Below are 114,042 nucleotides of genomic sequence, written 5' to 3' on the forward strand. Positions count from 1 at the left end.
GCGATCTGCAGCTCGCCGACTTCGAGGCCCGCGGCCTGCCGGGCGGCGCATCGGGCTCGCTCCGCGTCGGCCAGCGCCGCGCGGGCGTGCGGGAGCATCGCGCGGCCGGTCGGGGTGAGACGGACGCTGCGCGGCAGTCGTTCGAGCAGCGGGCCGCCCGCGGAGCGTTCGAGCGCGCGGATCTGGTGGGAGAGCGCGGGCTGCGTCACGTGCAGGAGCTCGGCGGCCTTGGTGAACGACCCTTCGCCGATCACAGTGACGAAGTACTCGAGCTGCCGCAGAGTTGTCATGAACTGAGCTTATGGGTTCGGTGAAAACTATGCCTTGGATTTATCTCCGCAGCTCAGCGAGGCTGTCGGTATGGAGAACGTTGCGTTGGTGGTCGGAGCCCGGGGAGTGATCGGGACGAATCTGGTCGAGCATCTGGCGTCGCTGCCGGACTGGCGGGTGGTCGGGCTGTCGCGGCGCGGCGGCACCGACGTACCCGGACGGGTTCGGCAGGTCGCGGTGGACCTGCTCGATCCGGACGACACCCGCGAGAAGCTGGCGGGGCTGTCCGACGTGACGCACGTGTTCTACGTCGCCTACCAGGACCGGCCGACGTGGGCAGAACTCGTGCCGCCGAACCTGGCGATGCTGGTCAACGTCGTGGACGCGATCGAGCCCGTCGCGCACGGGTTGCGGCACGTCAGCCTGATGCAGGGGTACAAGGTGTACGGCGCGCACCTCGGCCCGTTCAAGACGCCTGCCCGGGAGGACGATCCGCCGCATCTGCCGCCTGAGTTCAACGTCGACCAGCAGCAGTTCCTGACGGCGCGCCAGCAGGGGAAGTCCTGGACGTGGTCCGCGCTGCGGCCTTCCGTGGTTGGCGGTTCGGCGCTCGGGAATCCGATGAACCTCGCGGTCGCGATCGCCGTCTACGCCTCGCTCTCGAAGGAACTCGGCGTACCGCTGCGGTTTCCGGGCAAGCCGGGGGCGTACCACTCGCTGCTGGAGCTGACCGACGCCGGATTGTTGGCCAAGGCAACGGTATGGGCGGCGACCGCGCCGGCCGCGGCGAACCAGGCGTTCAACATCACGAACGGCGATCTGTTCCGGTGGAGCGAGTTGTGGCCGAAGCTCGGCGCGTGGTTCGGGATGGAGGTCGCGCCGCCGCTGCAGATGTCGTTGCAGGACGCGATGGCGGACAAGGAGCCGGCCTGGAAACAGCTGCAGGCGACGCACGGCCTGGCCGCGACGTCGTTCGCCGAGGTGTCCTCGTGGCCGTTCGCGGACTTCGTGTTCGGGTGGGACTACGACTTCTTCGCGGACGCCTCGAAGTCGCGACGGGCCGGCTTCCACGAGTACGTCGACACCGAGCAGATGTTCTACCGGATCTTCGCCGACCTCCGGCGGCAGCGCGTCATTCCGTGAATGTGGCATGCTCCGGGCTGTGACTGCGATGGGTGCGGGAAAGCTGCTCGGGACGAACCTTCGGGCGCGGCGGGACGAGCAGGGCATCTCGCTGTCCGAGCTGGCCCGGCGGTCCGGGATCGCGAAGGGCACGCTGTCCCAGTTGGAGTCCGGAGCGGGGAACCCGACGATCGAAACAGTGTTCAGTTTGTCGAACGCTCTCGGCATCCCGGTGTCGGCGTTGCTGGCCGAGTCGCCGGCCTCCGGCGTGGTCCTGGTGCGGTCCGCGGACGTCGACGTACTGTCCGGCGACGCCATCGACCTGCGGATGCTCCGGCGGCTGGAGCACCCGGGCGGGCTGTTCGAGATCTACCACCAGGAGATCCGCCCTGGCGCGGTTCAGCACTCGGACGGGCATCCGGGCACCGAGCACCACGTCGTACTGTCGGGATGCCTACGCATCAACACCCATGGGCAGAACGCGGAACTCGGGCCGGGGGACTACCTCGCGTTCCGGGCGGCCGGGGAGCATTCGTACGAGGCCGTGGACGGCCCGGTGCGGTCGGTGCTGCTGCTCGAGTACCCGCCCGACGTGTACCCGGCGGCCGGTGGCGGGCCGCATCTGCCGGGATAGTTCCGGAAAAGGTCCGGGAGAAGTCCGGTTGGGTGCATTGACCGGTCGTCGAGACCGCGCGTAATCTCGGTATCGTTCATTTTAGCGAACGCACAGCCGAGGAGGCCGTCATGCACCGGTCCGCGACACCCGACGTGGTGGTGGTCGGCGCGGGCATGGTCGGGGCCGCGTGCGCGGAGGCGCTGTCGGCGGCCGGTGTGCGGGTGCTGGTGATCGACCGCGACGGGCCGGCCGCGGGGACGACGTCGGCGGGTGAGGGCAACGTGCTGGTCTCGGACAAGGAGCCGGGCCCGGAGCTCGAGCTGGCGGTCGCGTCGCGTGCGGAGTGGGACGTGGTGCGCGACCGGCTGTCGGCGCGGGTGGCGGACGTGGAGTGGGAGGCGAAGGGCGGCGTCGTGGTGGCGACGGGCGACCCTGAGCCGCTGACCGCGTTCGCCGCGAAGCAGCGCGAGGCCGGGGTCGACGCGCGCGTGATCACGCGCGCGGAGGTCTTCGAGCTCGAGCCGCTGCTCACCCCGCGGGTGACGATCGGGGTGCACTATCCGGACGACGCGCAGGTGCAGCCGGTGCTGGCGGCGACCGCGTTCCTGACGGCGGTCCGCGAGCGCGGCGGCGAGGTGCGATCGGGGGTCACCGCGCTCGGGATCCGGCAGTCGCGCGGCCGGGTCGTCGGCGTCGAGACGTCGGACGGCGACATCGCCTGCGGCGCGGTGCTGAACGCCTGCGGTCCGTGGTCGGGCGCGTTCAGCGCGGCGGCCGGCGCGCGGATCGAGGTGCTGCCGCGCCGCGGGATGATCCTCGTGACGGCGCCGCTGCCCGAGTGCGTGCGGCACAAGGTGTACGACGCGGACTATGTCGGCGCGGTCGGCAGCGGGGACGCGGAGTTGCAGACGTCGACCGTGGTCGAGTCGACGCGGGCCGGGACGGTGTTGATCGGTTCCAGCCGGGAGCGCATCGGGTTCGACGAGACGATCCGGGTGCGGGTGCTGCGGGAGCTGGCTCGGAAGGCCGTGGGGCTGTTCCCGTTCCTGGGCGACGTGCAGGTGATGCGCGCGTACGGCGGGTTCCGTCCGTACGCGCCGGATCATCTGCCGGTGATCGGGGAGGACCCGCGGGTGCACGGTCTGTGGCATGCGACCGGTCACGAAGGCGCCGGCATCGGGCTGGCGCCGGCGACCGGGCGGTTGATCACGGAGCAGTTCCTCGGGCTCGTTCCACATCTCGACCCGGCACCGTTCCGGGTGGACCGCCCGGCGGTGGTCGCGGCATGACCGCCTATCAACGCCCACGCGCAGGGGACCCGGCCGAGGTCGGTACGCCGCCCACGTTCGAGGTCACCGTCGACGGTCAGCCGGTGACGGCGCAGGCCGGTCAGACCGTGGCCGCCGTACTGATGGCGAACGGCCACGACACCTGGCGGACCACCCGGATCCACAACCGTCCACGCGGGGTCTTCTGCGGCATCGGCGCCTGCCAGGACTGTCTCGTCACCCTCAACAACACCGCCGACACCCGAGCCTGCCAACGCACCATCACCCCAGGCGACACCATCACCACCCAGCCACTCACCCTCCTACCCACCCCTGGCACCACCACCCCTGGCACCACCACGAGTGCCGGCGCCGGCTCGCAGGACCCAGTGGGCGCTGGGGTGCGGGAGGTTGTGGTGGTGGGGGCTGGTCCGGCGGGGGTTGCTGCTGCGCTTGCGGCTGCGGATGGTGGGGCGGAGGTGCTGCTGGTCGACAACGGGCGGGCTGTCGGTGGACAGTACAACCGGCAGTTGCCGGAGGAGTTCGCCGCGCGGCGGCCGGATCGGTTGCAGCACGAGTGGAAGGCGTTCGCGGCGCAGCGGGACCGGCTCCTCGGCCATCCGCGGATCGCGTACCTGCCGGAGACCTCGATCTGGGCTCTGGAAGGACTCCGCCTCTGGGCTCAGACCGGCCCGGCAGACGCACCCGGCCGGCAGCCGTTCGCCATCGACGCGAAGGCCGTCGTGCTCGCGACCGGTGCCTACGATCGTGTGCTTCCGTTCCCTGGTTGGGATCTCCCGGGCGTCTACACCGCGGGCGCCGCCCAAGCCCTCGCCAAGGGGCAGCGCATCGCCGTCGGCCACCGGGTGCTCGTCGCGGGCACCGGCCCGTTCCTGCTGCCGGTGGCCGAGTCTCTGCTCGGTGTCGGTGCGCAGGTGCTCGCACTCCTCGAAGCCAACACGCTGAAGACCGTCCGCGCCGGCTGGTCCACCGACGTATTAGTTGCCCCGAGCAAACTCAGGGAAGCGGCCGGGTACGGCGCGTTGCTCGCCCGGCACCGGGTCCCGCTCCGGCACGGCTGGACGGTGCTCGCCGCGCACGGTTCCGACCACGTCGAGGCCGCCACGATCGCCCGCCTGGACGAGAACTGGCGCCCGCTGCGCGGGACCGAACGCCAGGTCGACGTCGACGCGATCTGCCTCGGCTTCGGCTTCACCGCCAACCTGGAGCTGGCGGTGTCCGCCCGCTGCGCCCTGGGCACCGGCCCCGACGGCGGCCCGGCCGTCTCCGTGGACGCCAACCAGCAGACGACCACCGCCGGGCACTTCGCCGCCGGAGAGCTCACCGGCATCGGCGGTGCCGCGCTCTCCGCCGCGGAAGGTGCTGTCGCCGGTGCCGCGGCCGCCCGCCACGCACGGTCCGCAGCTCAACCGCCGCTACGCACCACCCTGGATCCGGCCGTCGCCAAGGGCCGCCGGTTCGCGGCCGCACTCGCCAAGGCGTATCCGGTCCGCGACGGTTGGAAGACCTGGAGTACGGCGGAAACGCTCGTCTGCCGGTGCGAGGAGGTGACCCGCGGCGAGCTCGAGGCCGCCGCGGACGATCGCGGCCTGCAGGACGGCCGCGCGATGAAGCTCAGTAGTCGCGCCGGGCTCGGTCTGTGCCAGGGGCGGGTGTGCTCGCGCACCGTCGCCGCACTGCTCGCCGGCCCGGGCGACCTACCGAAGCCGAGCATGAAACGACCGATCGCCGTACCGGTACGGCTGCGGGATCTGGCCGCCGCCGAGGTCGCCCAGCCGGCAGTAACAGCCGAGCCGGCAGGAACAGCCGAGTCAGCAGAAACGATGGAGGAACAATGACCGAGAAGCTGGACGGCGTGATCGTCGCGACCGCCCTGCCGTACGCCGAGGACGCGTCGGCGCCGGCCGGGCTGCGGCCGGACCTGGACAAGTACGCCGAGCACTGCCGCTGGCTGGTGGACAACGGCTGCCGCGGCGTTGGGCCGAACGGATCCCTCGGCGAGTACTCGTCGCTCACCGACGACGAGCGTCGCGCCGTCGCGAAGACCGCGATCGAGGCGGTCGGAGACGACGGCATCGTGGTCGTCGGTGTGCACGGTGTCGGTTCGCACCAGGCGCGGGCGTGGGCGGAGAAGGCCGCCGAGGACGGTGCGCACGGCGTACTGTGCCTGCCCCCGACGATGTACCGCGCGAACCGCGGCGAGGTGATCGCGCACTTCACCGAGGTGGCGAAGGCCGGACTGCCGGTGATGGTCTACAACAACCCGCTGGACACCAAGGTCGACCTGACGCCGGACCTGCTCGCCGAGATCGCGCAGATCGAGAACGTCGTCGCGGTGAAGGAGTTCTCCGGTGACGTCCGGCGGATCCTGGAGATCCGCGAGCTGGCGCCGGATCTGGCCGTGATCGCAGGCGCCGACGACCTCACGCTGGAGGCCTTGCTGATGGGCGCGACCGGCTGGTTCGCCGGTTTCCCGAACGTCTTCCCGAAGGAATCGGTCCGGTTGTACGACCTTGCCCTCGAAGGCAAGCTGGAGGAGGCACGCGCGCTGTACGAGCCGCTGGTCGCCGCGTTCCGGTGGGACTCGCGGACCGAGTTCGTGCAGGCGATCAAGTACGGCATGGACTACGTCGGACGGTTCGGCGGACCGTGCCGGCCCCCGCGCGGGCCGTTGGTGCCCGAGCACGTCGCGCAGCTGGAGCAGGACATGAAGAAAGCAGTGGAGTCGCTGGCATGAGGTCCGTCCGGACGATCAGTGCGATCGACTCGCACACCGAGGGCATGCCGACCCGCGTCGTGACCGGCGGGGTCGGCGTCGTACCGGGTGCGACGATGGCCGAGAAGCGCGAGTACTTCATCAAGCACCTGGACGACCTGCGGTTGTTCCTGATGAACGAGCCGCGTGGTCACGCCGCGATGAGCGGAGCGATCCTGCAGCCGCCGACCCGCTCCGATGCGGACTGGGGTGTGCTGTACATCGAGGTCTCCGGCCTGCTGCCGATGTGCGGTCACGGCACGATCGGCGTCGCGACCGTGCTGGTCGAGTCCGGTATGGTCACGGTCACCGAGCCGGTCACACAGGTCCGGCTGGACACGCCCGCCGGTCTCGTCGTCGTTGACGTTGCCGTGAGCAACGGCCGGGCGGAGCACGTGACGCTGCGGAACGTCGCGTCGTACTCGCACGCGCTGGACGCCTCGGTCGACGTGGCCGGACTGGGGAAGGTCACGTACGACCTGGCGTACGGCGGGAACTTCTACGCGATCCTGCCGCTGGAGCAACTCGGCATCCCGTTCGACCGCGCCGAGAAGGACCGGATCCTGCAGGCGGGCCTGGACATCATGGACGCGATCAACGCCGCCGACCGCCCGGTGCATCCGCTCGATCCCGGGATCAACGGGTGCAAACACGTCCAGTTCACCGCGCCGGGCGAGGACGGCGCGGACTCCCGCAACGCGATGGCGATCCACCCCGGCTGGTTCGACCGGTCACCGTGCGGCACGGGTACGTCCGCCCGGATGGCGCAACTCCACGCCCGCGGCGAGCTTGCCCTCGACGCGGACTTCGTCAACGAGTCCTTCATCGGCACCCGCTTCACCGGCCGCCTGATCGAGGAAACCACGGTCGGCCCGCACCCGGCCGTCATCCCCACCGTGACCGGCCGAGCCTGGATCACCGGCACCGCGAACTACCTGCTCGACCCCGACGACCCGTTCCCCACAGGCTTCGTGTTGTAGCGCGGGGTCAGCGGTGGAGTTTGGACTGCCAGTCGTCGGGGACGTTGCCGCCGGGGACCGGTTGGGTCTCGGGGCGGGAGGCCGGCGGGGCGAGGTCGGGGCCGTCGTAGTACTGGGACTCGCCGTAGTGCCAGAACCAGTCCTCGCCGGGTTCGAAGCTGCGGACGATCGGGTGGCCGGACTCGGCGGCGTGGGCGGAGGCGTGCTGGGCGGGGGACGAGTCGCAGCAGCCGATGTGACCGCACTGGGCGCAGCGCCGCAGGTGGAACCACCAGCCGCCGGCGTCCAGGCACTCGACGCAGCCGGTGCCACTCGGCGGGACGGTGCTGTCGATACCCGGCGTTCCAGAAGTCATACCGCACATCCTGTCCGCTCCCCGCCCCCTGGACAAGGAACGGCTACTCGGGCCACGCCGAGTTCTTGATGACGTCGACGAAGTCCGTACGCCGGAATCCGGGGACGAAGTGTTCGAGGACGTCGGCCTTCACGTTGCCGAAGGTGGTCGCGGGGCGGTCCTGGATACCGGTCGTGAACGCCTCCAGGATGCGGGGCTTGAAGTCCGGCCGGGGATGCGCCGCGGTCACGGCGGACCGTTCGGCGTCGGTGATCGCGTCGTACCCGATGCCGAGCACGTCCAGTTCGACGCCGCGGGTGACGAGGGCGATCTCGGCGGACAGGTGGAGCGGGATCTCCGGGGTGGTGTGCAACGCGATCGCCGTCCACACCCGGTCGGCCGGGTCACCGGAGATGCCGTGGGCGTTGAGGAAACGGCGGGCCTCGTCGGCGCCGTCGATCTCGAAGCGCTGGTCCGTACGGCGGTACTGCTCGGTCAGGCCGAGGTCGTGGAACATCGCGCCGACGTACAGGAGTTCCGGGTCGTAGCTGAGGTCGCGGCCGCGGAGGGAGCCGAACAGGAACACGCGGCGGGAGTGGTCGAAGAGGAGCGGGGTGGCGGCGCTGCGGACGAGTTCGGTCGCCTCGCGGGCGAGTGTGCTGTCCGGGATCCGGATGCCGGCGATCTCCTCGGTCATGGTGCGTCCTTTCGTGGGTGGAGCTCCAGATTCGCGGGCGTGGGTAGACTGCCGCCATGTCCTTCTCGCCAGCCGAACCACATATTCGGACACGCCGGGTCGCGTTCGTCGTGTACGACGGGGTGACGCTGCTGGACGTCACCGGACCGCTCGAGGTCCTGCATCAGGCGAACCGCGGGACTCCGCGGTACGAGGTGGTGCTGGTGTCCGCGCGGAGTGGAGAGGTACGGAGCGCGTCGGGCGTCTCGTTGGCGGGTGTCATCACGACGGCGGGAGCCGGTGTGGTGGACACCGTGGTGGTCGCGGGCGCGGATCACCTGGTGGATCGCGTGCCCGAGGACGTGCTGGAGGTGACCGCGACGCTGGTCCAGGACGCCGACCGGGTCGCCTCCGTCTGCAGCGGGGCGTTCGTGCTGGCCGAGCTCGGAATGCTGGACGGACGACGGGCGACCACGCACTGGCGGCATGCGGCAGCGTTGGCGCGGAAGTATCCGCGGGTGCGCGTCGAGCCGGATGCGCTGCACCTCGCCGACGGGCGGTACGTGACCTCGGCCGGGATCAGCGCCGGCATAGACCTCACACTCGCGCTGGTGGAGTCGGACCACGGCGCCGACCTGGCCCGGGCGGTGGCCCGTGAGCTGGTGGTGTTCATGCAGCGCCCGGGCGGCCAGTCGCAGTTCTCGACCGCGATGGCGACCCCGCCGCCGCGGACAGACCAATTGCGGGCGATCACCGACGCGGTCATCGCCGACCCGGCCGCCGACCACACGCTGCCGAACCTCGCGGCCGCGGCTGCGGTCAGTCCGCGTCACTTGACCCGCTTGTTCCAGACCGAGTTCGACACGTCCCCGGCCCGCTGGGTCGAACGCGTACGGCTCGATCGCGCGCAGCAACTCCTGCTCGACGGCCACAACATCACCGCGGCCGCACGCCTCAGCGGCCTGGGCAGCGACGAAACCCTCCGCCGCGCGTTCGCCCGCCATCTCGGCACCACGCCCACGGAGTACCTGCGCCGATTCAGATCCGGCGTACGAACAGGACACTAGCTGGCCGCTACCTCCGCGAAGCTCAACGCATGACAACACAGCAGATCCCGGGCGGTAAGTCGACCATCACTCCGTACGTCGTCGTCAAGGGCGCGGACAAGTTCCTGGACTTCGTGGAGCGGACGTTCGAGGTGCAGGCGTCGGGGCGGTTCCTGAACGAGGACGGGACCGTCGGGCACGCGGAGATCACCGTCGGCGAGTCGGTGCTGATGACCTTCGACGCGGCGCCCGAGTGGCCGAACACGCCCGCGTTCCTCAGCGTGTACGTCGACGACGTCGAGCGGACGTACCGGCGGGCGATCGAGGCCGGCGCGACGGTCGTCACCGAGCTGATGTACTCCGGGATCACCGGCGACCGCGGCGGCCGGGTGCAGGACCCGACCGGCAACATCTGGTGGCTCCAGACGCACGTCGAGGATGTTGACCCGGGCAACCTTCCGGCCTTGTTCGCGGACCCGGCCGAGGCCGCGCTGATGCGGAAGGCCCAAGAGACCTTCGCCGCCGCAATGGGAGGCTAACCGGCAAGTCGTACCGGTTGGCCCGGGCGGAGTTGGGCGCAGGCGTCCAGGTCGGCGGCGGCGACGTACGCGATGACCGGGTAGCCGCCGGTCACCGGGTGGTCGGCGAGGAAGATGACCGGGGTCCCGGACGGGGGGATCTGGACGGCGCCGTGGGTCATGCCCTCGCTGGCCAGTTCGCCGGTGCGGGCGCGTTCCAGCGGCACGCCGTCGAGGCGTACGCCGACGCGGTTGCTGTTGGTGCTCACGCTGTAGACCTGGGTGAGAAGGGATTCCCAGCCGGCATCGGTGAACCAGTCCCGTCGTGGACCGGGCGTCACGCGCAGCACCACCTCACCGGCGGCCGGGTGGGCGACCGGGGCCAGGTCCACCCCGGGCATCGGGTTCTCCGACGAGCCGACCGGCAGCGTCTGCCCAGCCACCAAAGGCGAAGGGCCGAGGCCGGAGAGCAGATCGGTGGAGCGGGAGCCCAGGACGGGTGGGACGTCGATGCCGCCGCGGACCGCGACGTACGTGCGGAGACCGCTGGTGGGCGGCCCGAAACGCAGAACCTGCCCCGACCTCAGCACAGCGGGAGCATTCAGTGGTACGCCGGTGCACGGGGCGCCGGTGATGGCGACGACGACATCGCCGTCCGCGTGCAGGGCGAGACCGCCGTAGGTCACCTCCAGAGCGGCCGCACCGTCGTGGTTGCCGACCAGCCGGTTCGCCAACGCGTAGGAGGCCCGGTCGCAGGCGCCCGACGCCGGCACCCCGAGCGCGGCCTGGCCGGCCCGTCCGAGGTCCTGGATCGTTGCCAACGGCCCCGTTGTCAGAACGGTCAGGCTGCTCATCCACGACCTGCGTCGACGAACCGGACCCGGCGGCCGGGGTGCAGCAGGGCGGCGGGCTCGCGGGACGAGTCGAAGATCCGCACCACCGTCCGGCCGATCAACTGCCATCCGCCGGGGGACTCGCGCGGGTAGACGCCGCTGAACTCGCCGCCCAGCGCGACAGCCCCGGCCGGGACCTTCGTCCGGGGCGACGGCCGGCGCGGGATGTTCCACTCCCCGGCCGCGGTCAGGTAGCCGAACCCCGGGGCGAAGCCGGAGAAGGCGACGGTCCACTCCTCGGCGGTGTGGCGGGCGACGACGTCCTCCGGGGTGCAGCCGAGCAACTCGGCGACGTTGCCCAGGTCCTCGCCGTCGTACACGACCGGGATGCCGATCAGGTCCCCGGCGGTCCGGCGGTCCCGGGCGGGGGTGAGGCGCCGGAGAGCGTGCGACAAGGCGGTCGTACTGCCGCTCGTGGTGACCAGGATCGTCCGCGCGGCCGGGACGATGTCGACGACGCCGGCCGGCGGATCGGCGGTCAGTGCGGCGTAGTACCCGAGGACCTCGTCGAGGTCGTCCAGCTCCACCAGCACGGCCTGCTGACCCGAAGGGAGAATCCGCATCAGCCCGTGAACGGGCGCACCGGCACGCCCGCTCCCTCCAGCGCGCCGCGCACGCGCCGCGCGATCTCGACAGCCCCCGGAGTGTCGCCGTGGACGCAGATCGACGCCGCTTCGACGACGAACGAGCCGCCGGAGTGGTCGCGGATCGCCCGCCCGGTCGCCATCGCCGTGCACCGGGTCGCGATCTCGTCCGCGTCGTGCAGCACGGAGCCGGCCTCGCGCCGCGGAACCAACGTGCCGGACGGTGTGTACGCACGGTCCGCGAACGCCTCGTGCACGACGCTCAGGCCGGCCTCGGCGGCCAGCCGAAGCCACGCGGAGCCGGGCAGGCCGAGGACCGGGAGCGTCCGGTCGTACTCGGCGACCGCGGTCACCACGGCGGTGGCCTGCTCCATGTGGTGGCCGATCGTGTTGTAGAGCGCCCCGTGCGGCTTCACGTACCGGACCTGGCCGCCCGCGATCCGTGCGAAGGCATCCAGGGCGCCGATCTGGTACAGCACCTCGTCGCGCAGCACGTCCGGGGCGACGTCCACGTGGCGCCGTCCGAAGCCGGCCTTGTCGGCGTATCCGACGTGGGCGCCGATGGCGACGCCGCGCTCGACCGCCTCGGCCGTCACCCGGCGCATGATCGACGGGTCCCCGGCGTGGAACCCACAGGCCACGTTCGCGCTGGTCACGACCTCGAGCAGCGCCGAGTCGTCACCCATCGACCAGCAACCGAAGCCCTCGCCCATGTCCGCGTTGAGGTCCATGAGCCCGAGCGTAGGGATTGTTGAACAATCCTGCAAGAGCCTTGTTCCACTTTTTCCGCCCACCTGGGATGATGCAGAGATGACTGAGACCGGCCGCCAGGCCTGGCTGCGGACCGTCGCCGCCGACGTCGCGCGGCTGGACCGGAGCAGCTCGGCGGAGCGTGCTGCCGACATCCTGCGGCGCAGCATCACCGAGGGTGCGCTGCCGCCCGGCGCGCAGCTGTCCGAGGTCGAGCTGACCGAGGTCCTGGAGGTCAGCCGGAACACGCTCCGCGAGGCCTTCCGGCTGCTCACCCACGAAGGCCTGCTGGTCTACAAGCTGCACCGCGGCGTGTTCGTCCCGGAGCTCGGCGAGCAGGACGTGATCGACCTCTACCGGCTGCGCCGCGTCCTCGAGGTGGACGTTGTCCGCGGGCTGTCCGGGCGCGACCCGGAGCTGCCCGCGAGCCGCCTGGAGCCGCTGCACGACGACGTCGAGGTGGCCGAGGCCGCCGCCCGGGCGGACCGCTGGCCGGCCGTGGGTACGGCGAACATGCGCTTCCACGAGCACCTGATCGGCCTGGCCGACAGCTCGCGGATGGACGCGATGACCGGCCGGCTGCTCGCCGAACTGCGGCTGCTGTTCCACGTGATCGCGGCGCCGCGCGAGCTGCACGAGCCGTACATCGAGCGGAACCGCGGCCTGCTCGAACTGCTCGAGGCCCGCAAGTACGACGAGGCCGCCGAGGACCTGCACCAGTACCTCCTCGACTCCGAGCACGGCATCCTGGCCGCCTTCCGGGATAAGGGCTTGCAAACCCCGGCCGCCACCTGAGTTGATGAGTCAAACCGTCAGCAGCAAAGGGGAGTACAGGTCATGACCGATGACGCCCGGACCGACCAGACGCCGAAGTCCTACCGCCCGATCGACGCCAAGGGATTCCGGGACTTCATCTCCCGCGGCTGGGGGCCGGTCGACCGGTCGGTGGCGGTGCCGGAGGGGCTCGCGGAGGCGGCCGCGGAGCACCGGCGGAAGCTCGCCGCGGCACTGCCGGGCCGCCGGATCGCGCTCGGCGCGGGCCGGGCCCCGGTCCGGTCGAACGACACCGACTACCAGTTCCGCGCGGACAGCGACTTCGTCTGGCTGACCGGCTGCCAGGCCGAGGGCGCGGTCCTGGTCATCTCCGGCGACGGCGACGCGACGCTGTACCTGCGCGAGACCGCAGGCCCGGACGAGGCGGACTTCTTCGCGAACGCGCGCGACGGTGAGCTGTGGATCGGGCCGGTGCCGGGCCTGAAGGACTGGTCGGACGCGCTGCAGATCGCCTGCCGCCCGCTCGACGAGCTGCCCGCCGCGGTGCGCGGCGCCGTACCGTTCATGCTGTCGGTGCCCGGAGTGGAGCCGATGCTGGACGCCCTGGTCCGGACGTCGCCCACCGACGGCAACGCGCTGCGGCAGAGCATCGCCGAGCTGCGCCGGATCAAGGACGACTGGGAGCTCGACCAGCTCCGCGAGGCGGTCGCGGCCAGCGTGCTGGCGTTCGGCGACGTCGCGAGCGAGCTGCCGGAGGCGATCCGCGGCGGCGGTGAGCGCTGGCTGCAGGGCACCTTCGACCGGCGCGCGCGGACCGCGGGCAACGGCGTCGGCTACGCGTCGATCGTTGCCGCTGGCAACCACGCGCCGGTGCTGCACTGGGTCCGCAACGACGGCCCGGTGAACGAGGGCGACGTGATTCTGCTCGACGCCGGCGTCGAGACCCGCACGCTCTACACCGCCGACGTGACCCGGACGTTCCCGGCCACCGGCGAGTACACGGCGGCACAGCGGCAGGTGCACGACCTGGTGCACAAGGCGCAGCTCGCCTCGCTGGAGGCGGTCAAGGTCGGGGCGCCGTACCGCGCCTTCCAGCACGAGGCGTTGCGGGTGCTGGCCGAGGGCCTGCGGGACTGGGGCCTGCTGGACGTCTCGATGGACGAGCTGCTCGGCCCGGACGGCCAGCAGCACCGCCGGTACATCGTCTGCGGCACCGGCCACTACATCGGCCTCGACGTCCACGACTGCGACGCGTCCCGGCCGGAGGCCTACTTCGCCGGCACCATCGAGGCGGGGATGGCGCTCGCGGTCGAGCCGGGCCTGTACTTCCACCCGAACGACGAGACCGTGCCGCCCGAGCTGCGCGGGATCGGGATCCGGATCGAGGACAACGTGGTGGTGCACGAGGACCGGCTGGAGATCCTCACCGAGGACCTGCCGATCACCACCGACGGGCTGGAGCAGTGGACCCGCTCGCATCTCGGGAAGTAATCAAGATTACCGATCACGAACAGTAACGTTCGCCGTCGCCCCACGATGTACAGGGCGGGGGAGGGCTGATCTCGGCTCGGCGCGTGGCAGTGGGGGGCCACGTACCACGCGCCAAGCCGAGGCGGCCTCGACCGGGCCAGGGGGACCCGGCATCCCCGGGTACGGGGAGTAGTCATCATGAACCTACGGGTGCGCGTAATGAACTGCGGCGACCGGCATTGGTACGCCGACATCGACGACGCCGACGATCCGCAACCGGACGATCCGTTCTGGTACGTCGACAACTGCCGGAGCCAGGGGCAGGCGCTGGAGACGGCCTGTACCGAGCTCCGGCTGATGTCCGGCCGGCTGGTCCGCGGCGATCAGCTGGACCGGGTGCTGGAAATCACCGGCGTCCCGGTCTGACGGATCAGACCGATCAGGTCGGGGATACGGCGGCGCAGCTGCTGCCGCGCTTCGGTACGTCCCGCGCGGTCAGGTAGTCGTCGATCGTCGACCGCATGCAGGCGCTCGTGCTGTAACTGCCGTGCCCCCAGCCTTCGTACGTGACGAGTACGCCGTTCTTGCCGAGCTGGCGTGCCACGCTCCGGGCCCAGTTGTAGCCGGTCGCCGGATCGTGGACCGTGCCCGCGAGCAGGATCGGTGTCCTGAGGTCCCGGACATCCAGAACGTGCTGCGGGTTGTTAGCCGGCGGCTGGCCGAGACAGATCGACACGGCCATCAGCTGGCCCGGGTAGCGCATGTCCGGATTGTTCCGGGCCAGCCGGTCGAGCTGAGCGGCGTACTCCCGGTAGGAGCGCACCGGGAGGTTCCAGTCCTGGCAGAACACCGCCAGCGGGTACGACGCCAACCCCGTCGGGGTCGGTGCCTGACCGGTCGGCGGGGCACTGGTGTCCAGCTGCTTCAACATGTCGGCAAGAGCCGCCCACTCCGGGTCGTAGAGCAACTTGAACGCCCTGAAGCTCAGGTTGAACGGCGTGATGGGGACGGTCGGGTGCTGCGGGTCCGGCACCGCGCCGCGGTCCGCCCGAGCGAGCAGGCCCGCCCACAGGGTGTGGATGTCGCGGCCGTGCAGCGCACAGGTGTCCGTCGCGTCGCACCACTTCACGAACTCGCTGAACGAGTCCTGCGCCGCTTCCGCCTGCTGGTCGAGGAACTTGCGGGTCGGGGAGGCACTGTGGTCGCTGATACCTTCCAGGACCATCGCGCGGACCCGGCCCGGATACGTCTCGGCATACTGTCCACCGAGCACGGTGCCGTACGAGCTGCCGTGGAACGAGATCGTGGACTCACCAAGCGCCTGCCGGACGGCGTCGAGGTCGCGCACCGTCTGCCAGGTGTCGAGGTGGTCGTACACCGGACCGGTGTGCTCGCGGCAGTCCGTGGCGAGCTGCCGGTTGTAGCTGATCGTCCCGGTGAAGCCGGCCGCGCTCCTGATGATCGGCGACGGCTGCTTCGCGAGGAGCTCGGCCGAGCACTTCACCGGGTTACTGCGTCCGACGCCGCGCGGGTCGAAGCTGACGATGTCGAAGCGGTCCTGCAGTTCGGCGCTGAACCGCGACATCCCGGTCTTGATCCGATCGACCCCGGAGTCACCGGGGCCGCCCGGCCCGAACACGAGCACGCCCACCCGCTCACCGGGCGCCGCTGCCTGCCGCCTCGCCACTGCGAGGCCGAAGGTCGGTCCGCCCGGGTTCCGCCAGTCGACGGGTACCTGCAAGGTCGCGCACTGTGATCCCTTCACCTCGGCGGGATCGTCTCTGCCTTCAGGTTTGCAGTCGGTCCACTGCAGGCGCGGCTCGGCCGAGGCGGCGGTCGTCAGCCCGACGGTCGCCATGCCGAGTACTGCGGCACCCACGAGGGTGCGTCGGATGAATTTCATGCGAACGATCGTTCGGCAATCGCTTGCTGCAGGCATCCGGGACCAGCCCCGCCGGCACCCCGAACCCGGCGTGGGGGGCTTGTGAGGGTCGGGGGCGAGGGCCGGATTGACGGCGCCCCGCAGACCGCCGTACCGTCCACAACGTCAGTCAGTTCAACAAGCCGCATGAACCCGTGCGGGAGAGTCCCGGGGCACCGGGCGCCGTAGGAGCAACTCTCCCCAAGAATCTCTCAGGCACCTTCACCGCGCGGGCGAGGCACCTCTGGAAGACATCCGTCTGACAGAGCGGGGAGGACACCAAACGGTCAACGGCGACCGGAAGGAACCTCCACACGATGGCGATCAGCGTCTTCGACCTGTTCAGTATCGGGATCGGTCCGTCGAGCTCCCACACCGTGGGGCCGATGCGCGCCGCCCGCACGTTCGCACTCGGCCTCGCCGACGACGGCCTGCTGGCCGCGACGGCGACCGTCGAGTCCCAGCTGTTCGGGTCGCTCGGGGCCACCGGCCACGGGCACGGCAGCAACAAGGCGGTCATCCTCGGGCTCGAGGGCGAGGACCCCGAGACGATCGTGACGCACTCCGTCGACGCCCGGGTCGAGACGATCCGCGAGCGCGGCCGGCTGCTGCTCGCTGGCGTCCGGGAGATCGCGTTCGACGAGCACCGCGACCTGGTGATGCACCGCCGCAAGGCGCTCCCGTACCACCCGAACGGGATGATCTTCGTCGCCCGCGACGACCAGGGCGCGGTCCTGCGGGAACGCACGTACTACTCGGTCGGCGGCGGCTTCGTGGTCGACGAGAACGCCGCCGCGGGGGACCGGATCGTGCCGGACACCACTCCGCTGAAGTACCCGTTCAGCACCGGCGCCGAGCTGCTCGACCGGTGCCGGGAGTCGCAGCTGCCGGTCAGCGAGGTGATGCTCGCGAACGAGCTGGCCTGGCGGACCGAGGACGAGATCCGCGACGGACTGCTGCGGATCTGGCAGGTGATGCAGGACTGCGTCCGCGAGGGCTGCGAGACCGAGGGCATCCTGCCCGGCGGTCTGAAGGTGCCGCGCCGCGCACACGCCCTGCACCGCAAGCTCAGCCAGGACCCGTGGTCGGTCGACCCGCTCAAGGTGATGGACTGGGTGAACCTGTTCGCGCTCGCGGTCAACGAGCAGAACGCGTCCGGCGGGCGGATCGTCACCGCGCCGACGAACGGTGCCGCCGGCATCATCCCGGCCGTCCTGCACTACTACCGGCGGTTCGTGCCCGGGGCGACCGACGACGGCGCGGTCCGGTTCCTGCTGACGGCCGGCGCGATCGGTGTGCTGTACAAGGAGAACGCCTCGATCTCCGGCGCCGAGGTCGGCTGCCAGGGCGAGGTCGGCTCGGCCTGCTCGATGGCCGCCGCCGGTCTCTGCGAGGTGCTCGGCGGTACGCCGCAACAGGTCGAGAACGCCGCGGAGATCGCGATGGAGCACAACCTCGGCCTGACCTGCGACCCGGTCGGCGGGCTGGTGCAGATCCCGTGCATCGAGCGGAACGCGATGGCGTCGGTGAAGGCGATCAACGCGGCCCGGATGGCGATGCACGGCGACGGCGTGCACGTGGTCACGCTCGACAAGGTGATCAAGACGATGCGCGAGACCGGCCGGGACATGAAGGTCAAGTACAAGGAGACCTCCCGCGGCGGGCTCGCGGTGAACGTCATCGAGTGCTGATCACCACGGCCTCGTCACCCGAACGAACTTCAGCAACGAATCAACTGCGCGGGACACCAGGGACCGGCAGTACCAGGCTGTGCCGGGTCCGGCGCGGAATACTGGACGGCATGGGTGAGCTCGGGAAGACGTTGCATGCCTGGCGGGACCGGGTGACGCCCGCCGAGGTCGGGCTGCCGACCGGCGGGACCCGGCGTGCGCCCGGCCTCCGGCGCGAGGAGCTGGCGCTGCTCGCCGGGCTCTCGGTCGACTACATCGTCCGGCTGGAACAGGGTCGCTCGGACTCGCCGTCCGCCCAGGTGCTGACCGCGCTGGCCCGGGCGCTCCGGCTGTCCGATGCCGAGCGCAACCATCTGTTCGCGCTGGCCGGCGAGGTGGAGCCGTCGCCCGGGCGGATCTCGGCGTACGTCCCGCCGGGGGTGCAGCGGATCGTCGACCAGCTGGACGGCGCGCCGTTGTGCGTGTGCGACGCGGCCTGGACGGCGATCAGCTGGAACCCGATGTTCGCCGCGCTCGCCGGTGACCCGTCGCCGTGGCACGGCCGGCAGCGCAACATCATCTACCGGCACTTCCTGATGCCCGGCGACCGGTTCGAGCAGACGCCCGAGCAGCGGCGGGACTTCCGAATCGCGATGGTCACGGACCTGCGCGCGTCGGTCGCCCGGTACCCGCACGACCCGGATCTGCGGGCGCTGATCGAGGAGCTGTGCGCCGTACCGGAGTTCGCGGTGCTGTGGGACCAGCCGGTGATCGGGTTCCACCGGTCCGAGCGGAAGGTCGTCCGGCATCCGGAGGTCGGGACGTTCGCGATCGACTGCGACGTGCTGTCCGTGCCGGGCAGCGATCTGCGGATCGTCGTCTACACCGCGGCGCCGAACAGCGAGGCGGCCGAGAAGCTCCGGTTGTTGTCGGTGATCGGCCTGCAGGAGCTGACCCGCTGACGCACCGCATTGCTACGAACGCGTAACCAGTACCGCAATTCCCGGAAGGTCTCGCTTTGGCGTGGAATTTCTTCCAAGGGCTGTTTGAAACGACTGGTCTGCCGATACCCTGCGGGACTTGTGAACGCGATGCCCGCCACGGCTACCCGCCGCCCGCCCTGGCAGCACCCGCGGCGCCGCCAGGTCGCCGCCGGCGTCGGCATCCTGCTGCTCGGGTACCTCGCGCTGTTCTTCACCGCGTTGCTCGGCGGCCCGCGGATCGGGGCGCCGTTCCTGCCGCTCCCCGGCGGCGGCCCGGACCCGGCCACCCCGGTCGCCGGCCCGCAGCCCGGTCAGCCGTCCCAGAACGTCGCGATCCCGCACCAGGCCACGTCGACCCCGGCGACCACCCCGGCGCCGACGCCCACCGCCGTACCGACGCCGTTGCTCAGCGCCACCGATCCGCCCGAGGTCGTGCGGTCGGCCGGCAGCACATTCACGCCGTACCCGACCCGGCCGGGCGAGACGCCGACGCCGGAGATCGTCGAGTCCACGGGCCCGACGCATCCGCCGGTCACCGAGCGCCCGCCGACGGACCCGGCGACGACCGTGCCGACCGCGCAGCCGACCGCATCGCCGACCGCGGACCCGACGAGGTCCCCGACGACCAGCCCGACCACTCCCACCACCTCGCCGACCACGCCGGACGACCCCGGCAAGCCCAGCAGCGTCGGCGGCTTCCTCGGCCGCCTACTACACAAACTCGGCCTCTAGTACGCCTCGACCTCGGTGAGGGTGGCGTTGCCGTTCGGTTGGGGCTGGAGGTTGATCTGCCAGCCCTGGGCGGGGGTGAAGGTCTGCTCGAACTTCTTGAACGAGCAGTCCGAGCGGAACTTGCGGTGCTGCGGATCCCAGTCGGAGCCGCTCTTGAAGTACAGGTGATAGGTGCCGCCGATCCGGTTCACCGTGATCGTCCCGGCGGCCCGGAGGTAGACCATGATCTGCGGGCTGCCAGGTGGCCGTCCGTCGTTCACGATCGAGATCGCGACGTCCTTCGCCGTACCGTTGGTGATCTTCAGCCGGCCCGACCCCGCGGTACCGCGGCGGACCAGGACCTCGCCGCTCGCCGGCCGCTCCTCCTTCGGCGCCGGTCCCGGATCCGGCAGCGTGGTGCCGAACCTCAGCTTCAGCTCCGTCAGTTGGGTGAGCGCCGTACTCAGGTCGGTGCGCAACTGCCGTTGCACCTTCTGCGAGGTGTACGCGACCCCGCCGCAGCGCGCGTCGTCCTCGGTCTGGCCCAAGGTGCTGGTCAGCCGGGTCGCCGCGACGCCGATCCGCGTCTGCAGGAGTTGGTGTACGGCGCTCAGCCGGGAGGTCACGGTCAACGCCGCCAGCCGGATCGCGATCGTGTTCAGCGACTGCGCCAGCGTGGTGATCGCCACGCCCAGCCCCTCCGCGGTCCGCACCCGGGTCAGTGGCCGCGCCGATCCGCCCAGCACCTGGTCGATCCGGGTCAGCTCCGCCTGGTACGCCGACGTACCCAGCGGCCCGGCCGTCGGTACGGTCGCCGCCGGCGCCGGCGCGGAGCTACTCGAAGCCGACGTGACCGGGTCCGGACGTCGCGGATCGGCACCGCAGCCGGTCAGCAGGCACAACCCGACACACAGCGCAGCCCAGCGCCTCATCCCCACCCCCAGGTCCCCACCCTCGAGACACCAGCATAGGTGGTGTCATCAATCCCGAGCAGCAGGACGGACGAACGGGAACGCCAGCGTGCTGCGGATGTTCTGGCCGGTCAGCATCATCATCACCCGGTCAACGCCGATGCCGAGCCCGCCGGTCGGCGGCATCGCGTACTCCAGCGCGGACAGGAAGTCCTCGTCCAGCGACATCGCCTCGGGATCGCCGGCGGCGGCCTTCAGCGACTGCTCGGTGAGCCGCCGGCGCTGCTCGACCGGGTCGACGAGTTCGGAGTACGCCGTACCGATCTCGGCGCCGAACGCGACCAGGTCCCAGCGCTCGGCGAGCCGCGGTTCGGAACGATGGTTCCGGGTCAGCGGCGACGTCTCCAGCGGGAAGTCCGTGTAGAACGTCGGCAGCATCGTGTTCGGCTCGACGAGCTCGTCGTACAGCTCCAGCACCAGCTCGCCCGCGGTCATGTCGAAGGTCGTGTGTACGCCGTGATCCGCGCACAGCTCGCGCAGTCGCTCGACCGGAGTGTCGACGTCCACGCACACCCCGGCGGCCTGGCCGACCGCGTCGTGCACGGTGACCACCGGCCATTCGCCGGAGATGTCGATCTCCTCGCCGTCCCGCCGTACGACAGGCTTCCCGTACACCGCGGTGGCCACCTCGATCAGCAGCTCGCGGGTCAGCTCGCGCATCACCACGTAGTCGGCGTACGGCTGGTAGGCCTCGACCGAGGTGAACTCCGGGTTGTGGGTCGCGTCCGCGCCCTCGTTGCGGAAGTTCCGGTTCAGCTCGAAGATCTTGCCCATCCCGCCGACGCTCAGCCGCTTCAGGAACAGCTCCGGCGCGATCCGCAGGAACAGGTCGGTGTCGTAGGCGTTGATGTGGGTGACGAACGGCCGGGCGTTCGCGCCGCCGTGCACCGCCTGCAGCATCGGCGTCTCCACCTCGATGAACCCGCGGGTCTCGAAACCGTTGCGCAGGGCCCGGACCGCGGCGCTGCGCTGCTGCATCATCCGCAGCGAGTCCGGGTTCATCACCAGGTCGATGTGCCGCTGCCGGACCCGTGCCTCCGGGTCGGTGAAGCCCTTCCGCTTGTCCGGCAACGGGTGCAGGCACTTCGCGGCCATCGCCCAGGTCGTGACCTCGATCGACAGCTCGCCGCGCCGGCTGGTGACGATCTCGCCGGTCACGCTGACGTGGTCGCCGATGTCGACAAGTCGCCGCCACTGGTCGAGCGGTTCCGCGCCGCAGGACCCGGTGGTGAGCATCACCTGCAGCTGCGTCGACCCGTCCTGCAGCTGGGCGAACGACAGACCGCCGTGGTCCCGCATCCGCAGCACCCGGCCCGTCACCGAGACGACGTGGCCGGTGTGACGATCCGGCGGCAGGTTCGGGTACAGCTCGCGGACGCGTTCCAGGGTTTCGGTCCGCGGCACGCTGACCGGGTACGGATCGATGCCCGCGGCAACGAGTTCGGCGAGCTTGGTGCGCCGGATCTGCTCCTGCTCGGTGAGCTTGCGGGCCGGCAGCACGGGGCGCAGCAGCTCCACCTCCTGCTCCCGGACGGCGGCGGCGAACGACCCGCCGTCGGTGGCCATGATCGCGTGCCGTTCGCCTGCCTCGACGCTGTCGACCCGTGTCCACGGCCGCGGCGCGGGCAGGAAGCCTTCCGCCGTACCGGCGGCGAGAACGACCTGCGCCAGCGACGCTCCGCGCGCGTAGCACATCAGCCGCGGCGACCAGCGGGGCAGGTACTTCTCGTTCGACTGGTACAGACTCTCCAGCTGCCAGAAGCGCGACGCCGCGGTCAGCAACGCGTTCGTGGCCCGCAGCACCGGGCCGGCGCCGACCCGCTCGGCGTCGCTGAAGATCTCCCGGAACATCGCGAAGTTCAGCGAGATCCGGTGGATGCCGAGGTCGCTGCTCGCGTCGATCAGCGACGTGACCATGAACTCCATCAGGCCGTTCGCGGACTCCGGGTCGCGGCGCATCAGGTCCAGCGACACACCGCGCACTCCCCACGGCACGAACGACAGCAGCCCGCGAACCGTACCCTCGGCGTCCCGCGCGATCACCATCACGCAGCGTGCGTCGGCCGGGTCGCCGAGCCGCCCGAGCGCCATCGAGAACCCGCGCTCGGTCCGCGCCCCGCGCCACTTCTCGGTGAGATGGACGTACTCCGCCAGCGCTTCGGGGGACAGGTCGCCGTGCCGGACCACCTCGGCGTGGTACCCGGCCCGCTGGACCCGGGTCACCGCCTGGCGGACAGGGCGCATCGTCCGGCCCTCGAGAGTGAAGTCCGCCACGTCGATGATCGCCTCGTCGCCCATCGACAGCGCGCGCAGACCTGCGTCGACGTACGCCTGCGCAGCCTCCTCGCTGGCCGACAGCACCGCGGGGGACCAGCCGTACCGCCGGGCTTCGGCGATCCATCGCTGGATCGCGGCCGGCCAGGCGACCGGGTCGCCGAGCGGGTCGCCGCTGGCCAGGCTGACGCCGTTGACCACCCGGTACGCGATCGCGGCCTCGTTGTCCGGGGCGAACACGACCGCCTTGTCGCGGCGGGTCGCGAAGTACCCGAGGGAGTCCCGCTCGCCGTGCAGCAGGAGCAGCCGGCGTACCTCGAGCTCCTCGGGCTGGGTCAGGTACCGGACGCGTTGCACGGAGCGGAGAAAGATCCAGAACGCGACCACCAGCGAGGCCGCGGAGATCGCGCCGACGGTGAGACCGATCCAGCCGTGGCCCTCGTGACCGCCCATCTTGCTCCGGGACTGGCCGAGGGCGGCGATCACCGCCCAGCCGATCTTCTGCCGTTGTCCGCTGAGCGTCCGTGGGAAGAGCTGGGTGAGCGTGATGCTGACCGCGATCGAGATCAGCATGCCGAAGACCAGCGCGCCGATCGCGAGCCGCCGGCTACCGGGCGCGAGCCGGGCCGGGAACGCGCCGCGGATCGTCCACAGCAGTACGACGATGCCCGCGACCACGACCGCCTGCACGATGCCCCACTCGAGGTCCTGCACGCTGGCCGGACCGAAGTCGCGGAGCAGTTCCGCGTCCGTCGGGTTCGCCAGCCGGACACTGGTGAAGGCGATGCCGGCGACCTGTGCGAGCAGCCACAGCGCTTCGAAGACCCACAGCACCCAGAGCAGAGCGGCCCGCTTGCCGCGCAGCAGTGCGCTGCCGACGACGGCGAGGTAGACGGCGGAGAAGATCGTGTGCCCGGCCGGAATCCCGATGAAGTCGAAGCCGATGTCGACGTGCTTGACGAACTTCGGAGCCGCGAAACGCAACGGGATCGCAATGAACGACCAGACCGAGGCCAGCACGACGACGCGGCCCACCCAGACCGCTGCCCGATGCTTCCAGACCGGCACTACCGCAACTTGTTCCGACCGCACCAGCCGATCATCCCATTAGTTTGCTGAGACTTTGGTCGAGCTAGCACTACCTCGACAGTACAGCTGACGCCACAGTCAAGACTTTGGTTGACATGCGACGGTGCTGACATGGTTCATGTGCCCTATCGTCTGCTCCGCAATCTGATGCTCGCGGCCGCCGTGCTGTACTGCAGCCTGCTGCTGGAGGCGGCCGCGGGGTTTCCGCTGGACGTGCATCACTCGTTCCTGAGCGAGCTGGGCGCATTAGACCAATCAACGAGTTTCCTGGCCCGGGCGATGGATCTGACCACGGGCGTGTTGCTGGTGGTCGCCGTACTGGTGGCACGTCCCGCGGTGCGCGGTCGGCGGGGGCTATTGGTCAGTACGGCCGCCTTCGCGCTCGGGACGTTGTTCGACGCGCTGTCGCCGATGGACTGTGCACCGTCGGCCAGTGAGGTCTGCCGGACGGCCGAGGCGAACGGGCAGTCCGGTGTGGGCCTGGTGCTGCACGAGGTGACCTCCACGATCGCAGGTCTCGGCAGCATCGCCTTGGGCGTCTATGCACTGCTCGCACTCCGGAAGGCCGGGTGGGGCGGCGCCCGGGGCCGGGCGGTCGCCGTACTGGCGGCTGGTGTTGCTGTGACACAGTCCTGGCTCGGTCTGCAGACGGCGAGCGACGTACTGACCGGTGACGCCCTGGATGCGCCGGGCATCCTGCAGCGGGCGTCGGTGCTGCTGGTTTCCTTGTTGCTGGGGACATTGCTACCAGCCCTGAGGCACGCTTGTGTCGATGAGCATGACGTGGATCGTGGTGCCCGGCTTGGCCGTAGCCCCGGAGGAGTTCGGGCGGGTAGCCGAGCTGCTGCCCGCTGAGGATCTCCGCGTGATCGACCCATGGCGTACGCCGGTCACCTCGGACGTCGATGCGCTACGGGCCGCGGCCCGGGTGCCGTCGGGCGTCCAGGTCGGGCTGATCGGGCATTCGATCGGCGGGCTCGCCGTACTGCGGTGGGCGTTGACGCGCCCGGGCGAGGTGTCCCGGCTGGTCCTCGTCGACAGCAGCCTCCCGTCGGAGACAGGGTGGCAGCCGTTCTACCCGGGACAGCGTGGCGATCAGGCGACCCGGTCTGTGGTGCGCTTCCTCGGACAGGTCGGCGTACCGCAGCTGGTCGGGCCTACGGTACGACGGTTGAGCGTCCGGTTCGGCAGTACGTCGAACCGGGACCCGTTGTCCAAGGCAACCGCCAAGGAACGGTACGCCGGACAGGACTCGTGGCTGATCTTCTGGGACGAGCTGTCCGCCAGCTGGGAGCTGGCGGCCGAGGTGGCGAAGCTCGTGGCCGCACCGGTCGACACAGTCCCACCGACCGCGATGCTGGTGGCGACCGGCGGAATGGCCCGCTTCACCGCCAAGAGCTGGCTGTCCGGCCAACGGAAACTCGCCGCCGCCCTCGGCGCCACCGTCGAAGTCGTGCCCGACTCGGAGCACCTGGTCCACCTGGACCGCCCGGACGCTATCGCCACCGCCGTCCGTCGGCTGTAGACTCGACTGAAACAGTCGTGGCAGTAATTTTCCGTAGTGGATGTGAACGATGAGTGATCGCATTCCGTGGGACCTGCGGTGCCGGTGGTTCTTCGACGACGTCCGGGTGCACTGGCGCCGGATCCATCGCCTCTACGTCGGCCGCGCCTACGGCTGGGGCAAGCGGTGATCGTCATCACGTGCTCGGCGTGTGATCGGCGCATGCTGCTGCCGTTGAGCATGGTGACGGGCCTGGACCGCCGGCTCGATCTGGCGGGACAGGTGCAGTACGAGCTCAGCTACACCTGCTGGTGCGGCATGCCCGGTGTGAAGGTGGTCGCAGGGCCTAGGTAGTGCTGGTCATCGCCGGTGTCGGGAGCTTGCGCTGCCACACCTCGTCCAGTGCCATCCGCATCGCGCCCGTGACTACCGCGTCCTCGGCCAGAGCGGACAGCTCCAGCTTCGGGTGATTGAGCGTCAGCAGCCGCAGCTGGTCCGAGATCGCGTCCAGCAGTACGGCGCCGGCGCGGGCGACACCGCCGCCGATGACGACCGCGGTCGGGTCCAGCACGAGGACCGACGGAGCCAACGCCCGCGCGAACGTCCGAGCCACCTGCTGTACGACGGCCTGCGCGACCGGGTCACGCTCCGCGGCCGCGGCGAACACGTCCGCGGTGTCGAGTTGCTCACCGCCGAGCTCAGCCAGCCGCGACTTCGGGTTGTCCAGCGCGGCCTGACGTCCGAGCGCCGCGATCGCCTCCGAGCCGACCGCACGCTCGAGCGGCCCGCGGCTGTCCTCCGGGTTGATCACGTCGTCGTTGTCGGTCGCGATGAAGCCGATCTCACCGGCCGCCCCGGTCCCGCGGTGCAGCCGTCCGTCGATGACGATGCCCGCGCCGAGCCGCTCGCCCCACTGGACCGCCAGCAGTGTCCCGGTGCCGCCACGCGCGGCCGCGATCGCCAGGGCCGCCAGGTTCGCGTCGTTGTCCAGCATCACCGGGCAGTCGAGCAGGCCGCGCAGGTGCTTGATCAGGTCGACCGCCGACCAGCCCGGCACGCTCGGCACCAGTTGGACGCGGCCGGTGTGCTCGTCGACGATGCCGGGGCTGGCGGCGACCACGGCGGCGATGTCCTCGGCCGGCACCTCGGCCTCGGCCAGGGCCTCGTCGATGACCTCGCCGATCACGCCGAGCAGTTCCTGGGCGGACCAGCCCGGTCCGGAGCGGCGTACCAGCGAGAGCTTGCGGCCCGCCAGGTCGGAGACGCCGACGGTCACCCGGTGCGGGCCGACGTCCAGTCCGAGCACCGGCGCCGCGCGGCCGCGCAGCGAGACGCGGATCGCCGGGCGGCCGAGCGAACGGTCCGCGGAGTCGGGTCCGTGCTGCTGCAGCCAGCCGGCGTCGAGCAGCTCGTCCACGGCCTGGGCGACGGTCGGCCGGGCCAGCCCGGTGCGCTCGACCAGCTCGGCGACGCGCAACGGTGCGGGCGCGGACCGACGGACCGCGTCCAGGACCGAGGCGACATTGATCCGCCGCAGCATCGTCGTACCGCCGCCGCCGACCGTTCCCTTGCCCATGTCCGACCCCTTGCCTGCCACCCGCACAGTATACGGAGCGAGCGTTCGTAAATACTGTCCAATCCGCGCGCCGACTGGCGGATGCCGGTGCGTGCGTCGACAACTATCACCCCGGGAGGGCCGCAGGCTCCAATACACGCACCCTGCCCGAAATCAGCACTGATCAGTCCTGCAGAACCGACCGGGCGAAACTGCTCAGTGCCTCCCGGTCCGGTTGCTGGGTCTTGGTCATCAGACTGGCCACGTGCTTCTCGACCGTCCGCGGCGAGATGTGCAGCCGGGACGCGATCGACTTGTTCCCGATCCGGTCCACCAGCAACCGGCAGACCTCGTACTCGCGGGTGGTCACTCCGAGCTGCCGCAGGTACGCCGGAACCTGCTCCGACCCGGTCCGCCGCTGGGAGACGGTCGCACCGAGTTGCCGCATCAGCCCGCGGCAGGCACTCGCGACCGCGGTGATGCCCGCGGTGTGGAAGTACTCCTCGGCCAGCCGCAACCACGCGACAGGATCACCCCAGCCGTCCGCGGCGGCCGGTTCCGCCACCATCCGCAGCCCGAGGTGCTGCGCCAGCGGGAACAGCGACGCTGTCTCTGTCGCCTCCTGCAGCTTCGCGCTGGCCGCGTCACCCTGCCCGTCGCGGCCGAGCAGCACGGCGTGTGCGAACTGGACGAACTGCTTGTTCCACCGCATCCCGCTCGCCGCGGTCGCGGTGACCGCCTCGAAGTGCGCCCAGCCGTTGCGCCCGGACAGCACGCCGAGCAGCAAGGCCAGCCCGTTCTTGCCGGTCAGGTGCAGGGTGGTCGGGTTCTGGGCGTCGAACGCGAGTGCCTGCGCCAGCTCGGAGTCGGCCAGGTCGCGGTTCTCCTCCATCAGCGCACAGAAGGTCCGGGCCAGCCCGTAGGAGTACGGCAGTTCGTACGACGCCCGCTCGCCGCCCCAGTGCGCGACCTCCGCCAGTGCCGCCTCCATCGCGGACCGCCGGCCCTGGTGGGCCTCCAGCATTGCCTTGATGGCGAGGAAGTACGTCGCGAACCGGCCCATCCGCAGCCGCCGGGTGACCTCCATGCCCTCGGCGATGATCTCGGCGGCTCGCGGGTACTCGGACCGCAGGATCGCCTGCTGGCCGAGGATGGCGTCCACGTCGTACATCAGCTGGATCGCGCCGATCCGCTGCGCCTGCTGCCGGGCTCGCTCGAGCTCGACGATGCTGCCGTCGGCGAGGCAGATGGTGCCGGCCTGGAAGTAGTGCGAGGTGACCCGCTGAAGGACCATCCCGTGGTTCTCGGCGATCTGCCGGGCCCGGTGGAAGTAGTCGATCGACCGGTCCAGGTCGTGCTCGCGGGCCAGAATGCCCAGCAGTTGCAGGGCTTCGCAGGCCACCTCGGGCAGGTCGGCGCGTTCGGCCGCCGCGGCGGCGCGGGTGGCCAGCTCGGTCGCGACCTGGATCCGCCGGGGACTCTGTCGGGCGAGCTCGAGGTTGGCGGCGACCCCGTCGACCGGCGCGAGATCGGCGTCCCCGGGATCGGTGCCGAGCAACGAGCGAGCGGCCGCGACATGGTCGAGCGCGACCAACGTGCGTCCCGCCATCATCTCGGCGTTCGCGAACTGGACGTGCAGCGCGGCGAGCTTGCGGCTGTCGAGATTGCGGTCGGCGAGCTCGTCGACGGTCGCGGCGTGCGCGGCGATGTGCTCGAAGCCGCCGGTCGCACTGAGCGCGAGCAGCAGCGAGCCGAGCACCTCGGCCCGGTAGCCGACGTCGGGATCGGCGGCGAGCAACGTGTTCGCGCGGTCCAGCAGGTTGGTCGCCGACCCGGTCGAGCCGTCGTCGAACGACCGGCGTCCGGCGAGCGCGAACAGCCGGCCGGCGCGGATGGGTTCGCCGCCGGCCTCGGCGAGTTCGGCGACCATCGGGCACCACTCGCCCGGCAGTCCTGGATGCAGTTCCTCGACCGCGTCCGCGCAGCGTTGGGCCAAGTTGGCGCGTTCGGTCGGCGTCAGACCGGCGAGCAGCGACTCAGCGGTGAGCGGATGCCGGAACGCGTACCAGTCCGGCGCCGGCTCGTCCGGACCGACCAGCTGAGCGGCGACGCCGGCCCGGAGCGTTGCCAGCAGCAAGCGTTCGTCCGTCCCGGTCGCCTCGCGGACGACACTCAGCGGGAACCGGTGCCCGATCACGGCCGCCAGCACGAGGATGTCCCGCGACTGTGGACCGAGCTGCGCGGTACGGCTGCTGATACTCCGGACGACAGCGGGCGGCACATTCGTCTGCAGGTCGTCGATGACCTGCACGCCGTCCGGCCCGGACACAAGCTGTCCGCTGCGGTTCGCCTCTTGCAGCAGTTCCTCAACGACAAAAGGGATGCCGGCGCTGTCGGCCCACAGCTGATCGGCGAGCTGCTCCGGCACGCTCTCGACCGGAACCTCCAGGCAACCCGCGGCAAGCTCGGCCACCTCGCCGCGCTGTAACGGTTGCAGCTCGACCAATTGCGCGGCGCCGCGTTGCGCCGACAGCTGTGCCAGTTCGTAGGCCGCGCACATCTCGGACCGCAGCGTGGCTACGAGCGCGACCGGCTGGTCCTCCAAGTTGTCGAGCAGGTACTCGATGACGGCCAGCGTCTCGGGGTCGGAGCCATGGAGGTCCTCGAGAACGAGCAGACAGCCGCGGTCCCGACCTACCAGCGTCAGGAGTCGCAGTACTGCCTCTCCGAGTACAACCGGTGACGCAGCGGTGTCGTGTGCGGTGCCGTCGTCCCAGTCCGGGACGAGGCGGCCGAGCACCTGCCGGTATGGCCCGAGGCCTTCTGCCGCGGGCATCTCGCCGCGCCGGATCAACGACAGCAGCGCCTCGGTGAACGGGCGGAAGGCAACCATCGTGCCGATCGCGCCGACCCGTCCACGCAGCATCGCAAGGCCGGTGTCGAGAGCCTGGGTGGTGGCGGCCGCGGCCAACCGGCTCTTGCCGATGCCGGGTTCGCCGACCAGGAACATCGCACCGCCGCTGCCGCTGCGGGCTCCGGTCAGCAGACGGTGGAGAGCCTCGATCTCCTCGTCCCTGCCGACCACGACGGGCGAACGGGTCTGCATGCTGCCAACTGTATAGAGATCCGGCTGCCGCCGCAGGTACGTCGTGCAGGTGGCCGGCCACGCTGGAGCGCGGCCGGCCACCGGTCAGACGTTCGCTGGCTCCGGCCGGCGAATCACCGGACCTAGATGCCGCCGTACGGCCAGCCGTTGGCCGTCATGACGGCAACTGCCGCGGCGCCCATGCCGACGTACGCCGCGAGGGCGATCGCTCCGGCGCGGACCCGATGCCACCTCGACGTCGTGATCGGAGCGGACTGAACGTTGTGCTGCTGAACATCGTGCTGCTGGGCGGTCATGCTGTAACCCCTTGTCACACAGTGGGTCCCGATCCTGTGCCAGACCGCGACCCGGCGGTTGGTTGGAGCAGCAGCACGGACGGAACCCGCTCGGGGAACGCAAGACGGAGCAGCCCGTACCCGATCCCTGCCAGACCGGTCAGCAGGCCTGGAGACGGTACGTTGTTGGGCGTCCCGCACTGCGGTCCGTACTGCTCTACTGCCGCGAGCACCAGCCCGGCACGACGTCGTCGCGCCGCCTCTGTGGCCGGATACTCACGTGCGGCGAGCCACAGCAGTGGCTCCACCGCGCCGAGCTCGCCGTGGCACAGACTCAGGTCGGCGAGCACCGGACGTTCGGTTGCGGCTCTCACGTAGGCGTCGAGATCCGCGGGGACTCCTGCCGATGCCCTGGCCAGGGCGGTGCCGGCATCGCCCCAGCACCACCCGTGGCCAGCTGGACCGTTCCGGCGGTCCAGATCAGCAGCCGCGCGCGCAGCATCGAGGTACCGGTCGCCGGGTACGCCGTACTGGCCGAGCGCCCACGCGATCCCCTGGAAGCCACGAGCGAAGCCATGGTCCGCTGCTACTCGGCCATGGAGGCCGCTTTCTACTGTGGCAACCAGGTGGTCGGCGTAGCGCTCGGCCAGCCGGCCGGCGGCCGGAAAGCCTTGTACTGCTTGCATCGCGGCCAGCCCGCCCGCCGCACCAGCGGCGTACGACGGGAACTCTGTTGGGTCCGGCACGAGCCGCTCACTGACCTCCAGCGACGCGGCCAGCCAGTCGTTGAGGTCGTTGTCGTCGAGGAGCGCGGCCAGCCGGCTGAGGCCGTAGCTGAGGCCACCGAGTCCGTGGAAGCCGGAACTGGCGCACTCCGGGTCTTCGGCGAGTGTCTCGAGTAGTCGGGGGATCGGCCGGATCGCGTCGCGGGCCAGCTCGCAGTACTTCTGCGCCCCGGTCAGTACGCCGATCTGCGCGAGGAACAGCGCCGTACCGGTGTAGCCGTTGGACAGGCCGGCGCCCAGTTGACGGACAGACCAGTGACGGTCGTCGACCAGTTCGAGACCGAGCCAGTTGGCCGCGCCACCGGGTTCGCTGACGACCTGCGCCATGATCTCGTCGGCGATGTCCGCGGCCGCCGCAAGGAACTGATCGGGGTCCGCCTCGCTGGTCCCCACGTGCGGCCGGACCGCCGTACCGGTGTGCGTGATCGGCTCGGGCCGGGTGGCGAGCGACGCGGAGATCAGCCAGGTCTGGCGGTGCTCGTCGATGTCGCCGAGGTTCGCGACCTTGGCCCGGACCGCGGCTAGGCCGTCGACGGCCAGGACGTCGGCGATCCGGGTGCCGTCGGAGGCCCAGACGTCCCGGCTGTCCGGGCGCGCGGTGAACAGCGGTACGTCGCCGGCCCACAGGTCGGACAGCTCGTACGGGACGAACGCCTGCAGCGACTCGTCCGCGTCCCACAACAGGTCCAGCAGCTGACTCCGGCCGACCGCGTCCCGCAGTACCTCGGGGTGCGTCGACTCGTCCAGCAGACCCGTGTAGAGACTGATCGGCCGCGGTACGAAGCGGACCTGGTCCGAAGCGCACTGCGCCAGCAGCCCGTCCAGGTCCTCACTGTCGCGGACGATCGCCTCGTACGCGGTCCGGAACCCTGTGAGTACGGCGTTCTCGTGCTCTCGCGGCTCGATCGCGGTCCCGTCGAGCGACGGCCGGTTGACGGCCCGGTCCGTCCGGTCGGGACGACGTACCAGATGCATCGAGTCCAGGCCGGCGTCCGCCCAGTCCACCACGCTCCGCGACGTCAGTGGACCGGCGTCGCCACCAAGCCCGCGGTACACAGACTGCAGGAGGGCCCGGTACGCCGGATCGCCGGTCGCCGTCACCTGGCTCGGGTGGAACAGCGTCTCCACGTCAACCAGCACCGGCTGGTCGCCCGCCGCGATCAGGTTCTCGAAGTGGATGTCGGTGCCGTCCAGCACGTACAGCAACGCCAGCAGCGCGCCCTGGCGGTGGTGGAACCGGCGGACGCCGGACAGGTCCTCGCAGGGCTCGTGGACGACGAACTCCAGCCAGCCGTAGCCGTCGCGGGGGACGAGCCGGACCGTGCGGATGCCGAGCGAGGTCCGGGCGTTCAGCCAGTCGACGAAGGCGTTGAAGTGTCCGTGCAGCTCGACAGGCCGGGGCTTGTAGACCAGCCGCTGTCCGCTCGCGAACGTCAGGATCGCGGTCGACCGGCCACCCTGGTGGGTGTCACCGACCGGTTCGATCGCTACCAGCGCTCCGGGGTCCCGGCCGTCGAACAGGCCTGCGACGAGCGCCCCACGGTCCTCGGCCAGTCGCGCCAGCAGCTCGAGGTGACCCTCGACGCCCTGCCGGCACGACTCGCCGAGAACCCGGGCCAGGACCGGGTAAGCGGCCAGGAACTCCGCCAGCTCGTTTCCTCCGACGAGGTGGTCGGTGAAGTTGAGGAAACGTGCAGCGGAGGTGTCACCGGCCAGCTCTCCCCGGTCCCGGGCCCCGGCCAGCTCGCGGACCAGAGTCCGCGCGGCCAGCTTTACCAGGCGGAGACCGAGATGGTGCAGGAACGCCTCGGCCAGTACGCCGCTGTGCCCCGCCGCGGCCAGGTCCTGCCGGGCGGAGTCCAGCAGCGGCTGCAGACAACGCATGAGCGCCTGCCGCCAGTCCGTGCCGGACCCACCCGCTGCCGTGGCCGCCCCACCTGATGTGTGGCCGCCGCCGGCACCGGTCCCTGCGGGGTCTCGACCGGCGGCAGGCGCGCTCGGTGGGAGGGAGGTACTGCGCTCCACGTACTCGGCCCAGGCCGGCGCCGACTGCGTCAGTGCGGTGCCCAGCTCCTGCGGCCGCAGGCCCGCCGACCACCAGGTCTTGCAGCGGTCGGTCCTGGTGGGCCGGGTGGTCGCGGAGTCGAGCACGCGCTCAGGCTGTCATCGCGGGCCGGGGCGGTGCATGGGTGATCAGCACCCATATTTAGGCCGCTGCACAGCCCCGAACTTTGGGTGACGACTCCCCATGCGCGAACCGGACCCGCGCTGTCACTGTGGGTGCGTGCTCACCACTGTCGCTCCCGGACTGCCCGTCTCGGCTCACTCTGTGTTGGACGTCGTACCGCAGCTGCCCGGTCAGTCGGCTGCGGCCGCGCTCCGGGAGACAGCGGAGGTGGCACTGACTGCCGACAACCTCGGATACCGTCGCTTCTGGCTCGATGAGCAGCACGGTGTCCGAGGTGTCGGTGGCGCAGCACCCGCGGTGATCGCGGCGATCCTGGCCGCGCGGACCGACCGGATCCGGCTGGGCGCCGGCGGCCTCCCACTGACCAACCACCAGCCGCTCGTGGTCGCGGAGCAGTTCGCCGCTCTCGCCGCGGCGTACCCGAGCCGGATCGACCTCGGCGTCGCGGAGCAGTGCGCCGTACTCGAACCCGGTCCTCATGGCACGTTCCAGCAGCGGCTGGACGAGCTACGTGGGTTGCTGCAGGACGGTACGCCGGGCACGGGCGACGTGCGGCTGGCCCTTGCCGGTCCGCCGCCGCCGGTCTTCGTACTGGCGGATGACCCGGGTACTGCGGCGGCTGCCGCCGTACGGGGGCTTCCGGTGTTCGTGACGCACCATCGGGCGCCTGCGGTAACAGCTGCCACCGTGGCGGCGTACCGGAAACACTTTGTGGGGCACAGCGGGCCCTACCTCGCTGTCACAGTCGGCGTGGTGGCAGCCGGCTCCGACGAGGAGGCCCTGACGCGCTTCGCGGAGTACGTCCGCGTCAGCTCGCGGCTGGCCGCGGCGGGGCCGGGGGCGACACCGGCCGAGCTGGTGGCGTTGCTGAAGCCTGCACTGACCGGCCCGGAGCGAGCCCTTGCCGAACAGTTGCTGGCGGACCCAGGCCATGTTGTCGGCTCTCGCGCGACCGTGGCGAGCCGGCTGGGCGCCCTGGTCGCCGAGACTGCGGCAGACGAGGTCATGCTCGTCCCACTGGCCTTCGACGGACTGATCCGGTCAGCGATCCTCCGTACTGTCGCCGCCGGTCTGACCAAGGTCAGCCGGACGCTCCCGGAGCCCTTGGTCGCCAGCGCCTAGTGTGGGTACAAACCCATCGAAAGGCAGGCTCATGTCACGAGAGCGCGAAGTCGTCGAGGCTTGTCCGACCGAACTGTTCATCGGCGGAAAGTGGGTCGCCGCCGGCAAGACCTTCGCTGTCGAGGACCCGGCCACCGGTACGACGCTCTGCGACGTGGCCGATGCGAGCCCGGCCGACGGCAAGGCCGCCCTCGACGCGGCCGTCGCCGTACAGGCGGAGTGGGCCGCGACACCGCCGCGGGAGCGCGGCGAGATCCTGCGCCGGACGTACGAGCTGATGACCGAGCAGGCCGACGACCTGGCGCTGCTGATGACGCTGGAGATGGGCAAGCCGGTCGCCGAGTCGAAGGGCGAGATCGCCTACGCGGCCGACTTCTTCCGGTGGTTCGCCGAGGAGGCGGTGCGGATCGACGGCGGCTACCAGATCGCTCCGAACGGCGCGAGCCGCTTCCTCGTGATGCGGCAGCCGGTCGGGCCGTGCCTGCTGATCACGCCGTGGAACTTCCCGGCCGCGATGGGCGCCCGCAAGATCGGCCCGGCGGTCGCGGCCGGCTGCACGATGGTCATCAAGCCCGCGTCCCAGACGCCGCTGTCGATGCTCAAGCTGGCCGAACTGATGACCGAGGCGGGCCTCCCGGCGGGCGTGCTGAACGTCGTCACCACGCAGGACGCCGGCGGCGTGATGGAGCCGCTGATCCGCGACGGCCGGGCCCGCAAACTGTCCTTCACCGGCTCCACCCAGGTCGGCCGGAAGCTGCTCGAGCAGGCGTCCGGCCAGGTACTGCGGACCAGCATGGAGCTCGGCGGGAACGCGCCGCTCCTGGTGTTCGAGGACGCCGACCTGGACAAGGCGGTCGGCGGCGCGATGCTGGCCAAGATGCGCAACGGCGGCGAGGCCTGTACGGCGGCCAACCGGATCTACGTGCAGTCCTCGGTGATGGAGCCGTTCGCGGCGAAGCTGACCGAGCGGATGGCCGCGCTGAAGGTCGGCCGCGGCACCGAGGCCGGCGTCGACGTCGGTCCGCTGATCGACGGTAAGCAGCGCGACAAGGTGGCCGACCTGGTCGCCGACGCGATCGCCCGCGGTGCCCGCACGCTGACCGGCGGAGCGGTTGCCGCAGGCAACGGGTACTTCTACCAGCCGACGGTGCTGGCCGACGTACCGGAGACCGCGCGGCTGCAGAAGGAGGAGATCTTCGGGCCGGTCGCGCCGCTGACCGCCTTCGAGACCGAGGACGACGCCGTACGGATGGCGAACGACACCGAGTTCGGCCTGGTGTCGTACGTGTTCACCAAGGACCTGGGCCGCGCCCTCCGCGTCTCCGAACGCCTGGAAGCCGGCATGATCGGCCTCAACCAGGGCATCGTCTCCAACCCGGCGGCCCCCTTCGGCGGCGTCAAACAATCCGGCCTCGGCCGCGAGGGCGGCACTGTAGGCATCGACGAGTACCTCGAGGTCAAGTACGTCGCGGTCAACGTCGACTAGAGCCAAGGAATGTATTAGAAGAAAGAAAGAAAGAAAGAAGAGATTTAGAGTGGTGTCCGGCTCCGGTGATCGCCCGGAGGTTTGCCGCGCACCTCACGGAAGTCTGTCGGCCAGGCGGGTTGGGGAGGATTTCCGCCCGGATCGGCAAGAAATGCTCCCCACGCCAGGCGAGGTACGCCGACCCAACCACTCATCTAAATCTCTCTTCTTTCTCTTTCTTTGTTCTTTGGTGGCTATCTTTCGACCAGTTGGGTGACGGTGACGAGTTTGTAGCCGCGGGTGCGGAGTTCGCGGACTATTGGTCCTACGGCTTGGGCTGTGTAGGGAGCGTTGTCGCCGCCGTGCATGTGGAGGACGACGATCGATCCGTTCTGCACGTGGTCCAGGACCTGCTTGATGATCGGCTGTGCCGACTTGGTGAACCCGTCTCCGCCCGGCACGTCCCCGCCGACCGCGGTGACGCCGGCGGGGGCGAGTTCATGCAGCGCGGTCGCGTCGTAGCAGTCGCCGGGGAAGCGGAACCACCTGGTCGCGTGCGGATCCACACGGTCCAGCTCCACGATGGCCCGGCGTACGTCGGAGAGCATCTGGCCGGGTGGCACTGTCCCCAGGCCGTAGCAGTTGTTGGTGAAGCCGCGGTGGTCGTAAGTGTGCGTGCCCAGCTCGAACAGCGGGTCCGCGGCCAGCTCCTTCGTCACCTGTGGGTACTGCTCCATCCACATGCCAGTCAGGAACAGGGTGGCCGGAGCGTGCAGTGAGCGAAGCTCCTCGATCAGTGCCTTGTTGTAGTACGACTTGACCCTGCCGGAGACCAGCCGTCGCCGCATGAGGGCCGTGAGGTCCGCGTCGAACGTCAACGCGACCTCCTTCTTGTCCCGCGGCCCGTGGTCGAGCACAGGCATCACCTGGGCGTTCTTGGACGTGCCGGGCTTCACCTGCACCGGGGCCAGCGTCGGCCGTACGGGTTTCGCCGTACGGACCGGCTCAACGGGCGCACGGGTCTGCGGCGGCACTCCAGCTGTCTGCTTGGCGTCACTACACCCGACAAGCGTCAGCAACAGGGCACCGACCGCAACACGCTTCCCCCAAGTCACCTGCTCACTGTACGAGATCGTTCGCCGACCGCAGTACGGGTACGTCGACCTGGGCGGGAGCGGGTGCACCGGTGACGTGGAACGTGTGGGTCTCGCCCGCGGAGAGGGTGACTAGGCAGGAGTCGACCCGCGCGGTGGCGTCCAGGCGGTCCGGGAACAGGGCCAGGTCCTTCGCCAGGGCGGTTGCGGTCACCGTGACCTCGTATCCGTCGGCGGTCGGGCTGACCGCGGAGGTGTAGGCGTCGGTGGTGAGCTGCAGCTCGGTGTCCTCGACGAAGTACCAGTACGCCGTCTCGCCGTCGCCTGCGCGCACCTCTACGTACTCCTCCGACGGCTTGCCCGCAACGGCAACCGACTCCGGGAGCTCGTTGACGGCAGCAGAGCGAGCCGCGATCTCGATCGCGAAAGTCTCCTGGGCCAGGACCTCTGCACCCGTGGTCGATCGCCGGCGGACCGTGATCTCCGTCGTCCACGGCGCATCAGTGTCGTTGTGCGCGGCAACGACCAGCCCGTCCTCACGCGGCTGGACGGTGAGCAGCCGGTCGGCGTACACGCGCTTCAACGCGTACCACAACGGCTTCCGGATGCCGTGCCCGTCGACCGCGGCCCAGGAGACGACCGGCCAGTTGTCGTTCAGCTGCCAGACCACCGCGCCGGTGTTCAACGGGAACAGCGACCGGAAGTGCTCGATGCCGTAGGCAACCGCCCGCGCCTGGTTCAGCTGCGTCGTCCAGTGCCAGTCGTCGATGTTCTTCCACACCGGCAGGTGATCCCCGAGCCCGCGTTCCAGCTTGAGGTTGCCCTCGAAAGCCTTCTGGTGCACGAGCATCTGTGAGCCGTAAGGATCGAGCGGTACGTCGTGCACGACCGACGTCAGCGTCGACCACGCCGGCGGCCCCTGGAAACCGAATTCGGAAACGAAACGGGGCTTGTACTTGCGGTACGTCGTGTAGTCCACCTGGTTCCACACGTCCCAGATGTGCATGGTCCCGTGCCGGTCGTCGTTCGGGTGGATGAACTGGTCGAACGAGTACGGGCTGCCGGCCGAGTACGGCGTCCGGGGGTCCAGCTCCGCCACGATGCGCGGCAGCAGGTCCAGGTAGTACCCGGCACCCCACGGCCTGCCGGCGAGCGGTACCCGCCAGCTCCACTCGACGTACCCCCAGATGTTCTCGTTGTTGCCGTTCCACACCGCGAGGCTCGCGTGCTTGCTCAGCCGCGTGACGGCCTCCCGGGCCTCGGCCTCGACCTCGCTCCACAGCGGCTCGTCCTCGGAGTACGCCGCGCACGCGAACAGGAAGTCCTGCCAGACCAGGATGCCCAGCTCGTCGCAGACGTCGTAGAACTCCTCGCTCTCGTAGATCCCGCCGCCCCAGACGCGCAGCAGGTTCATGCCCGCACCCACCGCGTCCTCGATCGAGGTGCGGTACGTCGAGGCGTCCAGCCGGGTGACGAAAGCGTTGTCCGGAATCCAGTTCGCGCCGCGGACGTACACCGGCTTGCCGTTCACCGAGAGCACGAACGGCGTACCGTCGTTGTCCGGGGCAACGTTCACGGAGATGTTCCGGAAGCCGACCCGGCCGTGCCAGTCGTCCTCGTTCAGCGTCACGGTCACGTCGTACAGCGGCTGCTCGCCGTGGCCGCGCGGCCACCAGACGTCCACCGCGGAAACCGTGTTCACGAGCTCCACGGTGTCGGTTCCGGGCTTGATCGTGACCGATTCCTGCGTGCCGCCAACCTCTACGGCCACAGTGGCGTCGGCCGCACCGTCAGCCCAGTCCAGCGAGACGAAAGTCTTGAGTACGCCATCCGTGCCGTCCACCTGTGCCAGCGGGCGGACGGCGGAGATGCGCACCCCGGACCAGGACTCGATCCGGATCGGCCGCCAGATGCCCGCGGTCGCGACGTCCGGTCCCCAGTCCCAGCCGAAGTTCGACGCCATCTTGCGGAGCTCGTTGTACGGGTGCAGGTTGGTGTGCGGCCAACTACCGCGCTTCTCCCGCTCCGCCTCGGCCGCCGTCACCGGGCCCTCGAACTCGATCACCAGCTCGTTGTCCCCAGCAACCAGTACGCCGGTGACGTCGAACCGGTACGACCGGTGCTGGTTCGCGGTCCGGCCAAGCTCCTGGCCGTTCAGCGTGACGGTCGCGACCGTGTCCAAGCCGTCCGCGACCAGCTCCTGCCGGTCGTTGCCGTCAGCAACCCAGTTGAATCTACTCGTGTAGCTCCACCGGGTACGGCCGATCCAGTGCAGCTTCGACTCGTTGTCGCCGTCGAAGGGGTCCGGGATCTCGCCGGCCGCGAGCAGGTCCGTGTGCACCTCACCGGGCACGGTAGCGGCCACCGCGCGGCCGATCAGGCCGTCCGGCGCCGGACCCTCGACCGCGTGCACGGTCCAGGCGGCACCGCCGGCGGTGGTCAGGTCGAGGGTCTTGAGCGATGTCACAGTGAGGCTCCAGGAGAGATGAACCGGTTTAGTGAAACTGCACCGCTCCCCGCCGAAAACGGGGAGCGGTGGAAAGACCTCAGATGTCCAGGACGTACCGGCGCCACAGATCGGCGAGCGCCCGGTGTCCGGCGGGGGACGGGTGGACACCGTCACCGGCCAGTGCGGCCGGCCCGGCGGACGCCGCCTGCTTGGTCAGCTCGACATCGGTCGGCACCAGGATCGCGCCATACTCGACGGCGAGCTTCCGGACCACCTCGAGCTTCGGGTCCAGGTCCTCGCGCCATGCGTCCTGCCCGTCCTTGACCGGCAGTAAGAACGGCTCCATCAGCACCACCGGACAGGACAGCGGATCGAGCAGCGAGCGGTACGACGCCTCGAAGGACTCGGCGGTCGTCGGGTCGTTCTCGTCGTACCGCCGCCAGGTGTCGTTGATCCCGATCAGGATCGACACCAGCGCCGGGTCGTGGGCCAGTACGTCGTCGGCCCACCGGGCGGCCAGATCGACCGCCCGGTTGCCGCTGATGCCGGCGTTGACGATCGTCGGCCGGTTGTCGCCGAGGTCGTCGTACAGCGTGCGGACGTATCCGTCACCGAGTCCGGCAGGGTCGGTACGGCGGCCGCAGTCGGTCACCGAGTCCCCGGCGAACACCACGGTCCGCCGGGGGTCCAGAACGATGCTCACAGGGTGGCCGCCGTCACATCCCAGTCGTCGGGCAGGATCGGTGCGACCTCGACCGTGCTCTGCACGTCGACGAACGCGCCGGTGTCGATCGAGTCGGTGACCGAGGCCATCACGTCGACGATGTGGAAGGCCAGCGCCCCGGTCGCCCGGTGCGGCCGGTCGGCCCGGATGGCGCGCGCCATCTCGAGGACGCCGGTACCGCGCTGCGCGACCGCCTTGGTCTCCGCGATCGTCTCCCAGTCCTCGGCGCCGCGACGACGGATCTTGATCGCGCCGTCGAACCCGTTCGGGTCCGGCACGGCGAGCGTCGCCTCGGAGCCGGTGATCTCGACGAACCCGGCCCGCGGCAGCGGCGAGTCGAAGCTGAAGATGCTCTGCGACGACTGCCCCGACTCGAACTTCGCGATCGCGCTGACATGCGTCGGCACGGTCACGTCGAAGTCCGTCCCGGCCAGCGGGCCGGAGCCGATGGTCCGCTTCTCACGAGACTTGGACCCGATCCCGGCCACCGCGGCGACCGGGCCGAACAGCTGGACCAGCGTGGTCAGGTAGTACGGGCCGATGTCCCAGAGCGGGCCCGCGCCCTCCTGGAACAGGAACGCCGGGTTCGGGTGCCAGGACTCCGGGCCGGGGGACTGCATCAGCGTGAGCGCGGTCAGCGGCGTACCGATGTCACCGCGCTCGATGATCCGCCGGGACTCCTGCAGTCCCGGGCCGAGGATGGTGTCCGGCGCGCAACCGAGCCGGACACCCGCGTCCTTCGCCGTGGCCAGCAGCTTGAGGCCGCTGTCCTGGTCCAGGGAGAACGGCTTCTCGCTCCACACATGCTTGCCGGAGGCAACGGCCGCGAGCGCGACCTCGACGTGCGCGACCGGGATGGTCAGGTTGACCACGATCTCGACGTCCGGGTTGTTCAGCACCACCTCGGGACCCCCGTGGGCCTCGATGCCGTACTCCTTGGCCTTCGCCTCGGCCGCCTCCGGCCGCAGGTCGCCGATCGCGACGACCTTCAGGTCCGGGAAGCTCTGCATGCTCTTGATGTAGGCGTCGGAGATCACTCCGGCGCCGATCACACCTACGCCGACCGAACTCATTCAGGCGCACCCTCTCCGGTCAGGAACGCGTACGAGCCCTCGACCGCGTCGAAGATCTCGCCGGTGAAGTCGTCGAGCTCGACGACCCGCAGGGCCTGCGGTGCCGCGGCCAGGATGTCCCGGACCGCGATGGTGCCGTCGCCGACCGCGACCTGCGCCTTGTTGTTCAGCGTCCCGTCGCCGTCCTTGACGTGGATCGCGGTGACCCGCTCGCCGAACTTCTTCAGCAGCGCCGGTACGTCGGCACCGCCGACCGCGGCCCAGTACGTGTCGACCTCGACGATCACCTCGTCGGCCAGGTTGTCGACCAGGATCTCCAGCCCGTGCGCGCCGTCGACCTTCGACTCGAGCTCGAACTGGTGGTTGTGGTAGCCGACCGTGATGCCGTGCTCGGCGGCCTCCTTGGCGGCCTGGTTCAGGCCGGCGGCGATCTCCTTGATGCCGTCGGCGGACTGCCAGCGCGCCGGGTCGGTGTGCGGGTCGATCACCGTGCCGATGCCGAGCCGCTTCGCCGCGGCGTAGATCGGGGCGCTGTCCTCGCGGAGCAGGCCGGCGTGCGTGGTCGGGGCCGAGAGACCGTGCTTGGGCAGCGCCTCGGCGAGGCGATCGGCGAAGGCCGTCACGCCGAAGGGCTCGACCTTGGTGTAGCCGATCTCCGCGATCCGGGCCAGGGTGCCGTCGAAGTCTTCCTCGAGCTTGCCCCGGACCGTGTACAGCTGGAGGGACAGGTGGTCCTTTGCGACCATGGTTTCTCCTTGTCGGCGGCGCGTCGCCCGCTGCCCTGGGGGTTTGCGCCGTCTGATAAGCCGAACCGGTTAAGTAACGAAGGAAACCGTATCCCACGGCGGCCCGTCCACACCACCCTCCGCCCAACGACTGGGCGGTCACCTGAGGGTTTCCCAAGAGTGTGGGGTTTACCAAACTGTCACCTTGTGTGGCCGGGTGATGACAGAGCGTTCGATCGGCGCGACACTGGAGATCCGGACCGGTTTGTCCGGGCGCCCGGTGAGGAGGGTGTCGTGTCTCATGTGACGATCAAGGAGATCGCGCGGCGGTGCGGGGTCTCGCAAGGGGCGGTCTCGTACGCCCTCAACAACCGGCCCGGCGTCTCGGCGGCCACCCGGGCGCGGGTGCTGCGGGTCGCCGCCGAGCTGGAATGGGTGCCGAACACGGCCGCCCGGCAACTGTCCGCGGCGCGCAGCGAGACGTTCGGACTGGTGCTCGCGCGGACCCCGCAGACGCTGGTCGAGGAGCCGTACTTCATGGGCTTCGTCGGCGGCGTCGAGTCGGTCCTCGCGGAGCACGCGTACGCGTTGTCCCTGCAGGTGGTGGCCGACCTCGGCGCGGAGCTCGCGACGTACCGGAAATGGGCCGCCGAGCGACGCGTCGACGGCGTGATCGTGGTCGACCTGCGGGTCGGCGACCCGCGGATCCCGGTACTGCGGAAACTCGGGCTGCCGGCCGTCCTGGTCGGGGACCCGGCGCTTGCGGAGGACATGCCGTGTGTGTGGACGGACAGTACGGCGGCGATGACCGCGGCGCTCGACCACGTCGCGTCCCTCGGGCACCAGGTGATCGCGCGGATCGCCGGGCCGCCCGAGTTCGGCGACGTGTGGATCCGCGACCAGGCCTTCGACAGCGCCGTACGGCGGCTCGGGCTGACCGCCGTCACCCGGCACACCGACTACTCCGCGGCGGCCGGAGCCGATGCGACGCGGGAGGTGCTGGCCGGGCGCCCGACCGCGATCGTCTACGACAACGACCTGATGGCGGTCGCCGGACTGGCCGTCGTGCAGGGGTTGGGCCTGCGCGTCCCGGACGACCTCACGCTGGTCGCCTGGGACGACTCGACCCTGTGCCGGATCACGCATCCGACGCTGACCGCACTCAGCCACAACGTCGTCGGGTACGGCGCGGAGGTCGGCCGCCGGCTGTTCGACGTACTGGCCGGTGCTCGGCCGGAGGCGCACCTGTACTCGACGCCGCTGCTGATCATCCGGGAGAGCTCGGCGCGGTGCAGGCCGTGACCGTGACCGGTACGCCGTTGACCGCGGCGGTGCCGGCCGTCGGATCCGTGAGTGCGGTGTCGGTGATGTCGTTGATGCTCGGGCCGGCGACCTGATTCGCGACGGTCAGCCGGGCACCGTCCCGGTTGTGCCCGAACCCATGCGGCAGGCTGACCACGCCGCGCATGATGTCGTTGCTGGCAGCAACTTCCACGGAGATCGAGCCGGCCGCGGAGGTGACCGTGACCAGCTGGCCGTCCGCGAGGTCGCGGTCGGCCAGGTCATCCGGGTGCATCAGCAACTGGTGCCGCGGCCGGCCCTTCACCAGCCGGGCCGAGTTGTGCATCCAGGAGTTGTTGTTCCGCAGGTGCCGGCGGCCGATCAGCAACAGGTCGTCGGCGGACAACGGCTGCAGGGCGTCCAGCCGCGGGAGGTCGTCGAGGATCATCCGCTGCGCCAGGTCGACCCGCTTCGACGTCCGGTGCAAGGCCTGTGGCAACGCCGGCTGCAGTGGTCCGAGGTCGATGCCACCCGGTGACCGGCGCAGTTTCCCGACCGACAGCCGGTACGGGCCGATCCGCAGCCCGGCGTCGACGATCCACCGTGGCGGTGTGCGCAGCCGGGCCGTCGCCTCGGCGCGACGCCGGCTCCAGGGAGTACGTCGTACCAGCGCGAGCCCGAGATCGCGGAAGATCTCCCAGTCGTGCCGCGCCGTCGCGGGCTTCGGGAGGACGGCGTCGTTCCAGCGGGCCGTGTTCCGGACCGCCAGCTGGTGGAAGACGATGTCGTAATGGTCCCGCTCGAGCGGGGGCGCCGGCGGCAGGATCACGTCGGCGTGCCGGGTCGTCTCGTTGATGTACGGATCCACCGCGACCATGAAGTCCAGCGACCCGAGCGCCTCGTCCAGCCGGCGGCCGTCCGGGGTCGACAGCACCGGGTTGCCGGCGACCGTCAGCAGCGCCCGGATCTGCCCGTCGCCGGGTGTCAGGATCTCCTCGGCCATCGTCGACACCGGCAGTTCACCGCCGAACTCGGGCAGCCCACGGACCCGGCTCTTCCACACGCCGACGTGCCCGCGGCCCAGGCCGAGCAGCGTGTTCACCGCCGGCCGCGGGAACATCGTGCCGCCGGGGCGGTCGAGATTGCCGGTGACGATGTTGAGCACCTGGATCGCCCACTGGCAGATCGCCCCGAACTGCTGCGTCGACACCCCGACCCGCCCGTAGCAGGCGGCCCGCTCGGCCGTCCCGAACTCGGTCGCCACCCGCCGGATCACGTCGGCCGGGATCCCGGTGATCGCGGCCGCGCGTTCCGGAGTCCACTTCTCCACCTCGGCCTCGACCGTCGCCAGGCCGTCGACGTACTCCGCGGGATGCGCGAAACCCTGGGAGATCACCTCGTGGATCAGGGCGAGCAGGAATGCCGCGTCGGTGCCCGGCCGGACGAAATGGTGCTCGTCCGAAACCGCCGCGGTCTCGGTACGGCGCGGATCGACGACGACCACTTTTCCGCCGCGTTTCCGCAACTCCTTCAATCGTTTTCCGAAACCCGGGGCGGTCATCATGCTGCCGTTCGACGCGAGCGGATTCGCGCCGAGCACCAACAGGTACGACGTCCGGTCGATGTCCGGCACCGGGACCATCAACTGGTGCCCGTACAGCAGGTACGACGAGAGCATCTGCGGGAGCTGGTCGATCGACGTCGCGCTGAACCGGTTGCGGGTGCGCAGTTGCCGGACCATCGTCGGCATGTGGGTGAGCGCGCCGAGGCTGTGCACGTTCGGGTTGCCCAGATAGACGCCGACCGAATTCCGCCCGTGCTCCCGCTGGATCTGCGTCAGCCGGTCGGCGATCAGCTCGTACGCCGCGTCCCAGGCGATCGGCTGCCAGCCGTCGGTCGTCCGGCGTACCGGCGTCGTCAACCGGTCCGGGTCGTCCTGGAGATCGCGGAGCGCGACCGCCTTCGGGCAGATGTGGCCACGGGACAGCGGATCCGACTCGTCGCCGCGGATGTCGGTCACCCGGCCGTCTTCGACAGTCACCAGCACACCGCAGATCGCTTCGCACAGGTTGCAGGACGTCCGCCGTACGGTCATCCACCCAAACTACCCTCGGGTAGCCCCGCTCGCTACGAGTCGAAGCGTGCCTCGTCGAGGCGGCCGAGGATCGCGTCCACGGTCTCGCCGACCGACAGGTCCGAGTTGTCCAGCCACAATCCGCGCCGCGGACTGAACGCGTGCAGCTCGTAGTCGAGCTCGTCGACGAGGTGGCGCGCGCCGCCGAGCCGGTCGGAGATCACCTCCGGCCGCGGCGTCAGGACGACCAGATACCGCGGCCTGGTCCGGATCCCGTCCAGGAACTCGCGCAGCAACTCGCCGATCACCACGTCCTGCAGTACGACGGTGAACCCGGCGCGCGCGTACTCGTCGGCGGCCAGGCAGGCGAGCCGGTAGCGCAGTTGCAGCTGGCGTTGCGCCACGATCACGTCGTCGGCCATCGAGGCCTGCCCACTCACGATCATCCGCCGGAAAACGTCCCCCCGCAGATGCACGCCGTACTGGAACCTCTCGGCGAGCATCTGGGACACCGACGACTTCCCCGCCGCCATGATTCCGCTGACGACGATCACCCCCTCGGACTCCATGCGGCGATGGTGCCACGTGCCGCTGGGGTTTTGGCCCGGCGTCGGCGATTCTTGTCGAAAACCCAGGTTTGTAAGGGGTTGAGCTGCTACTCGAGCAATGACTCGACGTGCTGCCGCATCAGCTGACGGACACGGGTGGGGGTGGTGCGTTCCGGCTGGATCGCCGCATGCAGGGCGAGCCCGTCGAGCAGCGCGTGCAACCGCTCGGTCTCACGCCGTACGTCGAGGCCGTCCTTCAACAGGCCGGCGTCGGACAACGCCCGGACCAGCGACGCGCACAGTTCGCGGAGCTGGTTGTGCACGGTGTCGGTATGAGCATGCAGTGTGCCGGCGCCGGTCTCGGCCTGGGCCTGCGCCATGAACGCCAGCCAGATGTCGAACTCCGCCCGCCGCTCCTCGTCCAGCGGCAGCACCTCGTCGAGGTAGCGCAGCACGATGCTCGGGACGCTGCCTTTCGCGTCGATCGCGCTGATCCGCTCGGTGACCCGACGCGACACCAGGTCCATCGCGAAGCTGAGCAGTCCGTCCTGGTCGGGGAAGTAGTAGCGGACGGCGCCCGCGGACCAGCCGGCCTCGGCGGCGATGGTGCGCACCGACGCGGACCGGATCCCGTCCCGGCGGACCACCCGCCAGAGCGCTTCGGCGATCTCCTCGCGGCGGGTGGCGTGGTCGACGATCTTCGGCATGGAATCCGTTTTAGCACAGCTGTGTTAGTCTCGTTTACAACACAGTCGTATTGAAACAAATCCCTGAAGGGGGAAACCCGTGCTGCTCGCTGTGATCGCCGCGTGTGAGATCGGCTTCTGGGTCCTGCTGGCCGCCGGCCTGGTGACGCGGTACCTGCTGCGGCTGCGCCGGACCGGGATGGTGCTGCTCGCCGCCCTGCCGCTGGTCGACGTGGTGCTGCTGGTCGCGAGCGTCGTGGACATCCAGCGCGGTGCGGCGCCGTCGCTCAAGCATTCGCTGGCCGCGATCTTCGTCGGTGTCAGTGTCGGCTTCGGCCATCAGACGCTGAAGTGGGCGGACAAGTGGGCCGCGCATTTCCTGGCGGGTGCGCCGCGCCCGCCGAAGCTGCCGAAGAAGGGCCCTGAGCGCGCCCGGCACGAGCGAGCCGGCTGGCTCCGGCACCTGATCTCGTACGTCGTCGGCGTCGGCATCATGCTGCTGCTCGGCGTGCTCTCCGGTCGCGGGTGGGACGCGCTGCTCGCCCCCGCGGGTCCGTGGACCCTCGTGCTCGTGATCGACGCGATCGTCTCGTTCAGCTACTCCTTCAGCGGAACTGCGGAGAAGCAATCGGTGTAACCTCCCCGGTCCGCGCGGTCACTCGTCGTACATTTCCGGCATGACAACGGTTGGGCGGATCTGGGCTGCGGTGACCGGGTTGATCGTCGTGCTGGGGATCGTGATCCAGTTGCTCGTCACCGCGAACGGGCACGAGGGGTTCTTCCCGGACAACCCGGAGCGGGTCTTCAACGTCTTCGCGTACTTCACCATCCAGTCGAACCTGCTGCTCGGCGGTACGGCGCTGATGCTCGCGGCGCAGGCGGATCGCCCGCAGACCGTGCTCTTCAAGACGCTCCGGCTGAACGGTGTGCTGTGCATCGCGGTGACCGGCATCGTCTACCACGCGGTGCTCGCCGGACTGGGCGACCTGCACGGATGGGCGGAGGTGTCGAACTTCCTGCTGCACACCGCGACCCCGGTGGCCGGCGTACTGGGATGGTTGCTGTTCGGTCCGCGCGGGACGATCGACTGGCGGATCGTCGGGTGGTCGGTCGTGTACCCGCTGCTCTGGCTGGTGTTCACGCTGATCCGCGGCGCGTTCGTGCACTTCTACCCGTACCCGTTCGTCGACGTCGACGAGCACGGATACTGGCGCGTTCTACTGAACTGTCTGCTGGTGGCGGTACTGTTCCTGGCTCTGGCGGCCGGGGCGAACACGCTCGACCGCCGCTTGCGCCGGAAGAGAACCGTCGAAAGGTAGACCCGTGCTGGTGACCTCGCGCTCGTACGCCGAGTACGAAGCGATGTTCGACCTGAAGGAACTTCCCGAGTCCGTGCTCGACTGCTGCGCGGGAGGCGCCGGCTTCACCGCCGAGGCCGCGGCCCGCGGGGTGGACGCGATCGCCGTCGATCCGGCGTACGAGCTGGATCATTCCGAGCTCGTCGACAGTGTCCGGAAGAGCCTGCCGGCCACGTCCGGCATCGTGGACGAGCACCAGGGGAGCTTCGTCTGGCACTGGTACGGGTCGCCGGAGCGGAAGGACCAGTACCGGATCGAGGCGGCCGACCGGTTCCTGCAGGACGTCGCGGAGGCGCCGGAGCGGTACGTCGCCGCGGAGCTGCCCGAGCTGCCGTTCGGGGACCGGCGGTTCGAGCTGGTGCTGTGCTCGCACCTGCTGTTCACCTGGGCCGACAAGTACGACCGGGACTGGCACGCGGCCGCATTGCGGGAGCTGATCCGGGTCAGCAACGCCGAGGTGCGGATCTTCCCGCTCGTGCTGCAGGGCGACGGCGAGCCGATCGCGTGGTTGCCGGAGCTGCTGGAGTCGCTCGAGGGCGTGACCTGCGAGATCCGCAAGGTCCCCTACGAGTTCCAGGTTGGTGCGAACGAGATGCTGGTCGTCACCCGCGATTGAGGTGACGCCGGGTGCCGGGCAGGCGGTGGGAGGACGGTCGACCTACCACCCGCCCGGCATCACCGGGTCAGCGAAGGAACCGGGTCAGCGGAGGAACCGGCCGCAGACCGGCCACGGGGAGGCGCCGCGCTGCGAGTACAGCTTCTTCGCCCGCATCAGCTGCTCGCCGGCCGACGCGTTCGTCGGGTTGCCGGAGCCGCCGACGCTGCGCCAGGTCTGCAGGTCGAACTGGAACAGGCCGTAGTAGCCGCCGGAGTTCACAGCGCGCGGGTTGCCGCTGGACTCGCAGTTCGCGACCTTGGCCCAGGCGCCGCTGAGGTTCGCCTTGCCGCCGTTGCTCGCCTTCGGGCGGTCCGCGGAGCGGCTCGTCCGGTAGGAGTCGGACTTCTTCGTGTCGGACTTGCGGGTCTCCGCCTTCGGAGTGATCCGCGGGGCCTGGTCCTCGCTGGCGGAGGGGGTGCCGTCGAGGGTCAGCGTCTGCCCGATCAGGATCAGGTTCGGGTCCTGCAGGTGGTTGATCCGGGCCAGCTCCTGCCAGTTCGCACCGTTGGCCTGTGCGATCTGCGAGAGGGTGTCACCGGCCTTCACCGTGTAGTTGTCGGCCGCGAAGGCCGAGGCCGCTCCGGCGGCGGTGATGCCGGCTCCCAGACCGGCGATCGAGATGGTTCGGGCCACCCGGCGAGTGCTTCGCCGGGCGCGCGCATGTCGAGCCTTGGACATCTGAAATTGCTCCTTGTGAGCTTGGGCATGGTGGAGCACACCAGGCCCCCCGTGCAGGGGTGGGGGCAAACGGACCCGTTTCACTGCAGGTAACAGGACAGCGTCCGAATGGTCACGCCCCGGTAACGGCGCGACCTGAGTCATCCTCGGTGAGGTCTGGCGGAAACGCAAGTCCAGATCGGAATCTGCGCCGAATTTTTCCTGGCGTTGACGTTCCGAAACCCCAACAACAGAACGGTTTCCGGCCTCGACACGCCGATCCACGAGGGCCTGAAACCGATCGGTTTAGGGGTGTTCGAAATAGCGTTCCGGGACCAGTTCCAGGGTCAGATTCCGGACCGTTTCACGCTCAGCATCCGGCCATGACTCCCACACGTCACGGGCCCACCTGAGCAGGGTCGACTCAACCTCGTCGACCCCTCCGGCGGTCAGGACGTCGTACGCCGTCAACTCGCCGACGCGGGCCGGCGGGACGAGTCGCGGCCAGTCGTCGTAGGAGTTCGCCATGATGCCGTGCGCGGTCCGGACCGCGAGGTTCCCGGAGCCGCGCTCGAGGAACATGTAGAGGCCGTTGAGGGCGAACACCGGGCCGATCGGAGGGGCGTCCGGGTGGACGTGCTGGGCGCCGTACGCGTCGATCCGGAGCTGGTGCAGGTAGCCGAGCCGCGCGGTGTTCGCGATCTCGAAGCCGAGCAGCTCGCCGGCGGCCTCCGCGCACTCGGGCGTCGCGTTGTACTTCGTCGTCCCCGGCCACGCGGAGCGGGGCAGCACGGCGCGGCAGCCTGGACAAACTGTCGACGGTTGCGTGTCATCCGCGGAGTTCACTCGTTGATCGAAGCACGGGTACCGCCGCCCGGCACGTGGGTTTCGGCCCTGGGGGGCGGGCGAGGCGACGGATGTGATGGGGGCAGCAGCTGTGATCCGAGTGGCACTCGGCCATCGCGGCACGTTGGTGCGTGGTGCACTGGCCGCGGTGCTGGGACGGGAGAACGACCTGGACGTGGTGGCGGACGTGGACCGCTCCGAGGACGTGCTCCAGGTGGCCGGCCGGCGTCCGGACGTGTTCCTGCTCGACCCGCAGCTGCCGGGCCGGATCCGGATCGAGGAGCTCTGCCGCAAACTCGCCGGGCGCGGAGTCCTCGTGCTGATCGACCACGAGGCGATCCCGGCGACCAGCCTCGCGCTGGTCAAGCAGGCGCCGCGGATCGGGCTGATCGCCACCGACGCGACCACCGACCAGCTGGTGCAGGCGGTCCGCGACGTGGCGAAGGGGCTGCCCGTGGTCGACGTGCGGTTGGCTGTGGCCGCTCTGAAGGCCGGGGACAACCCGTTGACCGATCGTGAGTGCGAGGTGCTGCGTCAGGTCACCACCGGCGCGACGGCCCAGGAAGTGGCCCGGACGCTCAGCCTGAGCACGGGCACCGTTCGCAACTACCTGTCGCGGATCCTCGCGAAGACGGGTTCGCGGAGCCGTATCGAGGCGATCCGGAAGGCCTACGAGGCCGGCTGGATCTGAGTGCTCGGACTCCAGCTGCCGTGCAGGTCGCGGTACATCGGGGACGTGCGCATCAGCGCGGCGTGGGTGCCGAGCGTGGCCTGGTTGCCGTCCAGGACCAGGATGCGGCGGGCGCGCAGCGCGGAGCTGATCCGGTGCGCGATCACGATCAACGTGCCGGGCCGGTTCGCGAACGCCTCCTCGGCCTGACGTTCTGCCTCCGGGTCGAGGAAGCAGGTCGCCTCGTCGAGGACGACGAGCGGCGCCGGTGACAGGTACGCGCGGACCAGCGCCAGCAGCTGCTTCTCGCCGGCGGACAGTTCGCTCGGCTTCACCTCGGCGTCCGGTCCGCCGATCCGCTCGACCAGCCGGTCGGCGCCGATCGCCTGGACGGCGCGCTCGAGCTGCGCATCTGTTGCGTAGGGCAACAAGTAGGTGAGGTTGTCGCGGACGGAGCCGGTGAAGACGTACGCCTCCTGCGGGATCAGCACCCGGGTCCGCGCCAGCCGCGCGGTGCTGATCTCGGTCGGCGGTGCGCCGCCGAGCAGCAGCCGCCCGCCGGTCGGTGCCAGCATCCCGCAGACCAGCCCGGCCAGCGTCGACTTCCCGATACCGCTCGGCCCGACGACGGCCAGGTGCTCGCCCTCGGCGATCGTCAGCTCGAGGTTGTCCAGGACCGGGTCCGCCTTCGGCCCGTACGCGAAGGTCAGCCCGCGCAGCCGGACCTGGTACCCGGTGACCTCGTCGACAGGTCGCTCGCGTTCCGCCGGGGTCGACGTGTCGAGGATCCGGCCGAGCGTGATCACGTACCGCAGACCGCTGTCACCCAAGGCGTTCATGACCGTGTTCAACGCGGGCTGTAATCCGATCAGTACGTAGGTCAGCCCGCCGAGCAACGTGCCCGTGCTGACGCCACGTCCGACCAGCCACGGCCCGGTCGCGAGCAGGATCAGCAACGGCAGCCAACCGCCGACGGCGAAACACAACGTCCGCAACGCCGACACCTTCGCCAATGCTCGCTCGGCCGACGCGTGGGCCTGGATCGGCTGCCCCACAAGCCATTCGGCGTACTCCTCGGTCCCGGTTGCGGTGATGTCCCGCACCCCGCCGAACACCATGCCCGCGGATGCCGCCAGCTCCTCGTCCGCGGCCAGCGACGCCCGCACCCGGTCCGCCGCCATCCCGAGCACCGCCAGCGACAACGCGAACCCGAGCAGGAACGGCGGTACGACGAACGCCGCGACGACCGGTGCCAACGACAACAGTCCCGTGAGTACGCCGAACAACGTCACGGCGAAACTCCGCAGCACCAGGACCAGCCCGGCGAACGTGTCGCGGACGATCTCGACCTGCCGGTTCAGCCGCGCCACCGCGCCGTCGTCGCCGGTCCGCAGCGCGCCGCCGACGACCCGCCGGACCAGATCGTCCCGCAGCGGCTCGACCAGGTCGCCGAGCCGCCCGTACACCTGCCGCGCCCCGGCCGCGCCGAGTCCTGCCGTCGCGACCAGCCCGCCGAGCCAGGCGATGCCCTGCCAGGCGTGCCCTCCGAGAAAGCTGTCCGTCGCCCGCGCCACCGCGATCCCGTACACCGCCGTCGGCAGGATCTCCGGAACCGACCACCCGACCAACCTGAGTGTGGCCCTCTTCCGCAGCGCACCCGCGCCGTACGACAGTTCCCGTTTCATGCGAAGACGGCTCGGTACGACGCGTTCTGCCAGAGGTCGGCGTGCGGGGCGAGGGCGCGGACGCGGCCGTGGTCGAGCCAGAGGACCAGGTCGGCGCGGGCCGCGGTGGCGGGACGGTGGGTGACGATCAGGCGGGTGCGGTGCCGGCGGTCCTCGGTGAGGGTGCGGGTGATCTGGCGTTCGGTCGCGGTGTCCAGGCTGGACGTGGCGTCGTCGAGGACCAGCAGCCGGCGGGCCGGCCAGGCACGGGCCAGGCCCAGGCGCTGGCGTTCGCCGCCGGACATCGGTGCCTTGCGCAACGAGGTGAAGTACCCGTCGGGCAGCCGGCCGACGAAGTCGTGGGCGTGTGTGGCGCGGGCCGCGGCGAGCGTCCGGACCGGGCTGACCGCGTGCGGGTCGATCGCCTCGCCGATCGTCCGGCCGATGAGCTGCGGCCGTTCGAACGCGCAGCCGACCGCGTGCCGCAGGACGTGCCTGCTGACCGCCTGCAGCGGTACGCCGTCCAGCGACACCTGGCCGGTCGACGGGTCCCGCAGCCGGGCCGCGACTGCCGCGAGGACGGACTTCCCGGCGCCGCTCGGGCCGACGACCGCGACCGTGACGCCGCCGGGCAGGTCGAGGTTCACGTTGTCCAGCAGGACGTTCCCGTTCGCGACGACGCTGACCCCGTCGAACGTCAGCTGGCCGGAGCCGCGCGGCAGCGACAGCGTGCCGTGGGCGACCGGCTCGATCGCGATCACCTCGGCGGACCGCCGCACGCCTGCCTTGGCACGGGCGAGCTCGCCGAGGACACCGGTCAGGTTCCCGAGCCCCGCCCCGAGGACGGCGTACTGCGAGGCGGCGAACAGCTCGCCCGCGGTGACGTTGCCGGCCACCAGTTGCAGGCCGCCGACGGCCAGTACGGCGACCAGGACGAGCGGGCCGACGACCGCGGCCTGCGCGCCGGAGCGGGCCAGGATCCGCCAGGTGACGACACCGTGCCGGTGCAGCTCGGGGAGCAGACCGAGGACGCGGCGCTCCTCGAGGTCCGTCGTACCGGCGGACTGGATGGTGCGGATGCCGGTCAGCGACTCGGACAGCAGCGCCGCGATCCGGCCCTGGGTCTCCTGGTAGGCGAGGCTGACGCCGGCGGTGCGCTTCGCGAAGGTCCAGAGCACGAGGATCACCAGCAGCACGCCGCCGAAGAACGCGGCCGCGAGCCAGGGGTCGATGACGGCCAGCAGGACCAGGCTGCCGAGCGGGGGAGCGGTCGCGGCGATCGCCGTCACCGCGGCCGGTCCGGCCTGGGCGGCGTCGGTCGCGTTGGCCGAGACCCGGGTGACCAGGTCGCCGGTCTCGAAGTCGCGGGAGCCGTCCGGGCCGCCGTGGACGACGTGCCGGACCAGCCGGTTCCGCAGCCAGGCGGTCGTCTCGGCGACGCAGGCGGCGCCCGCGAAGGCATCGACGATGCTGGCCGCGATCCCGAGCCCGATCAGCGAGGCCGCGACGATCAGCCAGCGGACGTAGCCGTCCCCGGCCACGATCGAGTCGACCGAACGTCCCAGAACGGTTGGCAGCGCCAACGTGACACCGCTCCCGATCAACGCGTTCAGCCCGATCAGCGGAAGCCAGCCGCGTCCGTGTTTGGTGACCTCCTTGAACGTGATCACGTGTCGAGTCCGGTCTGGTGGGCGAGGAAGGCGAGGATGTCGGCGGCCAGGTTGATCCCGCCGGTGGTGTGGCCGGCGTCCTGCTCGAAGCGCAGCAGGATCGGTCGCGGACCGGCGGTCGCGTACTGCAGCGCCGCGGTCAGCTTCCTTGCGTGCAACGGATCCACGCGGGTGTCGTTCCCGAACGCGGTCAGCAGCACGGCCGGGTACTTCACCCCGTCGACGACCCGGTGGTACGGCGAGTAGGAGTACAGGCTGCGGAAGTCGTCGGCGTTCCGGACCGTGCCGTACTCCGCGGTCCAGCGCTCGCCGAGCCCGGAGAGTTCGTAGCGGACCATGTCGGTCAACGGCGCCGAGCAGACCGCGGCGGCGAACAGTTCAGGACGCTGGGTGAGTGCGGCGGCGGTGAGTAGCCCGCCGTTCGACTCGCCGCAGATCGCGAGTTGGTCAGCGGTGGTCCAGCCGTCGGCGATGAGGCGCTCCGCCGCGCCGATGAAGGCGTCGATGACGCGCTGCTTGTCGTGCCGGGTGCCGGCGGGGAGGTTCGCGGTCACGAAGCACCCGCCCGCTTCCACCCAGGCCAGCGCGAACGCGGAGTACGTCGGGGTCAGCTCCTGCCCGAAGCCGCCGTACCCGTAGAGGATGGTGGGGCCGGGCTTGCCGATGATGTGGAGGCCGGTCGGCAGGGCGCGGGCTTCGGTCGGCTGGTCGGTGCTGGGGTCGTAGCAGCGGACGGTCGGCGGGGTCACGCTGTCCGTGTAGGTGTACCAGGCTCGATTGCCGTCGGCGCTGAGCGATCCGACGGACCCATAGCCCGGGAGGTCGACCGTACCGCGGCTTTCGCCGGTCAACCGGTCGTGCACGGTGATCTCGGTGGCCGTGCTGACCACTACGACGTCGTCCAGGATCGCCAGGCCGGTCAGCGGCCGCTCCGGCCGGAGGTAGTCGTGCCAGACCGTCGGCGCGGCCGGGTCGCCGACGCAGATCCGCCCCGGCATCACGACGTACAGCCGGCCGTCCGGACCCACCGACATGATCGTGGGGTCCGTGGTCGGGATGTGCTCCGGCGCCGAATCGGTCGCCAGGTCCTGGAACCACAGGTCGGTCGGCGTACAGATCGTCAGCCAACGGTCCGCGCTGAGTTCCAGCCCGTACGTCGCCTCGTCCGCGAGGATCGTGGCGTCGTCGGTACCGCCCAGCGTGTGCAGGCGTACCTGGCGGAAGCGGACGTAGTAGAAGGTGCGGTTGTCCGGGAGCCAGGCGACGGGGGAGTACCGGCAGCCGTCGAGCGGGCCGTCGATCAGCTGACCGCTGTCGACGTCGAGGACGGACAGCGTGGACTCCTCGGTGCCGCCTCTGGACAGCTGGAACGCGACCTTGCTGCCGTCCGGCGACGGCTGCCACGCGTCGAGCGTCGTCAGCCCACTCGGATCCAGTTGCCGTACGTCGATCAGCGGCGTCTCGTCGGCGAACAGTACGGCGTGCCGCCCGGCGTCGCGGCGCAGGGTGAAACAGCGCTCGCCGCGCCGGACCGGCGTGGACACGCTGCTGACGGCGGACAGCGCGCGGACGCGGTTCTTCCAGCGGAACCTGGTGCTCAGCGAAGCGGCGTACGTCAACCACAACTCGTCCTGGCCCCGCTGCCACGCCTCGGCGGCGGACGGGTCCTCGAGCCGGCGGTACGGATCCGCAACGGTAGTGCCGTGCACCTGCTCCACGAGCGTCAGACGCTCGGCGCATGGATGAGACTGCACGGAATCGATCACCTCACTTCTCCCCTCTCCCACCAACACAACGAGCCCACCGGCCCGGAGCTACCCCACAGACAGGTCGGCCCCGGGCGGGAATCCCCGCCCAGGGCCTCATGACCTGGCGTTGCAGGTGCCGTGGATCAGTGGCAGAGCAGCAGGCTCAGGTTGCTCGGGGTCTGCGAAGCGCAGCCCAGCACGGTCAGCGTGGAGCCGCCGTGGTGGTGGCCGTGGTGGCCGTAACCCGGGGTCTCGAGGCCCTGAAGGTCGAGAAGTGCCATGTGTTTACACCTCCTTCGGTGCGGTTCGTCGGGATGTGGACTCGGACCACTGGGGAGGTCCGAGGAACGGGAGGGACACCGGCGCGTCATGGAACGCCGTGCCGAGGGCCAGCAGTACGCCGGCCGATCCGGTCGCCAGGTCCATCGAGAGACGGAGCAGCTGGTTGCCCGGGTACGCGAGACCGCCCGCGAACGGCATCGCGTGCCAGCCGAGCCCGAATACCAGGTCGTCGACAGCCCCATTGAGAGGCGTATCGCCGAGCGCGGCGGCCGTGAGGAGCACGCCGGCGCGACCCATGAAGAGGCCTGGCTGGACGTAGTACGAACAATGGGTGACACGCTCGAGCTCGTCGAGGATCGTGCTCAGCTCGTCGGACGGCCGGTGCCGCAGGTACCGCTCGAGGACCAGCGCGATCCCGGCCGAGCCCTCTTCGAGGTACGGCAGCGTCCGCCAGCCCTGGTTGACCTGGCGCATCCCGTCCTCGGTGAGCACGGTCCGCTTCAGGTCCTGCCGGAGCGCGACCTCCGCGAGGTCGAGCAGCCCGGTGTCGCCGAGCCGCTCGAACGCGTCGAGGAACAGCAGCGCCGGCCCGGACGACCCGTACATCAGCCCGGCCCGCGCGTACTGGCCGCCGCTGAGCTCCGGTACGTCGGCCTCGAGACGATCCGCGACCAGGTCGAGGACCCGGACGGCCTGTGCCCGGAGCGCGGGCTCGGTGTCGAAGTGCAGCAGGTTCAGACCGATGCCGGCCAGGCCGGAGTGCAGCCCGAGCTCGCGGGTGCTCCAGTCGTCGGCGAGGGTGCGCTCGACCAGGTCCAGCGCGTCCTGGCGGTGCCCGAGCTCGTCGAGTACGTGCGCGACGCCGTGCAGCCCGTCGTACAGCCCGGGCCCGGCCGCGGTAGCGAAGGCCCGCTTCCGGAGCCAGTCGTCGTACTCCGGGAACCGTCCGGCGCCCGTCTTCGCGAGCGCGTACAGCACACCGGCCGCGCCGGTCGCGAGGTCGATGCCGCCGATGCCGCCGCCGTCGCGGAACTGCGCGATGTCGCCGGGGAACAACCGGTCGGTGCGTTCCGGGGTGGCGCTCGCGACGATCGATCTTGTGAGGGCCGCGCGGACGTCGGCCCAGGCGGCCTTACCGGGAACGGCGACGTCGTCGAGGTCGTTGGTGGTGCCGGCGCCGACGATCGTCCGGACCGCGTCGTCGAGCGTCGCGCGCGGCACCGGGAAGGTCTCCGCGATCAGGTCCGCGAGGTGGGACGCCTTACCGGGATGGAGATTCAGCAGAATGGTTGCCTGTGGCGCATAAACGCCGAGCGCGATGCAGGCGAGCGCGTACCGGTCGACGTCGACGCCCTGCCGGTCCTGCGGCGCGGCGTACCCGGGGTGGGCCAGCGTCGAGCGGGCCTGGTCCTCCGCCTTCGTCGCGACCTCGAAGTCGATCAGCGTGAGCTTGCCGTTCACGTCGAGCAGCAGGTTGTCGGGGTGCAGATCGCAGAACACCACACCGCGCTCGTGCAGCTGCCCGACGGCTTCGCCGACCTTGGCGACCATCGCGGTCGCCCATTCGGCGTACGCCGCCTTGTCTGCCGGGGAGGCGTCCGGATGCGTCAGCGGGTACCGGCGGACGAGCTCGCGTTGCAGCGACACCGAGTCGATGTGCTCCTGGACGAGGAAGTGGTGCTCGCCGAGCTGCAGGTAGTCGTGGGTCTTCGGCACCGCGTCGAGACCGTCGAGCTGCTCGAGGATGTCGCGCTCGTGGGCGATCCGGGTCACGGCGTCCCGGCCGGCCAGGTCCAGCCCGGCGTGCGGACGGCCTTCCTTGAGTACGACGCGGTCGCCGCTCTCGTTGTGGTGGCCGAGGTACACGCCGCCGCCGTTCGAGAACTGGATGACGCCGTCGATCGTGTACGCGAGGTCGTTGGTGGTGACCGCGTTGCGCGCGTCCAGGTGCGGCTGCAGGAAGTCCGGGAGCTGCACCCAGGGCGGTGTGACGAAGGTCGGGCCGCGGTGGTCCGGGACCAGGTTGCCGTGCACGTCCTCGATCGCCAGCACACGTTCGCCGGCCGGGGACAGGCAGTAGCGGCTGACGAAGGCGCCGTACCGGACGAACAGCGGTCCTTCGGCGTAGCGCAGATCGCTCAGGATATAAGGGCCTTCGACGCCACGCAGTACGTCGTTCAGCTCCTTGAGGACCAGCTCGAGCTGCGCGTCGTCGGTCGGGTAGATGGTCACCAGCTTGCCGCTCGACCCGCGGGGTGCGGCCTTCGAGTTCGTCATCACCAGCACGGCCTCGTTGCGCAGGAACTTGAACGCGATGCCGCGCGGGACGCAGTAGTCCCAGACCGCCGCGAGCGTCCGCTCGACGTCCTGCAGGCGTGCGGACACGTGGATCTTCCAGCCCTGCTGGGGCAGCCGCAGGCCGTCGGGTGCGTAGTGCATCCACTGCTCACCCGGCACGTGCTGCCACCCGTCCGGGACCGGTCGCTGCGTGATCGCGAAGTCCGGATGCGCGGCGCCCCGGTTGGCCGGCGTCTCGTAGAACCGACGATCCGCAAGGCAGTAGAACTCGTAGCTCTCGTACATGACTGTCCGACCCCCCTTCGTGGTGCCCCACAAATCCTGAAGGTCTTTCAGTGCCTGACGTAGTGCACGATGTCATCACTCTGATGTGAAGAACGCACATACTACGAGTGAGTAAGTAAACACTCTTCGTTACGATCCGGTCGGTTCTGAGCGTGAAAAGCGCCGTAACAACATGTCAATGCGCGACAGTCACGTCACGACGCGTAACTTCACCTTGCCCCGGTCGTGCGTGCGCCGCTAGGCGCTCGGGTAGGTGTGCACCTCGGTGGCCTTGAGGGTGGTGTGCAGGGCCTGGCCGGGGGTCAGGTGGAGATCGGCCACGGCCGCCGCGGTGATGTCGGCCAGGACGTCGGCGGGGCCGCTCGGGGAGGCGTCCAGGCGCACTCGGACAGTGTGGGCATGTTGCTCGATACCGGTGACGACGGCGGGCCAGGTGTTGCGGGGGCTGCCGGACGGAGGCTCGGTGTACAAGCTGACCGCCGTTGGTGGGAAGGCGACATGGACCGCGCCGCCGGCTGGCTCCGCAAGGGTGATCGAGCCTCCGTCGGACAGCGTGACGGTCGTGCCGGCAGCCGTGCCCCGGTAGAGGTTGAGCCCCACCAGTTGGGCCACGTAGTCCGTGCGCGGACGGTGTGCTACCTCTGTCGGCTTACCTTCTTGAACCACCTGACCGTTCTCGATGATGACCAGCCGGTCCGCCAGCACCATGGCATCGAGTGGGTCGTGCGTGACGAGCAGGGTGCGGCCTTCGAAGCGGGAGAGGTGCTGGGCGAGCTCCGCGCGGACGTGGAGCGTCGTACTGGCGTCCAGTGCGGCCAGGGGCTCGTCCAGCAGCAGTACTTCGGGTTCTGTGGCCAAGGCACGTGCCAGTGCGACGCGTTGGGCCTGGCCGCCGGACAGGGCGCGGGGCTTCGTGCGCGCGTACTCCGAGAGGCCGACGATGTTCAGCCAGCGCCCGGCCTCGGTGCGGGCCGTTTGTTTCTCCACGCCGCGCGCACGGAGCCCGAACGCCACGTTCTCCAGGCAGCTCAGGTGGTTGAAGAGCAGGTAGTCCTGGAACACCACGCCGATCGGGCGATGGTCCGGCGTACGGAAAACACGCGGCGGCTCATCCCACACCGTGGAGTCCAGTGCGATGCGTCCACCGTCCAGGGCGAGCAGTCCGGAGATGGCGCGCAACGCGGTGGTCTTGCCGGCGCCGTTGGGTCCTAGGAGTGCCACAACCTCACCTGGCTCGACAGCCAGATCGAGTGCGAGGCTGAAGGCGCCCCGGCGTACCTGTAGGTCTGCGTGCAGGGTCATCGCAGCCCACTGATCCAGCGCTCGCGCAGTGACGCCAGTACGACGACCGAGACGAGCAGGAGCACCAGACTGAGGACAACCGCGATGTCCGGGTCGGTCTCCAACGCCAGGTAGACGGCCAGCGGCATGGTCGTCGTACGCCCGGGGAAGTTGCCCGCGAACGTGATGGTGGCGCCGAACTCGCCCAGCGCCCGCGCCCAGCACAACACCATGCCGGCGACGACCCCCGGTGCGATCGACGGCAGTGTCACGCGCCGGAACGTCGTCCAGCGACCGGCCCTGAGCGTGGCGGCTGCTTCCTCGTACCGCGGGTCCGCAGCGCGCAGAGCGCCCTCCACCGAGATCACCAGGAACGGCATGGCCACGAACGCCTCAGCCACGACCACACCGGCTGTGGTGAACGGCAAAGAGATGCCGAACCACGAGTCGAGGTATTGGCCGACCAGCCCGCGTCGCCCCAGCACTAGAAGTAGAGCTACGCCGCCGACAACAGGAGGGAGCACCAAAGGCACCGTTACGAGGGCTCTGATGACACTTCGTCCCGGTAGCCCACCTCGGGCGAGCAGCCACGCCAACGGGACGCCTAGCAGTACGCACAGCACGGTGGCAGAGGTGGCGCACACCAGTGACAGCCTCAGCGCCTGCCAGACGTCAGCACTGAACAGACGCCCCGGGAGTGTCGACCACGGGGCTTGTGTGAGCAGACCGATCAGCGGGACGAGAAGGAACGCCAGCCCGAGCAGCGCAGGCAGCAGGAGTGCGAGGGGCAACCGCCCGGTCGTACTCCTGCCTCGGCGGCTCACGGCGCGTCGAAGCCCGCGGCGGTCAGGACCGCCTTTCCCTTGGCGGACAGCACGTAGTCGACGAACGCCTTGGCGCCGTTGGGGTTCGGCGCCTTGGTCAGTGTGGCGATCGGGTACTCGTTGACCGCCTTGCTCGCCTCGGGGAACTCGATGCCGTCGACCTTGTCCTTCGCGGACTGTACGTCGGTCTTGTAGACCAGGGCCGCGTCGACCTCGTCGAGGCTGACCTTGGTGAGCGCTGCCTTCACGTCCTTCTCCAGAGTGTCCGGCTGCGCGGTGAGACCGGCGGCCTTGAACACCTTCTGCGCGGCCGCACCGCACGGCACCTCAGGGGCGCACAACGCGATCTTCTTGTTCTTGTCGGTGAAGTCCTTCAGGCCGGTGACGTGGCCCGGGTTGCCCTTCGGTACGGCGATCTCCAGCGTGTTCTTCACGAACGTGGTCGGCGTGTTCTTGTCGGTCACCTGGTCCATGTTCTTCGGCGCCGCGGAGGCGAACACGTCAGCGGGCGCACCCTTGCCGATCTGCTGCGCGAGCGCCGAGCTGGCGTCGAAGCTGAAGTTCACCTTCACGCCGGGGTGCGCGGCCTCGAAGTCCTTGCCGAGCTGGGTGAACGTCCCGGTGAGCGAGGCGGCGGCGAACACGTTGATCTCGCCGGACACCGACGGCGTACCGGAGGCCGACGGGGAGGTGGACGATGCCGGGCTGTCACTCCCGCAGCCGACGAGGGCGAAGGCGGCGACGGCGGCCAGCGCGGCGAACGCGGTACGGCGCAACATCAGGCCTCCGGGATCTCGACGACGACGTGGGTGGACTTGATCGAGGCGACCGCGATCACGCCGGGCTCCAGCCCGAGCTCGTCTGCGGCCTCGCGGCTCATCAGCGACACCACCCGGAACGGCCCGGCCTGCATCTCGACCTGCGCCATCACGCCGTCCTTGAGTACCCGGGTGACGATCCCGCGCATCCGGTTCCGCGCCGAGGCGGCCGTGGTGTTCCCGGGCTCCGGTGAGTCCGCCAGCTCCTGGGCGAACGCGGCGAGCGCCTGCCCCGCGATCGCCATCCGCCCGTTCTCCTGGCTCGACGGCAGCCGGCCCTGATCGATCCAGCGGCGCACGGTGTCGTCACTGACGCCCAGCAGCGCCGCCGCCTCACTTACCCGCAAACTCGGCACGAGAGACAGCATACGTCCGCAGATACGGATTGATGCCAGCTTGTCCACAGTCACGGATTCGTGACGGAAAGTCGCGGCCGATCCTCGTAAGTTAATGGGCATGAGCACAACGGCGATGCGTGACTACCTGGACGGGCCGCACAAGGCGGCGCGGGACGCCGTGCGGGCCGCGCTGGCCGAGCACGCGGACCTGAAGGACCTCGCGGTGCAACTGCCGCGCGACGAGTACCGGGACCGGGTCCTCGACCTGCTGCTGGAGTCGGCCGCGGCCGGGCTGCCCGCCCGCGGATATCCGAAGGAGTACGGCGGCGAGGCGGACCTCGGCGGGTTCATCGCGGCCTTCGAGACGCTGGCCTTCGGCGACCTGTCGCTGATGGTCAAGGCCGGTGTGCAGTTCGGGCTGTTCGCCGGCGCGATCCTGCACCTCGGCACCGAGCGGCACCACGAGCGGTATCTGGCGGACGCGATCAGCGGTCGGCTGCTCGGCTGCTTCGCGATGACCGAGACCGGTCACGGGTCGAACGTGCAGGCCCTCGGCACGACGGCGACGTACGACGACGCCACGGGAGAGTTCGTCGTCCACACGCCGACCGCGGCGGCACGCAAGGACTACATCGGGAACGCGGCCCGGCACGGGCGGATGGCGGCCGTGTTCGCGCAGTTGGTGGTCGGCGGGGAGAGTCACGGCGTGCACTGCCTGCTGGTGCCGATCCGGGACGCCGACGGCGCGACGCTGCCGGGGGTGACGCTGTCCGACTGCGGGCCGAAGCTCGGGCTGAACGGGGTGGACAACGGGCGGATCGTCTTCGACCAGGTGCGGGTGCCGCGAGAGGCGCTGCTGGACAGGTATGCCCAAGTCGATGCCGGCGGCAACTACACCAGCCCGATCGAGAACCCGGACCGCCGGTTCTTCACGATGCTCGGGACGCTGGTGCAGGGCCGGGTGTCGGTCGGCGGCGCGGCGATCAACGCGAGCAAGGTCGCGCTCACGATCGCGGTTCGGTACGGCGCCCGTCGCCGGCAGTTCGGGGCACCGGGGAGCAGCGAGGAGACGCTGCTGCTCGACTACCGGATGCACCAACGCCGGCTGCTGCCGCTGCTCGCCCGGACGTATGCACTGCACTTCGCGCAGGCCGAGTTGGTGCAGGAGTTCGCGCGGGTGTTCAGCGCCGACAGGGTCGGCGAGCGGGACGAGCACGACCGGCGGGCGCTGGAGGCGCAGGCCGCCGGGACGAAGGCGCTCGGCACCTGGCATGCGACCGAGACGATCCAGCTGTGCCGCGAGGCCTGCGGTGGGGCGGGATACCTCGCGGAGAACCGGCTGGCCACGTTGAAGGCGGACACCGACGTCTTCACCACGTTCGAGGGCGACAACACCGTCCTGCTGCAGTTGGTGGCGAAGGGGTTGCTGACCGACTACCGGCGGTCGTTCGGTGAGCTGGACCCGTTGGGTATGGCCCGGTTCGTGGCGGCGCAGGCGGTGGAGATCGCGGTCGAGAAGGCGGCTCTCCGCCCGTTGATCGAGCGGCTGCGGGACGTCGTACCGAACCGGAGCGACGCCGGGGATCCGGATGCCGGGCTGCGGGACGACGCCTATCACTCGGGTCTGCTCCGGTATCGCGAGGAACACATGCTGTCCGGGGTGGCGCGGCGGCTGAAGGCGGGCGTCGACGCCGGCGACGATGCGTTCGACGTGTTCAACCGGTGCCAGGACCACGTGATCGCGGCCGGGAGGGCACACGTCGACCGGGTGGTGCTCGAGGCGTTCCAGTCCGCCGTGCAGGAAGCGCCGGACGAGCTTCGCCCGGTGTTGCAGGACCTGTACGACCTGCATGCCCTGGTGACCATCGAGGCGGAGCGCGCCTGGTACCTCGAGCACGGCCGGCTCTCACCGGGCCGCTCGAAGGCGATCACGGCGCTGGTCAACGACCTCTGCGCGACCGTCCGCCCGGCCGCGGTGGACCTGGTCGACGCCTTCGGCGTACCGGGCGCGGCGGTGGACGTGCCCATCGTTGTACCGTCACAGCATGAGTGAGTCGATCGAACCTGTGTCGGCTGCTGAGGCCGCCCGCGAGCTTGCCCGGGTGTTGCTGGAGCAGGCGGATGCTCTGGATCTGCACGACCTGCGGGCGACCGCCGCGATCGAGAACGTCCGGGTGCAGGCCCGGGTGCTGGCGGACGCCGTGCACGAGCGCGGCTGGGGCGACATCTTCCTCGGGATCGACTCGTACGACCCCGACGAGCTGGACGACCTGCCGCTCGGTCCGGACGACTTCGACGACCCCGCCGACTACCGGGAGATCGTCGGGGGCGGCGCGCTGGACGACCTGGACGAGCTCGAGGAACCGATGCTCCCGCAGAACGGGGTGCGGCTCAGCTACCAGGCGCGCTACGACTACGTGGTCACCGACCCGGAGGCGTTCGTGCAGTACGTGCGCAGCCGGGCGGAGGACGCCCCGGACGACGCGCTGACCGACGACGCGATCGACGACATCGAGGACGCCCAGACCGCGTTCGAGCTGCTCTGCTACCTGGACGGGATGGGCTCGAAGGCGTACGAGTCGTTCGGCCTGCTGCCGGGTGGCGGCGAGGAGTCCCACAAGGTTGTCCGGTTCTCCCTCTGGGACCTCGACCCGACCCGGCGCGACGACACCTACCCCTACTAGAAAGACCGCCCGCTGTACTGGTCCCCAGCAGCACCGGTACAGCGGACGGTCTCCAGAAAGAAACGCCGACCGCGTCGGGTGTTGGTCGCCACCTCACTGGCGACCAACACCCCACCGACACGGCCGGCGTCCTGCTGTTGCCCCGAGAGGGCAAGTGGCCCGAAGGAGGGCGGGCCCGAGACCCATTCCGCGGCCGGCAGGGGAGGTACAGTCCGGTCGCGGACGGGAGTGCATCGGGAACCACCTGGACCCAGTGCCGGCGACCCGTCCGTCGCCGACAAGAGAAACCTGTCATGCGGCTCGGGCTACCGGGAATCCTCCGGTTCAAACATTTGCATTGCCTTTGAAGTAAGCAACGCTCAGTAAAAGTTCCTTCACTTTCCGTAGAGATGTTGCCTGTCGCAACAACAATGCTCTGGACAACTGGTCAGATTTTCAGCAGTTTTGCCGGCCGTCGGCACCCGGCGACGGGTGGTCAGGCGAGTTCGAGTTCGGTTGCCGGGCGGGGTGGGACCTCGCCGTAGGTCGTGGTGCGCTGGCGGGCCGGGCGGCCGGCGGCGTCCGCCATCGCGGTCAGCTCGGCGATCGACTTGCGGCTGCCGTGCTTGGAGCCCGCCATCCGGCTGATCGTCTCCTCCATCAGCGTGCCGCCGATGTCGTTCACGCCGCCGTTCAGGACCGCGACGCAGCCGTCGACACCGAGCTTCACCCAGGAGCACTGGATGTTGTCGATCCGGCCGTGCAGCATGATCCGCGCCATCGCGTGCACCGCCCGGTTCTCGTCGTACGTCGGGCCCGGGCGGGCGATGCCGGCCAGGTAGATCGGTGAGTTCTGGTGGATGAACGGCAGCAGCACGAACTCGGTGAAGCCACCGGTCTCGTCCTGCACCGCGGCGATCGTGCGCAGGTGCTGCACCCAGTGGTGCGGGGCGTCGACGTGGCCGTACATCATCGTCGAACTGGACGGCAGACCGACCCGGTGCGCGGTGCTGATCACCTCGATCCAGCTTGCCGTCGGCAACTTCCCCTTGGTGAGGATCCAGCGCACGTCGTCGTCGAGGATCTCGGCCGCGGTACCGGGGATGCTGTCCAGGCCGGCCTCCTTCACCGAGATCAGGAACTCCTCGACGGACAGACCGGTGCGGACCGAGCCGTTGATGATCTCCATCGGGGAGTAGGCGTGCACGTGCATGTCCGGGACCCGGTCCTTCACCGCGCGGACCAGGTCGGCGTACGCCGTACCCGGGAGGTCGGGGTGGATGCCGCCCTGCATACAGACTTCGGTCGCACCGATCACCCAGGCCTCCTCGGCGCGCTGCCCGACCTCGTCCATCGAGAGCGAGTACGCGTCCGCGTCGGTCCGCCGCTGCGCGAACGCACAGAACCGGCAGCCGGTGTAGCAGACGTTGGTGAAGTTGATGTTCCGGTTCACCACATAGGTGACGTCGTCGCCGACCGTGGCCTTCCGCAACTCGTCCGCGATCCGCGCCAACTGGTCCAGGGCCGGCCCGGTCGCCGTCATCAGCGTCAACGCCTGCTCGTCGGAGAGCCCGGCGGGGTCGCGCTCGGCAGCGGCCAGCGCTTCCTTGACGTCGCCTTCAAGACGTTCTGGAGCGGTTCGACCGGCCACGTCCTCGCGGAGGGTGTCCCAGTCGCCGTAGGCGGCGTCGAAGTCGGAGCGGGTTTCGGTGCGGCGGCCTTCGGTGTCGATGGCCGTGTGGAGGTCGGTGCGGCCGACGCTGTCCCAGCCGCCGTCGGGCTCCTGCCACGGGAGACCGACCGGCATCGCCGCCTCGTTGGCCAGGCCGGTGGCCGGGTCGACCAACGCCTCGACGTGTGAGATCAATCGCGGGTCGAGCCACGGCTCCCGCAGGTATTCCGGGTGCGTCGTCAACCGCTCCCGCAACACGAACCCCGCATCGGCGGTCACCTTCGCGAGGTCGTCGATCTGCGGCCACGGCCGCTCAGGGTTCACGTGGTCGGGCGTCAGCGGCGACACCCCGCCGAAGTCGTCGACACCGGCATCCAGCAACTGCCGGCATTCAGCCAGATCGACCAGGTTGGGCGGCGCCTGCACCCGGACCCGCGGACCGAGCACGATCCGCGTCGCGGCGATCGCCGCCAGCCACTCGTCCAGCGGTACGTCGGCGTCGTTGCGCATCGCCGTGTCCGGTTTCACCCGGAAACCCTGAATGATGATCTCCTGCAGCCCGTTGTACTGCCGCGCGATCTTCCGGAGCGCGAAAACGGATTCCGAACGTTCCGAAAGCGTTTCCCCGATCCCGATCAGCAGCCCGGTCGTGAACGGAACGTTCGACCGCCCAGCGTCCTCGAGCACCCGCAGCCGGACGGCCGGGTCCTTGTCCGGCGAGCCGAAGTGCGGCTGGCCCTTCTCCTCGAACAGCCGTCGCGACGTGGTCTCGAGCATCATCCCCATGCTCGGCGCGACCGGCTTCAGCCGCTGCAGGTCCTGCCACGACATCACGCCCGGGTTCAGGTGCGGCAGCAGCCCGGTCTCCTCGAGCACCCGGATCGCCATCGCCCGTACGTAGTCCAGCGTGCTGTCGTACCCGGCCTCCTCCAGCCACGTCCGGGCCGCGTCCCACCGTTGCTCCGGCGCGTCCCCGAGCGTGAACAGCGCCTCCTTGCAGCCCATCGCCGCACCCTGCCGCGCGATCTCCAGCACCTCGTCCGGCGACAGGTAGGGCGCGTGCACCCGGCCCGGCGTGGTCGCGAACGTGCAGTAGTGACAGCGGTCCCGGCAGAGCCGCGTCAGCGGGACGAAGACCTTCTTCGAGTACGTGATCACCCCCGGACGGCCGGCGTCGGCCAGGCCCTGGTCGCGGACCCGCGCCGCGGTCGCCATCAGCGCGGTGAGGGCGTCGCCGGTCGCGCCGAGCAGTACCTCCACCTCCGCCGGGTCGAGGGTCTTGCCGTCGTCGGCACGCTTCAGCGCACGCCGCATCGCAGTCGTCAGTTCAGTGGCCACGGAATCCGAGAATAAGTTGCGGAAAACGGTTGATCCCGCGATTCCGGGAACCAAAATCAATCCGTACGGACGTCCTGATAGATTGCTGTTCGTGCAGGTCAGACAGGGTGTCGACGGTCGCCGCAGACGCGGTGAGCAGCGCCGGAGCGAGCTGCTGGCGGCAACTCTGTCCGTGATAGAACGCGACGGAGTCGCAGGTGTCAGCCATCGTGCGGTGGCCGCGGAGGCCGCTGTCTCGCTCGCCTCGATCACCTACCACTTTCCGACCCTGGACGCTCTGCTGGTCGCGGCGCTGCAGTCGGCCGCGGAGGACCTCGCCGTCGAGCTGGACGGCCGCGGGAGCGAGCTCGGCGCCCGCCCGGCCGACGAGTTGGCGCGACTGATCGAGCACAGCGTCGTACGCCGTCGTGGCCGGACGCTGGCGCTCTACGAGCTGTACCTCTATGCGGCACGGCGACCCGAGTTGCGGGAGTCGGCGCGGGCGTGGCTGGAACCGCTGACCGAGATCGCGCGAACGTTCACAGCCGATCCGGAGAAGGCCCGCCTGCTGGTCGCGGCACTTGACGGCCTGCTGATGCAGGCGTTGATCGGTGCGCGGAAGGTGGACCGGCGGGATCTCGCCGCACTGCTCGAAGTGCTGAGGTAGCGCAGGAGCTACCCGTGGTCGGGTGCGCAGGCCAGCGTCCGGCAACGCTTCTGCCAGTTGGCTGGACCCATGCTGAGGTTGTCTGTCGGAGCGCTGCGCACCAGGTGGCAGCTGTTCGCGGGTGCTGTCGTGGCCGTGGCACTCGGTGTCGGCCTGGTGCAGTCGGATCTGCAGATCCTGGCGGCCACCGATCACCCGCTCCTCCCGTCCGGCCTGTCGGCGTACCAACGGGCCCAGGTGCGTGAGGGGTACGTCGGAGCCGCGACCTTGCTCGGAATGTCGGTCATGCTCGCCGTCTTCCTGAGCGTCTTCATCGTGAGTACGACGTTCGGGTTCATGACCGTGCAGCGGCGGCGCGAGTTCGGGCTGCTCCGACTGGTCGGAGCGCAGCGCGGCTACCTGTGCGTGATGGTGGTGGTCGAGGCTGCGCTGCTCGGGGCGGCCGGCAGCGTTCTAGGTGTACCGGTCGGGGCGTTGGCGACCTGGGCGCAGTCGTGGCTGCTGATCGAACTGGGCATGCTGCCGTCCTGGTTCGACGCGCCGTGGGATCCGGGTGCGGTCTGGGCAGCGATGATCATCGGCGTCTGTACGGCGTTGGCCGGAGTCCTCGCCGCTGCCTGGCGGGCGTCGCGGATCAGGCCGCTGGAGGCCGTCGTCGAGGGACAGGCCGCGCGCCGGGTGATGACGGGCTGGCGCTGGTTCTGGGGCCTGTCGGCCGCTTTCTGCACCGTACTGCTGGTGATCGTGGCGCAGGCCGCGCGGGATCTGGTCGCCGGGTTGATGATCGGCCTGGTCGTGATGATCAGCGGATCCGTCGCGTTGAGCCAGCTGAGCCCGGTCGTGGTACCGCTGGCCGGCCGGCTCCCCGCGATCGTTGTCCGCGGCAACTTGATCGCGGACCTCGCACGTGCCGGCGTGCTGCACGCGGTACGCCGGAGTGCGGCCACCGCGGCGCCGTTGATCGTGCTGGTCGGCCTGGTGGTCGGGATGTGGGGCACGTTCGGGTCGCTCGCCAAAGCCGTCGGCGTCGAGCAGCAGCGGCTGGTCACCGCCGACGTCGTACTCGACCACCCGATCGCGCCCGGGCCCGGGATCGCGGCCGCGTCGGTGCAGACCGCCGTACCGATCGTCGTCACGAACGGTCGGAAAACGGTGTATTCCGAGGCGATCGGGATCGATCCGGCGGCGTACCAGGCGACGCACAGGCTGCGCCCGCGCAAGGGATCGCTGGACCGGCTGACCGGGAACACGATTGCGATCGGCCCGGGCATGGCGGTCGAGGGGTACAAGCTCGGGTCGACGCTCAAGGTTGCGCTTGGCAACAAACGGACGACCGTCCGGGTGGTCGCGATCATGCCGGAAACGCTGGATGTGAGTGAGAACTTCTTCGTTCCGCGGACCTTGCTGCCGGCCGGCGGGCGGACCGAGACACTGGTGAAGCTCGCGCCGGGCGGGGCCCTGGACGGGCAGCCCGTGAAGAAGTGGGCGGCCGCCCGAGGGGAGGCGCAGCAGCGCAGCAATGCGGACCTGTTCGCCGCGCTGATGGGCCTGGCCGGGATCTTCACGGCGGTGGCGGTCGTCAACGCGGTCGTGATGTCGACGGCCGACCGGCGCCAGGAGTTCACGCTGTCCCGGCTGGCCGGATTGACCCGCGGGCAGGTCGTCACGGTCGCGGTCGTCGAGTCGGCAACCGTTGTCGTGGTCGGCGTACTGCTCGGATCCCTCGTCGCGGCGGCCGCGCTCGCGGGGATCGCGGCCGGGCCTTACGGCCTTGCCGCGCTGGCGATTCCGTGGCGGCTGCTCGGGCTGATCTTCGGAGCGGCGCTGCTCGTGGTCGGCGGTACGGCGGCGCTCACCGCTTCGCGCGCGACGTCTCGCCCGCTCGGCACATCCCGAGCATGATGACGTGGTGGAACGGCCGGATCAGGTTGTAGTAGAACCGCCCGGCCGGCCGCAGGAACTTCACCAGCGTGACCACCTTGAAGGTCGCCGGCCGCTCGTTGTCGGTGATGAACGCGAGATACCCGACCAAATGATTGTCGGTCACCTCGAGCAGCAGGAACCGGTCCTCCTCGCCGCGTTTCACGGTGAAGAACGCGTTCTTCTCACCCGGCGTGAAACTCACCGTTTCCGGTCGCAGCCGGCGCGAGTCCGGTACGCCGGTGGTCTCCAGCCGGAGCACTGCGGCAACGGCCATCCGGACGGCGAACAATCCCTTGACCCACAAGGGGCTGTAGCTGAGCGCGCCCGCGACGAACTCCGGCAGCGTGAGGTCGCCGTGCGCCGTCTTCACATCGATCTCGTCGACGACCGGCACCAGGTCGTCGAGCTCGTGCAGCGTAGTAGTCATGGTCTCTCCATCAGTCGACGAGCCGCAGGACGAGGTCGTAGATCTCCCGCACGTCCTGCTTGCCGATCGGCGGCACGACCTGCTCGGCGCCGATCAGGATCAGGTACAGCAACTGTGCGAACCGATCCGGATCCACGTCCGTCTCCAGCCCGCCGCACAACTTCTTCAGGTACGCCGTCCGCGTCTTGTCCACCCGCTCCTGCGCGGCCCGGACCTCGGGATCCTGCAGTGCCCACGCCCGAACGGCGATCTCCAAGGCGGCGCTGTCCGGATCCGACAACACCAGCCGCAGCAGGTGCTGCAGCTTCGCGCCCGCGTCGTCCGTCCCCTCGACAAGGTCGATCAACCGCGTGGTGTAGCGCAGCTCGAAGTACTCCAGCAACGCCGCCTTGTACCCCGAGGCTCCCTTGAAGTGGTGGTAGTAGGACCCCTTGGTAACCCCCAACGCCCCGGTCAGTCGCTCGATCGTCACCGCCGGCGCTCCCTCCGCGGCCAGCAACTCCAACCCTGCGTCCAACCACTCGGTCCGGCTCACCATGCCGAGACCATACCATACCGTTTGGTATGGTCAGTCGACGGTCACCGAGGTGACGTGTGCGCTGCCCTCCAGGATCGTGAGGTCGTGGGTGGTCGTGTTGAAGGTGCCGAAAGCGTTTCCGGTGGACCAGAACACGTTTTCCACACCAGGGAGACGAGGAGCGAAGTGCAGTGCGCCGGTGTGGGCGTCGTAGTCGAAGCCGGTGAGTTGCACGACCGCGCCCCAGGACGCCATCGCCCGGGCGTAGTGGTGGCCGCATTCGGCCTCGTCGTACGGGTTGCGGCGTTCGCCGTCGTACCGCTGCCGGATATCCGCGATCACCTGCAGGCCTTCGTCGACCAGGCCCTCCGAGATCAGGCCGACGGCGAGGATGTGCTCGAAGCCGGTCATCACCTCGGTGAAGTACGGAAACGGGCGTTCCGGGCGGTTTCCGCGCGGGTAGCTGCACATCAGTACGGCGGACTCGTCGGCGCCGAGGACGTAGCTGCGCATGTGGTTGAAGTGCCCGCTGAACCCGGACAACCCGTTGTACCGAACGATGCTGCGCAGCGTGGCCGCGACGTTCGACTCGTCGAGCAGCGTCCCGAGTTGTGTGATCCGCGCGAGATGCTGCCCGACCAGCTGGTCGACGAGACAGCCGTCGCCGAGTTGCAGGACGGGATGCGTCGGATCCGGCGCACCGGCCCGCTCACGCAGACCAGGAGCGATGTCGTCCGCGGACGCCGGCGGCCGGATCTCGTGCCGGTAGTACTCGCCGTTGAAAAGCTGCGAGTCCATCCACGCACTACCGTTCTCGAACAGTTTCCGGCAGCGCGCCGCGAAGTCCGAGTCACCGAGGTACGTCGCCAACTCCTCGCAGGCCCGCAACGCCGCCAGGTACCACGACTGCATCTGCGGGTTCGGCCCGTAGTACTCGACGTCCATCGTGTTGTGCTGGCAGCCCTCCATCACGCCGTCGCGGTCCGCGTCCCACCCGCCCGGGATCCAGCAGAACTCGAGCGCCCGCCGCGCCGCCGGCCACAGCGACCGGAGCATGTCGTCGTCACCGCTCAGCCGCCAGTCCCGGTACAGCTTCACCAGGCACCCGAGCTGCCCGTCCGCGGCCGCGACCTTCCAGTTCCGAGCCTTCGTCGCCAGCGGCAGCCCGACCCGGAAACTCATCAGCCCGTTCTCGTCGGTCGCCTGCGCGAACTCGACCTCCCGCAGTGACCGCGCGATCTCGCCGAACAGGAACGGTGTGGCCTGCTCGTAGTTCCACACGTGCGTACAGCTCCCGAAGCAACTGCCTTCGTGGTCGGAGCAGCCCTCCCACCCGAAGAAGCGCCCGTCCGGCGTTCGGAAAACGGTTTGCGTCCGCAAGGTACTGAGGTTGAACAACGCCGCTTCCTTCACGGTGTCCGGCAGATCGCTGGACAGGAAGGCGCTGACGAACCCGACCGTACGACGCTCCAACTCGTCCAGCTGGGACCCGAACTGCCGCAGCACGTCCCAGGCGTCGTCGTACAAGGTCGTGTAGTGGTTCCCGACGAACTCCGGGTTCTCCCACCCGCGCCGGTTCGGGAAATGCCACCCGAGCAGGAACGTGAACCGCTCGGTCGCCCCGGCGGCGACGGTCCGCCGATCCGCGACCGAGGCAACCGGTGTCGCGGACTCGCTCACGCGTTCGTCGAGTTGCCCGTCGGCGGTGAAGTCGTCCCAGAAGTCCAGCAGGCTGTCGCCCCACGTCCGATCGGCCCAGCCGGTACGCCGGGACACGTCCGCCCCGTCGAGTACGCCGAGCGCGATCGAGCCGAACTGCTCCGCGTCCGCCGGCACGCCGCGGCTCCGCATCAGCACGCCCTCGACGCTCATGTCCCCGGTCCCGGCGGACGCCGTCGTGTTGTAGTTGCCCGCAGCAACGTCGTACGTGCCGTCGCGCCCGACGAAGTTCTGCAGCGCCCCGGCCACCGAGACGGTCAGATCCTCGGCGGACCTGTTCGTGACCGCGAACCGCAGGACCGCGACCGGCCAGGAGCTCGCCGCCACATCCGTCGGCACGAACGGGTTGAACGCCTCCAGGTCGACGTCGACCGGCACGTCGTCGTCCCGCAAGGACAGCCGCCCGAACGGATAGGCGGTCGCGAACGTCGCCTCGCGGAAGCGCGGCAGCCCGTGGTTCTGCGCCCCGCTCCCGTGCGCGCCCTCGTACTCGCTCAGGTCCAGCGGTCCCTCGACCGCCCGCGCGACCACCGGCCCGTCGGCGGACGCGGTGCGGATCGCGAAGAACGCCGTACCGGGGTGGAAGCCTTTCGCGGGACGGTTCACGACCTCCCAGTCGCGGAGGTTGCCGCGGCCGCCGAGGCTGACCGTGCCGGTGCCGATGCCGCCGAGCGGGAGGGCGATCCGGCGGAGGTTACGTCCGGTGTACGTACGCAGAGTAGGCCACATACATACCGACCCTAGACGCGGAAACCCGCCGGAGAAATCGTTCTCCGGCGGGTTGCGTAGACCAATCAGGCGTCGGCGACGGTGATCGCCTCGGCTTCGACCTCCGAGTGGTTCGCCGGCACCCGCAGGTGCGACAGCGGCTTCCAGCCGGTGGCCAGGACGCCGACCGCGAGCAGGACCGCGATCGCACCGACGTAGAACGGCAGCTGGATGTTGAACTCCTCGCCGAGCTTCCCGGCCAGCCACGGGGCGACCGCACCGCCGGAGAACCGGACGAAGGAGTACGCCGCGGAGGCGGTGCCGCGCTCGACCGGAGCCGCACCCATCACGGCCTCGGTGATCAGCGTGTTGTTGATGCCGAGGAACAGACCCGCGACGATCACCCCGATCGCCAGGACCGGCTTGTGGTGGGCGTACACACCCATCACCGCGAGGTCCACGGCGAACAGGAACAGCACAGTCATCGCGACCGGCAGTGTGCCGAACTTGGCCTGCAGCCGCGGCGCCACAAAGACCGAGGTGAAGGCGAGGCAGAGGCCCCAGCCGAAGAAGATCAGCCCGATCTGCCGCGCCGACATCGCCAGCGGGAACGGCGTGAACGCGAGCAGCGTGAAGAACCCGAAGTTGTAGAGCAGCGCAGTGACTGCCACGGTGGCGAGCGACCGGTGCCGGAGCGCCTTCAGCGGCTCGATGACCGACGTACGGCGGGCCTGCGGGGGCGAGGCGGGCAGCAGGAACGCGGTCGCGGCGAGCGCGATCGTCATCAGTACGGCGACGCCGAAGAACGGGCCGCGCCAGGAGATCGTGCCGAGCTCACCGCCGACCAGCGGGCCGGCCGCGATGCCGACGCCGAGGGCGGCCTCGTACAGGATGATCGCCTCGGCGACCGAGCCGGACGCCGAGTTCACGATGGTCGCGAGCGCGGTCGCGATGAACAGCGCGTTCCCGAGACCCCAGCCGGCCCGGAACGCGACGATCATGCCGATCGAGTTCGACAGGCCTGCCAGCGCACTGAACACGACGATGATCGCCAGGCCGATCAGCAGGGTGCGCTTGGCGCCGATCCGGCTGGAGACGGCGCCGGTGATCAGCATCGCCACCCCGATCACCGCCATGTAGCTGGTGAACAGCAGCGAGACCTGGGACGGACTCGCGTGCAGCTGCTCGGCGATCGGCTTGAGGATCGGGTCCACCAGGCCGATGCCCATGAACGCGATCACGCAGGCGAACGCGACCGCCCAGACGGATTTGGGCTGCTTCAGGAACGACGAGTTACTCACCGGGGTGTGTCCTCCAACGGTTCAAGGGTGAGAAGTCTGTGGATGACGGCGACGGCGGCCTCCAGGGTGGCGAGGTCGGTCGCGGGCAGCTGACGAAGGTGACCCGAGAGCGCCTCACCGGCCTGCCGGCGGGCGCTGCGCAGCTCGGCGAGACCCGCGTCGGTGAGACGGATCAGGCTCGCCCGGGAGTCGGCCGGATCCTGCGTCCGCACCACCGAGCCCTGCTCCTCGAGCCGCTGGACCAGGTTGGACATGGTCGGCTGCGACGTACGGTCCGCCTTCGCCAACTCACTGATCCGGGCCTCCCCGAGCTCGTCGAGCCGCCCCAGCACCCGCATCGCGGCGTGCGGCAGCGTGTTCACGTTCCGGGTGGCCAGCCGCGACAACCGCGTCGAGGCCACCACCAGCTCCTCGCCGAGCCGAGTCAGGTCAGTTGCGATCACAACCACAAATATACATAGCTTTGCTATGTATCTCTACCTCGGGCAGCGGTGAACCAGCTCACGTGGCGGGCGGTTCGTCGCATGACTCGACGAGCCATTGGTTGAGCGCCGCATCCCACCTCAGCAGCAACCAGCCGGTGCGTGCGACGGGCAGCCGTACGTCGGTCAGGCGCGCGGCCATGACCGTGGTGATCGTCTTCGGCGCCTGAAGGACGATCCGGGCGTCCCAATCCGCAACGGTGATCGCTCCGGCTGCGCGCAGTTCGGCGGCCGCGCGCTTCCTCGCCTTCCGGGAGAGCTTGTCGCGAACGGCCTTGTAGGCGTCCTCGCCGGCCCTGCTCGCTATTGCCTGCAGAAAAGGCAGCAGGGTGGAGCCGGCCAACGCGCCCAGGAGCAGTTCGGTCGCTCCGCGGTCGCCACCGGGATCGCCAGGAGAGCTGTCGCCGGATCGATGAGTCATGTCCGACATGATGCCAATCCGGACGGGCCGACTCGCGAGTGCGCGCGTCCGGCTGTCAGGGGCCGACATGGATCTGCGGTGCCCAGAGCTCAGGCGACTCGGGATACCTCGAGCGGACCCTGTTGACGGCGTTGTGCAGCGCGAGGGCGGTTCGGGAGATGTCCACGCCGCCGGCCGTAACAGCCGCGTAGAAGTCGTCGGCGACGGCCGTGGCCACGCCGTCGGTCACTGACCACAGCGTGCCGATGACATGCCGAAAACCCGCCATCCGGAACGCGCCCGCGAGGTGGAGGACCTCGTCGTCGAGACGGTCCGGGGCGATGCTGGTTCCGCAGGCCGAGAGGTAGGCGAGCTCGACGTTGCCGAGACGAAGACGGGCGATGTCGGCCACCGTCAGCGGGTCGGTCGCATGATCGTCAAGCACCAGATACCCGGGCACGACGCCGTCGGCAGGTCCGACAGCGTGAGAGGCGAAGTGCACCCAGCTGTGCCGTGACAGTGCTTCGAGCACGCTCGACCGCGTAGCCTGACGCCCTTCGAGGACTTGGCAATCGGGGACACGGACGACCAGCGCCGCAGTCTCCCCTCGTACCCCGGGAAGCTCGGGAAACCCGGATGCCGCCGGTACCGACACCACCAGCGGTACCGGCGGATGGGGGCTCGTCCCTACGGTCTCGACGAGACTTCGCAGCGTGGGCGCGTACGACGAGACGACGGCGTCGAGCACGCAGGCACCCGCCGTACCGTGACTGCCTGCGGCGTGCAACGGGAGCGCGCTCATCGGCCCGGTGGGGATCCACCACACTCGGGGCGGTTCACCTGCCGCAGGCGATCGCTGCGGCAGGGCGAGGGCTCGCAGAACCGGATCCGTGACTGCCATGGCCAGCCACGCGAGTGTTTGCTGGACCACCTGTTGTGCGGTGGCCCGGACAGCGGCCGGCAGATCACGGTGCCGCGCCTGGCTGACGGCGGAGCGGAACTCGTCGACGCGTCGAACCAGGTCGGCCTGGCTGAGCTCCGGGAGCGGCACGCTCGTCACGGTGCCGTCGTACACCAGGATCGCGTCGCAGCGCAGTCCGCTGACGTTGATCACGACGATCGGTGCGCTTCCCGGCACGCCGGACAGCAGCCTGTCGATCGGCAGCGGATCAAGGAACTTCCCGAAGCCTGGCAGAGAACGGATCGACTCGATCAGTCGCTCCCATTCCTCTGCGACGGCGTGCCGGTCGAGTCCTGGTAGCGCGACGCCGAATTTCGGGGTGGCGACAGTGGCGATACTGTCGTCCGCCGGCAGGTCGAGGGTGGACCGCAGCTCCTCGAACCGGCCGGCGAGATCCGGGTGCTGCTCGCGGAGATCGGTCAGCTCAGTTCGGGCGTCCAGGGCCTGGCCGAGCAGTACGCCGCGACCGTGCTCCAGCAGTTGCAGGGCCTGCTCGGGTGCCCCCAGCTGGATGGCGCAGGCGGCCGCGTCGCGAGCCAGACCCGAGATTCCCGCGAGTCCTCGTTCGCGGTCTGCGTGGGTCACGCGCCGCGGAGCGATCCGGGGCAACAGCCGCACGGCAAGCTCGAAGGGTTCCATCGCTGCCGACCAGTCGAGCCCGGACGACGTCGCCAGTTCGGCGAGTGCCCACTGCCACCCCGCCGTCACGCGGGTCCGGACCGGCGCGCCGGCATTAGTCGCCACTTGCCGGTAGGCGGCCTTGGCAGCCAGGCGCGCAGCCGCGTCGCCCTCGACGACCGCTTTGAACGAGAGCGCGGAACCGTAGGCAATGAGCGCATCCGCCCACAACACATGCCCATCAGGTACGGCGGCCGCGGCACTGGCGGCCGCCTGCGTCAGCTGATTCAACGCGGCGCGCTGCCGCCGCGGGAGCTGTGCTCGACGCCGTGACGAAAGGATCGAGCGGGTGGCGCGCCGGTCGGCTCGGACCGCCCCCAGGACCTCGCTCGGCTGACGGATGTCGATGGCCCGCAGCCCGGTCACCTGCATCAGGTTCATTCGCCGGACCGCGGTCAGAATGCTCAGCCGCTGAGGGCGATGAGGGTCACTCAGCGGCGTCGCACGGACGGCCATCTCGATGAGATCGGTGGCCTCCGCGAGATCCGTGGGTCGACTCCGGCTGCGAAATCGCCCAAGCAGGATTGCGGCGAGATTCGACTGGAACCGGGGTAGCAAGGGATCCGTCCGCGATGTCGCCGACAGCGCTGCCCGCGCACACTCGACGGCTTCGTCCAGGACGGCGCGATCGCGATCACCGACCGTCTGGTGCCGCATCCGCAAGGCCTCGCCGAGGTTCGAGCAGGCCCGGGCGAATTGAGCAGTGCCCGGTCGGGCACCCGCCACGGCCTCCCGGAACAGCTGGATCGCTTCGTCCAGCGTGGCCGAGTCGCCGTGCTGGACGAACAACGCGAGCAGCGCGTCGCCGAGGTTGCCGACCCGTGTCGAGCGGCGGTCGTCGGTCGGCGCGGTCACCCCGACGACAGACCGGATCGCCGCAAGGGACTCGGTCAGGTCCGCATCGGAGCGGGTCCGGAGCCATCGCAGTTGGAGGGCTCCACCGAGATTCGCCCGGAACGCCGACGTGAGCGGCGTCTCCTCGGACGGAAACATGGCCAGGGCCGCGCGGAACAGGTCGATGGCGCGGTCCAGGTCCGCCGGCTCGACGTATCGTTCGTACCTCGACCACAAGGCCGTGCCCAGTCCGTTCGAGGCGGCGCCGCGGAGGTCGACATTCACCGCGACGTCCAGCACCTCGGAGAACAAGGTGATCGCGGTTTCCAGGTACGGCAACTGGCCGGTGCTCTCGTACTGCCGGTGACGCTCCTCGGCGTCACCGCACAGTTCGAGCAGCATCAGGTAGCGGGGTGATCCCCACGGATCAGCAATCTCGGTCATCGCTCCGGTCGACGGCCCGGATCGCTGCCGGCATCGTCGATCCCGGACAGCGCGTTGCGGGCGAGGGCGTCACCGAGCGCGTCGCCGGCCCGCCGGAACCATTCCGCCGCCTCCTGATTGCGGCCCTGCGACAGAAGGTACAGCCCGAGATTGCCGATCGCGTCCTTGTTCCCGGCTGCCGCGGCCTTCTCGAACCAGACAGCGGCCTCGTCCACACGGCCCTGCGTCTTGAGGATCACGCCGAGGCGGTTCATCTCGATCGGTGAGCCGCCCTCTGCTGCCTGCCGAGCAGCCGTTTCCGACGGCAGGGTGGTGAACGAGACCTCTGGTTCCTGGCTGTTCCCGCCCTGGTTGTTGTTGTCGGGGCTTGTGCGCTGTCGACGACGACGGAAGATCACGGCAGTCCTCCTTGGCCAAGGTACCGAACTGTCTGCGTTCTATCTCAGGATCGCTGCGATCGGGGTCAAGCGCCCGCTTCGAGACAGAACTCGTTGTCGTCCGGGTCGGTGAGGATCACCCAGCCGCCGGGGGTTTTGGTACGGCGGTCGTCCTGGATGTGGGCGCCGAGGGACTGGAGGCGGGCCAGTTCGCCGGCCTGGGTGCCGTCCCGGGGGACCAGGTCCAGATGGAGGCGGTTCTTGGTGGTCTTCGTTTCCGGGACGCGGACGAAGACCAGGTTGACGCCGCCTTCGCCGCCCACGGTCCAGAACGGGTTGCCCGGCATGTCGTGGAAGGTCGCGGGGTGCCGGGTGGCCTGGCTCCAGAAGGCGGCCAGGCGTTGCGGATCGGTGCTGTCGAAGGTGATGTTCAGGATCGCGCTGCGCACGGTGCCTCCTCGGTGGTGATGTCTCGAGCGTGAACCGGTACGGCCGGGTTGATCAACCGCTGACCCGGTCGCCGGCCGCCGTGCGGAACAACGCGACGGGGATGCTGCCGCGGTGCAGGATGTGCGGGATGTCCGCCCACGGGTAGAGCGGCTCCGTGGCATCGAGGTTGCGGAGGCGGTGCAGGGCGCGTTCGGTGGGCGTGGACAGGCCGGCTGCCGCGGCGGGGGAGTACGGGATGTAGTCCTCGGGCGGTTGCGGCTTCATCTCCGGGTCGTGGCGTTTCAGCAGGATGCAGGTGTCGGCCGGGTCCAGGAGGCCGGCGTCGAGGGTCCAGTAGTCGATCACCACCGGACCGATCCGGCCGGATTCCTGCATCGCTTCGAAGATCGGCGCCGGGTGCACCGGCGACAGGAAGACCACGTCGGCCCAGCCGCACCCGAGCGGATACACCGGGGTGGCCAGCCGCTCGGGCCGTCCGTCGTACTTGCGGACCTCGCGTTCGTACACGTCGGGGTAGCGGTGCCGGAGTTGGTTGAGGGGAAGGATCTCGTCCCCGCGGATCTTGCCCGCGGCTTTGTAGAGAAGGGTCATACAAAAAAGCCTCCGCACACGGGAACGTGTCGGAGGCTGCCTGTTAATTATACGCGATCAGGTCGGCTCCGCGCACGGTCAAGCGGTAGACCACCTTGTGGCCGTCGCGGAGACCGACGATCAGCCCGGCGTCCCGGAGGATCCGCAGATGCCTGCCCACAGTGCCGAGTGACAGCCCGAACTCTGCGGCCAGTTCGCTCGCGGTTCCCGGACGGGACAGCCGGTCGAGCAGTTCGGCCCGGCCCCGGCCGATCAACCGTTCGAGCGCGACCCGTCCGTCGGCCGGCGCCTCGACCGCGGCACGTCCGGCCGGATACACCAGCGCGCACCCGGCCGTGCTCTCGCACAGCCAGGTACCGCTCGCCAACGTCACCGGGACGAACTGCAGACCCTCGTCGCCGATCTGCCGGTCCGCGCCCGGACGATGAGTGAACTGGATGCCGTCGGCACCGACCCAGCGGCTCCGCCGGCTCATCCCCTCCAGCGCCGCCGGCCAGCCGAACGCCGCGAGCAGCCCGGCCCGGTACATCACCTCGCGCTCCAATGCGGTACGCCGACGCGGCCAGTCCGGCGCCACGTGTCGCGACCAAACCCCCTGCAACGCCGACGCCAGCTTGTCGCCGAGGCCGGTCGTATCGAGCCAGCGCAGGTCCTGGTCGATCCAGCTGTGCTGTGCCGACACCTCACATCCGGCCCGGATCTCGGCGTCGGTCATCGCGCGGACGAGTTCGAGCTCGGACGCCAGCGACGTACCCATGCCGCCGCCGGGCGGTAGCGCGACGGCGTCCGGCAGCCATTTCGTGTGGCTGAGCAGGTCGGCCAGGCCGCGTAGGAACGGGTCGCGGGCGAGCTGCCGGTCGAAGGACCTGGCCGGTCGGCCGCCGAGACCGTGCCGGAGACGGATCGCCGTCCCGACAGTTTCCGCGAGCGGCGACAACGCGAATCTCGACCGGGACAGGGCCAGCGGGCTCAGTCTGAGCAGGGTCAACTTTCGCCTCCTCGCGAAGGATTCGCGACGCCGGGGATCAGTCCGCATTCTTGCGCAGGTGTCCTCGCCGCTGCGCCGTCCGGCGTTCCGCTCGTTCGCCGCCGGCCGGCTGGTCTCGCTGCTGGGCAGCTCGATGGCGCCGGTGGCGCTCGCGTTCGCGGTCCTCGACGCGTCCGGCGATCCGTCGCAGCTCGGTGTCGTGCTGACCGCGCGGATGGTCCCGATGCTGTGCTTCGTGCTGATCGGCGGCGCGGTGGCCGACCGGATTCCCCGGCGTACGGTGCTGATCGCCGCGCATGCGGGCGGAGCGGCCGCCCAGGGTGCGGTCGCCGTACTGCTGATCACGCACCACTACGGCCTCGTCGTGATCAGTGTGTTGAGTGCGGTCAACGGGATCCTGGATGCGTTCACCTCGCCGGCTTTGCGCGGGCTGGTTCCGGAGCTGGTGGAGAAGGAACAGCTTCGGAAAGCGAATTCGTTGCTGAGCTCGATCCGGAACGCCACCAAAATCGTCGGCCCGGCTCTTGCCGGGGTGTTGGTGGCGACCGCCGGCAGTGGGCCGACGATCGCTGTGGACGCGGTCAGCTACCTCTTGGCCGCACTTCTCCTGAGCCGGCTGCGCGTGGCAGGTCCGACGACGCCGCGGACTGCGCCGGTGCTGAACGACGTACGGCGTGGTTGGCAGGAGTTCCGCAGTATCCGCTGGGTGTGGGCGGTCACGCTGTCGTCCGCGGTGATGAACCTCGCGCAGACGGGCGTGTGGCAGGTGCTCGGTCCGCCGCTCACCGGTGAGAAGTTGTGGGGCTTCACGCTGAGCGCTCGCGGCGTCGGTCTGCTGGTGATGAGCGCCCTCATGTATCGCCTGGTTCTCCGGCACCTGCTGCGGGCCGGTCAGCTGATGAGCGTCCTCGGTGCCTTGCCGCTGGTGGCGCTCGGTCTCGGTGCCGGGCCGCCGTGGGTTCTGACAGCTGCATTTGTCGCGGGAGCCGGATTCTCGATCTCGGGGATCAGCTGGGACACGTCGTTGCAGGAACACGTCGATCGCGGAGTCCTGTCGCGGCTCGCGTCGATCGACGACCTGCTGTCGTTCGTCGCGATCCCGGCCGGGACCCTGGCGGCAGGGCCGCTCGCCGATCGGTTCGGGGCCCGGGATGTCACGCTCGTCGCCGCGCTCGTCTACGGCGCCGCGGCCTTGGGATCGCTGCTCTTCAAGGACGTTCGGCAACTGCCGCACGGCGCCGAGCGATCGGACACCACCGGCGGTGGACTACCGTATCTCGCGTGAACACGTCCGCGGGAGGCGAACGGGCCTCGGGGCGGCGGGTCGATCTGAACGCCGACTACCAGCCGCTCCGGGAGCGGGTGCGAGACGAGATCCGTGAACGGATCATCAACGGCGAGTACGGCCCCGGCGCACGGATCATCGAGCGCGAGATCGCCGCCGAGCTCGGGGTGTCCCGGATCCCGATCCGGGAGTCGCTGCGGATGCTCGAGATCGAGGGCTTCGTCGAGGTCCTGCCGCGGAAGGGCGTGGTCGTCAAGCAGTTGTCGCAGAACGACGTTGTGAAGCTCTTCGAGGTCCGTGAGGCACTTGAGGTGTTGGCGGTCCGGCTCGCGGCGTCGAACGCGTCAGACGCCGACATCACCCGGCTGCGGAAGCTGCTGGAGCGTGCGGAGAAGGCGGACGGGAAGGGTGCCGTCGACAAGGTGCAGCAGGCGACGTCGACTTCCACGACGAACTGATCAAGATATGCGGGAATGAGCTCCTGGGCAGTCTGCTCGAGCCGTTGCAGGGCCGGCTGCACTGGCTGTTCCGCCAGAACGCCCGCCCGGGCGACCTGGTCGCCGAGCACCGGGAGCTGCTCGAGTCAATCGCCTCGCGTGACTCGGACCGAGCCGCCGAGACCGCGCTGGCGCACGTTCAGACGAACCGCGACCGCGCCCTCGCGTGGCTCTTCGACGCTGAAAGCTCCTAGCCCACAAGGCGATCAAGGACGCCTGCTGGCTGCGGCGGCCGATTTCGCCCAGATCGAAGGCCGTGCCGCGGTGCGGATTCCGCAGGCCGCGCTGGTGTTCGCCGACCGGAACGCGGTCGTGGAGGGGTATTGGGATGATCGGTCGGGCGGGCCGATGCCGGGGTGCGAGTGGCTCCGGGTGTACGGCGGGGATGGTTGTCCCGGGGTGGCGGAGTTCGCTCCGATCGAACTCGGTGCGGTGCTGGGCATCTCGAGCGGTGCGGCCGCCTCGCTGATCGGGGAGGCGCTCGCGTTGCGGCATCCTGCCGCGGGTGCGGGCGGCGGTGCTGGCCGGGAAGGCGGTCGCGTGGCGAGCCCACAAGATCGCCGATGCCTGTATGTCGTTGTCCCTGGAGGCGGCGGCGATCGTGGACCGGCGGGTCGCGGGAATCGTGAACAGCGTGACATCGGGGAAGCTCGCGGCGATCACCAAGGCCGCCGTCCGAGAGGCCGACCCCGCCCGGACGCAGGCTGATGCCGAGGCCGCGGCGCGGACCCGCGGTGTGTTCGTCGCCCAGTCGGATGTTGACGGCACGAAACGGTTCTGGGTGCGGGCCGCGGCCGGCGCGGTGATCCGGTTCGACGCCACCATCGACGATCTGGCCCGCGCATTGGCCGCGCTCGGCGACACCGACACTCTCGACCAGCGCCGTGCGAAAGCGATCGACTGGATCGCCGATCCGGCCGCCGCGCACCAACTCCTGGACGTTGCCCGCCATCTCGCCCGAACCCAACCGGTCCAGCCGACCTCCGCATCTGCCGCTACCAGCGCCAGCAGCGCGACTGACAGTGCCGCAGCGTCTGACACCGCAGATCCTGCATGCTCGGGTACTACAAGCTCTGGTGACAACGACTGCGGCGAGGATGACCACGGCGAGGTCGGCTTCTCTGATTCACCCGGTGAAGTCGGCGGTCCGGCGCGCGGTGACACAGACGCATTCACCCGTCGGATGCTGGCGGGCACGCTGCGGGTCCGGCTCGCCGCGATCAAGCAGGATGCCTACCGCAACGGTCTCGGCAAGGACAGCAGCCGGCGGAACCGGCACACCCTGTACGTGCACCTCACCGACAAGATCCTCGCCACCGGGATCGGCGTACTCAGGGTCGAAGAACTGGGCCCGCAGTTTGCGAGCCAGTTGGGCGAACTGCTCGGCCACGACCAGGTTGTGGTCAAACCGGTCATCGACCTGCACGACCAGATCAGCGTCCGCAGCTAAGAGATCCCGGACAGGATCCGTGAACGGGTGCGGCTTCGCCACCCAGTAGATATGTTCCCCTACGGCGGCGCCGAAGCCACCCCACGGATGGACCAAGACCACATCACGCCGTACGACCACAGTTGCTCTCCTGGTCGAACAGGCCGCTGGCGCAACCGACGCCTGCCCACCGGCGCCATCGAATGGAGCAGCCCCACGGATTCACCTTCTGCGTCGACCACACCGGCACCCACCCCTGCCCATCAACGGTCGGCGGATCCCGACCCACAGCCACCCTGGATGGTGAAGAGTTGGTTCGTTTCCGTAGTTCGCACGGCAAGGTGGAGCTTGGCACCTGAAGCAGCTTGGCTGTCGGTCAGCCGTACGCGACGCTGCTTCGTGAGTACATGCCCTGGACTGGGCACCTTGGTGCGTGCACAATTCCTCCAGGCTCAGCTGGGGGAGACTCGCTCATGGACACCGTCGCCGTCTATGCAAATCGTAATTTCCAAAGGCTGTACGTCGCCGCGTGCGCCCTCTTTGCGCTGATCGGCGTCTTGATGTTCTTTGGCGGGCATCCGGTGCAGGGGAGCTTCGTTTTCGTCGTCTTCGTCGCCGGAGCCGTCCTGCAAGGCAGTCAACTGATCAGACCAAAACCGTTGTTCGAGCTCACTCCCGGTGGGCTGCGGCCGACCATCGGCGGCGTGGCGCCGTGGCAGGACATCGAGGACGTGGGTGCCGGAATGCTTGGGCGGGCAGGCCAGGTGGTCGGTGTGCGGCTCTCCACCTATTCCGGTTACCTTCAGTCGCTGCAGGCGAACCCACCGACGAAGAATGGCAGGATCCTCTCGCTGACCACGAGGTTCGTCGCCCAGCCGGCCAAGGACGACCCGACACTCAACCGCCTCCAGAAGGAGCGCGTCGCCCTCCTGACCTGGAGCCGCAACAAGACCGGCGGTTTGGACATCTACTGGCCACAACGGCTGCTCCCCGAAACCACCCTCACGCAGATTCGCGCCTACCAAGCCGCCGTGCTGAACCCCCGGGAGCGCTGACCGAAGCGGTCGACGGCTGGTTCAATACATCATGGTCAAGGCCGTCCTCGGAAGCACCGTGTTCTTCTTCGCGGCACCGTGCGTGGTGGCCGGAGTGCTGCCGTGGTGGATCAGCGGCTGGGCCGCCCCGCGCTTCTGGCTGGGTTTCGTGGTCGTCGCGGCGGGCGCGTTCGTCGTGCTGCGGGCCTTCGTCCGGTTCGTCCGTGAGGGGCGTGGGACGCCGGCGCCGGTTGCGCCGACCGAGGAGTTGGTCGTCGGCGGGGACTACCGGTTCGTCCGGAACCCGATGTACGTCGGCGTGGTCGCGGCGATCGGCGGCCAGGCGTTGGTGTTCCTCGACTGGCGGGTCTTTGGGTACGGCGTGATCGCCTGGGCGGTGATGGCGTCCTTCGTGCGCTGGTACGAGGAGCCGGTACTGCGCGAGCGGTACGGGCGGCAGTACGACGAGTACTGCCGTGCCGTGCCGGCGTGGATTCCGAGGGCTTCACGTCGGTAGCGAGCGCCCTGGCGATATCTGACGCACGGTAGCTGGCCGATCACGCTGGTGCCTCGTTCACGTGTCGTCGCTGCAGCGGTGCAAAATTGCATGGTTAATTGTTTGCAGTGAGTGCAAGTTTCTGCCTAGCCTGGTCGGGTGGGGGCAGAGGGTGGGCTGCGGGAACGCAAGAAGCTGCAGACGCGGGCGGCGCTGGCCGAGGCCGCGTTGCGGCTCGCGCTCGAGAAGGGTCCGGAGCACGTCACGGTCGAGGAGATCGCCGAGGCCGCCGACGTGTCGGTGCGGACCTTCTTCAACTACTTCCCGCACAAGGAGCACGCGATCCTCGGGCGGAACCCGGAGCACCTCGTGCGCGCACTGGAGCGGATCCGTACCGCGCCGCCGTACGAGTCGCCGCTGACCACGCTGTGGCTCGTCGTGCGCGACGTACTGCGCGACCTGGAGAGCGACGGCGAGCTGTCCCGGCGGGGCGAGCTGATCATGGGTAGCCCGACTCTGTTCCACCAGCTGATGCTGACCAGCATCGACGACGAGCGGCAGCTGACCGCCGCGCTCACCGAGCGGATGGGCGAACCGGCCGGGGCGGTCCGGCCCGCGCTGATCGTCAGCACCGCCGGGACCGCCTGCCGGGTGGTGATGGAGCTGCACAAGACCGCTCCGGACCGCCCGGTCACCGAACTGCTCGACGAAGCGTTCCATCTACTTGCCCAAGGCATCGACACCGCCTTCGGTGCGGACAACCAGAAAGGCACCTCATGACGACGACCTCGTCACCCACTCCGGAACCCGTGGGTGCGGTCAGTCCCTCACTGACGCCGCGGCAGACGATCCAGGCCATGTCCGGCCTGATGATGGGCCTGTTCGTGGCGATCCTGGCCGGCACGGTGGTGTCGACCGCACTGCCGCGGATCATCCACGACCTGGGGGCGAGTCAGTCGTCGTACACCTGGGTCGTGACGCTCGAGCTGCTGACCATGACGGCGACCGTGCCGCTGTGGGGCAAGCTCGCCGACCTGTACAACAACAAGCTCCTGATCCAGCTGTCGCTGAGCTTCTTCGTGGTCGGATCGCTGGTCGCCGGCTTCGCGCCGAACATCGAGGTGCTGCTCGGCAGCCGGGTCCTCCAGGGCCTCGGCGGCGGCGGCCTGACCGCGCTGGTGCAGATCGTGATGGCCGCGATCATCCCGCCGCGCGAGCTCGGCCGGTACTCCGGTGTCTTCGGCGCGATCTTCGCGTCGGCGACCGTCGGCGGGCCGCTGCTCGGCGGCTTCCTGGTCGACTCGCCGCTCGGCTGGCGGGCCTGCTTCCTGATCGGCGTACCGTTCGTGATCGCCGCGATGATCCTGCTGCAGCGCACGCTGAACCTGCCGACGGTCCGGCGCGACGTGAAGATCGACTGGTGGGGCGCGGTGCTGATCATGGGCGGCGTCAGCACGCTGCTGGTCTGGTCGTCGTTCGCCGGCAACAAGTTCGACTGGGTGTCCGGCTGGAGCTTCGCGCTGGTCGGGGCCGCGCTGGTCGTGCTGCTGGCCGCGGTCCTGGTCGAGCGCCGGCACCCCGAGCCGATCATCCCGATGGACCTGTTCCGGAACCGCACGGTCACGCTGGCGATCGTCGCGAGCGCGCTGGTCGGCGTCGCGATGTTCGCCGGGTCGGTGTTCCTCGCGCAGTACTTCCAGATCGCGCAGGGCTACTCGCCGACCAAGGCCGGCCTGATGAGCCTGCCGATGATCCTCGGAATGATGACCGCGTCCACGATCGCCGGTGCGCTGATCACGAAGTACGGCCGCTGGAAGATCTACCTGGTCGTCGGCAGTGTGCTGCTGCCGATCGGGCTCGGGCTGTTCGGCACGATCGACGCGCAGACGTCGAAGTACATGCTGTGGGGCTTCATGCTGGTGCTCGGCGTCGGCATCGGCCTGGTGATGCAGAACCTGGTGCTCGCGGCGCAGAACGACGTACCGGCCCGGGAGCTGGGCGCGGCGACGTCGGCGGTCAGCTTCTTCCGGAGCATGGGCGGCACCATCGGCGTCAGCGTCCTCGGCGCGATCCTGGCGAACAAGGTCACCCAGACCCTGAACCCCGGCGGTGCGTCGTCGGGCGGCGGGAGCGCCGTACCGAACATCAAGGACCTCCCGGAGCAGGTGCGGGTCGTCGTCGAGAACGCATACGGCGACGCGACCGCGGATCTGTTCATGATGTCGGTCCCGTTCGCGATCCTGGCCCTGATCGCGGTCCTCTTCATCAAGGAGAAGGCGCTGCTCACCACCTCTGGTGCCGAGCGCCGCGCCGCCGAGGAGCCTGACATCCTGGACGCATGATTGTTGCGTTCAGTATCAGCCCCGCGGCAGGCGACGAGACCGGAGGCGTGAGCGAGGCGGTGGCCGAGGCCATCCGCGTCGTTCGCGCCTCCGGTCTTCCCAACGAGACCAACGCGATGTTCACGAACATCGAGGGGGAGTGGGACGAGGTGATGGCGGTGGTGAAACAGGCCGTGGACGCGGTCGCCGCCGTCTCACCCCGGGTGAGCCTGGTCCTGAAGGCCGACATCCGCCCCGGCTACACCGGCCAACTGACCGCCAAGGTCGAGCGCATCGAGCAGGCGTTGGGCTAGTAGTACGACTCCTCGCTGACGGCTCGAAGGAGGGCGGCGCAGGGGTCGTCCGGGTACGGCGCGAGCAGCCGCAGATTGGTGCGGAGTCCTGGATGCGCTGTGTTCCAGCGGCGGTTGAGGTACTCCAGCGTGGCAACACGCTCGGTCCGGGCGCGCTGGTTGCGGTGGTAGAAGTGGACTTCGATGCCGCGTTCTTCATGGGTCGCGACGAGGTCGACGCCCGGAACGGCGAGAGGCTCATCGGCAGAGGCCCAGTGCTCGTCGAGCGGCTTCGGGCGTACCACCGCGTTCAACGCGCCGGCGTGGGTGACGACGAAGTGGTTCTCGGGTTCGGTCAGCAGCAGCGTCTTCTTCGACACTGCGAGCCCGGGGAGGCGTCGACCGTTCAGACCGAGCTCGGTGAGCCGGACGGATCGGGACAGCCGGCCGTCCGCCGTACCGATCAGCAATTCGCTGGACGAGACGGCTGCCCAGCCTTCGGTGGTGGCGACCAGTCGGAGGCGGGCATCTGCCGACAACTGCGTCTGGCCGTCCGCGGAGGCCGACCACAGGCCGGCAGCGTCGATCCACACGACAGCCGTGGAACTACACGGTACGAGGCGGTGGGGGACTCCGATGGTCTCCACCGGGTGCCTCCTGTACACCTGCCCGTCGGGAACGCCGACGATGTCGATCCGGTGAGTGCCGTCGCCCAGTTCCAGGAACGCGGCAGCTCGTGACCAGCCCATCCCGATCCGGAGAGCTGTGGAGTCGAGCCGCATCAGATCGAGCAGACCCGGGTCCGCGGCCGTGGCGGTGACCCGTTCGACGGGCGCCGCACGGAACGCCGCCAGCAGCCGCTGGTCGTTCGGCCTCGACGGTCGCCAGGTCTCGGACAGTCGGTGCGCCAGCGTCACCGCTCTCGCGATCGTCGCTTGATTCAGCTGCTGCCACAGGATGCCGTCGTCAGTCTCGGGCAGGCGGTCGCCGGAGGACTCCGCGAAGCTGCGGAGCAGGTCGAACAAGCAGCCGTGGGTGACGGCGTCCCGGAGCCGGCGTCGCAGCAGGGCGTCAGCTTCGGCGTACGTCGCCCGTGCGTACGAGCCGTCCGGATCCATGGCCAGGTACAGCTCGACCTGGGCAGTCAGCAACCAGTACAGCGTCCGGTCGCGTGGGTCCGAAGGGGCCAGTAGGTGCTGACGGCAGAACTCGTGGAGGGTGGAGAGCTCGCAGGCCAGGTGGCAGATCTCGTCGACCAGCTCCTGGTCACCGGCCGCGAGAATCTTCGCCTGCGCGATCTGTGCCAGCGGATGGCGTCCGAACGATGCGGCAACGGGTGCGACGCTCCGCATCCTGGGAGTGAACACTTCCGCGGCCGGGGACTGGGCGAGCTCGGCCAGCGCGGACGTGATGTCTTCGCGTCCACCGACATGCTGTTCCAGCCAGCGTTTGGCGACACCTGCGTAGTCGAAGTCGCGCAGCAGCCAGTCACGCCACACCTCCTCGAACAGGTAATGCGGAGGTGGGCCGGCGAGTTGCCGGACCACCTCCGGATTGCCGCGGTGGGCGGCTCCGACCAGCGACCGGCGGGCGTCTTCTCCTTCCCACCTGGCGCTCCGGCCGGCGAAGAACGACCGAGCACGTCGCTCTGCTCGCAGCAGGCCGCGCACGTATTCCTCACTCGACACACCGCTCAGTATTGCCGCAGGACGGACCTCACGCGGGCGGATTGAGCGCGGCGACGACGTCGGCGTAGCGGTTCTCGCGCTCGGCGTCGCGGAGGAAGCGGACGCGGTTGACCAGGATCTCGTCGGCGTCCGGGTTGTCCTGCAGGAGCTGCATCGTCTCGTCGGCGAACTCCGCCAGCGGCATGGCGTGCGGGTCGTTCTCCTGGTCGAGCATCGTGGTCTGGACCGCCGGCGGGACGAGCTCGATCACCTGGAGGTCGAGTTGGTGGCGGAGACTCTGGGTGTAGCTGTGGACGGCCGCCTTGGTCGCGGAGTACGTCGGGGTCATGACCAGCGGCACGAACGCCAGGCCCGAGGAAACCGTCATGATCACGCCGTCCTCCCGCTTCCGCAGGTGCGGCGTGAAGGCCGTGACGGTGCGGATCGTGCCGAGCAGGTTGATCGTGATGATCTGCTCGGACAGCGCCAGGTCGTGGTTCCGCAGGTCCTCCGGCTGCATGATGCCCGCCATCGTGATCAGCACGTTGAGGTCCGGGTACTTCGCGGTGACGGTCTCGTAGGCGGCGGCGATCGAGGCGGGATCGGCGACGTCGAGCTCGATGCCGTCGATGTGGTCCTCGGCGGCGATCTTCTCGAGCAGATCCTTGCGCCGGCCGCTGATGATCACGGTGTTGCCGAGGTCGCGGAAACGGCGGGCGAGCTCGAGGCCGATACCCGACGTACCGCCGGTCAGGAAAATGGTGTTTCCGGTCGTCTTCATGGCTCCAGCCTGTGGCTGGATGCCGTCGGCAACCAGGCTGAGCCCAGCCACTGCTCGGCAAGCAGTGGATAACGCGTCGCGGCCGTGGAGACTGGATCCATGGAGTACTCCGACCTGTCCGACTTCCTGCGCAAACGCCGCGAGGCCCTGCAGCCCGAAGACGTCGGCATGCCGCGCGGACGCCGCCGCCGTACGCCGGGTCTGCGGCGTGAGGAGGTCGCCGCGCTGGCGTCGATGTCGGCCGACTACTACAGCCGGCTCGAAGGCGGGCGCGGGCCGCAGCCGTCGGTGGAGATGCTCGGCGCGATCGCGCGAGCGCTGCGCCTGACGCTCGAGGAACGCGACCACCTGTTCCTGCTGGCCGGCCACGGTACGCCGCCGCGCACCACCCACACCGACCATGTCGATCCCGGGATGCTGCGGATCCTCGACCGGTTGCAGGACACCCCGGCGATGCTGCTGAACCGGCACGGCGAGACCGTCGCACAGACCCGGGCACACGTCGCGTTCGCCGGTGAGCAGACCAACTACGACGGCTTCGAACGCAGCGAGGTGTATCGGTGGTTCGCCCATCCGGAAGAGCGTGCTCTGTACGCCGAGCCCGAGGTGGGCACGCACAGCCGGCTGCTGGTGTCGAAGCTTCGGACCGTCGCCACCATCGACGGCCCGAAGTCGTACGCCGCGTCGCTCGTCGCCGAGTTGCGGAAGCTCAGCCCGGAGTTCCAGGAGATCTGGAACGCGCACGAGGTAGTCGTCGCGCACAGCAAGACCAAGCACTTCCGGCACCCGTCGGTGGGTGAGCTGGAGCTGTACTGCGAACTGATCGACAACCGCGACCAGCAGCAGACCTTGATCGTCTTCACCGCCGAACCGGGCAGCGAAAGCGCCGAGAAACTGCAACTGCTGAGTGTCCTGGGCAGCCAGGCGATGATGCCCTAGATTTCCGCGCATGAGAATCCTGCGTGTGGCCGCTCTCGCGGCAGGAGGTCTGTTGTTGATGTCCAGCGTCGTACCCGCACAGGCGCACGGCGAGCCGTCGTACCGCTGGGAGCTGACGCCGACCGGAACGACGGCGCAGTTCCGCGGGCTGGCGGCGGTCAGTAAGGACGTCGCCTGGGTCGGCGGTACGGCGGGGACCGTGCTGCGGACGGTCGACGGCGGGAAGCACTGGCAGAACGTCAGCCCGGCCGGGGCCGAGACGCTGCAGTTCCGGGACGTCGAGGCGTTCGACGCGCAGCGCGCGGTGGCGCTGACCATCGGCGAGGGTGAGGACTCCCGGGTGTACCGCACCGCCGATGGCGGGAAAACGTGGTCGGAAACTTTCCGGAACACGGATCCGAAGGCGTTCTACGACTGCATCGCGTTCAACGATGCCAAACATGGTCTGGCGATGAGCGACCCGGTGGACGGGAAGTTCCGGATCGCGGCGACGTCGGACGGCGGGAAGTCGTGGCACGTGCAGCCGACTGACGGGATGCCGGCTGCGCTGCCGGGCGAGGCGGGGTTCGCCGCCAGCGGGACCTGTTTGGTGGCGGGCGCCGGGCGTACGGCGTGGTTCGCGACCGGCGGCGGTGACCGGCCGCGGGTGTTCCGGACCTTCGACGGCGGCCGGCGGTGGACGGTGGCGGACTCGCCGATGGCGAGCGGGGCCGCGGCCGGAATCTTCAGTCTGGCGTTTCGGAACACGTTGTTCGGCGTTGCCGTCGGTGGGGACTTCACCAAGCCGACAGAGGCGGTGAACGCGGCATCCGTGACGTACGACGGCGGGCGCACGTGGAAGCTGGTGCCGGCGGATCGCGCGCCGAAGGGGTACCGGAGCGGCTCGCACTTCGTGCCGTGGTCGCCGACCACGGTGATCGCGGTCGGCCCGTCCGGGAGCGACGTCAGCCTGGACGGCGGGCGCAGCTGGAAGCAGTTCTACGACGGCAGCTTCGACAGCGTCGAATGCGCCGGCCACGGCACCAACGCCGGCTGCTGGGCCTCCGGCGCCCAGGGCGCAGTAGCCCGCCTGACCCACTAGAACCCCACCTCCCCTAACCCCGCGCCCCACCATGGTGTGTGGGTGGGGGCGGGTGGGTGTTTATCGGTGTTCAGGTGGGCGACACTCGGTTGTCGGGCATCGGTCGGGGGTTTTCCGGGACGATGAGATATGCGTAAATTGCTGACCGTTCTCGTGGGGTTGCTGATGATGGTTCCTGGAGTGGGCGCGGCTCAGGCCGATGTCGGGCGTCCGGGCCGGCCCTTGACCGTGATGACCTACAACATCCACCACGGCGCCGGTATCGACGGCGTCCTCGACCTGGAGCGGATCGCCGTACTGATCGAGCAGTCCAAGGCCGACGTGATCGGGCTGCAGGAGGTCGACCGGCACTGGGACGCCCGGAGCAACTGGGTCGACCAGCCTGCCTGGTTCGCGCAGCGGCTGAAGATGCACTACGCGTACGCCGCCAACCTCGACCTCCCGCCGAAGAACCCGGGCGAGCCGCGTCGCCAGTACGGGACCGCGATCCTCTCGAAGTATCCGATCCAGGACTTCGAGAACACCCTGCTGCCGCTCTACCCGACCGGTGAACAGCGCGGCCTCGCGGTGGCGAACATCACAGTGCGTGGCGCCAAACTGCGGTTCGCGAACACCCATCTGACCAGCAACAACAACGCCGAGCGGCTCGAGCAGGCGCAGAAGGTGGTCGAACTGCTCAGCGGCTCGACGACCCCGACCCTGCTGGTCGGCGACCTGAACGCGATCCCGACGGCTCCGGAGATCAAGACCTTGACCGCCGTGTACGACGACACCTGGGCGGAGGTCGGCGACGGCCCGGGGTACACGATCGAGGCGGACAACCCGACCAAGCGCATCGACTTCCAGCTGCACAGCGACGGCCTGCGGCCGGTGCGGGCCGTCGTACCGGTGACGCCGGCCTCGGACCATCTGCCGGTGCTCGCCTCGTTCGTTCTCAGCTGAATCAAGCTCCGCGAAAACGCCCCTCCGGCACCGGCCGGAGGGGCGTTTTTGTGCGCCCACCTGCGTCTTCGCGGAATTACAAGCTTGTAGTTTGTCAAGCCGACACACGGGTGAAACAAAGTTACTTGTGTGAAAGCTGTTCCCAATGGGGCTGTAGGCAACTAGTGTCGCGTATGTGGTCCAGGAGGACCAAAAGTTCACGAACCCTGGGGAAGGGGTTCGTGACCGGCGGAAGGAACGATCCCGATGCGGACGCCCCCAAGGGCCACGTCCGGCGAACGGGTCGCGAGTGCTGGGAAGACCGGACGGGCAGGCAAGCTGCTGCTCTCCGGGGTGCTCGCGATCTGCTTGGCCGGCTCGATGGCCGTGCCCACGCTCCCGGCCGAGGCTGCCAAGCCGAAGCCGCCGGTGATCCCGTCCAAGGCCGCGGTCGCGCGGGCCAAGCAGGCAGCCGCCTCGAAGGCCGCGCAGGTCGCCAAGATCGAGCGTGAGCTCGCCGCCGCGAACGCGCGGCTCGAGCAGCTCGGCGTCCAGTCCGGGATCGCGGACGAGGCGTACAACGGGGCCGTCTACCGGCTCCAGCAGGCCAAGACCGCGGCGGCCGCCGCCGCGGCCCGTGCCGCCGAGGCGGAGAAGACGCTCGCCACCCAGCGGCAGCAGATCGGCCGCTTCGCCGCCGCGTCGTACCAGGGTGGCGGTGACGTCGCGAAGCTCGCGCCGCTGTTCACCGCGGACGGCCCGCAGCAGCTGCTCGACTCGGCCGGTGCGGCGCACTCGGTGTCGGCCGCGATGCAGGGCTCGTACCTGCGGTTCTCGGCCACCCAGGTGATGACCAACCTGTTCAAGGTGCAGGCCGACCAGGCGGTCGTGAAGGTCAAGAAGGCCGCCGACGAGGCGGCCGCGGCGAAGAAGGCCGCCGAGGCCGCGGAGGCGGCGCAGGCAGCCGCGGTGACCGCGATCGGGGTCCAGCGGAAGAACTCGATCGCGCAGCTCGCCGTGCTGCAGAACATCTCGGTCAAGGTCGCCGCTCAGCGGCAGAAGGGCCTCGAGGAGCTCGCCCGGATCAAGGCCGCCGAGGAGGCGGCCCGCAAGGCGGCCGAGCTGAAGCGGCGGATCGCGGCCCGGGAGGCCGCGGAGCGCCGTGCGGAGGCGGCCGAACGCGCTCGCGAGGAGAAGGAAGCCCGCGAGGAGGCCCGGAAGAACCACGGCAAGAAGCCGAAGCACCACAAGCCGTCGAACGACGGCAACAGCGGCGGCGGCGGTGGTGGCGGCAACAACGGTGGTGGCGGCAACAACGATGGTGGCAGCTCCTCGGGACACGGCGGCGGGTCGGCGGCGGTCAGGTTCGCGATGCGGCAGCTCGGCGACATGTACCTCTGGGGCGCGACCGGCCCGAACCGCTGGGACTGCTCCGGGTTGACGATGGGCGCCTGGGAGAACGCCGGCGTACAGCTCCCGCATTACAGCGCGGCGCAGTACGAGCAGATCCAGCACATCCAGGAGGACGACCTCCGGCCCGGCGACCTGATCTTCTGGGCCCAGGACCCGAACGACCCGGCGACCATCCACCACGTCGCGATGTACATCGGCGGCGGCATGATGATCCACGCGCCCCGCACCGGCAAGCCGGTCCAGATCGACAGCGTCTACTACTGGATCCCCCCGAACTTCTTCGGTCGTCCGTAGTACGCGCCGTGCGGCGGGCCGGCCGGTTGGGTCAGGAGATGCGGTAGAGGGAGCCGCCGGCGGAGATGCCGACGGAGGTGCGGACGCTGCCCAGGGCCAGGTCGATGATGGTTGTGGTCCCGGAGGTGCGGACCTTGTAGGTGACGCCTTGGGTCGCTCTGGCAGGAACGATGAAGGAGAGGATCGAGGCGGCGTAGCCGGACCGGGCGAACATCAGGGTGGGTGCGGAGTTGCGCGTGGTGATCTTGGGGTAGTGCCAGCCCTGGATGGGGCTGGTCTGGCCCTGCTTGATCAGGATCGCCCCGGGCGGAAGGGCCTGCTTGTAGGGCACTTGGAACAGGATTGTCCGCGTGCTGTCGCCGGGCTTCATCGCGAGCGCGGTGGTGCGGGAGTAGACGGTGGCCTTCTGGTCCGACGGCAGGTGCCACAGCGTCTGGAACTGCTGCGCCGTGGTCGAGGTCGCGCGGTCCAGCGCGATGATCATGTCGGGGTCCTTCAGCACGAGCACGGCCCGGGTGCGGTTGATCCCCGCACCTGGAACGTCTTTGAACTCGTAGAAGTCCGAGTTCGCTGAAACCGCGGAGCGCGTCAACTTCGTCGCCGGGTACTTCTCCGCGGACAGCGGTGTCGTCATCGTGCTGGCCGAGAACTGGCCCTTGGCCCACGTCCGCCACACGTCGTTCTGGTAGCCGGCATGGCCGCCGGTGATGAGAATGTCGCGGCCGCGCGCGGTGTAGGTGATGCCGGTGTGGTCGCTGTGGCCGTGCAGAGCGCGCGAGGGCCCGAACCGGATGCTGTACGTCGACTCCTGCGAGAACGGGCGGGTCTCTCCCCAGCCGGTGCGCCCGAAAACGTAGCCCGCGGAGTAGATGCCGACGCGCTGCTGCGGGGCGATTCCCTTGGTGCCGAGGGATCCGGCGTATTCGGTGGAGGTGCCGGCGAACTGTCCGGTGGCGATCAGTTCGGTGTCGCCGATCTGGTGCAGCTTGCCCAGTGAGTTCGTCGCGAGCGCGAGCCACTCCGCCAGCTTCGTCCGCCGGTCGGTGATCGTCGTGCCCGGATCGACCCCGCAGTCCTGCAGAACCGTGGCCGCCCGTCCCCACAGCGCGTAGTTGAACTGCGCATAGCCCGTCGACTGCTCGTTGGTCGCTCCCTGGTCGTCGATGGAGGTGGTGATGCCGGCGGCGAGGCGGTCCTGCGCGGTCTGCTTGTAGTCCGCGCGGTCCAGCGTGCAGCCGACGCCGAACAACGCGATGCTCTCGTCGGTGCCGTGGTTCCAGGCACCGGACCAGTTCGCGTTCAGGAACGAGGCGTGGTCGATCAGGGCCTGGTCGAGCCACGCATAGGCGGGCGGCAGCGTGGTTTGCCCGAGCCCGGACAAGACTGCCTGGCGCAGACAGATCAGCACGTTGGTCCGGTGCATCGTGGACTCCCACGCCCCGATGTCGGCCTTCCACGAGTACGGGTTGTCGGTGACCCAGTCCTTCGCGATCGCGGTGACCCGATCCATCGCGACAGTGTCACCGGTGCCGGCGGCGGTGATGCCCTGCCCGAGCCAGCGCAGCGAGTGGAGCCACATGTACCAGCTCGGGTTGTTGTAAGGGTTCAGCCGCCAGTTGACGTTGCCGTTGCCGTCGCCCACCTTGTACGGCGCGAACGTGCTCCAGGTGAAGGTGTCCTTGAGGAGGTTCGCTACCGGATTCGGGGCGTCGATCCCGCTGTAACCAGGACACGTGTACTTGCCGCCTGCCGCCAACGCGGTGCTGGAGGTGGTGAAGGCCTTGATGTCGGTCGCCGGCGCGGCGGTCGGCTTGACCACCGGGCTTCGGCCTGCGGCGAACTGGGCCACCTTCGGCTCCGGCAGATCCGGCCTGACGGCAATCCCGGCATGCCGGTCAACGTGGCGTGCCGACGAAGCAGCAGACGGCCCACCGCTGATCGCCAACGTCACCACGACGGCGGCAACCGAAGCCCCCGCGATCACCCCGGCCAACTTTGCAGACATCACAGCTTCCCCACCCTGTTCAAACCTTGATGCCGCTCCCCGCGGCCTCATCCCCCCGGCGACCGCATCATCGTTGTCAGCACTCTCCGCGTTACAGCCCCATCAGACGAGGCGGTGGCCGCCGTCGGTGTGGAGGACGGTGCCGGTGATGAAGCCGTTGCGGAGTAAGGCCAGGATGGCTTGGGCGATGTCTTCGGGACGCCCGATGCGGCCGACCGGCAGACGATCAGCCATTTCGGCAAGCCTTTTCGGGGCTTCGGAGCCGGCTACGTCCTGCCAGATAGGAGTGTCGACCCAGCCGGGGGAGACGACGTTCACGCGGAGCGGGGCCAGTTCGACCGCGAGTGCGGCGGCGAGGGAGGCGAGGGCGCCGTTGAGGGCCGCGAGCAACGACGCGCGCGGTCCGGGGCGGTACGCCGCGATGCCCGACGTGAACACGATCGACCCGCCGGGGGCGAGCCGCGGGGCGCCGTGCTTGGCGAGGAGCAGTGGTCCGATCAGCTTGGAGTCGATCGCGCCGCGGGCCGCGGTCACGTCGTACGAGAGGATCGGCTGGTAGGCGCCGCCGACGTCGGCCGCGGTGCTGACGATGTGGTCGATCGTCCCGGTGGTCGCGAACAGCCGCTCGATGTCCGGCTCGCGTCCGAGGTCCAGCTCGACGGTGTGTACGCCGAGCTCCCGCCGGACCGCGGCCAGCTTCTCCGGGGACCGCCCGGCGACGGTGACTTCGCTGCCCTCGGCAACGAGTTCGGCGGCGAGGGCACGGCCCATTCCTGAGTTTCCGCCGATGACGACAACGTGTTCCGGCACTGATTCTCCTTCGGTGGTTGACGTTTCGAGCCAACCACCGGAGTCGTCAGTCCACCACGACTTCCTGGCTAACGACCGTTAGGCCGGGGCTAACGGTCATCGCCCTCAGCACCGGATTGCTCGAGTCGGTGCGCCAGACCGCGGCGTACCGGGCGACCAGCGGGCGGCCTGCGAGCGGTCGCCAGACGACCTCCGCGTCCGCGGCGCGGCGCGACCCGAGGCTGATCGCGTCCCGCCGGACGAGCAGTGCGGACCGGAGCTGCGAGTGGCTCATGCTGATGTCGCTCAGCCGTACGCCGGGACCCAGGCGGCGCAGAGTCTCGTCGTGGAACTCCGGGGCGGAGGCGCGCGGTATCCAGATCAGCTCGAGACCGGTGAGGTCGTCGAGCCGGAGCTCGGGACGGTCCGCGAGCGGATGTGTTGCGGCGAGCAGGACGCCGAGCTCCTCGCTCGCCAGGTGCACGGAGGTGGTTGCTGCCGGCAACGTGACCGGCGTACGGACGAGGCCGAGGTCGATCTCGCCGTTGCCGAGCATCCGGAGCTGGTCGACGGTGGTGCCGGCCTGCAGCGTGACGGTGCTGTTCGGGAAGCGCTCGGTGGCGAGCTGTTCGAGGGCGGCCGGCAGCCGGCCGGGGATGCCGTTCAGCAGGCCCAGCCGGAGCACCGGCTCGTCCAGGCCGGCGGCCCGGCGGGTGTCCTTCAGCGCCAGGCCGGCCGCCTGCAGCGTCTCCCGTGCGCGGGCGAGGAAGACCTCACCGGCCGGGGTGAGCTCGACACCACGGCTGTGCCGGATCAGCAGCGTGGTGCCGACCTCGCGTTCGAGCTGTTTGATCTGCTGGCTGAGCGTCGGGGTGGAGATGTACAGCCGCTCCGCGGCCTTGCCGAAATGCAGTTCCTCGGCGACGCCCACGAAGTACCGCAACTGCCGAAGCTCCACCCGAACGATTATTTCAGGGAATCGCCACCAGTCGTCCCAGTGCGCTGCGGGCGTCGAGGGTTTCGTGGATCTCGACGACGTCGGCGAGCGGGTGGGTGGCATGGACGTACGGGCGGAGTTCGCCGGACTGCCACCGGCGGGTGACTTCGGCGATGTCGGCGCGGGCCGCGTCCGGGCGGGCGGTGCGCCAGCCCATGATCGAGACGCCGCTGACCGACTTGAAGCCGAACAGGGCGCCCGCGGGCACGGTCGGGAGCTCGGTGGTGATGGCGCCGTACGTGAGCATCGTGCCGAGCGGCCGGAGCAGCCCGAGGCCCTGCTCGAAGACCTTCCCGCCGACCGCGTCGAGTACCGCGTCGACGCCGTCGGGCGCGAGTTCGCGGACCTTGGCCGGCCAGTCCGGGTCGGTCAGGTCGACCGCCTCGGCTCCGAGCGAGCGGATGAAGTCCAGCCGGTGCGGGGAGGACGCCGTACCGATGATCGTCTTCGGGTCGTACGCGCGGGCGAGCTGAACGGCGAGGTGGCCGATGGTGCCGGCCGCGGAGTGGATGACCACCGTGCCGCCGGCCGGCAGGTGTGCGGTCTCGAGCAGCCGGAACGCGAGCGGCCCGGTCATCGGCATCATCGTCGCTTCGGCCGCGTCGGCGTCGTCCGGGATCGCGGCCAGGAAGGCGGCGTCCGCGAGCACCTGGTCCGCGAACGCGTCCTCGGCCAGCGATCCGACCCGCTGACCGACCGCGACCCCGGGTGGTACGTCGGGGCCGACGGCGGTGATCCGGCCGATCACCTCGCCGGTCAGCATGCCCGGGAGCGGCCGGTCCCACGGCGTGCCGCCGCGGCGCAGGACGGTGTCGATGGCGTTCGCGCCGATCGCCTCCGCCCGGATCAGGACCTGGCCGGGGCCGGGCTCGGGGACGGCGACCTCGTCGAGCTGGAGGACGTCGGGACCGCCGTGGCGGTGGTAACGCACAGCACGCATCGTGGGCTCTCCAAATAGTGGGTGCTATAAATAATGGGAGAATCCCACGATAACCGCGAGGAAAGGCGTTGCCAATAGAGTTGGTGGGGTGAAGAAGTCGCCGAACCATCGGCTGTCCGACCAGGTGCTGTTCGCGCTCGGCCGGGCGAGTCAGCATGCCCAGCGGCTGGTCCGGCAGCACATGACCGAAGGCGGCGTCCGGACGCTGCACTACCACGTGCTGGCGAGCCTGGCCGACGACGGCGAGGCGGTGCAGGCGACGCTCGCGGACCGGATCGGGATGGATCGCAGCGACCTGGTCACGCTGCTCGACGAGCTGGAGGAGCTGAAGATGCTGGCGCGGCGGGTCGACGCCGCGGACCGGCGCCGGAAGATCGTCGCGATCACGCCCGCCGGTGAGCAGCACCTGGAGGACATGGACCGGCTGATCCTCGGCGCGGAGGCGGACCTGCTGCAGCCGCTGACCGCGGCGGAACGCAAGACCCTGCTGAGCCTGCTCCGCCGCGTCTCAGGAGATTAGTGCCCGCCTTCGGCCTTCAGGCGGTTGAAGGAGGCGGTGATCTCCTCCTCGGCGGCCGTGCGGCCGACCCAGGTCGCGCCCTCGACGGACTTCCCGGGCTCGAGGTCCTTGTAGACCTCGAAGAAGTGCTGGATCTCCAGCCGGTCGAACTCCGGCAGGTGGTGGATGTCGCGCAGGTGCTCCTGGCGCGGGTCGCCGGCCGGGACGCAGACGACCTTGTCGTCCGGGCCCTTCTCGTCGGTCATCCGGAACATGCCGATCGCCCGGGCGCGGATCAGGCAGCCCGGGAAGGTCGGCTCCGGCAGCAGTACGAGCGCGTCCAGCGGGTCGCCGTCCTGACCGAGGGTGTCCTCGATGAACCCGTAGTCGGACGGGTACTGCGTCGCCGTGAACAGCGTGCGGTCGAGGCGCAGCCGGTTCGTCTTGTGGTCCAGCTCGTACTTGTTGCGGGTGCCCTTGGGGATCTCGATGAAGACGTCGAACTCCATACGGCAGATACTGTCACGGTTCCGACCGACCGAATGACAGGAGCAGCCCGGTGGCCCGACCTGCCCGTGCGGCATTCGTCACGCTTCTCGGTACGGCGCTGTGTGCCGGCCTGTGCACGAGCAGCGCCCGCGCCGTACCCGAGGCCGTGCAGCGCACGCAGCAGCAGGCGCCCGCCGTACTGGCCCCGGCCACCACGAAGGGTGCCGCGCCGACCGCGACGGGTGTCGCCGCCGCGCTTGCCCCGATCCTCAAGGACCCGTCGCTCGGCCCGCACCACGGCATCTACGTGTACGACGCCGCGCGCGGGAAGCCGGTGTTCTCGGTCGGCGCCGGTACGTCGTACACGCCGGCCTCCACGCTCAAGCTGCTGACCACCGTGTCGGCACTGGAAACGCTCGGCCCGGACCACACGTTCGCGACGAACGTGGTGAGCCTCGGGAAGGGCGCGATCGCACTGGTCGGCGGCGGTGATCCGCTGCTCGCGGTGAAGCCCTCCGCGAGCGACGGTTTCCCGGCCCGGGCCAACCTGCAGACGCTGGCCGCGAGTACGGCGAAAGCCCTCAAGGCGCAAGGCGTCGCGTCCGTCACCCTCGGGTACGACGCCACGCTGTTCAGCGGGCCGGCCGTGAACGCGCACTGGGAGGCCAACTACGTCCCCGAGGGTATTGCGGCGCCTACGTCGGCCCTTTGGGTCAACGAGGGCCGCATTGCTCCCGGTATGGCGAAGCGCTCGGCCTCACCGTCCCTGGCCGCGGCTCAGTCGTTCCAGAAGCTCCTGCAGCAGTACGGCATCAAGGTGGCTGCCGCCAAGCCGGTCGACGCGCCGTCCAACGCCGCGCTGCTGGCTCAGGTCAAGTCGCCCACGCTCGGGCAGATCGTGGAGTACATCAACCTGCACAGCGACAACGACGGTGCGGAGACGCTGCTGCGGCACGTGGGGATCGCTACCGGCAACGGCGGCTCGTACATCGGTGGCGTGAAGGGTGTACGCGCCACGCTGACCAAGCTGGGCCTGGATGTGTCCAAGGCGACCATCTACGACGGCAGCGGGCTCACACGGGCCAACAAGGTCCCGCTGGAGCTGCTGGCCGGTGCGGTCCGGGTAGCCGCGTCGAAGGACCACCCGGAGCTGCGGCACCTGCTGACCGGCCTCCCGATCGCAGGGTTCGACGGGAGCCTCCGGGAGCGGTTCACCACGGCCGGCACGAGCTTCGGGACCGGGCTGGTCCATGCGAAGACAGGGACGCTCACCAGCGTCCACAGCCTCGCTGGGTACGCCCTCGACCGCACAGGCACGCTCCTGGTGTTCGCGATCGCCAGTGACAGCGTTCCGGTGCCCAAGACCCTCGACGCGCGGGCAGCGCTCGACCGCGCCACGTCCGCGCTCGCGAATTGCGGCTGCTGATCAGCAGGCACATGTTGGGACATACCACTAGGGTCGTTGTATGAGTACGGCGGAAGGCGGGACCACGACCGAGATGGTCGACTGGCAGCTGGCGACCGGTGTGGCGCGGAAGCTGCTGCGCCCCGGTCCGGCGGTCAGCCGCGCGGAGGCGGACCAGGTGGTCGCCGACCTGCGGCAGTTCGCTGCCGAGTCCGAGGGACACGTCCGGGAGTTCACCGGGCTGCAGGCCACGTCGGCCAGCGCGCCGGTGGTGATCGTGGACCGGCCCGGGTGGGTACAGGCGAACGCGGACGGTTTCCGCACCGTCCTGCAGCCGCTGGCCGACAAGCTCCGCGAGAAGGCGGACCGGGCGGCTCTGGCGTCGGCGGTCGGCTCCCGGGTGACCGGGATCGAGGCGGGCGCGCTGCTGGCGTTCCTGTCGTCGCGGGTGCTCGGCCAGTTCGACCCGTTCTACCCGGCCCAGCCGGACCCGGACCGTCCCGGTGTGACGGGGCGCCTGCTGCTGGTGGCGCCCAACGTCGTACACGTGGAGTCCGAGCTGGACGTCGTCAAGCGGGACTTCCGGTTGTGGGTGTGCCTGCACGAGGAGACGCACCGGGTGCAGTTCACCGCCGTGCCGTGGCTCCGGGACCACCTGCGGTCGGAGATCGCTCTGTTCCTGGACCAGGCCGAGCTGGACGCTTCGGCGTACGCGGCGATGTTCCGGGAGGCCGTGCAGCGGCTGGGCCGGTCGGTGCGCGGCGAGGCCGAGCTGAGCCTGGTGGACCTCATGCAGTCCCCGGAGCAGCGTGCGGTGCTGGACAGGCTGACCGCGGTCATGTCGCTGCTGGAGGGCCACGCGGACTTCGTGATGGACGGGGTCGGGCCGTCGGTGATCCCGACGGTGGACAAGATCCGGGCCAAGTTCACGTCGCGGCGGGCCAGCGGGAACCCGGTGGATCAGTTGCTGAAGCGGCTGCTCGGCCTGGACGCCAAGCTGCGGCAGTACAAGGACGGTGCGGCGTTCGTACGCCGGGTCGTCGACCGGGTCGGCATGGAGGGCTTCAACCGGGTCTGGACCGGACCGAACACGCTGCCGACCAAGAACGAGATCGCGAACCCCGATGCCTGGGTCTCCCGACTCCACGGCTGAGGGCCTGGTCGCGCAGCGCCGCGGGAAGCTGCACCCCGCGGTTGCCCGGACCAGGGAGGCGGTGCGGGCAACGCTGAGCGAGCTGCCGCAAGGTACGACGGTCCTGGTGGCTTGCTCAGGCGGTACGGACTCGCTGGCGCTCGCGGCTGCCACCGCGTTCGAGGCTCCCAAGCTCGGGCTGCGGGCCGGCGCGGTCGTGGTGGACCACGGGCTGCAGGCCGACTCGGCCCAGGTGGCGGAGACGGCCGCTGAGCAGTGCCGGGTGCTCGGGCTGGACCCGGTCCGGGTGCGGGCCGTGACCGTGGGCTCGAACGGCGGGCCCGAGGCGGCGGCCAGGGCCGTGCGGTACGACGCTCTGCGTGAGGTGGCGGATGAGCTGGCAGCGGACGTCGTTCTGCTGGCGCACACGCGTGACGACCAGGCTGAGACCGTGCTACTCGGGTTGGGGCGGGGGTCCGGCGCGCGGTCGCTCGCGGGGATGGCCCCGGTCGTAGGGCTTTTGCGGCGGCCGTTCCTGGAGGTGCCACGGGCCACAACGGCGGCCGCGTGTGTCGCATCGGGGCTGCGGCCCTGGCACGACCCGCACAACGACGACCCGCAGTACGCCCGGGTCCGGGTGCGTCACGAGGTGCTCCCGGTGCTGGAGGAGGCGCTGGGACCCGGTGTGGTCGAGGCGCTCGCCCGTACGGCGGGCCTGCTGCGGGCGGACGCCGACGCGCTCGACCAGCTCGCCGCGGACGTTGCCGAGACCGCACTGAGCCGTACCGAGGGGCAGGTGCTCTGCGACACCGGCGTACTGCTGGAGGAGCCCGCCGCGATCCGTACGCGCGTCCTGCGTCAGGCCGCTCTGGAAGCCGGCTGCCGGGCCACGGACCTCACCGCCGGCCACGTGGCGGCCGTCGACGCGCTCGTCACCGACTGGCGCGGCCAGCGCTGGATCGATCTGCCCCAGGGCGTCCGGGCCGTCCGCCGGGGCGGATTCATCGCATTGGGTCCCGATGTGACAGGCTGACGCCGTGGATGCTTCGGACATCGAGAAGGACCTGAGCACGATCCATTACACCGAGGACCAGATCCTGGCGAAGCTGCGGGAACTGGCCGGGCGGATCGAGCAGGACTACGAGGGCAAGGACCTCCTCATCGTCGGCGTTCTCAAGGGAGCCGTGATGGTGATGGCGGACCTCGCCCGGTCGCTCACCCGGCACGTCGAGATGGACTGGATGGCGGTCTCGTCGTACGGCTCGGGGACCAAGTCGTCCGGCGTGGTCCGGATCCTGAAGGACCTGGACACCGACATCAGCGGCCGGCACGTGCTGATCGTCGAGGACATCATCGACACCGGCCTGACACTCACCTGGCTGGTCAGCAACCTGCAGTCCCGCGGCCCGGCCTCGGTGGAGATCTGCACCGCGTTCCGGAAGCCGGACGCGGCCGCGAAGATGGCGGTCCCGGTCAGGTACGTCGGGTTCGACCTGCCGGACGAGTTCGTCGTCGGGTACGGGCTGGACTACGCGGAGAAGTACCGGAACCTGCGCTGCGTGGCGACGCTGGCGCCGCACGTCTACTCCTGACGTCCGCACAAATACCTTCCCCACCCCTCCACCCCGGTCCGGCGAGCAGGCAGACTTGGCGGCAGCCTGTACAACGGGTCGCACCCGTCCTTTCGTGACCCTCGTGGTGTGTTGTCTTGTGCGACACGAGACACTTGGACTGGTGTTACCGTCACAAGCCCGCATATCCGGGCCTGCCGAGCTAGGAGGGACGGGGCCTCGGCCCCGATCATGGACGTGAAGCGCATCTTCCGCGGACCCCTGTTCTGGATCGTCGTCGCCTTCCTGGGCGTACTGGTGATCGGGCAGCTCCTGACCGGCTCGTCCGGATACAAGACCGAGTCCACCGGCCAGGTCGTCCAGCTGATCCAGCAGGCCAAGTCGTCGAGCGACAAGACGATCAAGTCGGTGACGCTGAACAACCCGGACGAACAGATCCAGGTCGAGAAGACCGACGGCACCAAGATCCAGGCGCACTACGTCGACGGCCAGGGCCAGAGCCTGGGCAGCGACATCCAGACCCTGTTCCAGGACGGCAAGATCGAGAAGTACGACGTGCAGAACCCGAAGCCGAGCTTCATCGGCCAGGTGTTCTCCACGCTGATCCCGTTCCTGCTGATCGCGGTTGTGTTCATCTTCCTGATGAACTCGATGCAGGGCGGCGGCTCCCGGGTGATGAGCTTCGCCAAGTCGAAGGCGAAGCTGGTGACCAAGGACACCCCGAAGACGACGTTCTCCGACGTCGCGGGTGTGGACGAGGCGATCGAGGAGCTGCAGGAGATCAAGGAGTTCCTGCAGGAGCCCGGCAAGTTCCAGGCCGTCGGCGCCAAGATCCCGAAGGGCGTGCTGCTCTACGGCCAGCCCGGTACCGGTAAGACCCTGCTGGCCCGTGCGGTGGCCGGCGAGGCCGGGGTGCCGTTCTACTCGATCTCCGGTTCGGACTTCGTCGAGATGTTCGTCGGTGTCGGCGCCTCCCGGGTCCGGGACCTGTTCGAGCAGGCCAAGACGAACGCCCCGGCGATCGTGTTCATCGACGAGATCGACGCCGTCGGCCGGCACCGCGGTGCGGGTCTCGGCGGCGGCCACGACGAGCGCGAGCAGACCCTGAACCAGCTGCTGGTCGAGATGGACGGCTTCGACGTCCGCGGCGGTGTGATCCTGATCGCGGCCACCAACCGGCCCGACGTCCTCGACCCGGCGCTGCTCCGGCCCGGCCGCTTCGACCGGCAGATCGCCGTCGACGCGCCGGACCTGCCCGGCCGGCAGAAGATCCTCAAGGTGCACGCGCGTGGCAAGCCGATGGCGCAGGACGTCGACCTGGTCGCCGTCGCCCGCCGGACGCCGGGTATGACCGGTGCCGACCTGGCCAACGTGCTGAACGAGGCGGCCCTGCTGACCGCCCGGTCGAACGCGCAGATCATCGACAACCGCGCGCTGGACGAGGCCATCGACCGCGTCATCGCCGGCCCGCAGCGCCGGACCCGGCTGATGTCGGACAAGGAGAAGGTGCTGACGGCGTACCACGAGGGCGGGCACGCCCTGGTCGCTGCCGCGCTGCCGCACTCCGACCCGGTGCAGAAGGTGACGATCCTGCCGCGTGGCCGCGCGCTCGGCTACACGATGGTGATGCCGGACGAGGACAAGTACTCGACCACCCGGTCCGAGATGCTGGACAAGCTGGCCTACATGCTCGGCGGCCGGGCCGCCGAGGAGATGGTCTTCCACGACCCGACCACGGGTGCGTCCAACGACATCGAGAAGGCGTCGGCGCTGGCCCGGGCGATGGTCACGCAGTACGGCATGACCGAGCGGCTCGGCGCGATCAAGTTCGGCCAGGACGGCAGTGAGCCGTTCCTGGGTCGTGACTTCGGCAGCCAGCGGAACTACTCCGAGGAGATCGCGGCCGCGGTCGACGAGGAGGTCGGCAAGCTGATCCTGAACGCGCACCAGGAGGCCTTCGACATCCTGGTCGAGAACCGGTCGGTCCTGGACCACCTGGTCGAGGAGCTGCTGGAGAAGGAGACCCTCGACAAGCATCAGATCGCCCGGATCTTCGAGCCGGTGATCATGCGGGAGCGGCGGCCGGCCTGGACCGGCTCGTCCACCCGGGTCCCGTCCGACCAGCCGCCGGTGATGCCGGTCCCGGCTGAGCAGAACGGGCACGAGGGCTCGCTCTCCGACGTGCTACCGGGCGGTTCGGTCGGTCCGGACGAGGCGATCCGCCCGCCGGACTACGGCAGCGGCCCGACCCCGCCGAACCACCAGTAACGCGTCACCGACAGCGTCGCCGCGAACGCCGCCACCCGGCCGGGTGGCGGCGTTCGCGTGTATCCGGCAGGTAGCGTTCCAGAGGTGACGTCACCGAAGTTCGACCACGCGCGGGCGGAGCGGGCGGTCCGCGAGCTGCTGATCGCGATCGGCGAGGACCCGGACCGCGAAGGGCTGCGGGACACGCCGGCCCGGGTGGCACGGTCGTACGCCGAGATCACCGCCGGGCTCGGCCAGGGCGCCGAGGACGTGCTGACCACCACGTTCGCGCTCGAGCACGACGAGATGGTGCTGGTGAAGGACATCGAGGTGTGGAGCCTGTGCGAGCACCATCTGGTGCCGTTCACGGGTGTCGCGCACGTCGGGTACATCCCCAGTCAGGACGGGCGGGTCACCGGACTGTCGAAGCTCGCCCGGCTCGTCGACGTGTACGCGAAGCGCCCGCAGGTCCAGGAACGGCTGACCACGCAGATCGCCGAGTCGCTGGTGGAGATCCTGCAGCCGCGCGGCGTGATCGTCGTGATCGAGTGCGAGCACCTGTGCATGACCATGCGCGGCGTCCGGAAACCGGGCGCCAAGACCATCACCTCCGCCGTCCGCGGCCAGCTCCGCAACCCCAGCACCCGCGCGGAAGCCATGAGTTTGATCGTGGGGTGAACCACCCGTAGCCCCGCAAGCCTTGATCTCGTTGAAGTTTGAGAGTCCGGGACTATGGACATTCTGTCGCTGAGCGTTTACTTTCCGTAGTGGTGCTTGGCCAACGGGGACCAGGTGCCGGTGTGAGGAGGACAGGATGTCGGGGCGTTTCCGGATCGGCGCCGCATTGACCGGGGTCGTCGTCCTGACGGCGGGCGGACTCGCGGCAGCGAACTGGGCCACCGCGGACACGCAGGCCGGGACCGCGCCGAAGACAGGGGTGAAGACGCCCGTCGACCCGCTGGTCGCGGAGACCCTGGAGTCCGAGCTCGGCTCCGACTCGGGTGTCGTCGGGACCTACTACGACGAGGCCGGCGAGCTGATCGTCGCGGTCTCGAACCTGTCGACCGCCGAACTGGTCCGGCAGGTCGGTGCGATCCCGCGGCTGGTCAAGTACACGGCCCGCCAGTTGAACGCCGTCCAGGGCGAGCTGAACCACCTCGCCACCACGTCCAGCGCCGGCAAGGTGCGCTCGTGGTACGTCGACCCGATCAGCGGGACCGTGGTCGTGTCGGTGCCGAAGAACGCGCACGACTCGATCACCGAGCGGTTCCTGTCCCGTGCCGAGGCGAACGGCGACCAGGTGACGGTGCGCCGGGTCTCCGGGACGGTCCGGACCACCGCGGACGACTTCAGCCTGCGCGGCGGCGTCCAGGTCGACAAGAACACCGGCTACGTCTGCTCGCTGGGCTTCAACGCACGGACCCGCCAGGGCGCACGGATCTTCCTGACCGCCGGCCACTGCACCTCCGGCAAGCCGTCGTTCTCCCGGAACGGGTACGTCCTCGGTGACACCTACACGTCGACGTTCCCGGGCAGCGACTTCGGCTCGGTCGGCGTGATCGACGGCTGGGACCAGCAGGGGTACGTCGAGGGCTGGGGCAACGGCAACGTCGCGGTCAAGGGGATCGCGGACGCCACCATCGGCTCCACGCTGTGCAAGTCCGGGAAGAGCACCGGCTGGACCTGCGGCCGGATCGTCGCCCGGAACGTGACCGTCAACTACGGCAACAACCGAGTGGTCCGCGGCCTGTTCCAGCACACCGCGTGCGTCGAGGCCGGCGACTCCGGCGGCGCCAACATGACCGGCAACTACGCGCAGGGCATCACCAGCGGCGCGGCCCTGATCGACGGCCAGTGCCTGGAGAAGTACGGCCAGACGAACGAGTCGTACGCGCAGCCGATCGCCGTCGTGCTGCGGTCCACGAAGTCACGCCTGGTCCTCGCCGACTGACCTCTCTGTAGGCCTTGGGGGTGCGGGCTACTACGGTGTGTGGGTGAGAACTGAGCCGTGGGGTCACGTCGACGGGTTGCCGGTGCTCGACCGGTGCCTCGTCATGGGTGTGGTGAACGTGACGCCGGACTCGTTCTCGGACGGCGGAGAGTGGTTCGAGCCGACCGCCGCGATCAAGCACGGCCGGGAGTTGCTGGCCGAGGGTGCGGACCTGCTCGACGTCGGCGGTGAGTCGACCCGCCCTCGGGCGGTCCGGCCGTCGCAGGAGGAGGAGATCCGCCGGGTGATCCCGGTCGTCGAGGCGCTCGCCGCGGACGGCGCGATCATCTCGGTCGACACCATGCGGTCCCGGGTCGCGGAGCTCGTCCTCGACGCCGGTGCCACGATGATCAACGACGTGTCCGGCGGGCTGGCCGATCCGGACATGCTGCCGCTGATCGCGGAGCGCGGCGCGCCGTACCTGTGCATGCATTGGCGCGGGCACTCGCTCGACATGCAGAACAAGGCGGAGTACGGCGATGTGGTCGCGGAGGTGATCGCCGAGCTCGCCGAGCGCCTCGAGGTGCTGCGCGCGGCCGGAATCGACCTGAACCGGGTCGCGCTCGACCCCGGGCTCGGGTTCGCGAAGAACGCGGACCACAACTGGGAGATTCTGCGCCGGTTGCGGGAATTCGCCGTACTGGAAAGACCGTTGCTGATCGGTGCGTCCCGGAAGACGTTCCTCGGTAGGCTGCTCGCCGACGAGCAGACCGGTGAACCCAGACCGGCCGTACGACGAGACGACGCGAGCGTGGCCGTATCCGCCCTGGCCGCCGCCGCGGGAGCCTGGTGTGTCCGGGCGCACGCGGTGGCACCGAACGTGGACGCGGTCCGGGTGGCGAAGAAATGGGGAACGGTATGACGGATGCACCACGGCAGGGCACGGGAGGCGATGCCGCACGTGGGGCGACCGTCGAGGACGTCGTACTGAACGCGAACACCGCGTTCTACAACGCGTTCGAGGCCGGCGATCTGGACCTGATGGCCGCGGTCTGGCTGCCGGAGCCGGATCCGGTCTGTATCCACCCCGGCAACGCGGCGATCTCCGGGTACGCCGAGATGATGCGGGCCTGGGCGATGATCTTCGCGAACACGCCGTACATCCAGTTCTTCCTCACCGACGTCCAGGTCCGGGTGGATGAAGACGTGGCCTACGTCACGTGTACGGAGAATGTCCTGTCGTCCGGTGAGGGCGCCCCGGAGGACGGGTTCGCGGGCGGAAAGGCGCTCGCGACCAACGTTTTCCGCCGAACTTCCGCCGGCTGGCGGTTGTGGATCCACCATGCCTCCCCGGTACTGTCGTCTGGGGGCCGACAGGAGGAGGCGGAATGAGCGGTCCCGTATCCCCTCCTGATGTGATCGAGATCCGGGGCATCCGCGGGTTCGGGCGCCACGGGGTGTTCGACCACGAGCGGGCCGACGGACAGGAGTTCGTCGTGGACGTCCGGCTGGAGCTGGACACCCGGCCCGCCGCGGCCTCCGACGACCTGGCCGACACCGTGAACTACGGGGTGGTGGCCGAGCGGGTGCACCAGGCGATCGAGACCGACCCGGTGGACCTGATCGAGACCCTCGCCCAGCGCATCGCCGATCTCTGTCTCGCCGACGAACGGGTGACAGCGACGGCCGTGACCATCCACAAACCCTCGGCGCCGATCACGGTGCCGTTCGACGACGTTGTCCTGACCGTGCAGCGCAGAGCCGGAGAATCCTCGTGACTGAGACCCCTAGTCCCCACGTCATCGACGCCGACACCCTGAGCGGCGGCCTGAAGCCGATCCGCCAGGTGATCCTGTCGCTCGGCAGCAATCTCGGCGACCGTGAGGCGAACCTGCAGGGCGCGGTCGACGCGCTGCGGGACACCCCGGACGTCGTCGTTGTCGAGGTCTCACCGGTGTACGAGACCGAACCGGTGGGCGGCCCGGACGAGTCCGGCCCGTACCTGAACATCGTGCTGCTCGCCGACAGCACGCTGGCGGTCGACCTGCTGCTGGAGCGCGCGCACGCGGTCGAGGAGGCGTTCGGCCGGGAGCGCAGCGTGCCGGGCGCGCCGCGGACCCTCGACATCGACCTGATCACCTACGGGCAGAAGACGATCGAGTCCGAGGAGCTGACGATCCCGCACCCGCGGGCGCATGAGCGGGCGTTCGTGCTGGCGCCGTGGCTCGACATCGAGCGGGACGCCGTTCTGCCCGGCCACGGCCCGGTCGCGGACCTGCTCGCGAAGGTCGGTACCGACGGTGTGACCAAGCTCGACATCGAGCTGCAGTAGTGGTGTCCGGCGGTACCGAGCCCGGCCGGGCGCCTCAGAAAGAGCCGCCCGAGGGCTCGGTGCGGCCGACGTCGCGCCGGCTGCTGGTCGCGATCGCCGTGCTCGGCCTCGCGATCGGCGTCACGCTGGTCAAGGTGGTCGAGGCCGACGGCGGCGTGGCGCCGGCGGTGTCCTGGCTGACGTTGGTCGCCTGGCTGTTCCTGGCCGCGCTGTTGTTCGTGGCCGCCCGCAACACCCATCAGCGGATCCAGGTGCGCCGGGAACGGATGGATCCGTCGCGCGCGGTGTTCCTGTTGATGATCGGGAAGGCAAGCGCGTTTGTCGGCGCGTTGTGCACCGGTGTTTACGCAGGGTTCGCGTTAAGCTTCGTCCGAGCGATTGGTTTTTCAGGGCCCCGTAACAGAGTGATCATGGCCGGTGCCGCGGCGGTGATCTCGGTGCTGGTCGTCACGGCCGGATTGTTGCTCGAACGGGCGTGTCGCATTCCCGACGACCCCGACGAGACCCCTTAGCATGGCGACCCATGGGGTCAAGGGGTAGCCGCCGTCGAACCAGGACCACAGTTCTCACCGTCGCCAACGGTCTGCTGATCGTTGTCTGTCTGGGTGTGAGTATCGCGCTCTTCTCGCAGAATGCCTGGATTCTCCGGGCCGCTGCGGGCGGGGCTGTGCTGGTCGCGATCGCTGCTTCCGTGCTGTTCCGGCACCAGTTGCTGGTGGAACGGCTGGCCCACTCCGACGAGCGCGCACAGGTCGCTCAGGAGTACTCGCGGATCACCAGCGCGCGGGTGGTGGAGAACGCCGAGTTCGTCGACCTCATGCAGCGCCGCCTGGACAAGATCGACCAGCGCCTGGACAAGATCGACCAGGAGGTCGCCACGGTCGTCGCGGCCGGCGACAAGCACTCGCAGGCCGACGCCCCGACCGTCGTGGACCTCAAGCTCCGGGGCCTGGCCGCCTCCTGATCACCCTGTAGGTTCGGCGGTGTGGATCTTGCGGAGTTGCTGAAGGTTGCCGGAGCCGCTGTCGACGTCGGACGGCGGGTGACCGAGCGGATGGCCCCGGGAGTGCTGACCTCGAAGGGCGACCGGGACATGGCGTCCGAGGTCGACTTCGCCGTCGAGCGGGAGGTCCGGGCGTTCCTCGAACGAGAGACGCCGGACCTCGGCGTACTGGGCGAGGAAGAGGGCGGCGCGACGGACGGGACCCGCTGGGTGCTGGACCCGATCGACGGCACGGTGAACTTCATCCACGGCGTACCGCTGTGGGCGATCTCGCTGGGCCTGATCCACGAGGGCCGCGCCGTCGCCGGTGTCATCGACCACCCCGCACTCGGTACGACGTACGCCGCCGCCGAAGGCCTCGGCGCGACCTGCAACGGGAAGCCGATCCGCGGCAGCGAGTGCACCGACCTGTCCGACGCGTTGGTTGCCGTAGGCGACTATGCCGTCGGGCCCGGCGCCGAGACGATCAACGCCGAGCGGGTCGCGCTCACCCGGAGTCTCTATCCGAGGGCGCAGCGGCTCCGGCAGATCGGCACCGCGGCCACCGCCCTGACCTGGACCGCCAACGGGTACTTCGACGCCACGATCATGTTCTCCAACAAGCCCTGGGACACCATGGCCGGGGTCGCGATCTGCCGGGAGGCCGGCGTCAGCGTGCTCGACCTGGACGGCACCCAGCACGCTCCCGAGTCCCGTGGCACCTTCGCGGTCGCGACCGGCCTGGCCGACCAACTGCTCGACCTGATCGCTAGGTCCGGCGTCTGAGGTCGGCATGGCAACCCTCGGAGTCATCGGCAGCGGCAACATCGGGTCCGTGGTGGCCTGGCTCGCCGTCGACGCGGGCCTCGACGTGGTGATGGCGAACTCGCGAGGCCCCGAAAGCCTGGCGGACAAGGTCCGCGACCTCGGCGTACGGGCCGGGACCGTCGACGAGGCCGCGCGGGCCGGGGACTGGGTGCTGGTGAGCATTCCGCTCGGACGGTACGCCGAGCTGCCGGTGGAGCCGTTCGCGGGCAAGGTCGTGCTGGACACGATGAACTACTACCCGCACCGGGACGGCCGGATCGATCGGCTCGACCGCGAGCTGGTGACGACGGCACAGCTGCTGCAGGAACGGCTGCCCGAGGCGCACACGGTGAAGGCCCTGAGCAACATCAGCGCCCGGAACATCGTGACGCTGGCCAGGCCCGCCGACGCGCCGGATCGCAGCGCGTTGCCGATCGCCGGCGACGACACGGACGCGAAGGCCGCGGCCACGACGTTGATGCAGACGATCGGCTTCGACGTGGTCGACGTGGGTCCGCTGAGCGAGAGCTGGCGGTTCGAGCCCGAGACGGCGGCGTACGTGACGCCGTACCTGTCGAAGGCGAGTACGGCGAAGGAACG

The 114,042-nt window shown here is 69.6% G+C and carries 106 protein-coding genes, 1 pseudogene and 1 riboswitch (2 of these 108 only partly in view); of the genes and pseudogenes, 56 read left to right on the top strand and 51 right to left on the bottom strand.

Going from position 1 to position 114,042, the window contains the following annotated elements:
* Positions 1–290, bottom strand: the 5' portion of a protein-coding gene (locus tag AB0M51_RS19175; RefSeq protein WP_344197245.1) for a LysR family transcriptional regulator. Its footprint begins 604 nt before the window's first position; 290 of the gene's 894 nt are visible here — the first part of the coding sequence; it begins with the start codon at positions 288–290; the stop codon falls past the left edge of the window.
* Positions 291–360: 70 nt separating this feature from the next.
* Between AB0M51_RS19175 and AB0M51_RS19180 the strand changes: the two genes are divergently transcribed.
* From AB0M51_RS19180 to AB0M51_RS19205, 6 genes are all read left to right on the top strand, one after another.
* The gene (locus AB0M51_RS19180; RefSeq protein WP_344197247.1) at positions 361–1,413 is read left to right on the top strand and encodes an SDR family oxidoreductase; all 1,053 of its coding nucleotides are present in this window, start codon (positions 361–363) and stop codon (positions 1,411–1,413) included.
* 28 nt (positions 1,414–1,441) lie between these two features.
* The gene (locus tag AB0M51_RS19185) at positions 1,442–2,026 is read left to right on the top strand and encodes an XRE family transcriptional regulator (RefSeq protein ID WP_344197913.1); all 585 of its coding nucleotides are present in this window, start codon (positions 1,442–1,444) and stop codon (positions 2,024–2,026) included.
* 110 nt (positions 2,027–2,136) lie between these two features.
* A complete protein-coding gene (locus AB0M51_RS19190) occupies positions 2,137–3,297 on the top strand; it encodes an FAD-dependent oxidoreductase (RefSeq protein WP_344197249.1) in 1,161 nt (386 codons plus the stop codon).
* Positions 3,294–5,135 (top strand): 2Fe-2S iron-sulfur cluster-binding protein, encoded by a 1,842-nt coding sequence (locus tag AB0M51_RS19195; RefSeq protein WP_344197251.1) that lies wholly within the window; start codon positions 3,294–3,296, stop codon positions 5,133–5,135. The genes AB0M51_RS19190 and AB0M51_RS19195 overlap by 4 nt, the downstream gene beginning before the upstream one ends.
* Positions 5,132–6,034, top strand: coding sequence for a dihydrodipicolinate synthase family protein (locus AB0M51_RS19200; protein WP_344197253.1), 903 nt, complete (start codon positions 5,132–5,134; stop codon positions 6,032–6,034). Before AB0M51_RS19195 ends, AB0M51_RS19200 begins: the two co-directional genes overlap by 4 nt.
* Complete coding sequence (locus AB0M51_RS19205) at positions 6,031–7,032, top strand: proline racemase family protein (RefSeq protein ID WP_344197255.1); 1,002 nt, start codon at positions 6,031–6,033, stop codon at positions 7,030–7,032. Before AB0M51_RS19200 ends, AB0M51_RS19205 begins: the two co-directional genes overlap by 4 nt.
* A 7-nt stretch (positions 7,033–7,039) precedes the next feature.
* Here AB0M51_RS19205 and AB0M51_RS19210 read toward each other — a convergent pair whose 3' ends face one another.
* Positions 7,040–7,387 (bottom strand): UBP-type zinc finger domain-containing protein, encoded by a 348-nt coding sequence (locus tag AB0M51_RS19210; RefSeq protein WP_344197257.1) that lies wholly within the window; start codon positions 7,385–7,387, stop codon positions 7,040–7,042.
* A 43-nt stretch (positions 7,388–7,430) separates the two neighbouring features.
* Positions 7,431–8,063, bottom strand: a complete 633-nt coding sequence (locus tag AB0M51_RS19215; protein WP_344197259.1) for an HD domain-containing protein — start codon at positions 8,061–8,063, stop codon at positions 7,431–7,433.
* Between the two features lie 56 nt (positions 8,064–8,119).
* On the opposite strand from AB0M51_RS19215, the gene AB0M51_RS19220 reads away from it, so the two are divergent.
* Together AB0M51_RS19220 and AB0M51_RS19225 are read left to right on the top strand one after the other, a co-directional pair.
* Entirely contained in the window at positions 8,120–9,109 is a 990-nt protein-coding gene (locus AB0M51_RS19220; protein WP_344197261.1) for a helix-turn-helix domain-containing protein, read from the top strand.
* 29 nt (positions 9,110–9,138) lie between these two features.
* A complete protein-coding gene (locus tag AB0M51_RS19225) occupies positions 9,139–9,627 on the top strand; it encodes a VOC family protein (RefSeq protein ID WP_344197263.1) in 489 nt (162 codons plus the stop codon).
* On the opposite strand, the gene AB0M51_RS19230 is transcribed toward AB0M51_RS19225, so the two are convergent.
* From AB0M51_RS19230 to AB0M51_RS19240, 3 genes are read right to left on the bottom strand one after another with little or no spacing between them, the layout of a single operon-like run.
* Complete coding sequence (locus AB0M51_RS19230) at positions 9,624–10,460, bottom strand: biotin-dependent carboxyltransferase family protein (protein ID WP_344197265.1); 837 nt, start codon at positions 10,458–10,460, stop codon at positions 9,624–9,626. The genes AB0M51_RS19225 and AB0M51_RS19230 overlap by 4 nt on opposite strands.
* The gene (locus AB0M51_RS19235; protein WP_344197267.1) at positions 10,457–11,062 is read right to left on the bottom strand and encodes an allophanate hydrolase subunit 1; all 606 of its coding nucleotides are present in this window, start codon (positions 11,060–11,062) and stop codon (positions 10,457–10,459) included. The genes AB0M51_RS19230 and AB0M51_RS19235 overlap by 4 nt, the downstream gene beginning before the upstream one ends.
* Entirely contained in the window at positions 11,062–11,814 is a 753-nt protein-coding gene (locus tag AB0M51_RS19240) for a 5-oxoprolinase subunit PxpA (RefSeq protein ID WP_363749701.1), read from the bottom strand. Before AB0M51_RS19240 ends, AB0M51_RS19235 begins: the two co-directional genes overlap by 1 nt.
* Before the next feature lie 79 nt (positions 11,815–11,893).
* Here AB0M51_RS19240 and AB0M51_RS19245 point away from each other — a divergent pair, with 79 nt between their 5' ends.
* From AB0M51_RS19245 to AB0M51_RS19255, 3 genes are all read left to right on the top strand, one after another.
* The gene (locus AB0M51_RS19245) at positions 11,894–12,628 is read left to right on the top strand and encodes a GntR family transcriptional regulator (protein WP_344197271.1); all 735 of its coding nucleotides are present in this window, start codon (positions 11,894–11,896) and stop codon (positions 12,626–12,628) included.
* 42 nt (positions 12,629–12,670) lie between these two features.
* Entirely contained in the window at positions 12,671–14,098 is a 1,428-nt protein-coding gene (locus tag AB0M51_RS19250; protein WP_344197273.1) for an aminopeptidase P family protein, read from the top strand.
* A 177-nt stretch (positions 14,099–14,275) separates the two neighbouring features.
* The gene (locus AB0M51_RS19255; RefSeq protein ID WP_344197275.1) at positions 14,276–14,503 is read left to right on the top strand and encodes a hypothetical protein; all 228 of its coding nucleotides are present in this window, start codon (positions 14,276–14,278) and stop codon (positions 14,501–14,503) included.
* A 13-nt stretch (positions 14,504–14,516) separates the two neighbouring features.
* On the opposite strand, the gene AB0M51_RS19260 is transcribed toward AB0M51_RS19255, so the two are convergent.
* Positions 14,517–15,980: an alpha/beta hydrolase gene (locus AB0M51_RS19260; RefSeq protein WP_344197277.1), complete on the bottom strand. Its 1,464-nt coding sequence runs from the start codon at positions 15,978–15,980 to the stop codon at positions 14,517–14,519.
* A 166-nt stretch (positions 15,981–16,146) separates the two neighbouring features.
* Positions 16,147–16,236: riboswitch (glycine riboswitch) on the top strand.
* A gap of 79 nt (positions 16,237–16,315) precedes the next feature.
* On the opposite strand from AB0M51_RS19260, the gene AB0M51_RS19265 reads away from it, so the two are divergent.
* From AB0M51_RS19265 to AB0M51_RS19275, 3 genes are all read left to right on the top strand, one after another.
* A complete protein-coding gene (locus AB0M51_RS19265) occupies positions 16,316–17,689 on the top strand; it encodes an L-serine ammonia-lyase (RefSeq protein ID WP_344197279.1) in 1,374 nt (457 codons plus the stop codon).
* A 110-nt stretch (positions 17,690–17,799) separates the two neighbouring features.
* Positions 17,800–18,630 (top strand): helix-turn-helix transcriptional regulator, encoded by an 831-nt coding sequence (locus tag AB0M51_RS19270; RefSeq protein ID WP_344197281.1) that lies wholly within the window; start codon positions 17,800–17,802, stop codon positions 18,628–18,630.
* Between the two features lie 129 nt (positions 18,631–18,759).
* Positions 18,760–19,383 (top strand): hypothetical protein, encoded by a 624-nt coding sequence (locus AB0M51_RS19275; RefSeq protein WP_344197283.1) that lies wholly within the window; start codon positions 18,760–18,762, stop codon positions 19,381–19,383.
* Here the strand turns inward: AB0M51_RS19275 and AB0M51_RS19280 are convergent.
* Positions 19,380–20,294, bottom strand: a complete 915-nt coding sequence (locus tag AB0M51_RS19280; protein WP_344197285.1) for a hypothetical protein — start codon at positions 20,292–20,294, stop codon at positions 19,380–19,382. The genes AB0M51_RS19275 and AB0M51_RS19280 overlap by 4 nt on opposite strands.
* 48 nt (positions 20,295–20,342) lie before the next feature.
* Positions 20,343–23,675 carry a bifunctional lysylphosphatidylglycerol synthetase/lysine--tRNA ligase LysX gene (lysX, locus tag AB0M51_RS19285; protein ID WP_344197287.1) on the bottom strand — a complete coding sequence of 1,111 codons (3,333 nt, stop codon included), beginning with the start codon at positions 23,673–23,675 and terminating at the stop codon, positions 20,343–20,345.
* A 132-nt stretch (positions 23,676–23,807) separates the two neighbouring features.
* Between lysX and AB0M51_RS19290 the strand changes: the two genes are divergently transcribed.
* The 3 genes from AB0M51_RS19290 (at position 23,808) to AB0M51_RS19300 (ending at position 25,554) form a co-directional block, all read left to right on the top strand.
* On the top strand, positions 23,808–24,551 hold the full coding sequence (locus AB0M51_RS19290) for a DUF998 domain-containing protein (protein ID WP_344197289.1): 744 nt from the start codon (positions 23,808–23,810) through the stop codon (positions 24,549–24,551).
* Positions 24,469–25,221, top strand: a complete 753-nt coding sequence (locus AB0M51_RS19295) for an alpha/beta hydrolase (protein WP_344197291.1) — start codon at positions 24,469–24,471, stop codon at positions 25,219–25,221. The genes AB0M51_RS19290 and AB0M51_RS19295 overlap by 83 nt, the downstream gene beginning before the upstream one ends.
* Positions 25,222–25,422: 201 nt before the next feature.
* Positions 25,423–25,554 (top strand): hypothetical protein, encoded by a 132-nt coding sequence (locus AB0M51_RS19300; RefSeq protein WP_344197293.1) that lies wholly within the window; start codon positions 25,423–25,425, stop codon positions 25,552–25,554.
* On the opposite strand, the gene AB0M51_RS19305 is transcribed toward AB0M51_RS19300, so the two are convergent.
* The 4 genes from AB0M51_RS19305 to AB0M51_RS19320 all read right to left on the bottom strand — a co-directional run bounded on the left by AB0M51_RS19305 (position 25,547) and on the right by AB0M51_RS19320 (position 33,072).
* Positions 25,547–26,797: an ROK family transcriptional regulator gene (locus AB0M51_RS19305; RefSeq protein WP_344197295.1), complete on the bottom strand. Its 1,251-nt coding sequence runs from the start codon at positions 26,795–26,797 to the stop codon at positions 25,547–25,549. The two genes, AB0M51_RS19300 and AB0M51_RS19305, sit on opposite strands and share 8 nt — an antisense overlap.
* Positions 26,798–26,939: 142 nt before the next feature.
* Positions 26,940–29,861, bottom strand: coding sequence for an AAA family ATPase (locus AB0M51_RS19310; protein ID WP_344197297.1), 2,922 nt, complete (start codon positions 29,859–29,861; stop codon positions 26,940–26,942).
* Between the two features lie 122 nt (positions 29,862–29,983).
* Positions 29,984–30,157 (bottom strand): hypothetical protein, encoded by a 174-nt coding sequence (locus AB0M51_RS19315; protein ID WP_344197299.1) that lies wholly within the window; start codon positions 30,155–30,157, stop codon positions 29,984–29,986.
* A gap of 14 nt (positions 30,158–30,171) precedes the next feature.
* Positions 30,172–33,072 carry a type 2 lanthipeptide synthetase LanM family protein gene (locus AB0M51_RS19320; RefSeq protein WP_344197301.1) on the bottom strand — a complete coding sequence of 967 codons (2,901 nt, stop codon included), beginning with the start codon at positions 33,070–33,072 and terminating at the stop codon, positions 30,172–30,174.
* A gap of 178 nt (positions 33,073–33,250) precedes the next feature.
* Here AB0M51_RS19320 and AB0M51_RS19325 point away from each other — a divergent pair, with 178 nt between their 5' ends.
* Both AB0M51_RS19325 and AB0M51_RS19330 read left to right on the top strand, forming a co-directional pair.
* Positions 33,251–34,231 carry an MsnO8 family LLM class oxidoreductase gene (locus AB0M51_RS19325; RefSeq protein WP_344197303.1) on the top strand — a complete coding sequence of 327 codons (981 nt, stop codon included), beginning with the start codon at positions 33,251–33,253 and terminating at the stop codon, positions 34,229–34,231.
* A 31-nt stretch (positions 34,232–34,262) separates the two neighbouring features.
* Positions 34,263–35,717: an NAD-dependent succinate-semialdehyde dehydrogenase gene (locus AB0M51_RS19330; protein ID WP_344197305.1), complete on the top strand. Its 1,455-nt coding sequence runs from the start codon at positions 34,263–34,265 to the stop codon at positions 35,715–35,717.
* Between the two features lie 233 nt (positions 35,718–35,950).
* Here AB0M51_RS19330 and AB0M51_RS19335 read toward each other — a convergent pair whose 3' ends face one another.
* The 5 genes from AB0M51_RS19335 to AB0M51_RS19355 all read right to left on the bottom strand — a co-directional run bounded on the left by AB0M51_RS19335 (position 35,951) and on the right by AB0M51_RS19355 (position 41,782).
* Complete coding sequence (locus AB0M51_RS19335) at positions 35,951–36,811, bottom strand: polysaccharide deacetylase family protein (RefSeq protein ID WP_344197307.1); 861 nt, start codon at positions 36,809–36,811, stop codon at positions 35,951–35,953.
* Positions 36,812–36,815: 4 nt separating this feature from the next.
* Positions 36,816–39,257: a glycoside hydrolase family 2 protein gene (locus tag AB0M51_RS19340; protein WP_344197309.1), complete on the bottom strand. Its 2,442-nt coding sequence runs from the start codon at positions 39,255–39,257 to the stop codon at positions 36,816–36,818.
* 79 nt (positions 39,258–39,336) lie between these two features.
* Positions 39,337–39,942: an SGNH/GDSL hydrolase family protein gene (locus AB0M51_RS19345; RefSeq protein WP_344197311.1), complete on the bottom strand. Its 606-nt coding sequence runs from the start codon at positions 39,940–39,942 to the stop codon at positions 39,337–39,339.
* A complete protein-coding gene (locus AB0M51_RS19350) occupies positions 39,939–41,036 on the bottom strand; it encodes a Gfo/Idh/MocA family oxidoreductase (RefSeq protein WP_344197313.1) in 1,098 nt (365 codons plus the stop codon). Before AB0M51_RS19350 ends, AB0M51_RS19345 begins: the two co-directional genes overlap by 4 nt.
* The gene (locus AB0M51_RS19355) at positions 41,033–41,782 is read right to left on the bottom strand and encodes a sugar phosphate isomerase/epimerase (protein WP_344197315.1); all 750 of its coding nucleotides are present in this window, start codon (positions 41,780–41,782) and stop codon (positions 41,033–41,035) included. The genes AB0M51_RS19350 and AB0M51_RS19355 overlap by 4 nt, the downstream gene beginning before the upstream one ends.
* Positions 41,783–42,055: 273 nt before the next feature.
* Here AB0M51_RS19355 and AB0M51_RS19360 point away from each other — a divergent pair, with 273 nt between their 5' ends.
* Positions 42,056–43,063, top strand: a complete 1,008-nt coding sequence (locus AB0M51_RS19360; protein WP_344197316.1) for a LacI family DNA-binding transcriptional regulator — start codon at positions 42,056–42,058, stop codon at positions 43,061–43,063.
* Here AB0M51_RS19360 and AB0M51_RS19365 read toward each other — a convergent pair.
* From AB0M51_RS19365 to AB0M51_RS19375, 3 genes are all read right to left on the bottom strand, one after another.
* Complete coding sequence (locus AB0M51_RS19365) at positions 43,029–45,137, bottom strand: molybdopterin-dependent oxidoreductase (protein WP_344197318.1); 2,109 nt, start codon at positions 45,135–45,137, stop codon at positions 43,029–43,031. The two genes, AB0M51_RS19360 and AB0M51_RS19365, sit on opposite strands and share 35 nt — an antisense overlap.
* 32 nt (positions 45,138–45,169) lie before the next feature.
* Positions 45,170–45,685 (bottom strand): AAA family ATPase, encoded by a 516-nt coding sequence (locus AB0M51_RS19370; RefSeq protein ID WP_344197320.1) that lies wholly within the window; start codon positions 45,683–45,685, stop codon positions 45,170–45,172.
* A gap of 86 nt (positions 45,686–45,771) precedes the next feature.
* Entirely contained in the window at positions 45,772–46,371 is a 600-nt protein-coding gene (locus tag AB0M51_RS19375; RefSeq protein WP_344197322.1) for a TetR family transcriptional regulator C-terminal domain-containing protein, read from the bottom strand.
* A gap of 79 nt (positions 46,372–46,450) precedes the next feature.
* Here AB0M51_RS19375 and AB0M51_RS19380 point away from each other — a divergent pair, with 79 nt between their 5' ends.
* The 3 genes from AB0M51_RS19380 to AB0M51_RS19390 are packed head-to-tail and all read left to right on the top strand — an operon-like array spanning position 46,451 to position 48,324.
* Positions 46,451–46,987, top strand: a complete 537-nt coding sequence (locus AB0M51_RS19380; protein WP_344197324.1) for a 2TM domain-containing protein — start codon at positions 46,451–46,453, stop codon at positions 46,985–46,987.
* Positions 46,988–47,027: 40 nt separating this feature from the next.
* Positions 47,028–47,669, top strand: coding sequence for a Pr6Pr family membrane protein (locus AB0M51_RS19385; protein ID WP_344197326.1), 642 nt, complete (start codon positions 47,028–47,030; stop codon positions 47,667–47,669).
* 4 nt (positions 47,670–47,673) lie between these two features.
* Positions 47,674–48,324 (top strand): hypothetical protein, encoded by a 651-nt coding sequence (locus AB0M51_RS19390; protein WP_344197328.1) that lies wholly within the window; start codon positions 47,674–47,676, stop codon positions 48,322–48,324.
* Between the two features lie 84 nt (positions 48,325–48,408).
* Here AB0M51_RS19390 and AB0M51_RS19395 read toward each other — a convergent pair whose 3' ends face one another.
* Both AB0M51_RS19395 and AB0M51_RS19400 read right to left on the bottom strand, forming a co-directional pair.
* Positions 48,409–48,999 carry a transglycosylase family protein gene (locus AB0M51_RS19395; protein WP_344197330.1) on the bottom strand — a complete coding sequence of 197 codons (591 nt, stop codon included), beginning with the start codon at positions 48,997–48,999 and terminating at the stop codon, positions 48,409–48,411.
* A gap of 330 nt (positions 49,000–49,329) precedes the next feature.
* Positions 49,330–49,992: a DUF5946 family protein gene (locus tag AB0M51_RS19400; RefSeq protein ID WP_344197332.1), complete on the bottom strand. Its 663-nt coding sequence runs from the start codon at positions 49,990–49,992 to the stop codon at positions 49,330–49,332.
* Here AB0M51_RS19400 and AB0M51_RS19405 point away from each other — a divergent pair.
* Complete coding sequence (locus AB0M51_RS19405) at positions 49,961–50,560, top strand: response regulator transcription factor (RefSeq protein ID WP_344197333.1); 600 nt, start codon at positions 49,961–49,963, stop codon at positions 50,558–50,560. The genes AB0M51_RS19400 and AB0M51_RS19405 overlap by 32 nt on opposite strands.
* On the opposite strand, the gene AB0M51_RS19410 is transcribed toward AB0M51_RS19405, so the two are convergent.
* The 9 genes from AB0M51_RS19410 to AB0M51_RS19450 form a co-directional block, all read right to left on the bottom strand.
* Positions 50,539–52,224 (bottom strand): ABC transporter ATP-binding protein, encoded by a 1,686-nt coding sequence (locus AB0M51_RS19410; RefSeq protein ID WP_344197335.1) that lies wholly within the window; start codon positions 52,222–52,224, stop codon positions 50,539–50,541. The genes AB0M51_RS19405 and AB0M51_RS19410 overlap by 22 nt on opposite strands.
* A complete protein-coding gene (locus AB0M51_RS19415; RefSeq protein ID WP_344197337.1) occupies positions 52,221–53,873 on the bottom strand; it encodes an ABC transporter ATP-binding protein in 1,653 nt (550 codons plus the stop codon). The genes AB0M51_RS19410 and AB0M51_RS19415 overlap by 4 nt, the downstream gene beginning before the upstream one ends.
* Positions 53,870–55,627 carry a prolyl oligopeptidase family serine peptidase gene (locus AB0M51_RS19420; protein ID WP_344197339.1) on the bottom strand — a complete coding sequence of 586 codons (1,758 nt, stop codon included), beginning with the start codon at positions 55,625–55,627 and terminating at the stop codon, positions 53,870–53,872. The genes AB0M51_RS19415 and AB0M51_RS19420 overlap by 4 nt, the downstream gene beginning before the upstream one ends.
* Positions 55,628–55,764: 137 nt before the next feature.
* Positions 55,765–55,902, bottom strand: coding sequence for a SapB/AmfS family lanthipeptide (locus tag AB0M51_RS19425; protein WP_184839847.1), 138 nt, complete (start codon positions 55,900–55,902; stop codon positions 55,765–55,767).
* Between the two features lie 4 nt (positions 55,903–55,906).
* Positions 55,907–58,486, bottom strand: coding sequence for a class III lanthionine synthetase LanKC (gene lanKC / locus AB0M51_RS19430; protein ID WP_344197343.1), 2,580 nt, complete (start codon positions 58,484–58,486; stop codon positions 55,907–55,909).
* 237 nt (positions 58,487–58,723) lie between these two features.
* Positions 58,724–59,788 carry an ABC transporter ATP-binding protein gene (locus tag AB0M51_RS19435; RefSeq protein WP_344197345.1) on the bottom strand — a complete coding sequence of 355 codons (1,065 nt, stop codon included), beginning with the start codon at positions 59,786–59,788 and terminating at the stop codon, positions 58,724–58,726.
* Complete coding sequence (gene modB, locus AB0M51_RS19440) at positions 59,785–60,558, bottom strand: molybdate ABC transporter permease subunit (protein WP_363749702.1); 774 nt, start codon at positions 60,556–60,558, stop codon at positions 59,785–59,787. The genes AB0M51_RS19435 and modB overlap by 4 nt, the downstream gene beginning before the upstream one ends.
* Before the next feature lie 29 nt (positions 60,559–60,587).
* Complete coding sequence (modA, locus tag AB0M51_RS19445) at positions 60,588–61,370, bottom strand: molybdate ABC transporter substrate-binding protein (RefSeq protein ID WP_344197349.1); 783 nt, start codon at positions 61,368–61,370, stop codon at positions 60,588–60,590.
* Positions 61,370–61,774: a TOBE domain-containing protein gene (locus AB0M51_RS19450; RefSeq protein ID WP_344197915.1), complete on the bottom strand. Its 405-nt coding sequence runs from the start codon at positions 61,772–61,774 to the stop codon at positions 61,370–61,372. Before AB0M51_RS19450 ends, modA begins: the two co-directional genes overlap by 1 nt.
* A 91-nt stretch (positions 61,775–61,865) precedes the next feature.
* On the opposite strand from AB0M51_RS19450, the gene AB0M51_RS19455 reads away from it, so the two are divergent.
* On the top strand, positions 61,866–63,800 hold the full coding sequence (locus tag AB0M51_RS19455; protein WP_344197351.1) for an acyl-CoA dehydrogenase: 1,935 nt from the start codon (positions 61,866–61,868) through the stop codon (positions 63,798–63,800).
* Positions 63,793–64,431: a hypothetical protein gene (locus AB0M51_RS19460; protein WP_344197353.1), complete on the top strand. Its 639-nt coding sequence runs from the start codon at positions 63,793–63,795 to the stop codon at positions 64,429–64,431. Before AB0M51_RS19455 ends, AB0M51_RS19460 begins: the two co-directional genes overlap by 8 nt.
* Before the next feature lie 475 nt (positions 64,432–64,906).
* Here AB0M51_RS19460 and AB0M51_RS19465 read toward each other — a convergent pair whose 3' ends face one another.
* Complete coding sequence (locus AB0M51_RS19465; protein ID WP_344197355.1) at positions 64,907–67,420, bottom strand: bifunctional FO biosynthesis protein CofGH; 2,514 nt, start codon at positions 67,418–67,420, stop codon at positions 64,907–64,909.
* A 91-nt stretch (positions 67,421–67,511) separates the two neighbouring features.
* On the opposite strand from AB0M51_RS19465, the gene AB0M51_RS19470 reads away from it, so the two are divergent.
* Positions 67,512–68,066 carry a TetR family transcriptional regulator gene (locus AB0M51_RS19470; protein ID WP_344197357.1) on the top strand — a complete coding sequence of 185 codons (555 nt, stop codon included), beginning with the start codon at positions 67,512–67,514 and terminating at the stop codon, positions 68,064–68,066.
* Between the two features lie 69 nt (positions 68,067–68,135).
* Positions 68,136–69,968 (top strand): FtsX-like permease family protein, encoded by a 1,833-nt coding sequence (locus AB0M51_RS19475; RefSeq protein WP_344197359.1) that lies wholly within the window; start codon positions 68,136–68,138, stop codon positions 69,966–69,968.
* Here the strand turns inward: AB0M51_RS19475 and AB0M51_RS19480 are convergent.
* The 11 genes from AB0M51_RS19480 to AB0M51_RS19530 all read right to left on the bottom strand — a co-directional run bounded on the left by AB0M51_RS19480 (position 69,919) and on the right by AB0M51_RS19530 (position 80,866).
* On the bottom strand, positions 69,919–70,416 hold the full coding sequence (locus tag AB0M51_RS19480; protein WP_344197361.1) for a DUF2867 domain-containing protein: 498 nt from the start codon (positions 70,414–70,416) through the stop codon (positions 69,919–69,921). The two genes, AB0M51_RS19475 and AB0M51_RS19480, sit on opposite strands and share 50 nt — an antisense overlap.
* A gap of 10 nt (positions 70,417–70,426) precedes the next feature.
* Entirely contained in the window at positions 70,427–70,954 is a 528-nt protein-coding gene (locus AB0M51_RS19485) for a TetR/AcrR family transcriptional regulator (RefSeq protein ID WP_344197363.1), read from the bottom strand.
* 30 nt (positions 70,955–70,984) lie between these two features.
* Positions 70,985–73,381, bottom strand: a complete 2,397-nt coding sequence (locus tag AB0M51_RS19490) for a GH116 family glycosyl-hydrolase (RefSeq protein WP_344197365.1) — start codon at positions 73,379–73,381, stop codon at positions 70,985–70,987.
* Between the two features lie 65 nt (positions 73,382–73,446).
* Positions 73,447–74,661: an MFS transporter gene (locus AB0M51_RS19495; protein WP_344197367.1), complete on the bottom strand. Its 1,215-nt coding sequence runs from the start codon at positions 74,659–74,661 to the stop codon at positions 73,447–73,449.
* A complete protein-coding gene (locus AB0M51_RS19500) occupies positions 74,658–75,104 on the bottom strand; it encodes a MarR family transcriptional regulator (protein WP_344197369.1) in 447 nt (148 codons plus the stop codon). The genes AB0M51_RS19495 and AB0M51_RS19500 overlap by 4 nt, the downstream gene beginning before the upstream one ends.
* 58 nt (positions 75,105–75,162) lie before the next feature.
* Positions 75,163–75,564 (bottom strand): hypothetical protein, encoded by a 402-nt coding sequence (locus AB0M51_RS19505; protein ID WP_344197371.1) that lies wholly within the window; start codon positions 75,562–75,564, stop codon positions 75,163–75,165.
* A gap of 55 nt (positions 75,565–75,619) precedes the next feature.
* On the bottom strand, positions 75,620–78,460 hold the full coding sequence (locus AB0M51_RS19510) for a CHAT domain-containing protein (RefSeq protein ID WP_344197373.1): 2,841 nt from the start codon (positions 78,458–78,460) through the stop codon (positions 75,620–75,622).
* Complete coding sequence (locus tag AB0M51_RS19515; RefSeq protein ID WP_344197375.1) at positions 78,457–78,858, bottom strand: tetratricopeptide repeat protein; 402 nt, start codon at positions 78,856–78,858, stop codon at positions 78,457–78,459. Before AB0M51_RS19515 ends, AB0M51_RS19510 begins: the two co-directional genes overlap by 4 nt.
* Before the next feature lie 65 nt (positions 78,859–78,923).
* Entirely contained in the window at positions 78,924–79,286 is a 363-nt protein-coding gene (locus AB0M51_RS19520; RefSeq protein ID WP_344197377.1) for a VOC family protein, read from the bottom strand.
* Between the two features lie 52 nt (positions 79,287–79,338).
* Positions 79,339–79,878: a hypothetical protein gene (locus AB0M51_RS19525; RefSeq protein WP_344197379.1), complete on the bottom strand. Its 540-nt coding sequence runs from the start codon at positions 79,876–79,878 to the stop codon at positions 79,339–79,341.
* 43 nt (positions 79,879–79,921) lie between these two features.
* A complete protein-coding gene (locus tag AB0M51_RS19530) occupies positions 79,922–80,866 on the bottom strand; it encodes a winged helix-turn-helix domain-containing protein (protein ID WP_344197381.1) in 945 nt (314 codons plus the stop codon).
* Between the two features lie 58 nt (positions 80,867–80,924).
* Between AB0M51_RS19530 and AB0M51_RS19535 the strand changes: the two genes are divergently transcribed.
* The 8 genes and pseudogenes from AB0M51_RS19535 (at position 80,925) to AB0M51_RS19570 (ending at position 88,242) form a co-directional block, all read left to right on the top strand.
* Positions 80,925–82,151 (top strand): MFS transporter, encoded by a 1,227-nt coding sequence (locus tag AB0M51_RS19535; RefSeq protein WP_344197383.1) that lies wholly within the window; start codon positions 80,925–80,927, stop codon positions 82,149–82,151.
* 77 nt (positions 82,152–82,228) lie between these two features.
* A pseudogene (locus AB0M51_RS19540) lies at positions 82,229–82,842 on the top strand (GntR family transcriptional regulator).
* A 311-nt stretch (positions 82,843–83,153) separates the two neighbouring features.
* Positions 83,154–84,098, top strand: coding sequence for a hypothetical protein (locus tag AB0M51_RS19545; RefSeq protein ID WP_344197385.1), 945 nt, complete (start codon positions 83,154–83,156; stop codon positions 84,096–84,098).
* A gap of 452 nt (positions 84,099–84,550) precedes the next feature.
* Complete coding sequence (locus tag AB0M51_RS19550) at positions 84,551–85,132, top strand: hypothetical protein (RefSeq protein ID WP_344197387.1); 582 nt, start codon at positions 84,551–84,553, stop codon at positions 85,130–85,132.
* Between the two features lie 31 nt (positions 85,133–85,163).
* A complete protein-coding gene (locus tag AB0M51_RS19555) occupies positions 85,164–85,628 on the top strand; it encodes an isoprenylcysteine carboxylmethyltransferase family protein (RefSeq protein WP_344197389.1) in 465 nt (154 codons plus the stop codon).
* A gap of 138 nt (positions 85,629–85,766) precedes the next feature.
* Positions 85,767–86,387 (top strand): TetR family transcriptional regulator, encoded by a 621-nt coding sequence (locus tag AB0M51_RS19560; protein ID WP_344197391.1) that lies wholly within the window; start codon positions 85,767–85,769, stop codon positions 86,385–86,387.
* 77 nt (positions 86,388–86,464) lie between these two features.
* On the top strand, positions 86,465–87,949 hold the full coding sequence (locus tag AB0M51_RS19565) for an MDR family MFS transporter (protein ID WP_344197392.1): 1,485 nt from the start codon (positions 86,465–86,467) through the stop codon (positions 87,947–87,949).
* Complete coding sequence (locus AB0M51_RS19570; RefSeq protein WP_344197395.1) at positions 87,946–88,242, top strand: thiamine-binding protein; 297 nt, start codon at positions 87,946–87,948, stop codon at positions 88,240–88,242. Before AB0M51_RS19565 ends, AB0M51_RS19570 begins: the two co-directional genes overlap by 4 nt.
* Here the strand turns inward: AB0M51_RS19570 and AB0M51_RS19575 are convergent.
* Positions 88,239–89,909, bottom strand: a complete 1,671-nt coding sequence (locus AB0M51_RS19575) for a hypothetical protein (RefSeq protein WP_344197397.1) — start codon at positions 89,907–89,909, stop codon at positions 88,239–88,241. The genes AB0M51_RS19570 and AB0M51_RS19575 overlap by 4 nt on opposite strands.
* Positions 89,910–89,937: 28 nt before the next feature.
* Positions 89,938–90,669: an SDR family NAD(P)-dependent oxidoreductase gene (locus AB0M51_RS19580; RefSeq protein WP_344197399.1), complete on the bottom strand. Its 732-nt coding sequence runs from the start codon at positions 90,667–90,669 to the stop codon at positions 89,938–89,940.
* A 99-nt stretch (positions 90,670–90,768) separates the two neighbouring features.
* Between AB0M51_RS19580 and AB0M51_RS19585 the strand changes: the two genes are divergently transcribed.
* The 4 genes from AB0M51_RS19585 to AB0M51_RS19600 all read left to right on the top strand — a co-directional run bounded on the left by AB0M51_RS19585 (position 90,769) and on the right by AB0M51_RS19600 (position 95,317).
* Entirely contained in the window at positions 90,769–91,608 is an 840-nt protein-coding gene (locus tag AB0M51_RS19585; protein WP_344197401.1) for a helix-turn-helix transcriptional regulator, read from the top strand.
* A 10-nt stretch (positions 91,609–91,618) separates the two neighbouring features.
* Complete coding sequence (locus AB0M51_RS19590; protein WP_344197403.1) at positions 91,619–92,689, top strand: YCF48-related protein; 1,071 nt, start codon at positions 91,619–91,621, stop codon at positions 92,687–92,689.
* 129 nt (positions 92,690–92,818) lie between these two features.
* Positions 92,819–93,631 (top strand): endonuclease/exonuclease/phosphatase family protein, encoded by an 813-nt coding sequence (locus AB0M51_RS19595; protein ID WP_344197405.1) that lies wholly within the window; start codon positions 92,819–92,821, stop codon positions 93,629–93,631.
* Between the two features lie 246 nt (positions 93,632–93,877).
* A complete protein-coding gene (locus AB0M51_RS19600; RefSeq protein WP_344197407.1) occupies positions 93,878–95,317 on the top strand; it encodes an NlpC/P60 family protein in 1,440 nt (479 codons plus the stop codon).
* A gap of 31 nt (positions 95,318–95,348) precedes the next feature.
* Here the strand turns inward: AB0M51_RS19600 and AB0M51_RS19605 are convergent, their stop codons facing one another.
* From AB0M51_RS19605 to AB0M51_RS19620, 4 genes are all read right to left on the bottom strand, one after another.
* On the bottom strand, positions 95,349–97,322 hold the full coding sequence (locus AB0M51_RS19605; RefSeq protein WP_344197409.1) for a heparinase II/III family protein: 1,974 nt from the start codon (positions 97,320–97,322) through the stop codon (positions 95,349–95,351).
* 102 nt (positions 97,323–97,424) lie between these two features.
* Positions 97,425–98,132 carry an SDR family oxidoreductase gene (locus AB0M51_RS19610; protein WP_344197411.1) on the bottom strand — a complete coding sequence of 236 codons (708 nt, stop codon included), beginning with the start codon at positions 98,130–98,132 and terminating at the stop codon, positions 97,425–97,427.
* Between the two features lie 46 nt (positions 98,133–98,178).
* Positions 98,179–99,069 carry a LysR family transcriptional regulator gene (locus AB0M51_RS19615; protein ID WP_344197413.1) on the bottom strand — a complete coding sequence of 297 codons (891 nt, stop codon included), beginning with the start codon at positions 99,067–99,069 and terminating at the stop codon, positions 98,179–98,181.
* A 13-nt stretch (positions 99,070–99,082) separates the two neighbouring features.
* Positions 99,083–100,048, bottom strand: coding sequence for a zinc-binding dehydrogenase (locus AB0M51_RS19620; RefSeq protein ID WP_344197415.1), 966 nt, complete (start codon positions 100,046–100,048; stop codon positions 99,083–99,085).
* Positions 100,049–100,136: 88 nt separating this feature from the next.
* Here AB0M51_RS19620 and AB0M51_RS19625 point away from each other — a divergent pair, with 88 nt between their 5' ends.
* The gene (locus tag AB0M51_RS19625) at positions 100,137–100,568 is read left to right on the top strand and encodes a MarR family winged helix-turn-helix transcriptional regulator (RefSeq protein ID WP_344197417.1); all 432 of its coding nucleotides are present in this window, start codon (positions 100,137–100,139) and stop codon (positions 100,566–100,568) included.
* Here AB0M51_RS19625 and AB0M51_RS19630 read toward each other — a convergent pair.
* The gene (locus tag AB0M51_RS19630) at positions 100,565–101,056 is read right to left on the bottom strand and encodes an inorganic diphosphatase (protein ID WP_344197419.1); all 492 of its coding nucleotides are present in this window, start codon (positions 101,054–101,056) and stop codon (positions 100,565–100,567) included. The genes AB0M51_RS19625 and AB0M51_RS19630 overlap by 4 nt on opposite strands.
* Before the next feature lie 50 nt (positions 101,057–101,106).
* Here AB0M51_RS19630 and dacB point away from each other — a divergent pair, with 50 nt between their 5' ends.
* The 15 genes from dacB to AB0M51_RS19705 form a co-directional block, all read left to right on the top strand.
* Positions 101,107–102,462, top strand: coding sequence for a D-alanyl-D-alanine carboxypeptidase/D-alanyl-D-alanine-endopeptidase (dacB, locus tag AB0M51_RS19635; protein ID WP_344197421.1), 1,356 nt, complete (start codon positions 101,107–101,109; stop codon positions 102,460–102,462).
* Between the two features lie 40 nt (positions 102,463–102,502).
* A complete protein-coding gene (locus tag AB0M51_RS19640) occupies positions 102,503–103,594 on the top strand; it encodes a zinc-dependent metalloprotease (protein WP_344197423.1) in 1,092 nt (363 codons plus the stop codon).
* Positions 103,566–104,606 (top strand): tRNA lysidine(34) synthetase TilS, encoded by a 1,041-nt coding sequence (gene tilS, locus AB0M51_RS19645; RefSeq protein WP_344197425.1) that lies wholly within the window; start codon positions 103,566–103,568, stop codon positions 104,604–104,606. The genes AB0M51_RS19640 and tilS overlap by 29 nt, the downstream gene beginning before the upstream one ends.
* Before the next feature lie 4 nt (positions 104,607–104,610).
* A complete protein-coding gene (gene hpt, locus AB0M51_RS19650; protein ID WP_344197427.1) occupies positions 104,611–105,165 on the top strand; it encodes a hypoxanthine phosphoribosyltransferase in 555 nt (184 codons plus the stop codon).
* A 210-nt stretch (positions 105,166–105,375) separates the two neighbouring features.
* Positions 105,376–107,412, top strand: a complete 2,037-nt coding sequence (ftsH, locus tag AB0M51_RS19655; protein ID WP_344197429.1) for an ATP-dependent zinc metalloprotease FtsH — start codon at positions 105,376–105,378, stop codon at positions 107,410–107,412.
* A gap of 57 nt (positions 107,413–107,469) precedes the next feature.
* A complete protein-coding gene (gene folE, locus AB0M51_RS19660; protein ID WP_344197917.1) occupies positions 107,470–108,069 on the top strand; it encodes a GTP cyclohydrolase I FolE in 600 nt (199 codons plus the stop codon).
* A gap of 136 nt (positions 108,070–108,205) precedes the next feature.
* Positions 108,206–109,342, top strand: coding sequence for a S1 family peptidase (locus AB0M51_RS19665; protein ID WP_344197431.1), 1,137 nt, complete (start codon positions 108,206–108,208; stop codon positions 109,340–109,342).
* Positions 109,343–109,445: 103 nt separating this feature from the next.
* Entirely contained in the window at positions 109,446–110,243 is a 798-nt protein-coding gene (gene folP, locus AB0M51_RS19670; RefSeq protein ID WP_344197919.1) for a dihydropteroate synthase, read from the top strand.
* On the top strand, positions 110,240–110,713 hold the full coding sequence (locus AB0M51_RS19675) for a nuclear transport factor 2 family protein (RefSeq protein ID WP_344197433.1): 474 nt from the start codon (positions 110,240–110,242) through the stop codon (positions 110,711–110,713). Before folP ends, AB0M51_RS19675 begins: the two co-directional genes overlap by 4 nt.
* Positions 110,710–111,099: a dihydroneopterin aldolase gene (folB, locus tag AB0M51_RS19680; protein ID WP_344197435.1), complete on the top strand. Its 390-nt coding sequence runs from the start codon at positions 110,710–110,712 to the stop codon at positions 111,097–111,099. The genes AB0M51_RS19675 and folB overlap by 4 nt, the downstream gene beginning before the upstream one ends.
* On the top strand, positions 111,096–111,653 hold the full coding sequence (gene folK / locus AB0M51_RS19685) for a 2-amino-4-hydroxy-6-hydroxymethyldihydropteridine diphosphokinase (RefSeq protein WP_344197437.1): 558 nt from the start codon (positions 111,096–111,098) through the stop codon (positions 111,651–111,653). The genes folB and folK overlap by 4 nt, the downstream gene beginning before the upstream one ends.
* 2 nt (positions 111,654–111,655) lie before the next feature.
* Complete coding sequence (locus tag AB0M51_RS19690; RefSeq protein WP_344197439.1) at positions 111,656–112,165, top strand: DUF3180 domain-containing protein; 510 nt, start codon at positions 111,656–111,658, stop codon at positions 112,163–112,165.
* A 95-nt stretch (positions 112,166–112,260) separates the two neighbouring features.
* The gene (locus AB0M51_RS19695) at positions 112,261–112,617 is read left to right on the top strand and encodes a hypothetical protein (protein ID WP_344197441.1); all 357 of its coding nucleotides are present in this window, start codon (positions 112,261–112,263) and stop codon (positions 112,615–112,617) included.
* A 21-nt stretch (positions 112,618–112,638) separates the two neighbouring features.
* Positions 112,639–113,421 (top strand): inositol monophosphatase family protein, encoded by a 783-nt coding sequence (locus AB0M51_RS19700; RefSeq protein ID WP_344197443.1) that lies wholly within the window; start codon positions 112,639–112,641, stop codon positions 113,419–113,421.
* Between the two features lie 7 nt (positions 113,422–113,428).
* Positions 113,429–114,042 carry the 5' portion of an NAD(P)-binding domain-containing protein gene (locus tag AB0M51_RS19705; RefSeq protein WP_344197445.1) on the top strand. Its footprint extends 103 nt past the window's final position, so 614 of the gene's 717 nt are visible here — the first part of the coding sequence; its start codon is at positions 113,429–113,431; the stop codon falls past the right edge of the window.

Source organism: Kribbella sp. NPDC051137, from assembly GCF_040682535.1.
Classification (GTDB): domain Bacteria; phylum Actinomycetota; class Actinomycetes; order Propionibacteriales; family Kribbellaceae; genus Kribbella; species Kribbella karoonensis.

Excerpts from the sequence above, each read along its gene's own strand:
- AB0M51_RS19385 (WP_344197326.1), top strand. The coding sequence starts at position 47,028 with ATGACAACGGTTGGGCGGATCTGGGCTGCGGTGACCGGGTTGATCGTC.
- AB0M51_RS19590 (WP_344197403.1), top strand. The coding sequence starts at position 91,619 with ATGAGAATCCTGCGTGTGGCCGCTCTCGCGGCAGGAGGTCTGTTGTTG.
- AB0M51_RS19190 (WP_344197249.1), top strand. The coding sequence starts at position 2,137 with ATGCACCGGTCCGCGACACCCGACGTGGTGGTGGTCGGCGCGGGCATG.
- AB0M51_RS19570 (WP_344197395.1), top strand. The coding sequence starts at position 87,946 with ATGATTGTTGCGTTCAGTATCAGCCCCGCGGCAGGCGACGAGACCGGA.
- AB0M51_RS19640 (WP_344197423.1), top strand. The coding sequence starts at position 102,503 with ATGAGTACGGCGGAAGGCGGGACCACGACCGAGATGGTCGACTGGCAG.
- AB0M51_RS19260 (WP_344197277.1), bottom strand. The coding sequence starts at position 15,980 with ATGAAATTCATCCGACGCACCCTCGTGGGTGCCGCAGTACTCGGCATG.
- AB0M51_RS19505 (WP_344197371.1), bottom strand. The coding sequence starts at position 75,564 with ATGACTCATCGATCCGGCGACAGCTCTCCTGGCGATCCCGGTGGCGAC.
- AB0M51_RS19245 (WP_344197271.1), top strand. The coding sequence starts at position 11,894 with ATGACTGAGACCGGCCGCCAGGCCTGGCTGCGGACCGTCGCCGCCGAC.
- AB0M51_RS19220 (WP_344197261.1), top strand. The coding sequence starts at position 8,120 with ATGTCCTTCTCGCCAGCCGAACCACATATTCGGACACGCCGGGTCGCG.
- AB0M51_RS19490 (WP_344197365.1), bottom strand. The coding sequence starts at position 73,381 with ATGTGGCCTACTCTGCGTACGTACACCGGACGTAACCTCCGCCGGATC.
- AB0M51_RS19370 (WP_344197320.1), bottom strand. The coding sequence starts at position 45,685 with ATGGAGTCCGAGGGGGTGATCGTCGTCAGCGGAATCATGGCGGCGGGG.
- AB0M51_RS19270 (WP_344197281.1), top strand. The coding sequence starts at position 17,800 with ATGGGTGAGCTCGGGAAGACGTTGCATGCCTGGCGGGACCGGGTGACG.
- AB0M51_RS19675 (WP_344197433.1), top strand. The coding sequence starts at position 110,240 with ATGACGGATGCACCACGGCAGGGCACGGGAGGCGATGCCGCACGTGGG.
- AB0M51_RS19425 (WP_184839847.1), bottom strand. The coding sequence starts at position 55,902 with ATGGCACTTCTCGACCTTCAGGGCCTCGAGACCCCGGGTTACGGCCAC.
- AB0M51_RS19310 (WP_344197297.1), bottom strand. The coding sequence starts at position 29,861 with ATGCAGACCCGTTCGCCCGTCGTGGTCGGCAGGGACGAGGAGATCGAG.
- AB0M51_RS19555 (WP_344197389.1), top strand. The coding sequence starts at position 85,164 with ATGGTCAAGGCCGTCCTCGGAAGCACCGTGTTCTTCTTCGCGGCACCG.
- tilS (WP_344197425.1), top strand. The coding sequence starts at position 103,566 with ATGCCTGGGTCTCCCGACTCCACGGCTGAGGGCCTGGTCGCGCAGCGC.
- AB0M51_RS19595 (WP_344197405.1), top strand. The coding sequence starts at position 92,819 with ATGCGTAAATTGCTGACCGTTCTCGTGGGGTTGCTGATGATGGTTCCT.
- AB0M51_RS19210 (WP_344197257.1), bottom strand. The coding sequence starts at position 7,387 with ATGACTTCTGGAACGCCGGGTATCGACAGCACCGTCCCGCCGAGTGGC.
- AB0M51_RS19290 (WP_344197289.1), top strand. The coding sequence starts at position 23,808 with ATGGTTCATGTGCCCTATCGTCTGCTCCGCAATCTGATGCTCGCGGCC.
- AB0M51_RS19485 (WP_344197363.1), bottom strand. The coding sequence starts at position 70,954 with ATGGTGAGCCGGACCGAGTGGTTGGACGCAGGGTTGGAGTTGCTGGCC.
- AB0M51_RS19330 (WP_344197305.1), top strand. The coding sequence starts at position 34,263 with ATGTCACGAGAGCGCGAAGTCGTCGAGGCTTGTCCGACCGAACTGTTC.
- AB0M51_RS19225 (WP_344197263.1), top strand. The coding sequence starts at position 9,139 with ATGACAACACAGCAGATCCCGGGCGGTAAGTCGACCATCACTCCGTAC.
- AB0M51_RS19565 (WP_344197392.1), top strand. The coding sequence starts at position 86,465 with ATGTCCGGCCTGATGATGGGCCTGTTCGTGGCGATCCTGGCCGGCACG.
- AB0M51_RS19455 (WP_344197351.1), top strand. The coding sequence starts at position 61,866 with ATGAGCACAACGGCGATGCGTGACTACCTGGACGGGCCGCACAAGGCG.
- AB0M51_RS19525 (WP_344197379.1), bottom strand. The coding sequence starts at position 79,878 with ATGACCCTTCTCTACAAAGCCGCGGGCAAGATCCGCGGGGACGAGATC.
- AB0M51_RS19205 (WP_344197255.1), top strand. The coding sequence starts at position 6,031 with ATGAGGTCCGTCCGGACGATCAGTGCGATCGACTCGCACACCGAGGGC.
- AB0M51_RS19235 (WP_344197267.1), bottom strand. The coding sequence starts at position 11,062 with ATGCGGATTCTCCCTTCGGGTCAGCAGGCCGTGCTGGTGGAGCTGGAC.
- AB0M51_RS19215 (WP_344197259.1), bottom strand. The coding sequence starts at position 8,063 with ATGACCGAGGAGATCGCCGGCATCCGGATCCCGGACAGCACACTCGCC.
- folP (WP_344197919.1), top strand. The coding sequence starts at position 109,446 with ATGGGTGTGGTGAACGTGACGCCGGACTCGTTCTCGGACGGCGGAGAG.
- AB0M51_RS19630 (WP_344197419.1), bottom strand. The coding sequence starts at position 101,056 with ATGGAGTTCGACGTCTTCATCGAGATCCCCAAGGGCACCCGCAACAAG.
- AB0M51_RS19265 (WP_344197279.1), top strand. The coding sequence starts at position 16,316 with ATGGCGATCAGCGTCTTCGACCTGTTCAGTATCGGGATCGGTCCGTCG.
- AB0M51_RS19605 (WP_344197409.1), bottom strand. The coding sequence starts at position 97,322 with ATGTCTGCAAAGTTGGCCGGGGTGATCGCGGGGGCTTCGGTTGCCGCC.
- AB0M51_RS19295 (WP_344197291.1), top strand. The coding sequence starts at position 24,469 with ATGAGCATGACGTGGATCGTGGTGCCCGGCTTGGCCGTAGCCCCGGAG.
- AB0M51_RS19240 (WP_363749701.1), bottom strand. The coding sequence starts at position 11,814 with ATGGACCTCAACGCGGACATGGGCGAGGGCTTCGGTTGCTGGTCGATG.
- AB0M51_RS19435 (WP_344197345.1), bottom strand. The coding sequence starts at position 59,788 with ATGACCCTGCACGCAGACCTACAGGTACGCCGGGGCGCCTTCAGCCTC.
- AB0M51_RS19585 (WP_344197401.1), top strand. The coding sequence starts at position 90,769 with ATGGAGTACTCCGACCTGTCCGACTTCCTGCGCAAACGCCGCGAGGCC.
- AB0M51_RS19355 (WP_344197315.1), bottom strand. The coding sequence starts at position 41,782 with ATGGTCGCAAAGGACCACCTGTCCCTCCAGCTGTACACGGTCCGGGGC.
- AB0M51_RS19475 (WP_344197359.1), top strand. The coding sequence starts at position 68,136 with ATGCTGAGGTTGTCTGTCGGAGCGCTGCGCACCAGGTGGCAGCTGTTC.
- AB0M51_RS19200 (WP_344197253.1), top strand. The coding sequence starts at position 5,132 with ATGACCGAGAAGCTGGACGGCGTGATCGTCGCGACCGCCCTGCCGTAC.
- AB0M51_RS19550 (WP_344197387.1), top strand. The coding sequence starts at position 84,551 with ATGGACACCGTCGCCGTCTATGCAAATCGTAATTTCCAAAGGCTGTAC.
- AB0M51_RS19480 (WP_344197361.1), bottom strand. The coding sequence starts at position 70,416 with ATGACTACTACGCTGCACGAGCTCGACGACCTGGTGCCGGTCGTCGAC.
- AB0M51_RS19255 (WP_344197275.1), top strand. The coding sequence starts at position 14,276 with ATGAACCTACGGGTGCGCGTAATGAACTGCGGCGACCGGCATTGGTAC.
- AB0M51_RS19510 (WP_344197373.1), bottom strand. The coding sequence starts at position 78,460 with ATGACCGAGATTGCTGATCCGTGGGGATCACCCCGCTACCTGATGCTG.
- folB (WP_344197435.1), top strand. The coding sequence starts at position 110,710 with ATGAGCGGTCCCGTATCCCCTCCTGATGTGATCGAGATCCGGGGCATC.
- AB0M51_RS19300 (WP_344197293.1), top strand. The coding sequence starts at position 25,423 with ATGCTGCTGCCGTTGAGCATGGTGACGGGCCTGGACCGCCGGCTCGAT.
- AB0M51_RS19665 (WP_344197431.1), top strand. The coding sequence starts at position 108,206 with ATGTCGGGGCGTTTCCGGATCGGCGCCGCATTGACCGGGGTCGTCGTC.
- AB0M51_RS19410 (WP_344197335.1), bottom strand. The coding sequence starts at position 52,224 with ATGAAACGGGAACTGTCGTACGGCGCGGGTGCGCTGCGGAAGAGGGCC.
- AB0M51_RS19250 (WP_344197273.1), top strand. The coding sequence starts at position 12,671 with ATGACCGATGACGCCCGGACCGACCAGACGCCGAAGTCCTACCGCCCG.
- ftsH (WP_344197429.1), top strand. The coding sequence starts at position 105,376 with ATGGACGTGAAGCGCATCTTCCGCGGACCCCTGTTCTGGATCGTCGTC.
- AB0M51_RS19275 (WP_344197283.1), top strand. The coding sequence starts at position 18,760 with ATGCCCGCCACGGCTACCCGCCGCCCGCCCTGGCAGCACCCGCGGCGC.
- AB0M51_RS19315 (WP_344197299.1), bottom strand. The coding sequence starts at position 30,157 with ATGACCGCCCAGCAGCACGATGTTCAGCAGCACAACGTTCAGTCCGCT.
- AB0M51_RS19350 (WP_344197313.1), bottom strand. The coding sequence starts at position 41,036 with ATGAGTTCGGTCGGCGTAGGTGTGATCGGCGCCGGAGTGATCTCCGAC.
- AB0M51_RS19230 (WP_344197265.1), bottom strand. The coding sequence starts at position 10,460 with ATGAGCAGCCTGACCGTTCTGACAACGGGGCCGTTGGCAACGATCCAG.
- AB0M51_RS19620 (WP_344197415.1), bottom strand. The coding sequence starts at position 100,048 with ATGCGTGCTGTGCGTTACCACCGCCACGGCGGTCCCGACGTCCTCCAG.
- modA (WP_344197349.1), bottom strand. The coding sequence starts at position 61,370 with ATGTTGCGCCGTACCGCGTTCGCCGCGCTGGCCGCCGTCGCCGCCTTC.
- AB0M51_RS19185 (WP_344197913.1), top strand. The coding sequence starts at position 1,442 with ATGGGTGCGGGAAAGCTGCTCGGGACGAACCTTCGGGCGCGGCGGGAC.
- AB0M51_RS19195 (WP_344197251.1), top strand. The coding sequence starts at position 3,294 with ATGACCGCCTATCAACGCCCACGCGCAGGGGACCCGGCCGAGGTCGGT.
- AB0M51_RS19375 (WP_344197322.1), bottom strand. The coding sequence starts at position 46,371 with ATGCCGAAGATCGTCGACCACGCCACCCGCCGCGAGGAGATCGCCGAA.
- AB0M51_RS19460 (WP_344197353.1), top strand. The coding sequence starts at position 63,793 with ATGAGTGAGTCGATCGAACCTGTGTCGGCTGCTGAGGCCGCCCGCGAG.
- AB0M51_RS19180 (WP_344197247.1), top strand. The coding sequence starts at position 361 with ATGGAGAACGTTGCGTTGGTGGTCGGAGCCCGGGGAGTGATCGGGACG.
- AB0M51_RS19580 (WP_344197399.1), bottom strand. The coding sequence starts at position 90,669 with ATGAAGACGACCGGAAACACCATTTTCCTGACCGGCGGTACGTCGGGT.
- AB0M51_RS19280 (WP_344197285.1), bottom strand. The coding sequence starts at position 20,294 with ATGAGGCGCTGGGCTGCGCTGTGTGTCGGGTTGTGCCTGCTGACCGGC.
- AB0M51_RS19600 (WP_344197407.1), top strand. The coding sequence starts at position 93,878 with ATGCGGACGCCCCCAAGGGCCACGTCCGGCGAACGGGTCGCGAGTGCT.
- AB0M51_RS19365 (WP_344197318.1), bottom strand. The coding sequence starts at position 45,137 with ATGACCGTACGGCGGACGTCCTGCAACCTGTGCGAAGCGATCTGCGGT.
- lanKC (WP_344197343.1), bottom strand. The coding sequence starts at position 58,486 with ATGTACGAGAGCTACGAGTTCTACTGCCTTGCGGATCGTCGGTTCTAC.